The following is a 115,343-nucleotide window of genomic DNA, read 5'->3' on the forward strand; positions in this document are numbered from 1 at the left end:
TCGAAGAACCTGGTTGATCGGCTGGAACCGATGCCTTCAGTTCTTGGCGACAGCTTGTTGTCGGCTGACAAAATCGGCAGATCAGTACGTAGAATCAACCGACTAGGGGGAACTTATGTCCGACGCTGTCGCTTGCGGTGGTCCCGGCGGGGAGCAACTAAAGTGATTCTAGTCGGTACGAATAGGGACTTCACAGTGCATGCAGGGTCTTTCGCCAGCAACGTGGAGGACACCAATACAGGGACAAGGCCGACCCAGTCCGCCGCTCCCTCAGCATTGTGCTCCAGAGGTTGGCGGAGACACTCGAGCATCGGGCCAGAGACGGTTTTCGCGGGAACTGGCTTGACCATAGAGGTGCTGTGATAATTCTTTTACTAGTCTGAGGCGCCGGGACGATGCTGTGAAAGGCCAAATGCTCCACTAGATTCTGGCTTTTTGATCGGTTGCGAAGTATGGGGAAGACGTATTGCGTCCTCAAAACAGACTGCAAAAAGTTGTCACCTGACAAAAACGGAAATTTCCCCAACCGAATCAAAGCGTTAGTTTCAAATTGTCTCCGTTTGCTGTTGAAGGAAGGGTTTCGGTCGTTTTTTCGAGGCGTTGATCGCCTATTTGTCGGACGCGGGGCATAAAGTCGTTGGTAATTCGCTTTGGAGCCAGTCAGACGATTGCGGTTCAGAGCTGGCGACGTGGGTGGCCTAGACGAGCCAAGGGGCGCGTTTCGTCGTTTTGCCAGAATGACTGTCGAACACTTCCAATAGAGCATTAGTGATCGGTTGGCCCAGCGTATTTCCTGCGGCGGCGACCGCAGCGCCGTCCATCTTCGAGACCGACCTGCTTGACACGGCTTTTGAGAATCCGGTTAACCGACTGCGGCGGTAGTCGCTCGCAGGTCGAGTTGCCCATTGGTCGATGAGCCGGAACTCCGGTCCGCTGTTGATCCCGGCCATCCATAAGCCACCGTTTCAATGCTGGTCACCGGTCGGCAGATCAAGAGCACATGTTCGTCATCATCGCTCGTCATCGTCTTGGTGCGGCCGAGGCGGATTGAAACCCATGGCAGGGCAGGGGGGCTTCCTCGGCCGGGTTGGTACGGACCGGTTCCTCGCCGGTGATATCCTCCACGTGTGACGCTCTATTTGACCTGGCCCCGATCTGGTCCCTGGGACCTTCATTCGCCATTTGATCTTGCTACCGTATGTTCGTGCCCCATTGATGTTCAAAGGCCCGAATGGGTCCTGAGTTCGATTGACGCAGCGCGCCTTCTGCTACGGCCGCCGCGTAAGATGCAGCGCGCTTACACTTCACCAATTTGGTACAGTCCGTCCGGATGACGAGGGCCCGTAACGAAGTTCGGGGGCCGCGGTGGCAACGGTATTGTCGCGTTTCGATGAAGGCGTCACGGCGGCGGAGACCGGGATGAGTAAGGAGGAAAATCTCTACCAGCCCGGCCCCCCCCCCCAAACACAGCGACTGGAATGCAGGCTACGACGCTGCCACGGAGGCAGACGACGCGACTAAACTCGGCGAAGAATAGGGTCGTGCCCCGAGCCACTGTGCCCCGAGGCAGACTCGGCGACGGCTTTCCCGTGCGTTCCCGCGCTCATACGATCACGAGAGCGCTATGCCTCGGACTTCGACATTCTCGTCCTTGTCAGCGACCGCAAGCTCGCGGAGCCGCATTACTGGGACAGGGCCACCGACCGGTTGAGGTGGGACAAGGCCATAGCGACGCCGGTCGGGCTGATCGCGCACGGTGCGAGAGAGGTCAACAACTACCTCGCCGAGGGACAGTTCTTCTTCGCCGATATCCTGCGCGAGGGGATTGTGCTCTACGAACTCGACGAGCGGCCGCTCGCGCAACCGAAGGCGCTTGGTCCGGGCGATGCTCTCAAGGCGGCAAGGGAGCATTTCGACAGGCAACACAGCAGCGCCCAACGGTTCCTTGAGCTTAGCCGTATGGCAATCTCCCGCAACTGGGACAATCACGCGGCGTTCCTGCTCCACCAAGCCGTTGAGGCCGCTTATCCCGCCCTGCTACTGACCCTGACGAACCACAGCCCTCCCTCGCATAACCTGACGTTCCTGCGCGGTCTGGCCGAAGACCGGGACCGGCGGCTCGTGGAGGCCTGGCCGCGCGAACAGCACCGCCACACCGTCTGGTTCAAAGTTCTCAACAAGGCTTATGTAAAGGCTCGCTATTCCCGCCATTTTGAGGTCTCGAAGGAAGCGCTGTACTGGCTGATGGAGCGCGCCAACGTGCTGCTTCGGCTTGTCGAATGCATTTGCCGCGAGCATCTAGCGATACTCGAAGGGGAAGCGGTGAAACAAAGAGGCAAAAAGTAGCGTCTATCGCGACGAAGGTCGCTTGCTTGGGCTGCGCAGTTGCGTCACGGTTCGGGCGGAATTTGCTGCTTTGTCCGGAGCGCAGAAGCGTCTATCTGTGCTCGCGTACAAACAAGCCTTGTTCGCCCTGTGGCGGCACGGCAAATGATGAAGGAAGGCAAGATGGCGACCGGTACGGTAAAATGGTTCAACGCGACGAAGGGCTTTGGTTTCATTCAGCCGGACGACGGCAGCGCCGATTTCTTTGTCCACATTTCCGCGGTGGAGCGGGCTGGCCTGCGGGAGCTGAAGGATGGCCAGAAGATCAGCTACGAGCTGGTAAAGGATCGTAAGTCCGGCAAGATGTCGGCGGACAATTTGCAGGCCTAGGCCGCTTCCTCACACGCGAGCTTTGCAATAGCCGGGGTTGCTCCGCCTTTTCCATTTCGAAGCATGCGGCGACCGGAAACAGTGCTGCACCTGGCTCGGACGCGGCTTGAACGCTCTTTAATTCATGAATCAGGCTGTCAGGAGCGAACCAGCCCGAAGCGGCGCGCCTCCTCCAGTAGTGCCTGGACCGAAGACGGTTGCCATTTGCGGCCGCCACGTGGCGGTCGTTCATGCATCTGGTCCAATTGGGCGGCAATGTCGCGCAGCGACAGATCGGGATCGGCAATGGCGATGCCGGCAACCAGACGCATCAGGTGATCCTCGGGCGGTCGGCGCGGCGATCGGGCAAGCAGCTCCGGTTCCGCGAGCTTTTCGCGCACCAGCCGGTGGACCGCCCGGCGCAACCGTTCGACGGTCCAGTCGTGCCCCCTGCGATTGAGGATGCGCACGACATTGTCCCAACTGTGTTGCGGGCGCAGTCGCCGTACAGTCGGCAGCCATGTCTGCGCCGACGAAATCAGCTCATCGAGGTAGGCGCGCTCGCGCGCCACTGAGACCGCACGGATTGCCTCCGGCCGGCGCTCTCGCAGCCCGGGGTTGCCGGCAAGCCGGCCGCGCGCCTTGGCAGCCTTCATCCCGGACTTCGTCCGTTCGGCGATCAGCGCGCGCTCGAGCTGGGCGACAGCGCCGAGCACCTGCAGGGAAAACATGCCTTGCGGCGTTGAGGTATCGATCGGATCGCGCAGCGAGCGGAAATGCACGCCGCGCTTCTCGAGGTCTTCGATGACGTCCAGCAAGTGGCTGACCGAGCGGGCCAGGCGGTCGAGCCGGACGACGACGAGGACGTCGCCCGCGGTGAGATCCTTCAGCAGCTTCGCAAGCACCGGCCTTGCGCGTGATGCGCCGGATCCGTGCTCCTGGTGGATGCGGTGGCAGCCGGCCGCCCGCAATTCGTCGACCTGCGCGTCGTTGAGCTGATCGTCGGTGGAAACGCGGGCGTAGCCGATCAGCCTCTGCGGCAGGGGAGGGGGACTGAGGTTTGCAGCTCTCGTCATTGGATTTTTCCAGCCGTCTCGGGGGCGGGTTGTACAAACAAGAAATGTATCAGAAAAGGTTCCTTTGCAAGCGTGTTTTATGCTCCGAATGGAAGCCCGCCAGAATCGAAATGACGGTGCGGATGAGCCACGGACCGCAAGCGGTCGCAAAACCGCGCCAGCGGGCTTCTGTGGGCGAAATGGCGCAAAATCAGCTGTTTCGAATGGGTCGGCTTCCCGGCCTGCCGTTTTGGATGGCCCAGGAGAGGGGAGAACCGTCTGGCGGCAGCTCGGCAGCCAGCCGCTGGCCCGAGGCTCCTCCACGCGATCGGGCCAAAGGGTCGGCTCAAAAGCCTGGATTTCCGGGGAATCCACCGTCCCGGCTGGCCGAGATAGCCGCGTCTGAGCCTCCATATCCATCCCTATCGATACTTGGGCCCTATCGATAGCGAGTACCCAACAACAAGCCATACCCGGTGAGGAACTATAACTTTGATATAGAGTTCTCTTCACAAATCATTTACCATGATTTCAATGGTTTACGATCTCGCGAAACTGCCCATCCAGACCCTGCTGCGGCCGCTCTCCGACGCCGGCATCGCGCTCGCCCGTCTCGACGAACGCATTGCCCGTTCGGCGGTCGGCGAAGGCTTTCTCGAACGCATGCATTTCGCCGATGCCTGCGCCTCTCTGTGGATCGACGGCGAGCTCGTACACCTTGAAGACCTGGTGCTGCACGACGCCGGCCATGACATCCGCACGCCGACGCACGAACTGACGATCGCCCGCGACGTGCTGCGCTCCCGCCGGCGCATCGCATCCCAGCCGCCGGGCTGGGCGCTGAGCCCCGACGGTCTGCGCACCCTCCGGCAGGCGGGACCGGCTGTATCGCTTCGTGGCGACAGTCCAGTGGGTGTCGGAGCGACGGCGGACGCTGCTGCCGTCGAAGCAGGGGAGGGGGAGGACGCATCCGAGCAGGATTCCAGTCCGTTCGACGCCGAGCTGGCCGCGATCGATGCGCTGCTCGCCCGATCGGACGCGGCGATCGAAGCGGCGAAAGCGCCTGGCCGTGTCAGCAGGCGGGAAAAGGATCCGCTGGTCTACGATCTCGATTGGGACGAGGACGCGCGTCTCGAGGAATGGCGCGGCGTGCTCCAAAAAGTCGGCGATCTGCCGCCGGTGCTACAGGCGATCGTCGCCTTGGATGCCTGGAACGAGCTCGCGGTGTTGCAGCACGCGCCCTGGCTCGGCCGACTGCTGGCGGCGTCGTTGCTGCGCCAGGCCGGTGTCTCCACGGCGGCCCATCTCGCCGCCTTCAATCTTGGTCTGAAATCGATCCCCGTCGATCGGCGCCGACATCGCGATCGCGAGATCCGGCTGCTGGCGATCGCTCACGGCGTGACCGTGGTCGCCGAGATCGGACTGAAGGAACATGACCGGCTGGCGCTGGCGAGACAGATGATGGAGCGAAAACTCAACGGCCGGCGCACGTCATCGAAACTACCGGAGCTGATCGAGCTCGTTATGACAAAGCCGCTCGTCTCGGCCGGCATGGTCGTGAAGACCCTTGAGGTCACGCCGCAGGCGGCGCGGCGGATTGTCGGCGAACTCGGCCTTCGCGAGATGACGGGGAGGGGGAGGTTTCGGGCGTGGGGCGTGATCTAGTTGATTGAGAGAGGGCAGCGCCGCGCAGGCATTGGCTGTGACTTCAGCTTTGCCGATGGCTGCGGGGTTGATAGCCCTTTGCCAGCTTTCGCCGGGTGAGAATGAGAAAAAGATCGACTGCCTCCTCTTCTCGTTCAAAATGGTGGTTTATGCTTTGACCACGTTTTCCGATGCGTCCCCAAGAGCGGTTGAGGCAGGCTTCTCCAAACAATGTAGTCGTGACTTCCATGGCACAGAATCGTGCCATGTTCTTCGAGCTACCCAAGCGTTCGGCATAGAGATGGTAGTGTTGCGCGATCATGATGCCGACCTCTTTTTGAAGCTCTTGTTGAAGGGAAGCGGGCGCCGCGCCTACAGCGCACCGTTGGAGGCGCAGGCGACAGAGGACCTCAGTCTCGTTTGACACCCATCGGACGCCCATCCTTGCACCAATCGATACAACCCTGCTTGACCCAGAAATGGCACCCGCAGGCGTTCAACTGATGGACAGATGGTTGCACGGTTGGCCGCCGCCAGAAGTCAGTAACAACCCCCCATCTCGGGCGCCGTGCGGGGTTGAGCGAAAGATTGATGATTTTGCCACAACCGCCGGGGCAGGTGAAACATGCCCATTTCTCGATATCGCCGTCGCGGACGACGAACATTTTTCCATCTGGCAGAATTGCGTCGCCCGGGAGGGTCGAAGTGGACTCTACCAATAAATCAAATTTCAACAGGCCAAAGAACCTGAGGGCACGCGAGAGCAACGACCTCATAATTAGCTCACCATATCAAGGAAGGGCACGACGTCGCCGGCACCACGAGACCAGTCGGAGTTGCAAACGGGACAACCATCGCGTTTTCTATGCGCCAAGAAGCGGTCGTCTCGGCTGTGCCACCGGCGCACGCGATTGGAGATCATCCCCTCGCTCCCGTGAAAGCCGGTGATGGCCGCGATCATCTCATTCACTGCCACGGTCGCCATTTCGGTTGTGAATGTGACCACCGCCGGTGCGGGATCGCCACCGCCGATGACATAGGCTTCCTCCTTGCGCTTCTGGAATTCCTCCGGACGGGTGCGCTCAAGATCTTCCTCATGAGCCCGCGCGGCGTTGACGACACCGGAGCAGATCAAGCATGGACGGCCGGGCAATGCGGTTGTGACGCGCCCATTCAGATCATTAATTTGCCTCTCGTTGGCGGCAACCATACGGAGACCCACATCGATCAGTGGGATACCGTAGAAGTAGGCCAGGCGGTTGATAAAGGTGCGACCCGAATTATCGTCCGTGCACCCGAAGATGAAATCCGCCGACTTCAAGCCATCGCGAACTTCGGTCGACTTGACCCAAGCCTTGCTTGTGATCACATGGCAGCCGACGCCCATGGTTTCGATCTCGCGCTTGAGGATTTCGACCTTCGCCATGCCCACATCAGGCCGATGCGATCCATGCACGCGATTGAGATTGGTTTCGGCGAGCGTGTCGTTGTCGATCAGATAGATGTAGCCTACCCCAAGCCTAGCGAGCAGCAGGGCGACAGGGCTACCGGTGCCACCGCAGCCCACCACGCAAACGCGAAGCGAGCGGAGGGTCTTATTGAAGCCAGCACCGAAGAGCCGACGCTGGCGATCAAGGTGTTCCGCTTCGGCGCTTTCCGTTGCTTCAGCAGCATGCCGGATGAAGCGTCCACCGACGATCTGAACCGTATCTGCGACTATATAGGTGTTTGCAGCGGTCCAGATTCGGGCACTGACAGACCCATCGCCACCAAGAACGATGCTGACCAAGCCACGAACGCCCTTCAAATGTGCCGTGCGGGCTAGTTCCTGTTCGTTCCGATCATCCTGATCCGAGAAAAAGGCGTAGCTTCCAGGGTGCGTATGAACAATCGCCGGCACTTTTCCAGCGATCATCGCGTCGCCAAGAAGACGCATGAAGCCAACGGTGCTCCAGGTCACGTGCACCGGCGAAGCGCTTATGTGGTCGGCAGCGGGAATATCGATAACCCGATGGCTGACCAGACGAAGCCGCGGCTGCCTGGACCAGAGGTCGGCGCCGATATCAGAGGCACCAAGCAGCATATAGGCAGCCGCTTCCGGGGCGTCGCGCGCGGGAAACGGAGGACGGAGCAGTTCCATGTGCTGCTCCAGAATTGTGATGTCGAGCGCCGTCATCTTAGGCAGCCTTTGCAAATGCGAGTTCGGCACGGGCGACCATGGTGCGGATGCCGTCGATACCCGCGCGCCAATCGGCATGGCGTGACCAACGCTGCCAGTTCTGGCCGGCAAACTGATGCGATACATCGGCGCAATTGGCGTAGCGCCCCGACGCCTTCAGCTTAATCCAAGGCATAGTGTAGAACATGTCGACACTGGCATCCGGATAGCCACAAGGGAGCTGAATCATGATGTCGACGGTGTCGTGATCGAACTTGCCGGGAGGGAGCGGGAAGTTCTTGATCACAACCCCGCTCGCCTCTCCGTCGCCAACGATCTCATAGGCCAAACCATTGTTCTCGAGAAACTGGCGATCGGTTGACGGAAGGGCGGCCAGCCCCTCCGTCGTTTCGCAGATGACGGTAATGAAGCGCTCAATACCCTTGCCGGACAGATCGACAAGATCCGTGTCGGCGATAGGACGGTCATGGCCGCCACGAACCTCAAGATAGATCGTGTAGCGCTCGTCGATGCCCGCAAGAGTGCGGAGCGCCTTGCCGCTGATCAGGTTCTTGCCCCAGGACATCTGGCGCTGCTCAATGGTAAAGTTGAAGGAGCGATCCGTCTCGAAGTAGGCGAATGCCTCTGTGCCCTTGCCGCGCAAGTCGAAGGTTTCGTCGAGGCGCACGTCCTCGAATTCGCCATTCAGCAAGATCGCGAAAAGGGAATAGTTCTCCACGTCGCGGATGCCTGCTGCGGCCAGGATCTGGCGCCCGACGGGGATCGGGTCTGCGACGGACGAGTTGTTGAAGTTCACGCCATCCGTGGTGAAGCGGACGCGGTATGCAGTGTTGGCGGTATCGGCCGCACGGTTCTCGATTGTCATAACTCTATTTCTCCATGGGCTTCTGCGGAACTGCATGCCCTACGAAGAGACAATCGGAGCGACCGGAGCGAACCGGTAAGGGGTCCTCAAATTTTTTTTACGAGTGTGCCTGGTGGCAACGGACCGCAGATGAAAAAGGCTGGGCATCGGGGGCAAGTGCGGCTACTGCGATCTGGCGGAAGGTCGCCAGTCATGATCGCCGAGATGACATCGTCAACGGCTACCCGCCGCGCATTGAACTTCTTTGCATCGATCTCGATTGGTGTCGGTTCTTCTTCCGCGAGGTGCACGATCTGGACGAGCGCACCAGGGAACGAATTGCGTGCCCCGAAGAACATCGAGGTTGAAGCTGCGTCCGTAAGGGACGATTTGGTTGCGTGGCCCGTCCGTATGCGCCGAACCAGTTTTCGGCCAGAAGCATCTACAAGTATATCGTCCACGCGAATCTGAACCCTGGCCGCGCCCGAAGCAAGGCTTAGGTCGGGATGCGTGAGCTTTGTCATACCGGCGCGACTGTCGAGGAGTTTCTTGATGAGGGACCGAGCAATCGCTCGATATTCATCTGCGTATCCATTCTCACTGACGGCGGTTTCCTCAAGTGCTGACACAAGACGGCGATCGACCTCTGCCGCGTCGACAAGCTCAGGCGATCTTAAAACCACCCAGTCCACAACCATCTGGACGGCGTCATGCATCTTCATGAAGGTCGTTTCCACCCTCGTCCCGCCTACCCCAAGCAGGTGCGAATAGTAGAAGCGCCGGGGACAGCTGTCATGGGTTCCGAGCCGGGTGTCCTCGATGGTAACCGGACCCTCGAATACAACTTCCACGTGACTCTCATCCTCAGCCACCAATTCCAACGCCGGATCCACGCGACATTGAACCAAGGGTGGGACAATCCTGTCGATGTACTCGGAGTGGCCCCATTTCCGACCACCCTTCTGCATGGTGGGCGTGTAGATCGTCAGGCAGTCTCGTGCTCGCGACATCGCCACATAAAATAAGCATTCCTGCTCATCGAGATGCGCCTGTGTTCGGACTTCCCTGCCAGTTCCGACAAGACCTCGCACCAAGCCGTCGGGCGTTTCGATACCTTGGAACAGATTGGGCGAGCGTGGCAGGCTTCCCGTGTTCACCCCTGGGAAGTGTATTGCCCGGAACTCTAGTCCCTTGGAGCCGTGGATAGTCATCAAACGGACGGCGTTGAGACCCTGAGCTGAGGAAGGGAGTTGTCTTAGGTCACGCTCATCGGCAAGGCGGACCAATCGGCGGATACGGTCGAGCAACCGCCCGATCGGCGATCCTTGGCCCGGAGCTGGGTTTCGAACGAAGTTCATCAGCTGCCATATCGCGATGCCTTTGGCGCGCGCTGAGATGGCGGAGTTCGACGCCAGATCTGCAGCAATTCTAGTGCGGTCGAGTAGCAAGGTAGCCAGCACGTCCCACGGATACGAGTCCGCGCTAAACCCCTCCATCGCGCGGCTCAAGGCGTTGAGCGCGGATCGACCCGCAAGCGTGAGTTCTGGGAATCGGTCAGGGTTTCCCATCCACGCAGGAGCAGGTCGAGTGTCGGCTGCGAGCCGCTGTACGATGTGTGCGGCATCCCCGATGCTCATTTGGAACTGTGGCATCGCCGCGGACCTCACGATGCCCATCGCGCGTCCATCCACCAGTATAGATAGGAGTGATAGCAGGTCCTTGATCTCAGGACGTTCAAAGATGCTGCCCAGATGTAGAACCGGAATGCCCAGGCTTTCGAGCGCGGCGCCGAACTTGGCCAATTTGTCGTTCCCGGTGCAAAGGATTGCTTGGTCCCGATACTCAATGCCTTCCGCTCGGAAAGCCTCGATGGCCTCCGCGACCGCCTCAATCTCGTCCGCTGCAAAATCGACTTGTCGGTGTTCGGGCTTGCGGCCACACGCGCCCCGATAGGCTTCTAGTCCGGAGTCCTTACCTTTGGCGACATTCATCGTCTCAGCGAACCTCGAGAACGTTTTCACGATCTCGTCGGTCGAACGGTAATTGATTGAAAGCCGGCCGTCTTTGGTCCCAGGGAAATCGCTGGCGAAATTGGTCAGGTTGACGGATGAAGCGCCCCTGAAACGGTAGATGGACTGTTTCGCATCGCCGACAGCCCAAAGATGCTGCCCTGACGGCCGAAGCTTCTTGAGCAAGGTGACGCTGCTGCGATTGACGTCTTGGTACTCGTCGACCAAAACGTGAGCATAGCGTTCCGATAGCTCGTTTCGAACATCTTCGTGCTCGGTCAAGAGCTTGACCGGCAATGTGACGAGGTCGCCGAAATCGAGGCGCTGCAGCGCGCCTTTGATTTCCTCATACCGTCGATACACCCGCGCTACTTCGATCTGCTTCTCCGCCGCGATTTTTGCATCATTATCACCTGTTCTTTCCGCGGCTTCGGCCATCGCGATCGCCAGACCTTCGAATTCCGTTGGCGAGGCTAACTCGTCCTTCGCCCGAGATATGGCTGATAAAATCCTGTCGAGATTTTCGGTGGGGTCCCAGAGGTTTTTGTAGTGCTGAAGGCCGAGCTTAGGGGCCTCAACCTCGAGCAGGCCAATAGCATCGGCGCGGTCGATCATTTTTGGATCGTCGGGGATTCCAAGACGGTCGTGAAACCGTCGAACCAAGTCCAGACCGAAAGAATGGAACGTCCCGATCCACATTGCCGCCGCGGCCTCGGCATCGACAGCGGCGATCCGATCGAACAATTCGCCTGCGGCTTTATTAGAGAACGTGAGGACAAGAATGCTGCGTGGATCAACGCTCTTGGACAGTAGCCACTTGATGCGGCCAACCAAGGTCTGGGTCTTGCCCGTACCCGGGCCTGCTTCGAGCAAGTAGGGTTCGCCCCAATGTTCCGCGGCGGACCTCTGCTTCTCGTTCAGGGCGCGCTCTTCAGTCGGCTTGCGCTCTTCCGCCACGACGGTGGGCAGGAGAAGCGCGTCGAGCAACTGCTGGATTATCGAAGATCGAGGAGCGCCAATCCTTTCGGCGATCTGGGCGGACGTCATTGAGCCGTCGACATGCAGTGACTTGGCCGTAGCGCGGGGCAGAAGAAGTTCGCGCGCGAATAGGTCCATTTGAACCTCGCGGCGTTGCCGACGGCTATAATCTTCCACCCGCTCGGCCCCAACCGGCGGCATTTCGGATGGCCGAGCAGTATCGATCTCGCCCGCTTCATAGCGCCGGGTCCTGTCGCCCAGCTCCACATGTCCCACTTCATGGGCCACGAGGAAGGCATCCTCGAAATCCGATCCGGTCGCCTCGTGCATGATCATGGGCAGGTCTGGATCGAAGATGGCCCTTGCGCCGTTGAGCATCGGGCTGCCCTTCTCGACCCGCTGAACTTCTACGCCGGCCCTTTCGGCAGCCGTGACAGCCAGTTGATAGGGTTTCGAGACATCGGCGCCTCTGGCGATCAGCTCTGCGTTGATTTCTGCAGCACGTTGGCGGCCGATCTCGATCGCGTCCATGTCACGCCTCGTCAACCAGCTCGGCGATTTCTTCCGGCGTGTGGCCGCATTGCGCCAAAACCGATGCCAGTTCCATTTGAGAGGTTACGTTCGGTTTTGTGTCGGCCTTATAGCTTGCGCCGGCTGCAAGAACGCGCGGAGCGTTGAGGTAGGAAGTCAGCTCTTCGATGCCGGTGCCCAATGCTTGGGCCAAGCGAGCGAGGAATCGCTTGGGAATGGACGCGAAAATCACCGCTCGATCGCGTAGTTGCATGATGACGGCCGTCTTCACACCTATCGTAGTCGCCACGTCCTTGGTGAAGCGCTTGGCGGACAGCGGTTCACCCGTAATCTGCGAAAATCTCGACCACGATGCCGCGACGACAGGGGAGTCGAGGTCAAGCGGTATCTCGCTCGCGTCGTCGAAGTCGAGCTCCAGCAATAAGTTCAAGAGATCTGACCGAAGGTCTGGATAGGTAGTTAGATATCGATCCAGGGTCTCTTTGTCGTGGTTCGGCTCGACCGCGAATGCGGCGAGAATGTTTTCAATGTCATTTGGATGCCGGTTCATTCTAAATCCTCCATAGCCTTCCGGAGCTTGCCAATAGCTCTCTTCCTGCGGTTGCGGACCGTTTGGTCGTTGCATCCGAGGAGGCCGGATATCGTGATGACTTCGGGGTCGCTCGAGGCATCGTTGTAGCCCTTGAGGGAGAGCAGAATAACTTCACGTTCTTCTGCGGGTAGCTTGTTGATCGCAACACCGAGCGCGGACCGGTAAGCCGGATCGTCAATTTTTTCGGACTTAAATGGATCGTATGATCCGGCAGCCTTCTCGACTTCGGGCGAAATCGTTTCGTCGTCGTCGTAGGACAATGGCTGATTTCGTTTTTCTTCCAGATCGGCCTTTGCGCGCGCTGTCAGACGCAACGCCTTTATGGCCGCTGCAAAATTCACCTCAAAATAATCCAGCGCAGCTAGATAGCCGTTACGGTCCTCGATCAATTTGACCTCGAAAGCAAAGACTACCGCTTCGATAATCTTTTCAGCGCGGGAGCTGACGGCCTGCTTTTCACCTACATAGTGATACGCCCCCGGCGTCGCAGCGGCCCGCTCGATCCTGGCAATCAATGCCTTGTACATAAGTTCGAACGGGACACTAGAATTGTCCCGCTTCGATTTACGGACGAAGTGCAGGAGGCATTCCGAAGGCAGGAAGTCAGGATGCCCCGGGGATGAGATTCGCATACGTTCGATCAAGTCGTCTCGAGGTATCCTCTCGAGGTATTCGATCAACGACTCGATTTCTGGCCTGCGACGATACGGCTTGCCATCAGGATAAGTCTGTCTTAGCGGCTCGACCAATAATCCCCCTCAGCTACTTGTAGGTTGTACATATTTGACGTCGCGGGTCGTTCCGCAAGGCGTTGTCCCACCTAAATTGTTGAATAAGTAAGGGACTTCGCCTTCATTCGAGGCTATTTCTACTCCGATTCCTACACTCACCTATCTCTCGAGATTGCTAATTCCGCTCAGGTTGCAGTTGCTCGTTTACCAGATGACACTGGTCGCGTCCGCTCTTTGCGGGCTTCCGAGCTATTGAGACTGAAGCGTTCTAAAGTACCGGCGAACCGCTGCAGACAAGCTCACGACCTAGCGATGTCGGCTCCGCTCATCCGACAAACAAGAATGCATTGCCGGTACCTCAGACAGTCGCCGCTGTCGTCAGACGACATATTTGGACCCCGGCCCCAATGCGTTGCTAACCCTCCAAAGCGTTCGACGAAGTCCGTTCGCGCCTGCCTTCGATTGGTGCCAAATGTCAAGGCCTCAGAGCCCAGGCCACAGTCGGCGTAGGCACGCGATCTAGCACGGCGTCATATACGCGGTCACTTACACGATATGCCTTCCGAACGGCGCCTTCCAAGGCGCTTTCAACTTCCACAATTCGGTGCCATCGTGTGTCGACTGCACTTTTGGCCTTGCGATAGGCAGATCGAACGAAAGCGATCTGGGTGGGGGTAAGAGGACCGAAGAGTTCAGTTGCCTTGCGGCTGAACTCCGTCTCCGAAATCGCCCAAAATTTCTCGACTCTCGTCAGCTTCGCCTCGGGTGTTGCTGCCGCAAAATCGGCGTTAGCTTCTCTCAGTGCCTGCCGCAGAGCCTCCCACTCACCTTGAAGTGCGACAGCGGCGTCGCCGATGGCAGCTGACGAAGCTCTGCTCATCCGCGGCACGGGAATACTAGCCAGATCCAGTTTGCTGACCTTCGGGAATTTGTCTCCAAACAAACGGTTCGTGAAACGCTCGTAGGTGGCTGAAACGAAGCGACTATTGAGTAGTCCCAGCAGCGTTCGGAGCGGGACGCCCCGTGCGTTGTAGATTGCGAAGAGGGTGTTTAGATACAGAACTGGATCTGTCGGCGTCTGAAGGCACGCTGACATTCCCTGCCAGAATATCTGCTGAACGAGGATGCGCGGTCGAGCATAGTGATCCAGTTCGCGCTTATCTCGAAGCAGATCAGAGTACTGCAGCCACTGGGTCGTGCTTGGCTCAATGAAATATCTCTGAACGTCGTTGGCGTCGACATAGGGATACCAGTCACTGCCCTCACGCGTAGGACTGTGGAAACCGCGATTCTGGATGAACTCCCTCGGCACCTTCGTGTGGTGATAGACCTGAATGCCAACGGTCACGTCAGCGACCGCGTCAAGTCGCATGCAACGGCCCGCAATTTGGTCCAATTCGTCCGCAATGCGTGATGGATAGATTACTTCGAAGCGATGGTTGGGCTGTTTTGCCTGAAAGCCTTGCGTTGTATCATGCGCTATAAACCAGTCGCGCTCCGCAAGCTGCTTGAGCTTTGCAGTCTCGGAACGGCCGCGCGAAAGGGCAGCTATCTGCATTGTGCTCAATCCCACAGCATCCACGCTGGCGAGCGGCTCGCGGCGCTTCTTAGCAACGAGCAGCATGGCATCGTGATTTACGTCCCTGAAGATCTTCCACGTATTGGTGATCTCCAGCAACTCGAAGTGCCGCAGGAGCCAAGCCCGAAACGAGCCATAGCCATCTACAGTTAGCCAGGAGTTTGGGAGTACGAAGGCCAACATTCCCTCCGGCCGGAGCATTTCCCAGGTCCTGATGACGAATAGAGCATAGGAATCCCGCTCTTCTCCGCTGAAAGGAAAACGCTCATCTATTTCACGTGCTGACCACCCATCGAGTTCAGCTCCCCATGGTGGATTCCCGATCACAACGTCGTAGGCTTCGTCATCGCCGCTGCGAAGCGAGTCACCGACAGTGATAGAGCTGTCAAGTGTCTCTAGCTTTTCGCCCCGGCGTGCAGTCCGCAGCCAAATGCTTAGCCGGGAAATCTCCACCGACTCAGGCAGCAGATCCCGGCCATACAGGTTCTGGCGGAGGATCAGTCTATCCAAATCAAGCAACGATCTCTGCCGTCGCGACCCTTGCAATTCTGCCAGTGCACGGTTTGTCTTTTCGTGCTCATCATGCAACTGGGCCAAAGCCTCCACCAGGAAAGCCCCAGACCCACAAGCCGGGTCCATCACTTTCAACGAGCCGAGCCGATCGGCATAGTTGGTAAGGAGCACCATCTGCCGGCGACGAGCCGCACCGCGCCCTGCGCCAATTTTCGGATGGCCCGTGGCGGCAGTCTCGGCTTCCTCAAGCAAACGCTCAAATACTCGCCGCAGAGCGCGTTCAACCAAGTACGAGGTGACCTCCTGGGGCGTATAATAGACTCCGCCGACCTGCTGACTGGTGACCTCGATCTCGCCGATTCCGCGAACGCGCGCCGGCCCGTTGCTTATGTCTTTCAGGCTCTGTTCGAATATGGCTCCTAGGGCTTGTTCATCCAGGTCTTCTGCGAAATCGTAAACGTCGAATCCGAATACCCCCACGATCTCCAAGCTCTGCCGTCGTCCGCGCCCTACTCGGAATCTCTTCTCAAACAGGGCGTTTGGAATTTGGACCGCATCGAAATAGGCGTCGTGCGCAAACAGACCGCCATTGAAAGCATTGAGCGCCACACCATCTACACCCCCGCCGATGTTCAATGCGGAGAACAGATCGCGGTACTCGCGCCAGTAGGCACCCTCCCGGCCATCAGCGCGAGCTCTTTGCACTACCTGGCGTAGTGTATTTCTCGGTACTAGCTCCGCGGGATGATCCTCGCAAAATGCGACAAAGAGGACTCGGTTCAAGAGCTTGTGAGTCTTCCCGTACAGCTGACTAGAGGTCATTCCCGCCGATGCCGGCTGCGCACTTAGGCATGCTATCAGTTCATTTTGGACGGCCTTGTAGAGACCGTAGAATCCTTCTGTAAGTTCCCGACCTGCCGAGATTGATTCTCGAAACGCGCGGCTGGCCACGGGTTCGCGGCCACGACCAAGCAGCCCCTCGGGCCTAAGCAACACGTAAAACTCAAAGAGGCGCTCTCGGTCGCGAAGGTCGTTCAAAGCCCAAGAGTGATAAGCTCCGGTGTAGCCATTCTTATAGAGGCGCACTTCACGCAGATTGGTAACGAGAACCCATTCTATGCCGGGTTTCTGCGTCGCGTAACGAAACCCCTGCTCAACCGGGGTTTCTCGATTGGCTCTTCCCACCTGCGGCTGATCCAGATCGGTCTTGGCGTCTTTAATCTCTCCGACTGCGCCCCACTCCTCCACCCCCGCGGTAAGGTCAAATCGACCGAGGACGAAATCAGGGGTATGTCGGCCGCTCGAACGCTTCGGCATGAGCGAAGCTTCAACCGTTCGGCCGATCTGCTCGTAACCTAAGACTGTACCAAGGATCTCGCTGTTGAAGGTCTGCTCGGCGGAACTCTCCGTTAGCTTATTGAGAACGCCCCTTTCAAGCTGGCCAATCCAGTGATTCACCGCGGTGATGGCAGCGGCTGGCAGCGAAAGACCACGCTCGCTTTCGCCGCGCAAAACGTTACGAAGCACCCTCGAATTGAACAGTGACTGGACCTTGGACATTGGACCCCTGACGCATGAATCTGATTCGTGAATCGGTGCATTCAGACACGATTCGCGTCAACCTTTTCTAAGCAATGCTGCTTTCTGGGCGGGCGATGTAGTGCACGCACGGCCCGGCTATTGCCGATAGAGTTGAGTTCCATAGGTAAGGGTTTCGACGTCCGTATCGGACTAGGGTTGATTGGAACAGAGAAGAAGGTCCAACGGCATCTTGGGACGACATCACGAAGTCCCGAGAACGTCCGACCGGCCGAAAAGATGGTGCATTGCGGCACGCCGATACTCGGTAGAAAGGTCAATCTATTGTCCATCTAGCGAGTTGTCTTCTCGTGCGTTTCGCACGAGCTCCTTTGTCCGCTCCTTAGCCTCTTGGAGCTGCTCCATTACTGTTTCGGAATTCTCAAGCTCGAGCTGCAACCGCCCGGGCGAAAGCTCTTTCGACGCCGAAAGGTCCAGGTTCATGCGGCGAATAAAGTAGAACGCAAGAGAGGCTCTCATTTCGAGATCGAGGTGACCGTCGACCATTCCGTAGTCAAGTTGTATCGTCTTGCTCTGCTGCGGCGAGAGGCCGCGGTGCGGCCTAAGTCGAAGCATAATTTTTGTAGCCCACTCGATGTCGTGATCGGGATCGAATTGTACCGGCTTTGTGTCTCCGATCTCGTCGATGCGTGAGAGCACGAAATCGCGGAAGTCCTCCTTATCGCAGCACCAGGCACGAACGTGCCACCGATGACCGTCAAACGCGAGAGCATGAGGCGCGATCGCACGCCGACGCGCGCCTGTAAGCGCATGATAGCGGATATCGAGCGCCACGCGTTCCCGCATTGCCATCAGCAGTTTCCGCAAGCACTCAGTTGAGACGCTTCGGGCGATGTCCGGCGCGACCTCAACCGGGGGCACCTCCCTGAACCACAGGTCGGATTTCGGGATGACACCCGAGAGCGCTGCCCGCAATTGCAGGAGCAGCCGGTCGGCAGAGGGAATCAGGAAGCGCGGCTTGAACACTGCCGACGGCTTGTAGCCTCTCGCGGTTGGTTTCAGATTCCCGGGAGCGATCTCCCTATAATTCCTAAGATCAACCGAGGCTTGCGGCGTGGAAATGCCGAATGTCGATTCCAGGTCGCTTCTGATCACCCGGTTCTCCCAGAACATCTTCCATTCGACGAGCTCAAAGCGTCGTTGCTGGGTCCAGGTGCGTCGATCATCGGTTTCGGACATGAGAACCTCTATCCAGACTTGACATGTATATAAACTATAGCCCTATAGTAACGATGCGGGTTGAAGTGGCACAATCCGCTTTCCAGACGAAAGAGGCAAGCCGGAAATAAGGGAACCCACAAGGCTGGAAGCTGCCGCGCTCGAGAGCCGCGCGAAACGGATGTCCAAAGTAGGGATTTGATGATGGCCAAGAATACTGGAGATGGGTACCGACGCGGCGCCGTAACCGGCAGAACTCAGTTCGAGCGCTCGGATGGAATGTACCAGAAACGCGATGAGCGCACGGGACAATTCATGGAGGTGAAGCAGACGCCGGGCAAGTTCAAAGGGGTGGCCAAGGAGCCCGACGGCCGCGACACAGAGAACTCGTGAGGATAGTTCGGATTTGGCGCGGCAAGGCGTTTGGTGCCAGCGCCGCGCCAGGTTCGTCGCTCACTCTCCAACATGATTGATCCTCCGCGGTCGACGAATTGTTTGTTTACGGCTTGAGTGGGGGTGGCGCTATTCAAGCGCAAGCAGGGGCTAAAAACATGCATTTGGTATTCGGATTGTCTGCAGACGGACGCGTGTATCCCGAGGCAACCGGGGCGGCGGGCGCCATCGACGCGGCCGTGGTGGGCCCCGCCGGTCTTGTCAGCGCAATTGAGGTGCAGCTCGGACTGCTCGGCCCGAGCGCTTCCCGTGCCGTACGGATCGCGAGCTACCTCTCCAAGCTCCAGTCTGCGGGCGTTGGCCGCTTCTGGAATGGGTCTTTCGGGAAGGATCCCTGGTCCACTGCGGCGACCCTATTGGAATGGCGCGACAACCTCATCGCGGCAGGATGGCAGGGCAAACCCGTCGGGGCGGGCCGGATCGACGACCTGGCCGCGGCGGAGCTTGCCGGCACGATGTTGCCCCTTGGTCTGACCGATCGCGCAGTTCGCTTGCTCACGGCGTTGCCAAGCCGTCCCGGCCTTCGGATCAAACAGCTGACACTGACGGAGCCGCGGAAATTACTGCCCTCGCTGTGGCGGCGGCTGATAGAGGCGCTACAGCTTGCCGGTGTCTCGGTCGATCAGCACGACGGTTGTGCAGCCGCCGCAGAAGCCTCCGACCTTCGAAAGGTACAGAGCGCGCTCGCCGGCGAAAGACGAGAGCCGCTCGAAGGAGACGGCACGTTCGTTGTAGTCGAGGCCGATACGGAACTCATGGCCGCGGAAGCTGTTGCCGATTGGCTGGCTGCCAGTCCGCCTGAGGAACGCGCGGGAACCGTTGTTCTGGCCCCGAGCGGAGACACGGCACTACTCGATCATGCATTGCGGACACGCGGCCTTCCTGCCCTTGGACTTTCAGTTTCATCGGCCTGGCGTGGTGCGCTCCAGGTGTTGCCGCTCGCATACGCCGCTGCTTGGCAACCATTTGATCCGCGAGTCCTTCTCAATCTACTCATGCTTCCTCGTCCGCCGATCTCACGTTGGGCGGCAAGGCGACTTGCCCGCGCCTTGAGCTCGGAGCCAGGTATCGGTGGTGCCGCCTGGCTCAATGCTTGGGGCGAGATCGATGCGCGGCTCTTGGAGATGCACGTCGAGCTTGAGCCGAAGGACGCGAGGAAGAAGGTTGATGCTGTGATTGCCGAATGGCGCACGTGGACTGATGTCGGTCGCTTCGACAAGATCGCAGGAATTCCGCTTATTGAGGCGCAGGCGATTGCGGGCCGAGTGGCCGCATGGGCGTTGCGCGCTGATGCGGGGCGCAACGACGGGCTCTTGTTAGCAGTCGCCGGTGCGGCGGGTGCCGTCGTGGACGCGCTCAACCGGTTGGAGCTGGAGGTCATTCCGGCATTGCTCCTTGAGCGAATCGTCGGTCAGGTGCTGTCAGAAGGCGTAGCCAATCCAGCGCATGTTCCGGAGGCAGGAGATGTGCGCGCTGTTCGTTTCCCCGGAGCAATTTGGTCTGCGGCGCCTCGGATAATTTGGTGGGGGTTCGTTGGCCCAGGCGAACGCGTCTTCCGCTGCCCTTGGGACCGAGCTGAGGTCAAGGCTCTCGAGGCAGCGGGCGTTACCCTCGAGCCTTCCGCCGAGGCAGCGCGTAGGATTGGAGCCGGCTACACTCAGGTCCTGCAGCGCTCGTCAGAGCGGGTGCTTTTTGTGCGGCCGGCGCTTTCACGAGATGACCACACCACGTTGCACCCTCTGGCTCACCAGTTGAAGCCCATCCTTGAAGGCGCTGCCGACGGGGTGGCGTTCAAAGCGGAGCGTGCCCTGCGCGAACCCGCTGCAATACTCTCAGGACGGGTTCTCGCCCGTCAGACCGCCGAGGTCACGCAACCGCCCGTCGGGGCTGCTAGGTGGGCCTTGCCTTCGAGCGCGGCCGCCTTGATGGAGGGACGGCGAGAGAGCGCGACGTCGCTTCGCCGGCTCCTGAACTGCCAGTTTGGTTGGTTCGCTCAGGATGTGCTGGGCGTGCGGCCCGGCCGCTTCGCCGAGATTCCAGGGCCGGACCAGCTCTTCGGAAACCTGGCACATGAGATTGCGAGACAGTTACTACCCGCCGGGCCGCCGCCGCCGCTCGAGGGTGTTCGCGCCACCGCCAGGGATCTGTTTGAAGTCCTGCTGCCGCAGATTGCCGCTCCGCTGTTGCAGCCCGAACTTGCTGGCGAGCTCTCCGCCGCCCGCGACCTTGTGCCAGCTGCGTTGGTGTCGCTCGTGCGTTTGCTGCATGAGCGCAAACTGGAAGTCGTTGGCTCGGAACTGGAACGCGAAGGTTCTCACCAAAATCTCGCCCTTCAGGGCAGGTTGGACCTGCTCGTCCGCCGCGGGTCGCGGGTTGCTGTCCTTGACCTGAAATGGACCCGCTCCGAGCGGCGCTATCGGGAGGAAATCGCCGAAGGGAGCGCCGTTCAGTTGGCCGTATATCGTGCGATTGCGAATGACGCCGGCGCCCAGGGTTCAGGAGGCTACTTCCTGCTGCGCCAGCGCAGCATCCTGGCCGGTGAGGGGTCGATCCTCACCGACCAACCGATCGAATCCGAACGCTCTGACAGCGAAACGCTGGACATGGTTGCGGGTGATTGGAAGCACTGGCGTGATCTCGCCTCATCGGGCGTTTTGGTGGCGGCCGGTTTCGAGGACGCCTCCGAGCACCGGCCCGAGGGTCTTGCGTTCGAGGCGCCGAAGGAACCTTGCCGCTTCTGCGATTTAACGAGTCTGTGCCGTGTCCAAGTGGAGGCCATCTGATGCGTCGACTTAACACCATCACGGCAGCCGCTGGTGCCGGCAAAACCACGCGTATCGTCGCCGACATTGCGCGAGAGGTCACCATCCGTTCGCCAGAAGAAATCTTAGCTACCACCTTTACGATCAAAGCCGCTGACGAACTTGTCGAGCGCGCCCGGGCGAAGCTCTTCGACGGGGGGAACACTGATGCCGCCGTGCGTCTTCTTGGGGCAAGTTTTGGCACCGTGAACGCTGTGTGCGGCCAGATCGTCAGCGACTTTGCGATGGATCTGGGGCGCTCGCCGTCAACGAGTGTTATCGGCGAAGGCAACGAGGCTCTGGTCTTCAGTGTAGCCGCGGATGCCGCCATTGCGGCAAGAGCCAGCGTGCTGAACCCTCTGGCCGAACGCTTCGGCTACAATGACCCGAGGCGTCCGGATAGCGGTGAGCCACCGGACTGGCGGCGCACGGTCCGAGCCATCGTCAATCTGGCACGAGCCAACGGTCTCGATGCCACAGGCCTACTAGCGTCGGCAGAGCTCTCGGTCGAAACCTACCGAGCGCTCCAGCCGCCGCCAGCTGTGGACGGTGCAGCGCTGGATACAGCAATCGCCGCGGCGCTCGCGGCCGTCATGGCCGCCCGTCCGGCAAAGTTAAGCAAGACTGCGGAAGGGCATCTGCCAACCATTCGTGCTGCGCATGAGCGCGCGTTGCGAGGGGAAACGCTCAACTGGCCGATATGGGCAAAACTGACGAAGGTCGCCTGCGCCCGGACCAAGGATGGACCGGCCTACGCAGAAGCCTTGGACGATCTGATCGCTGCTGCCGGGCGTCATGTGGATCACCCCCGGCTGCGGGCCGAGACCGAGCAGTTCGCTCGTGAGACGTTCAGTTGTGCAGCGGAGGCCCTGACCTCCTATCAACACTGGAAGGCCGAGCGTGGTCTTCTCGATTTCACGGATCAGGAGGCACTCGCCCTCGAGGTGTTGAAGGATCCTATTCGCGTTGGGCGGCTGCGCGAACGTGTTGGCCGGGTGTTCGTGGATGAGTTTCAGGATTCCAGCCCGCTGCAGCTGGCGGTGTTCTCGGCTTTGGCGGAAGTCGCTGAGGAAAGCACCTGGGTCGGCGACCCGAAACAGGCAATATATGGCTTCCGCGGAGCCGATACGGAACTCACCCAAGCCGCTTTTACTGGCGCCGGCGTCACCGCGGAACCGCAAGACGTCCTCGCCAAATCCTGGCGGAGTCGTCCCGGGGTGATCGAGCTGTCGAACGCTTTGTTTACCCCAGCTTTCGAGCGGATGGGCTTGCCGGCGGCTCAGCATGCATTTTCCGGAGCCGAGCGCTCGGACCTCGGGTTCGATCAGCCGCCAATCGCCTGGTGGCCGCTCCTTGGCAAAGTCGAGGAACAAGCGCAAGCGCTGGCGGAGGGAATCCGTGACTGCCTGGCGGATGCCTCGCAGTGGATGGTCGAAGGCCTGCGACGCGAGCACCGACCACTCAGATCGGGCGATGTTGCCGTCCTTTGCCGTACGAATATCGATGTTGCCCGTTTTGCACGGGCACTCAGCCGAGCTGGTTTGCCGGTCGCGGTGGAGCGCTCTGGTCTGGCACGTACCCCGCACGTCGAGCTGGTTCTGGCGGCCTGCCGTTGGCTGGCCGACGCGACCGACCGGTTGGCGCTCGCTGAACTGGCCCGGTTCTTCGGCGACGATGCGGTGTCAAACGACTGGCTGATTGCAGCGGCCGCTGAGGACTCCGTCGCTGCGCTGCGCGCAAGAGTTCCTGTCGCAGATGAGCTTGAGCGGCTTCGCGAACGGGTACTGAACCTGACGCCCGCCGAACTCGTGGATTCGGTGCTCGCCTTGCCGGCAATGATGGCGCAAATTGAGCAGTGGGGTGACCCTGCTATTCGTTTCGACGATCTTGAAGCGCTTCGGGGCTTCGCCACCGCCTATGAAAACGAATGCGCCTCCTCCGGGGCACCGGCGACGCTGCACGGCCTGCTCCTCAGCCTCGAGGGTGCCGATCCAAAGCGACCACCGAGTCTCGCCAAGGACGCAATTCAGGTGATGACCTATCATGGTGCGAAGGGTCTGGAGTGGCCTATGACCGTCTTGACGGGGCTTGCATGGGAGCCGAGGGCGCGGGTGTTCGAGCCGGTCGCGGAGGTAAATGGCGAGCTCGACTGGCGCGCGCCCCTCGAGAGGCGGTGGATCCGATTCTGGCCGTGGCCTTATGGCCAGTCTGGTAAAGACAGCGCGCTGGAAGTTGCGGCGTTCGCTTCCGAGCATGGTCAGGGCGCCTGGCGCCGCGCCGTGCAGGAAGACATCCGACTCCTCTATGTCGGGGTGACGCGTGCTCGTGATTACCTCGTGTTCGCGCCGCCAGCCAAAGGGGCATTGAATTGGCTGAGATTGCTGGATGACCCTGATGGTGCTCCACACGTTGTCCCACCGCCGGCGGACGACAATCTATTGACGGTCGGCGGCCGAACATTTGTTGCGCATGTCCGGCCGCTTGCAGCGGATGAAGCCCCGGAGGAGCGTTACGCGCAACCATCTTTCGTCCGGCCGCGAAGCGCTCCTGCTGAACGGCCACCGCTATACCTGCGACCCAGCGACGCCGAAGGAGGCGATTGGAGGGTTGTGGAACGAGTGAACCTCGGTGGGCGCTTGCCGATCGATGGGGTCGCAGACATGGCTGCGCTCGGGGAAGCCTTGCATGCCATCATTGCCTACGATGATGGCAGCCGGGAGACAGCGCAACGGCTTGCAGACGCCGACGCGATGCTCACCAGTTGGGGGGTGAAAGGGTTCGCCGCGGTCGATGCGCTGACCGCGTGCGACAGACTTTCTGTTTGGCTCAGAAACCGCTGGCCAAACGGAAGTATGCTTCCTGAGGCGCCGATGACCGCGCGCTTTGGCGACCAGCTCGTTCAAGGCAGGATCGATCTGCTCGTGAACCTGGAAGATAGCTCTGCAATTATAGATCATAAGAGCTTCCCTGGACGGATGGAGCAGTGGGAGGGGCTCGCTCTCCACCACGCTCCTCAGCTTGGGCTTTATGGCGAAGCCGTCGCTATGGTGTCGGGGCGATCGTGCGAGGAGCTTTGGATTCACATGCCTGTCGTCGGTGCTCTGCTGCGGGTGGCGCGCGTGACGGAATGATGGTCCCCTGTAACGACGAGGCCGTGCAGTCGTCCGGCGACGCATTACCATTGCCTCCATACAAATTTTCTGCGATCGCAAGGATTGTTTTGTGGGGGCAACAACATATTAAAGTTGAACGAGGGGATTAAGTGAGGGAAGAAGAATTTAAAGCTTGGCTTGAGGCCGGGGGCGCGAGAGCTGAGACTGCACGGAAAACGCGCGCTTATGCAGTCAGAACAATAGAAAGCAATTTAGCAGCGCTTGAATCTCCCCATGCGGATCTCGACAGCGCATGGAGGGAGGATCGCTTTCAACAGCTCCGCCATAAGTTGAAGGAGCTGCGAGAAGATTTCCGAAAAGGCGGCATCGACTATCAAATTCTGATGCCTAAATCAGACAACCCCGATAATCGACTGTCGAGTTGGGGATCGTGGCTCGGGCAGTATGGGCAGTTTCTGAGTGGTGAGCCCCGCGGCCAACGCGATGCCGATCGCATCCGACAGTACGTCCTTGAGAGCTACATTGAGCCTGGGCGCGAGCGCGATGCCCCAACCGTCGATGTGTTGGTCCGTGAGATCAACGATGCGCTCGGCCTTAATCAAGCATGGCCCAATATCTGCCAAGCTATCACAAACTCCATCTTTCTTGACATGGCCGAAGTCGAAGCTCCCGAACGGATCGGAGCCCCCCAAAGTTCGGCGACAGTCTTCCGGTATCGGTTGAACGAAGCGGCTCAATTGGAAATCGATGCAGCTAAAACAACTCCCTTCGTCCTCTTCGATGCAGCTGGGGCGGCCTTTAAACCGGTCGTCAATCAGAACCGCCAAACTGGGCAATCAGCCTACCGAATCAAGCCAGCGGGCGCCAGCAATAGGGCAGACGAGGCGGTTGAGGTGGAAACAATCGCGGAGGTAGCGCGCGCATTGTTAATCGATGGTCGGCCCGCGAGGATGCAATCCGTTAACGGTGGGAGTGTGAACTATCTCAGCTACGGTAAACAGAAACTCGTGCGCTATGAGCTTGACCCGGCGATCGCAAAACAAATTGGAGTTCCGGCTACAGGTGAGCTTGGCCAATCCGCGAGCGAGGGTCGGGGGATGATGCACAATAAAGTGGAGCTGCAGGTGGCCAAACCAACGAATCTCATTCTTTATGGGCCGCCCGGTACGGGAAAGACCTACGCGACGGCAACAGAAGCCATCCGATTGTGCGGGGAGCCCGTGCCCCAAGATCGGGACGAGCTCATGGCCGCCTATCGTCGCCTGTTGGATGCCGGTCGCATCGAGTTTGTCACGTTTCACCAATCCACTTCGTACGAGGATTTTGTTGAGGCGCTGCGGCCTACGCAACTAGGCGATGATGGATCCGCTGGTTTCGAGCTTAGACCTGAGCAAGGAGTTTTTCGTAGAATCGCGCGGCGCGCGGAGACAAGCACCGGACCGGGTGAAACGAGCTTCTCAATTGCAGATCGCCAGGTTTTCAAAATGTCGATCGGTGAGGCTGCCAACCCTGAGGACGCCCATCTATTCGAGGAGGCTATTGCCGGCGGCTACACGCTGCTCGGGTTCGAGGAAATCGATTGGAGCGACCAACGTTTCGCCAACCGTGAAGCGATCATCGAAACTGTTCGCGTTCAAGGAGTCTTAGAAAAAAACGAACCCAACGCGATGAGTGGGCGGGTCCAAATGCCCTTCATCTTCCGCAATTGGGTTAAGACAGGCGATATCGTGATCGTGTCGAAGGGCAATAGCCTGTTCCGCGCGATCGGCGAGGTTACAGGCGATTATCAGTTCTTGCCGCGCGAGGGCGGGACCTATGGACACCGTCGTGCAGTTCGGTGGTTGTGGGTTGACCGTGCAGGCGTGCGTGTAAGCGAGATCTATGCGCGTAACTTCACAATGAAGTCGATTTATCAGTTGACCGATTCAGATTTGAACGTGCCGGCGCTCGAACGCTATATCGCCAGCCAGCAAGACACGGGGACCGGCGCCCCCGAATCCTTTGTGCTGATTATTGATGAGATCAATCGTGCCAACATTTCGAAGGTATTCGGCGAGCTAATCACCTTACTCGAGCCGGACAAACGCATTGGTCAGACGAATGCACTAAAGGTTCGGCTGCCTTACTCGGGGGACATGTTTGGTGTGCCTTCAAATCTCCACATCATCGGCACGATGAATACGGCAGATCGTTCGATCGCACTGCTCGACACCGCGCTTCGACGTCGCTTTGAGTTCCGCGAGTTGATGCCCCGCGCCTCCTTGCTCCAGCCGGTTAATGGCATTAGCCTTGCCAAAATGCTCGCCACCATAAATGAGCGCATCGAGTACCTGTTTGATCGCGAGCATCAGATCGGCCATGCGTATTTCATAAATTGTAAGTCCCTTGCAGATGTAAACGAGGTGATGCAGCACAAGGTCATCCCCTTGCTTGCCGAGTACTTCTATGAGGATTGGGCGAAAGTCGCGGCGGTCCTCGGCGATGGTCACGACAGCGAGGGCGACCGCGAGGGTAACTTCATTGATCGACGTCGGTTAAAACCGCCCAAGGGCATGATGAACGATGACGATGCCACGCCCCGCTATCGTTGGAGCGTTCGGGAAAAGTTCTCATATGACGACTTCTTAGCCGAATGATCCGTCGTACAATTCTCGAATGGGAAACAATCAAATACGGCACGGCCTCGGATGAAATTCCGGCCCATGCTGCCGACCGCATTGCTGCGGTGGCGACAGTATCGCCGCTAGGTGGCCGGGGTGGGGGCGGCGTCTTGGAACACGGACGTAGTCGCCTTCGAGCGAAAGGGGTTGTCGGCGTCATTGCCGCTGAAGGCTGTGCGTTGGAAATACTGCCCAAGATTGACTTCCCAGGCGAGGATGGCGCCGAGTTGACCGGCCGTATTCGACGTCGTCTCGTCCACATGCTCGCCGTCGCGCTGGATCTGAAGATCGATGCGGGACAGATCACCGCGTTGGATTGGCAACGTGAGACCCTGCTCGAGATCCTTATTAGATTGTTCTCCGAGAAGCTCGTCGATGCCGTCCGTCAGGGTATGCCGCGCCGTTATGTCGAGCATACTGACGACCTGCCCGTGTTGCGCGGAAGGCTTGACGTAATGCGGCAGTTCACGGCACTCGCCGCCGAACCATCCCGCCTTGCCTGCCGATACGATGCGCTAACGGCCGACGTCGCCCTCAATCGGATCATGAAGGCAGCTGTCGCGCGACTTGCGCGGATTGCACGCAACACTGACAATCAACGGCGGTTGCACGAGTTGGCATTCGCATATGCCGACATTGCGGCTGTGCCAGTTGCGGCTCTGCGCTGGGATGAAGTCGTGCTTGATCGCACAAACAACCGCTGGCGTGAGTTGATCAATCTCGCCCGCCTTTTGCTCGGTGAGCGGTTTCAGACGACCTCCGCAGGCGGTAGCAGCGGGTTTTCTCTGCTGTTCGAAATGCACACGTTGTTTGAGGAATACGTCGCCCGGATGTTGAAGCGCGCGCTGGCCGACACAAATCTTCGCGTTGTCAGCCAGGGAGGGCGGCTTTATTGCCTCGAAACAGATGATCGACGCGGTCTGTTCCAGACCCGTCCCGATATCTTAGTGAAGTGTGGCGAAGAGATCGTGCAGATCATCGATACGAAGTGGAAGCGGATCTCGCCTCGCGTGGATGATCCGAAGCAGGGTGTGGCGCAGGGTGACGTCTATCAGATGATGGCTTATGGGCAACTTTACCAATGTGACCGACTGACATTGCTCTACCCACATCACTCGGCGATTACACGAACCGATGGCATCCAAGCAGCGCATAAAGTCAACGGTATGGATCGTTGGTTGAAAATGGCTACAGTTGACGTTAGCCGAAGCGACATGCTCTGCGAGCGTTTGCGGACTCTCGCGTGCTCCGATTCCGCCATGGTTGACTAATGATGCGCAGTGCATTGCCCCGGGTTGAAAAGCATTCAAAGCAAATTTCTAGGTACTCCAGTGGGGGCAAAGCGGATGTCACGGCACTTCGCAAACGAGGCTGATTTTCATCAGCGCATAATCGACAATCCAGACGCTTTTCCTGACATATTTCGCGGAACTCCCGCTGCAAAAACGCTATTCTGGGCCCATGAGCTCACTTTGCACGACGCCGGTCGCCGGGGCGGAAACGGAAGTGCAGACCTGCTGACAGTAGATTGCACCGGAATGGTTTGGCTTATCGAGGTGAAGTTCAACTTCTCTCGAGAATCCGGCGCGCGGATCTGGCGTGACCAACTCACCCGGTATCGCAAAGCTCTCATGACGATGTCGTGGCAGGAGATCGTTCGTTATACTCATCGCTTTCTGACTGGTTTTGAGAAGACGAAGCCTCAGATTTCTTTCCGCACGGATGCGCGCAGCTTGGAAGAATGCATTGTCGACTGGCTGGCCGCCAGCAACGGCGATGCGGTTCCTAGCGCTTCGATTGTGTCGATGATGGCGGAGCGATTACGGACGGGCAATTTTGGGATAATGCTCGTGTCGGATTACTTTGACGCATCCAACTTGGTCGAAGCGCAGTCTTTTGCGGGCACGGAACATATCGGTCCGGTAGCGTATGCTGTCATTGATCCGGATGCGACCGGATTCAACTGGAATGTAAAGTATTTCCGTCCGGTCATCGATCAATCCTCAGCGGCGGAAACTTTTGCGACGAGCAACTTTGTGACGAGAACAATGCCGCTTGTCACACCGTCTCGGCTGCGATCGCTGGTTTCCCCAGCCTGTTGCGATCTACTCGATACCGTCGTTTATCCGCGACTTCGGGCGCTCGGATGGAATGAACAGCACCAGCCAAAAGCCAGCGCGTTTGATGCTTTTATCCCGGCTGGTCAACATTCCTTGCCATTGCTTGTTGTGGGGACATCCGAACGTGATGCCAGAGCATTAGAGCGCCATACCAAGATCGAAGGCGGCCAAACATTAAAAATCAACCCGAGGTTCAAAGCAGTCCTCAATCAGACGGGAAATCTGACCTTTGTAAACGCCTATATGAAACGCTTCTATGGACTGGGCTGGCGTGGCCGGCGGCGCCAGAACAAGCATTTGCGCTGGGGGGTTGAGGACATCTCGGCCGACGAAATCAGAGCTTCGGAAGCTGCAATGATCTACTATCCTAGTGAGGAGCGACGGGACCACGACGGCAGGGAAGGTGACGTCGAAAGCCTATCGCAGTTTTTCACCGTTTTTGAGGAAATGATTGCCTTGATGCCCGAGGCTAGCGCGAAGGCCGCCGGAGAGATCTAGGCGCGACCAGAGATTGGCTCGTCGTTTCACAAGGGAGGCCCGCGTTCACGGATTCTCATTGCGATGGAGAGAAAGGACAAGGGCAGTTCTTCCGAGCCCAGCGCACAGCGTGTTGCCAGGATGTTCACGGTTCGGGCCAAAAAGATCGCATAATGTATCGTCGGGAACTGCGCTGGTCGACGCGTCGAATGCGAGGTCGGTTCGGACCAGACTTCGGAGTGGCTCTGGAATTTGTCATGCGGGTGCATTACACTGACTATGAGTGAAGGGAGACTGGCAAATGGTTTCAAATGCACTGGTCCAGACTCGGATAGATGCTGACGTCAAAGAGCGCGCCACGGCGGTCCTAGAAAACATGGGCTTGACGGTCTCGGATGCCGTTCGAATCCTATTAACCCGGACGGCGAATGAAGGCGCCCTGCCGCTGGAACTTGTCAGCCATAGCGAGGCCTATGATGCCTGGTTCCGCGCCAAGGTATTGCAGGCGCTCGAGGACACCCGATCCGACGTCGATGATGCCGATGCCGATGCGCACTTTCGCGCGCGCCGGGCGGCGGCCTTGCGCAAGGCCGTGGTGGGTGACCGATGAGGCTTGTCTGGGCACGGTACGCCCTTGACGATCGGGACACCATCTTCAGTCGCATTGAAAGCGAGAACCCGAAGGCGGCAATTCATGTCGACGAGGAGATCGTCCGCGCAGCACGTCGCCTTCTCGACTTTCCCGAAAGTGGTCGGCCTGGCCGGATTGCCGGAACGCGCGAGCTTGTCATCCCGCGCACGCCTTACATTGCTGCCTATGTGGTGATGGCGGATAGGGTTCGTATTCTGCGTGTGTTGCATGGCGCTCAGATGTGGCCCGACGAGCTTGATGACAAGTAGACGCGGCCGCTGCCTCACCGGGAGAACTGCTCTGATGGTAACTGACGCTGAGGATGATGGCACACGCGACGACGATCTCGCCTGGCGATGGCACGACAATCTCATCTACGGGATACGGTTCGATATTGGCGATCCGGAAAGGCAAGATTGGCGCAGCGACCTGGTACTCGACATCGACTTCATCGTCGAGTGGCTTTGTGAGGGTTCCGGGGAGGCTCGCTTCCGCGTGGCGCCAGCCACGCTGATGTTCCACGACGTCGCTGATCTGCAGCTGTCCATAGATCACGGCGACAGCGAGGGGCGGACCGCCTTGAGCGAACCATCCATCGACCGGGTCACTCGGGAGCGCTTGGTGCGACCGTTCGAGTTTTGGCGTTGGACGATCAGCTTGAACTCGCCTCCGGGCGGCAAGATCGCGTTCTGTGCCAGCGGGTACTCCCAAATGCTCCGGGCCGATCCCCGGTTAGTAAGCGAGCAACATCTGCCGCGTGACGAGCGCCCTTGAGGCCATTAACTGCGATCAAGTCCTCGCGACGAGACTTCGGCGATCTTTTGCTCGACCCATGCGGACAGTTCGGCCCAAAGCTGCTGATCCAGCCCAACGTGGCGCGCAATGTCGATGATCCGTTGATAGGAGATTGGCGTGACAGCGGCTTTGCCGCTGCTATGCCTCGGATTGATCAGTCCCAGCTTAGCCTTCCGTGCTGTCGGAAAATTTGGGTGGTCGGCAAATGCGGCGACGGCGGCGGTCTGAAGCTTACGGTGCTCGCCTATGGCCGCCGCGAGCACCGCATTCCGCATCCATTGATACGCGTCGCTCGCGAAGGGGCAGGGCGCATAGTCTCCCGCGGGGTCCAATGCGAAGACCTTGGGAATGTAATCCCAATAGCGAATCCCTTTGCCTGCGAGGCTACATCGGGAACGCACACCGCTAAGTGGATTGACCTGCTCGGCATAGCTCCCAGTGCACTGGGGCTTTCTGGTGCGTGACCCGGCGGTTTGGCTGCATTTCCCACCCGGCTCGGTAAACTTGCATTCGATCACGAGCGCAGCGTTCGAGCCGACTGCAAGGGCATCGACCTGCGTGGGCCGGGATTCGCGCAAGAGCCGATCCTTATCCGTCCATTCGAGCGTTATCGACCAGGGACCGCCGGGTGCCACGCCCACATGCTGAGCAATAGCATCGAGGACGCGATCGCGATCGATGCTCATCTTGAGTGTGCCGAATACATCAATCGCGATCGCTTGCGATGAATGAGGCTTGTGCGCCTGAATTCTGTTGGCGCGGTCACGATGCCAGGGAAATGTGACCCAATCGCCGATGGCGCCGTGACTGGCTGGAAACAGGTTCTCTCGAACCGTCGTGAAATCAGATGCCATGGGCGACCAGCCATTCAGATGCGGTCAGGCTATCCGTGGGTGTCAGCCCCATGAAGGTGAGCCGACGTGTAGTGGCGCTTGGGAGCACGTCAGCGGAGAAGCAGGGGGAGCGGAATCCCATCGTCAGCGCGAACCGCATTTCGGGAGTTCCGGCTTGTCCACCAACTTTTCGACCAATCGCTTTAGGTCTGACGGAGTGGTCTGCCCGGCCACGACCTCGTAATAGCCGATTCCCGCCCGCCGCAGCGCCTCTTTCTTGACGGCATCGCGCGCGGCCGCGGCGCCCTGATGATGCGCTCCGCCCTGGTACTCGATGGCGTGCCGAGGCTGGCAGTTACCATCCACCAGCAGGAGGTCGACTCGCTTCGCGTTGACGCAACTGAACGCGTTCGCGTCTTTACTGCGGAGGATTTCTCCCAACGAGACTTGTGCCATCACCTGCCAAGTCGGATTGCAGCCGATCACCAGGCGATCGAGCTCCTTGAAGACGCGCGCCTCGCTCTTGTTGAGCAGCGGCTGAATCGTGAAGCTCGAGCCCATGACAATCCGCAGCTGTTCGGCGGCGTCGGGCCGTTTCGGTGAGTCCGGAATACTCGTGGGAACCCATGGCCCTGAAGCGATGTTCGTCCCAGGACCTCCCTGCCAGCGTGAGCGGTTTCTTGCCCGCCATGCCTGCCTTCGTATCCGGCTCAATGCCTGCTCAACCGTAATGCCAGCAAAGGCGCCGACGACCAGAACGGCGACGAGGAGGTGAGGCTTTTCGATGAGCGCTAGGATCTCAGCCGGGCTTACGCTGATGCCGCCCGCAGCACCGACCGCGAGCGCGCCGATGACAAGTCCAGGTGCCGTGAACAGCACCGGCCTCCTTTGCGGGCGATAGTACATGCCCCTCTCCGCCATTTCGCGCGTAGATGGTAACCGCGCGAGCCTGGCGAGGAAAAGCTACACAAAAGAGTTAGTACGGCGGCTTCAGCGCCGCATCACCTCGGCCAGCCGGGCAGAGGAATGGACAACACACCGCGGCACGGCTTCTCACGCCCGTTTGGACGTTCGTGGACTATGCCGCCTCCCACACCTGGTTTAGGATCTTGGCTGCAAGCGCGGCCTTGTCCTGGGGCAAGAAGCGGCCATAGTGACTGGCGACCATTTCGGCGGTGTCCTGGATGGCATAGCTCGCCTGCTCGTAGGAGCCCGTCTGCTTGAGAATATGGGTGGCGAGCACGTCACGGACATTATGCGGCCCATGCGGCAGCAGGCCCTTGATCGCGCCGCGACCGGTATAGGGATTGTAGATGCCATAGCGTTGGATCGTCAGGCGCCAGGCTTCATAGAAGGTCGTCTGGTTGTACGCCGCGTCCCGGCTGTTGGCCTTCACCGTCTTCACGAACAGAGTGCCGGAATCGTCGGCGCCAGCGAGGAGCACGCCGCGATGCCGCTCGATGTAGGCGTTGAGGTATTTGTAGAGGTCGAGAAGGTCCGGCAGGATCAGGCGGAAGGGTTTCGAGCCGAAGAAGGAGGAGTTGGCATTCTTGAAAGCGTTCGCCGGGACGAGCACCTCCCAGCCGCAGTCGCGATCGCTCCAGCGGATTTCGCCACGCTTCATATCCTCAAGCCGGCGCTCCGATGTCGGGAAATGCCCGCGCGGGCAGACAAGCAATTGCCGCAGGTTCTTCTGGCGAAGGCCGAGGTGCAGGCCGAGCCGCAACATCAGGAACGACCTGACAGCCTCGGCGGCGGCCCGCGGATAGCGATCCTCGTCCGGCATGCGCTTGAGAATCTCGTCTGTGATCTTGCGATACTCGGCGAGCGGGCTGTCCGCCTCGAGCACGCACATGATCGGTTCGAACGGATCTCGATGAACCCGCATCACCCGCTGGATCTCCTTCGAACGATGCGACGCGTGTTTGAAGCACGTGTTGCAGGCCGCATGCCAATCCCGTTTGGCCGCCGCGATTTCCGCCGCGGAGATCAGTCCGGGGATCGGCTTCACTTGTTGGATGAGTTCCGGATGTTGCCAAAGCCAACCCGTTTCGGCGCGCAGCAGATTCAGAAGAACGCTCAGCATGTCCTCTTCCCAGGTGGTGTAGAAGCCTCGTCGGCGCTCACGCCACTGCAGATACCAGTCCCAGACTCCGGGGAAAACCAGGATGCCGAAGGTCAGCTGGCTCAGCGGAACGCCATAGCCTTTGACCGGGCCCTTCGGAGATGCCGCCAGGGCACCGAACATCAGGCCGAGATGTTCGATCTTCTGCGCAGCCGTTTCCTCTCCCCAGACGCCGTTTCGCTGGAACCCGAGTGCCGTCAGCGTCGCCGTCTTGAAACGGATGAGATTGGCCATTTCGATGGCCAGTCGGGGAGGGGCGTCGACCACACCGGAGAGAAGATCGGGATCCTCGATCGCCGTGTCGTCCTCCCGCCAATCCGGGCCCTCGGCTGGCGCTCGCGGTGAAGGAGACCCGCCGTAGGAAATCGCCGGGAAGCGGATGGCGTAACGCTGCCTCGTCGCCATAGCCTGGAAACGACGGTAGTCGGTGGAACCGGAAATGATCACCCGGCGAACCCATTCCAGGATTTCCTCGCGCTTGGCAAAGGACAGGCTGTTGAAGTTGTCCGGCAGATGCCAGGCGAGCCGGCGCCGCTCCGCGGCACCGATATCGCTTCCAACCTCGTGGCCCGACGCCGATCGCGCCTGGTGCGGCAGCTTGGCTTTGAAGTAGCCGTCGGGAAGCCGGTACCGTCGTTCGATGCGAGAGAGGATATCGAAGCTCGCGAGAGACCGCGGCACCTTGGTGGCCGCCGTCCAGCTCAGGAGCGTTTTGTGATCGAAGGTATCTTCTTCGCGGACAACGGCGCGATGCAGATGCCAATAGCTGTCGCCGTGCCGGCGCATGTGATAAATCAACGCCTGTTGAAACCCTTCGGGCTCCTCGGTCCAGTCGAACAGCGGCGTCGGAAATTCCTCGATCGGCTTTGGCTGAACGCCCGGTTTCGCTCTGGTCTGCTCTCGTTCAACGCTACCCATCGCCGCCGAGGAGCGCCTCCGAGTCATCACTATTTTAGCCGAACCGGCTGCAGCCTTTGCTTTTCTCTTGGGCCGCTCGACTACGGGGCGGTCATCCTCTGCCGGTCGTTCCTTGCCCAACCACCGGATGATGGCTTCAAGGCCAGAACGAACGGTCTTCTTCAGCTCCGCCGTCATCTCATCTTCGATGCCGCAGGCCTCCGTGACCGCCTGCCAATCGATCCGCCCGTTCCGCAGGGGCGGCGTCTTTCGGTAGATGACCAGACTAATGAGATAAGGCCTGATGTTCTCAAGCGCCCGCTTCGAGGCGAACGGAGCGATACGGACGTCGCAGAATTCAGAGATCTTGCGCTGGAAGTGAAGGGATGAAGTAGACTGGTTTCTCATGGCGATAAGCAGTTCACGTGATCCTTGGCTGATTTGGTGCCGGGCGGGCCTGCTAAGCCGATATGGTTAACGAAAACTGAATCTCTTCAGGATGGACGTGCGAGCGCCGTGAAAGTCTTGATTTCAACTCTGTCGAGCAGGCCCGAGAATCTGCTATAGCCGCAATATGGGATTCGGGGTTTTCATTCATCGCTCAGATTCGATCTACGACGACAGTCCGGCGGAACGATATCAGTTTCCGAGACAATATTTGGGACGTGTCCAGGCGTGCATCGGAGATTGGATCATTTACTACGAGCCGAGGAAGGTTGCTGGGACGCGCGGGTACTTTGCCATCGCCAAAGTCGGTCAGGTTATTCCAGACCCCAAAGCGCCCGGCATGTACGTCGCGCTGATGGAGCCGGGGACCTATCTCGATTTCATCAACCCGGTTCCCTTTAGCAATGCCGAAGGGGTGATCGAACGCGGCGTGCTGAATGACGACGGCCGCATCTCCGGACGGGCGCAATCCGCCGTAAGGCCGATCTCTCCGGGTGATTTCAATCGCATTCTGTTACTAGGTTTCGATGAACACGAGCCGGAGTTGCCACGGGTCGGCGAGCCAGAGATAGTCAATCCGGCGCCGGGACTGGGCGAGCAACCGCAGGGTCCCTTCGTTTTTGAACAGGAACGTGATCGCGTCGCTCAGCTTACGTCTCGAATCGTTCGCAATCGTTTTTTCCGCCGCCTTGTCCTCAAAGCCTACGACAAACGATGCGCGATCACCGGGCTGAAGCTGATTAACGGCGGCGGTCGTGCCGAAGTCGACGCCGCGCATATTCGCCCGGTGGAAGCCAAAGGCCCCGATATTCTGAGCAATGGCATTGCCCTTTCCGGAACAGCGCACTGGATGTTCGACCGGGGCCTAATCAGCCTTTCCGACGATTTGGACATCCTTGTTTCACGGCAGGTGAACGACCCGGAGAGCATCCGGTTGCTCATCAACAGAACGGGGCGAGCGATCGTGCCGCATCGGGCTTTCGAAAGGCCGCATCCGCACTTCCTCCGATGGCACCGCGAAAACTGCTTCAAACATTAAGGCTGCAGGGATTTCACAGCGAGCATCATGGGGTCCGCGGTTCGATTCTCCTCAAGGCGAGGCATGCGCAGTCGACGGTTAGATGGGCGATAGATCGACCGCCTCCGCGGCTTCCCCTACAAGGTTCTCCAAGCCGAAACACAGCCGGTGGCAACCGTCATCTCTCGGCGCGCATCCAAAAAACGTTCAGGCAGGCAGTCGCTCACTGCGGTCAACGTCGGCCGAGGTGCGCCAAAAGCGGTCGTCTCGAACATGGTTGGCGGTGACCAAAATGGGGCCGATGAACGAACCCGCTGCGCGGGAGTGCGCCCGCGTTTGAGGTAGAGGGCACAGGCCGGTCGTCGCGTGTGCATTGAGCGTGGTTTGGCTGAGGCAGAGCATGGCGGGCTTCTTCAACAAGGAGCCTGACCATGACCCATCCCGTTCTCGATGCACCGATCAGCCCGCTACGCCAACGGCTAATCGATGACATGAACATGCGGCGTTTCTCGCGGGAAACGCAGCGCAACTATCTCCGTGACATCGGACGCTTGGCGACATTCCTCGGGCGTTCACCAGACACGGCGACCGCCGACGACCTGCGGCGGTTCCAGATCGAGCAGCAGGAGGATGGCGTTCCCGTGCCGACCATGAACAGCATCGTGTCGGCGCTGCGCTTCTTCTTTACCCATACGGTCGACCGGCCGGACCTGGCCCGCAAGCTGGTTCGTCTGGCGCATCCGCGCAAGCTGCCCGTGGTGCTCAGTCGCGACGAGGTCGCGCGCCTCCTCAACGCCACCACCTGCCTCAAACACCAAGTCGCGCTCTCGGTCGCCTACGGCGCAGGCCTGCGGGTCGCCGAGGTGTCGATGCTGAAGGTCGCCGACGTCGACAGTGAGCGCATGCTGTTGCGTGTCGAGCGCGGCAAGGGCGGGCGCTATCGCAATGCCATGCTGTCGCCGGACCTGCTCACGCTTCTGCGTGAGTGGTGGAAGGTCGGACGTCAGCAAGGCGTGATGCACCGCGACGGCTGGCTGTTCCCAGGGCAGCACGCGATGAAGCCGATTAGCACGCGGCAGCTCTATCGTATCGTCGTCGAGGCGGCGCAGGCCGCCGACATCGCCAAGCGGGTCGGGCCGCACACGCTGCGTCACAGCTTCGCGACACACCTGTTGGAGGACGGCACCGATATCCGGATCATCCAGGTCCTGCTCGGGCACGCCAAGCTGAACAGCACCGCCTTCTACACCAAGGTCGCGACCCGGACAGTGCGCACGGTCACGAGCCCGTTCGACAAGCTCGGGCTGTTCAAGCCGGGAGAGAACTCGCCCGACGGCTGAGCCGTGCGCGTCTCGATCGAGGTCGCCGACATCTTCCGTGCCGCAGGACCCGCCTATCGGGCCGCCCATGCCGGCCAACTGAGCCTCGCCCAGCTCAAGGTGATGTCGGCTATCGAGAACTGCCGCACTGCTGCCCTTGGCGGTCATGTCGAAGCCTGCGAGGACTGCGGCCACTGGCGCGTCGCCTACAACTCCTGCCGTAACCGCCACTGTCCCAAGTGCCAGGGCGCGGCAGCGCGGACATGGTTCGCCAAGCGTGAGGCCGACCTCTTGCCGGTCGGATATTTCCACGTTGTATTTACGTTGCCCACCGAGGTTGCCGACATTGCCTTCCAGAACAAGGCGCTCGTCTACGACCTGCTGTTTAAGCCAGCGTCGGAGACGATGCTGACGATCGCGGCTGATCCCAGGCACCTCGGAGCCAGGATTGGTATCACCGCCGTGCTTCACACCTGGGGCTCGGCGATGACCCACCATCCCCACGTGCACATGATCGTGCCGGGCGGCGGTATTGCACTCAACGCAAGCCACTGGATATCGTCGCGGCCGGCATTCCTGCTTCCGGTGCGTGTGCTCGGCAAGCTGTTCCGTCGATTGTTCCTCACCCGGCTGCTCGCGCTGTACGAGGTGGACCGGCTTACCTTCTTCGGATCGTTGGCGCACCTCGCCGAGCGACGCGCCTTCCTGCGTCACTTGGCGCCGGTCCGGAAGAAGCACTGGGTGGTCTACGCGAAGGCGCCCTTCGCCGGACCGGAAGCAGTGCTCGCTTACCTGTCGCGATACACCCACCGGGTCGCGATCTCGAACAGCCGCCTGATCGCCTTCGACGCGAGCGGCATCACCTTCCGCTACAAGGATTATCGCCGCGCCGGCGCCGACCGGCAGCAGGTCATGACGCTCGGCGCTGACGAGTTCATCCGCCGCTTCCTGCTCCATGTCCTGCCGCGAGGCTTCCACCGCATCCGGCACTACGGATTGCTCGCCGGCTCCGCCCGCAAGGCCAGCCTCCTGCTTGCGCGCGAACTGCTAAACATCGCCGCGCCGCCCGATGACGGCACCCCGAAAAAGCCGGAGGACTTCAGCCCGATATGCCCCTGCTGCGGCGGACGCATAGTCGTCATCGAGGTGTTCGAACGGTGGAGGCAGCCTCGTGGACCCCCGGACACTTCGAAAGCGAACCGGGAGACCGTCCCATGACCCGGCATGACATGCTTCAACCCCAAGCCGCAGGCGCTCAAACTCCGGCAACGGATCCACGCGTGCCCATGGCGATCATCGACGCCGACAGAGCCACAACCAGCCGTGTGCCGGGTCGACAACACCGCGCTGAGGCGCAACGAAGCGGCCCGTCCGCATCCAACCTGTTACCTCCCGGCGACGCGCCAGCCATCGCCGACATCTGCCGAAATCCGAAATCTCCATAACCTTCGCCCTGTGGCCCGCGGGTTCCTTCCTCGGGGACTTTCGTACGCCCGCCGGCGCCCGAAACTCTTCACGAGAGCGGCCGAACCGCTTTCGGTTTGCGGCGAGCGATAGCGGACGTTCAGCATGCAAGGCGCAGTGTCTTGGCTGACCCGAAGCGGACCTCGCCCCCTTAGGATGCTAAGCTTCGCCTTGGGTGAAAGGCGTCCCTTCGCCTTGCTCAACTGAACGAGCAAGTTGCGCCAAATGCGGAACTTGCCGGACGGCGCTGCAAAGGCGCAAAACGCTCCCCTCGCAGACATAGCTCCATTGAAGGCCTGCAACTCTGAGAGGTCAGGAACATGGTGGTGTCTTAGGTCGCAGGGGGATTTTCGCGACCGATGTGCATGCCGCTATCCTGCTGCATGTATCCTTCAATCGTAATCGATTGAAGGATAAAAACATGCAGAAATTCAAATGGCTACAGCGACCCTTGCGCGTCCAATAAGACGCGCGGCGCTGTAGCGTAGCTTTTCAGCACAAAGGAGCTTCCCCATCATGTCGGAAAAATCTGAGAAGGGCCTCGATCGCCGCGACTTTGTGATTGCATCAATCGCCACCGTGGGCGCGTCCGCTGTCCTCGCCCGCAACGCTGGCCCTGCGCAAGCCCAGGACACGTCTGCATCCTCCGGCAATACGGCATCGGTGGCACCACTGGGGACGACTTATACGGGCGATGTGATCGACGGGAAGAAAGTCGTCAGCATGCTCGACGTGAACGACCTGGAGCCTGGAAGGAAGCACCTTCTGTATTTCCAGGGCGTGCAGATGCCCAGCGGACAGCACTGGTATGTCTCCGTGACGGTCGCCAAGGGGGCGAAGCCGGGCAAGCGTGGCGTTCTTACCAGCGGTGTACACGGCGACGAGATTAGCAGCATACATACGGTCCAGACCGTGATGAACCAGCTCGACCCCGCTGAGATGTCGGGCACGGTGACGGCGGTCACGGACGTGTCCCCTCCAGCCCTGCAAAGCATGCAGCGCAGATGGCCCAACCAGGGCAGAGGCATCGACCTGATCGATTTGAACCGGGTGTGGCCCGGGAACGAGAACGACGTCACTGCACCCGGCCGACACGCCTGGCTCCTGTTCAACAGGCTGCTGCGGCCGAACGCCGACTTCGCGCTCGACTTCCACACCGGCACAACCGGATTCGAAGTCACCGACTTCAATGTCGGCGGCATGGACGTACCCGAGGTCAAGGCGATGGTGGAGCTCTATCCGATCAGCCAGATCTACGACAACCATATCTATCCGGGCGTCCTGCAGAACGCGTTCATGGACGTGGGCATCCCGGCCTTTACGCCGGAGGTCGGCGCCGCGCGCGTGCTGGACCTCGAAATGATCCCACTGTTCGTGGAAGGGACGATGAACGTCCTCAAACATCATGGGATCGTTGCCGGGCCGATGGGCCGTACAGCCAAGGACGTGACTGTCTTTATCGGCGACAGTTCCTTCCCGATCCTGGCCACGGAGGGAGGGATCGTCGAGCATCTGGTCAAGCTGAACGACAAGGTCGAGCCCGGACAGAAGATAGCCGTCCAGCGCAACAGCTTCGGCGAAGTGGTTGCAGAATATACGAGCGGGGTGTCCGGAGAGCTAATCGGCCAGCGAAGCGATGCAATGGCGGAACCCGGCAACCCCTTGGTATTCATCCTTTTCCACAAGGCGACCCCGGAGGGCGTTGAGACCTATCCCGAGTAGTCCACCCGCCCGCAAGCAAACCTTCACATTTGCGAACGGCGTTGCGCGGGCTGTATTTGCCGTGGCTGCTCAATGGCGGTTTGGAAACCCATTCGAGACGTTTGCGCACATTTCCCGGAATGACCGAAAATGCCGTCGCGACGTTGACCACGAATGACCGCAACGGCTCGAGAGCGGAGACTGGCGCTTCCAGGATAACTTCCGCTCCTGGCGCAACCTCGACCTATAGCGTCGTCGTCGGCGAGTCTGCTTTCAGGAAGTGGCAAACCTGATCTCTACGGCCGACATGAGGCGCAAGACAGTCGCCGAGCTTACTTGCGGCGAAGGTCTGCTGGCGAGCCCCATCCGGTCCTTCCAGGTGTCGCCGTCAGCGGCACAGGTGGGTGGAATCCAGCAATTCGCTGGCAGAGTATCGAATGGCAGCATTGCCTGCACTGCGGGCGTTCATCGCCCTCGAGTGAACTTTACCCAAAACGGAAGCCCATCTGATCCAGTCGAACTCTCACTCATGGCCGGACGCGCTCGTTCGGGCAAGCGAGTGCCACGGTACTTTGACCATCGAATGGTCTACCGTTCCTCCGGCGGCTTGAGTTGCCGGAACTGCAGCAACAATAGAAGGTCGTAGGTGATCTTCAGCGCGGCACAGATGACGAGCGGCAAAGACCGATAGGAGGCGGCAAAGAGAGCACCCGCAAGGGCAGGGCTCGCCGCTGCGGCCAGACTGCGCGGCACGGATGTGAAGCTCGCGGCGGCGGCCCGCTCCGCCTCCGTCACAACGGCCATCACATAGGACGAACGCGTCGGCACGTCCATCTGCGACAGCGCCGCTCGGACCAGCAGCAGGGCAAGCGCCAGAGGCAAGGTGGGCGCGAACGCAGCCAGCAGAAGTGCGATGCTCGACGGAATGTGGGTGAACACCATGGTGTTGATGAGACCGATACGCCGCGATAGCCATGCGGCGACAGGAAACGAGAACGCCGACAGCACGCCTGCCCAGAAGAAGAACACCCCGGCTTGCGCGAGCGACAGATCGAAACGTTCGAACAGCCACAGCGCCAGCAGCGACTGGACGACGAAGCCGCCGGCGAAGGCGTCGAGGCTGAACAGGGCTGCGAGCTTCAGAACGACGGGGCGCGAAGGACCGAGCGCAGCGGTTTTGGCAGTTTCGTGGCTGGCGATGCGCTTCGGTATGCGGGCATACAGAAGGCCGCCGGCAATGCCCAGGAGCGCGTAGAGCACGAACATCAGCTTGATTGCCGTCAATCGTCCCAGCCCCGTGACAATTGTGAAATCCGGCAGGGCGGACGCGAGCGCGCCGGCGGCACTGGCGAGCGCTCCGACGAGGCTGTAGCGGGCAAACATCCTCGTCCGCTCCGCATCGGTCACTTCGCGTGTGAGCGCCGCGTGCTCCAGCGGCACGAAGACACTCACGCTGCCTGCCGACGGATTGATTGTGCCGGCAAATGCGACCACCAGCAGCAGCAGATAATCGTGCACCAGGGACATGGCGACGCCCGTGGCGGTCATCAGGCTCGCGGCGGCGAGCAGCAACCAGCGAAGATCGTGGCGCGCGCCGAGGAACCCGACGGCAATCGTCAAGAGCGCAGAGCCAAAGAGCGATGCCGTCGCAATGAGGCCGACCTGCAGCGGCGCGAATCCGAGGGCGAGCAGATAGACCGGCAAGAGGATAGCCACGAACCCGTCGCCGAAGTCGCGTAAAGTGCGCGCTCCGAAAAGATATGTTGCCGGATGGGTGCTTTGCACGGATCTCACGGCATCTATCGCCCAGCGGCCTCCTGCGCTCAGCTTTAGCGTTTACGACATCATCAGCGTCCACGTCATACCGGCGACGGCACAGGCCAGCAGCGTCGCAATCACTGATACACGGAACCGGAAGATTGCAATCCCTGCTGCCACGGTCAGCACGAGCGACGGCAGAACGAGCGAGCTCAGCACCGGCACGTCGAGCGAGAACCGGCCGAGGTTCCGGGTGACGACCTCGGAAAACAGCGTGTGCAGGCCGAACCAGACAGCCAGATTGAGGATCACCCCGACGACGGCGGCGGTGATCGCCGACATCGCGCCGGTGAGCGCCACGTTGTTGCGCAGCCGTTCGATGAACGGCGCTCCGAGGAAGATCCAGAGGAAGCAGGGGACGAAGGTCACCCAGGTCGTCAGGATCGCCGCAAGCGTCGCCGCCGTCATCGGGTTCAGCGATCCAGGATCGCGGTAGGCTCCCATGAAGCCGACGAACTGAACCACCATGATCAGCGGGCCAGGCGTCGTCTCGGCCATTCCGAGACCGTCGAGCATCTCACCGGGTTTCAGCCAGCCGTAATGCTGAACCGCCTCCTGGGCGACATAGGCAAGGACCGCGTAGGCTCCGCCGAAGGTAACGACCGCCATCTTGCTGAAGAACACGCCGATCTGGGTGAAGACGTTGTCGACGCCGAGGAAGGCTGTCAGCAGCGCCAACGGCACGAACCAGAGCGCAAAGAACACAGCCGACACCCGCAGCGACCAGGCGAGGTTCGGGCGAGCATGAATCGGCGTTTCTTCGCCAAGAACCGAGTCCTCGTCCTTGAGGATGGGTCCCGTGCCCGCCTTGTGACCGCCGCCGATCTGGAAGAGCGGTGAACCGGACCGGCCGCCGACATAGCCAATGATGCCGGCGGCCAGGATGATCAGCGGAAACGGCACGCGGAAGAAAAAGATGGCGACGAAGGCGGCCGCGGCGATGCCGATCATCAGTCGGTTTTTGAGCGCCCTGCTGCCAATCCGAAAGACGGCATGGACGACGACCGCAAGCACCGCTGCCTTGAGGCCGAAGAACAAGCCCTCGACAACGGTAACGTTGCCGAAGGCGGCATAGATGTAGCTCAGACCCAGAATGGCGAGGAAACCGGGCAGCACGAAGAGCGTACCGGCAACGAGGCCGCCGGCAGTGCGGTGCAAGAGCCAGCCGATATAGACGGCGAGCTGCTGCGCTTCGGGTCCGGGCAGCAGCATGCAGTAGTTCAACGCGTGCAGGAAGCGATGCTCTCCGATCCAGCGCTTCTCGTCGACGAGGATGCGGTGCATCACCGCGATCTGCCCGGCAGGGCCGCCGAAGCTCAACGCCGCCACTCTCAGCCAGACCCAGACGCCTTCGCTGAACGGGATGCCGTGGCTGTACGGCTGCCGCGCCGCATCGGGCGCGGCCTTGTCGGCAAGCTCGGTCATCTCAGGCATCCTTTTTCGGCGACGGCCAGTTATGCGTTTCGTCGGTCGCATCACGGCACCAACGGTAGAAGGCGTCATAGAGCAGCATCCCCGCCTCGAGCTGCTCGAGATCATCGGCGTACATGCGCGACAGGCCGAGCGATGCCGCGAGCAGGCCCGGCGCCTCCGGAGCGAGGTCGAGGCGGGCAGTGTCCGCGCCGCGCACGATGGTCGCGAGCCGCAGCATCGGTTCCGTCGCAAGGCCGAATTCCTCGACCATGACATCGAAGGTGCAAAGCTCGCCCCTATGGCTCCAGCGAACGGGAGAGTCGATGTCGAAGGGGGTTGCAGCAAAACGTTCGCCGACCATTTCGACCTCGGGCGGCGACACGTACAGGAAGACCGCCCGCGGATCGACAAAACGGCGGATCAGCCAAGGGCAGGCGATGCGGTCGATCTTCGGCCGCGCCCGCGTTACCCAGACAGTGCGTCCGCTGGCATCCCGCTCCGGCATCGCGGATATAGGCACGGCCGGATGGCCGCCCTCTGCCCAGGCTTCGAAACCGCCCTCGAGCACCTCGGCGGCAATGCCATAGTTCCGGAGCCAGGCGGCGACACCGGCGCTGAGTTTCTTGCCGCGATGGCAGACGACGACGGCGGAGTCGCTATCGATCTCCGCAGCCCAGTCCTGCACGTTGCGATAATCGCGCCGTACCGATCCCGGTACCAGGCGCGGGTCGACCTCGAAGTCCTCGTCGATGCGGACGTCGATCAGCGCAGGGCACTTCGGGGTGCCGATCAAGCGGGCGAGTTTGTCAGGTGAAATTTCAAGAAGTGACGACATGGCGCGTCCTCCGGGTGAGCGGTTGAATGGACGCGATACTTCGGCTGTCGCCTCGTGGGGTGATCGCAACCCCATGCGCGATTTTTTGCTCGCTTTGACCGGAGCTGTCAAGGCGGATCGATCGCTCGGTCAGCGCATGAATGGACAAAGAGGACAGAGGGTAGTTTGGCCGCTATTACGCCTTCAGGGGTCCTGCGGACTGCGCAATCAGGTATCGGAGCCCCTTGGCTCCGACGTCACCTTGCTCGACAATCCTGAAGCCGTTTTGGCTGAGATCGGTCGCGACCTTACCCAGATCGACGTGGCCGTGCCGGTGGAAACGGAAAATGTGGTTCTGCCTCGCTGACTTTGCAAAGTCGACGATCAGCACGCGCCCGCCCGGCTTCAAAACCCGCAAAGCTTCTCTGCCGAATTCCGCGCGGCCCGTCTTCGGCAGGTGATGCAACATAAGGGTGCTGAGGACGACGTCGAATTCCCCGTTCTGGTACGGCAGTTGCTGGGCGGTGGCGGTTGTGAAACTGATCCGGAGCCCCGCTCGATGGGCTTTTGCCGTCGCGCGTGCGACCATCTCGGCTGATGCATCGACCCCGTCTACACGTCCCGCCGGTCCGACCTGCTGCTTGGCGAGCAACGCCACGGTGCCGGTGCCGCAGCCGATATCGAGGACCGCTTCTCCCGGCTTCAGCCTCGCGAAACTCAGCATCTTCTCGCGGAAAGCGCGCTCGCGGCCGTAGGTCAGAAACCAGGCCAGAATGTCGTAGAGGGCGGCGGAGTGCAGCAGGATGCCGATATGCGGCGTCTTCGCCGCTCCGGGGACCGATTTTTCGGTGGTGGCGGTCAGTGAACGGTGAGCGCGGGGCCAGATAACCAAGACGGCAATGATCGCGAGTGCGCCGACATGAAGGAGGAGAACAGGAATTCCCAGGGAGAAGATCGCATTTGCCTGCCCTAGCAGGGCAAGCGCCGCGACCACCAGGACGAGTTTGATAACGACTGCCGCCCGCAGCGGAAGCCTTCCGTGAATTTTCTCAAAAAAGCTGGGGTGCATGGCGTCTCTCCTGTCGGCCTGGTTCGCTTCGAACCGTCTGCAGGAGCATAAGATACTGGACGGCGTGTCCAGTATCCGTTTTACTGGGCGCGGCGCGCCATAACGCCCAATATTGGACAGGTTGGTGGCTTGTGACCGAAAAGGGACAGCATCAGTGACCGCCGGATCGATCGATCGCCGTGTCGCCCGAACCCGGAGCCGCCTGCAACAGGCGCTGCTCAAGCTGACTGCCGAAAAAGAATATGGAGCGGTCACCGTCGAGGACATCTGCAGGGAAGCCGATGTCGGACGCTCGACCTTCTACACGCATTATCCCGATAAGGAGTGCCTGAGAAAGGCAACGATCGACGAGCATATGAAGAGCCTGCAGGCGCGCGGTGCCGAGCGTCATTCGATGCGAGACTTCGAGAGCTTCTCCTTCAGCGGGCCGGCATTTGCGCATGCTTATGCAACGCGGGAGATGCATCGGGGGCTGATGGGCGGGACAAAGCGCGAAATACCGAAAGAGATCCGCGACTGGATCAGCGGGCAAATACGCCGCGAACTGGCTGGCATCGCAGATGGTGGCAAGGATCGGGTGAGGCTTGAGATCGCCACGCGCTTCGTTACCGGCGCGTTCTTCGAGGTCATGCACTGGTGGCTTGACGGAGATGGAAGACTGCCTCCGCAAGAGGTCGACCGGATGTTCCAGAAATTGGCCTTCGACGGGGTAGGCACGGCTCTCGCCGCGCACGACGATGGCGGCGGCTAAACCGCTATGCTCGCAAGCGACCATTGAAGTGAGCGGAAAGGCATGGGGGAGTCGGGAAAAGTGGCCGATAAGGGAGTTGCCCTAAGGATCGGCGAGGCCATGGAGGGCAGGTTTTCCACCGATGGCGCTTTGACATTATTAAGTCGCATATTCGGAATTCGGTTCATCCGATGTTCCAAGTCATACAGCAGCAGGGCGGCGACATGAATTTCATCAGGATCGTGGCAGTGTTTGCCATCTCAACGCCCGCTATCCCAGCTTTGGCGGATCCCTATCAGGAGGCCGTGGACGGGCTGATGCGAGCGTCTTTCCGGCATATGGAGCAGACCTACATCTGCCGCGGCCTGACCGGTCTTTCGCGGTACCAGGACGCACTCGTTGCGGCTGAAAATGCCGTCCGTTTAACCGGGGTGCCCACCGACTTGGCAATGTCGACTGTGGCGAAAATGGCTTCCAATATTGAGACAGCACCTCAGCGAGTGCGTCAGCCCAGTCTCAGCGATTGCGCGGTCGGCGTCACCCGTACGAAGCAGGAGCTTCTGGGCTGGGGGGCGAAGTTTCGTCGCGCACAAGAGTGACTTCCCCAGGGCCGCCATTTTGGCTTCGTTGGCATCACGTCAGCCAAGGGCGCGACCACCGACATCACCGCATGAAGATCTCGTGAATCGCGACCGCGACGAGGATCACGCCGGCGGCCGCCTCGAGCGTCTTCGCTGCCGTGACCAGCAGCTCACGCCGGGTGGCGAGCAACCTCTCGATCCGCGTCCGGAAGAACACCGTGGCCAGCGCGACGCTTGAGAGCGTCAGTGTCACCCCGGTCATCATCACGATCGCGAACATGATACCGGCCTCAGGTACACCGCGCGACATGGCGAAGGTCATGACAAATAAGGTCAGAGGACAGGGGATGAGGCCGGCCATGAAGCCGACGGCGACGCTCTCGCCTTCGCCATGGTGATGCGGGGGGCGGAACAGGGCGCTCCAAAGCATCCAGACGCCGATCGCGCCGAGCAGGCCGCGGCTGACGTCCTCCAGCAGCGGGGCCGAACCGGCGCTGCCGAGCATGACCGAGACCAGCGGTAGCGAGAACAGCGCGATCAGCACTGCCATGGTCACGTGCGTCACCGACAGCGCGATCGACACCGTGAGACCGCGGGTCATCCCTGCCGACGATCCCGTCAGGTAGGTGGCGAGCACGGCCTTGCTGTGGCCAGGCGTCAGCGCATGCACCGCGCCGAAGACGATGCCCATGGGGAGAAAGGCGAGGAAGGCCGTCCAGCCGCCGCCATTCGCGAAGGTTTTGATGTGTTCGGCGAAGGCGAGATAGATGTCCCGCTGAATGTCTATTATCGTTTGCAGCAAAGCCCTTATGCCCAGTTGAGTGCGATGCCCGCGACGGTCAGGTAGCGTGTTATCTTGGAGATCGCCACCAGCACCACAAAATGCGTTAGTGGCTCTTTCATGACCCCTGCGGCCACGGTGATCGGGTCGCCGACGATCGGCATCCAGCTCAAGAGCAGCGACCACTTGCCGTAACGGTGATACCAGCGTTGAGCCCGTTCAAGCCCGGCGTCGCTTGCCGGGAACCAGTGCCTGCTCCGGAAACGCTCGATGCCGCGGCCGATCAGCCAGTTCACGACTGAGCCGAGCACATTGCCGAGGCTCGCTATGGCAATGAGCAGCCATGGCGAGTAGCCGGCGACCAGCAACCCTGCCAACGCAGCCTCCGACTGCATCGGTAGGATCGTGGCGGCAGCGAGCGCCACCGCAAACAGCCCCGCGTATGCGGTGAGGTCGCTCATCGTTCCGCAGGCCAGTCGGGATGGTGGCTGTCGATCACGAAGACATGGGTATGCTTGTGTGCGTTACCGACTGGCGTCGCTCCGGCGAGGTGGGGATGGTCCTCGGCAAGCTCTTCGTGGACGTGCTCGATCTCGTCGGGATCATGCGCGGGCCAGAGCCGCGTCGCAGCGACGATCGCGGTTGTGGCGATCACGCCGAGTGTGCCGAACGTCGCCGGCAGACCGACCGTCGCGCCAAGCCATCCGGCGAGCGGATAGGTGATCAGCCAGCAGGCATGCGACAGCGCGAACTGTGCCGCAAAAAGCGCCGGCCGGTCCTCCGGATGCGATGACCGGCGCAGCAGCCGGCCGGATGGCGTCTGCGTCAGCGAATAGCCGAGGCCGATGGCGACCCACAGCGGCAGCAGCAGTGCAAAGCTCTGGACGAACACGCCGATGAACAGACCGGCGGCGAGTACCGCGGCACCCGCCAGCATGGCAGCCCGGTCCGGCCTTTTGTCGAGAAGTCGTGGCAGCAGCAGCGCGGCGATCATCGAGCCACCGCCGAAAGCCGCTAGAGCGATAGCCGTCGCACGCTGCGTGAGCCCGAATTCCGCCTGGACCAGCACCACGGTGTTGACGATGACCATCGATCCGGCCGCCGCCACCGCGAGGTTGAGCGCGAGCAGGCCGCGCAGCCGCGGCGTGGCAAGATAGATGCGCAGACCCCGTGTCGTCCGGTCATAGATGCCGCGCCGCTCCGCCGCCTTCGGGCTCGGCAGCACGACCGAGATGACCAGGGCCGCCGAAGCGAGGAAGCCGATCACGGTGCCCGCGAACAGACTATGGAAGCTGACAACGGTCAGCAGAGCGGCTGCGAGCATCGGACTTGCGACGCTCTCGAGATCATAGGCAAGACGCGACAGCGAAAGCGCCCGCGTATACTCCTTCTCGTCTGGCAGGACGTCGGGAATGGTCGCCTGGAAGGTCGGCGTGAAGGCGGCCGACGCCGATTGCAGCACGAAGATCAGGACATAGACCTGCCAGACCTCGCTGACGAACGGCAGCAACAGCGCTACCGCGCCACGGACGAGATCGAGGCAGACGAGCATCGCGCGGCGCGGAAGCCGCTCGGCGAAGGCGGCGGCGACGGGCGCGACGCCGACATAGGCGATCATCTTGATGGCGAGCGCCGTGCCGAGCACCGCCCCCGCCTCGGCCCCCGCCAGATCATAGGCGAGAAGGCCGAGTGCGACGGTGGCGAGGCCGGTTCCGACAAGCGCGATCACCTGGGCGAGGAAGAGGTGGCGGTAAGTGCGGTTGGCGAGGACTTTCAGCATGACTTAGATCTGAGCCCACTCATCGACAGCGGATGTTGCCACGGCTACCGCCGGCTGCGCCGAAAGGAAGTGATCGGGCTCCAGCCCATGCAGCGCGCCGAGCAGGATGGCGCTTGGAACGAACAGCCAGGCATGGGCGGACCCCTGCGCAATCAGATCGGCGAAAGCGGGCATTGGCAGACCTCAGAGATATTTCGTGATCGACTTGAACTCGTCGATTGACTGGCGCTGGTCGCGAGGAAGTGCGCCGACCGTCTCCTCGAGACAATGGTCCAGGTGGTCCTGGATTAGCGTCCGCTTCGCCTGCGTGATCGCCTTCTCCACCGCGTGGAGTTGCTGGGCGATGTCGAGGCAGTGCCTGCCGCCCTCGATCATGGCGATGACGCTTTTCAGATGTCCTTCGGCTCGTTTCAGCCGCTTGACGATTTCCGGATGGGTTTCGTGCCTGTTCTCTGTCATGGCTCCGTCCTATCCCCCTGGAGGGGATATTGCAACCATGCAGCCTTACTCGAATGCGCGAACACCAGTATCAGTGCGGCCATGTTGCTTCGTCCGGGCCTGCGACTGCAGACAATTCTCGCCGCCTTCGCGGCCGTCATTGCCATGCTGATGTACGCGTTGTCAGCGCCGAGCTCCCATTCACCGCGCCTGCATTCCGCCAGCGTGAAGGTAATGGATGCTGGCAGGCATTACGATCATGGCGACCACTCCCATGACGACTTCGAGCTTGCCGATGCGGCGGGAGACGTCACATACCACCACCATGCCGACCATACGCATGAGAAGGCCGAACTTGCGTTCGATGGCAATCACGGGTGGTTCTGGCGTAACCGCACGAGCGAGCCGGCGACCGTCACCTTGAAGACGAGGGTGCATAGTCGGACATCAAGCGCATGATGTAATTCGAGGGGGGCATGTCGCCGGCGGCACACGCCGGCGACAGCTCGCCACCGGCCAACAGGCGAGCATTGTCAGGGCCTGATTTGAACGAGGTCCGGCACACGATGTGTCCTAGCCGGAACCAAGCATGGAATGCAGGCGTTAAACTTCATTGCGCAACTGACAAAGAATCATGAGTTCTTCCGTGCCCTGTCGAACCGCAATGGTCGCCGCCGTTCTCGTCGCTCTGGCACCGTTGTCAGCCCATTCCGCCAGCAACACTGTCCGGGCTGTGGAAGAATTCCACCACATTTGTCTGGCCGAGGGGCCGGATTTCCTGCGGATGAGCCAGGATGCGTATGGTCGCGATTGGGAATTGCTGGCCGAAGTCGCTTTTGATGACCTGGCACCGATCGCCAATCCGGACATGGTCCGGGTCTGGCTGACGACCAAACCCGATGGTGGTCTGCCGGCGGGGACCATCATCGCCTTCACCGAAGCATCGCTCGACGGCAAGCCCGTACATACATGCACATTGGCGCTACCCCACATCGATCCGGGAGAGTTTCAGAAGGCTTTCTTCACCCGGACAGATGCCGAAAAAATCTCTGAAGAGCGCAGCTCAGCGGAGGTAAACCGGCTCTACATCCTCATGGTTTCTGGGCGGCAGCAATTCGTCCGAATGGTGCTTCCAACTTCAAGCACCTCTGGAAAGCCGCTCATTGTCGCGAGCTCGATTATGAGACGAGACATCGTCGAGAAGAACGGTACGAACGAATAAGCAACAGCCCGGATAGAGGCGGCCGTTTTAAGTTCGCCCTGCTCAGCGCAACCGGAGAATGTCGGCCAGCCGATCCTGCTTTCTCTCCGTTGGGCCGAGGTCCATCCCCGACAAGACATCCTCCAGATGCCTCTTCATCAGGTCGGCTGCCCGCGACCCGTCGCCGTTTGCTATCGCTTCGACCAAGGTTTCGTGAGCATGGCTCTCGCAGGTCGTCTCGCGCCTTTTCCAGTAAAGCGCCACCACCAGCGACGAGTTGGAAACCAGCTCGCGGACGAAATCCGTCAGGACCGTATGGTTGGCGATCTCGGCAATTTCTATGTGAAATTGTGCAGATGCGGCGATCGCCTGGCTCGCGTCGCCTGAGCTGACCGCCTCGTGTTCGACGTGCATGTGCTTGCGCAGCTTGGCGATGTCTGACTTCTTCGCGGTCTCGGCTGCAATTGCTGCAACTTTCGGTTCGATCAGTATGCGCGCCTCAAAGACTTCGCGCGCTTCTGCCTTGCTGGGACTGGAAATGAATGTGCCGCGATTTGGCTGCAGACGCGCTAGCCGGTCATGGGTCAGCGCTTGAAGCGCTGATCGTACCACGGTTCGGCTAACGGCGTAGATCGACGCGAGCTCGTCCTCCGGAAGCTTGGTGCCCGGTGTCAGCCTGTGACTGACGATCGCATCGCGCAGGGCGATGTAGATCGGCCACCAACTGGTCTGTTTCTCCGCTGATCTGTCCTCGTTGAACATTGAGTTGCTTCCATAGCGTCCGTAACCTGGGATTTATTATCAAATTCTCATTGCGTCTACTGGTGTACCTCACTCCCGGCGAAGTTGGCCGGGCATTCGGAGCGAAGGGGACCGAAGTTGGCTGCGAAGCTAGAGCAACTAGAAACCAGTGCGCCTTCGAGCAGCAATTCCTTGGCAAAATTCCCCGCTTCACTCATTCGACTGTAATCAATGCCTGCCCGTCGCGTGCGATTGGCTGACCCCGCTTGAGCACAAGCTTGCGCTTGGGACGGGCCGCGACTGCTTCCGGGATCGTCTCGGCATCGATCAGCACCAGATCCGCATGGGCGCCCTCGTGGAGTCCGTAGCTTTCGAGTTTCAGCACGTCGGCGCCCCCCTGTGTGCAGACGTGCAAGGCGTATTCGACGTCGCTATCATTGCGGAAATTGTTGCGCAGGCCGATGAACAACGCGCGCTCGAGCATGTCGAGATTCCCGTAGGGACCCCAGGTATCGCGAATCCCGTCAGAGCCGGCGCACAGGCGGACGCCGGCTCGGCGCAGTTCGTCCGCGGCTGGAGCGGGCCAACCAGCCGGCGCCGTCGTAGCGATCGCGATGTCTTCGCGGGCCAACTGCTCCACCAAGGCATTGACGCGCAAACGATCGGTCATGCCAAGGCAAAAGGCGTGGCTGACTGTCACCTTGCCCCGCATGCCGAGCGCGCGCGTGCGCTCGATGATCAGCTCCAACGAAAACGCGCCGAGGGCATCGGGCTCATGCAGGTGAATGTCGATCGGTTTGCCGTGCTTCTCTGCAAGACCGAAGACCGCATCGAGCTGCCCCTTCGGATCCCGGTCGATGCCGCAGGGGTCGAGGCCGCCGACGACGTCGGCGCCGGCGGCAAGCGCTGCGTCCATGAGTTCCAAGGTGCCCGGACGGATCATCATGCCGGACTGCGGAAAGGCGACGATTTCCATGTCGACGACATCGCGAAAATGCTGTCGCGTCTCTGCCACGCCCTCGAAACACCAGAGCTTCTGGTCGGTGTCCACGTCCACATGACTGCGGATGGCAGTGGTGCCATGCGACGCGGCAAGGGCTACCTGCCGGGCCGATTGGCGGCGAGGATCGATGTCGAGTTCGCGGCGCAGCCGGCGCTCGGTCGATATTTTGTCCTCGAGAGTAGGCCCGGCCTGGTGGGCGTGCCATCCCATGCCCCACAGGGATTTGTCGAGATGCGCATGCGCCTCGACAAACCCTGGAATAGCGATCGCGCCGTTCCCGTCTTCCACTTTGACGTTCTCGGGTTCGCCGCTCCCAATCGAGGCAATTCGTCCGTCGCGAATCAGGATGTTCGTAGCTGCGCCGCCAAAGGGTCGAATATTTTTGAGTAGGAGTCCTGACATCTGAGCGCCGCCTAGCGTTCGAGTTTCTGAAGGGAGTGGTTTCCATCCTGGTCCGACGGGGTGCCGATCTCGGTAGCGCGGCTCTTGACAGGCGTCGGCTCGCCATAACCCGCAGCGATGTCGTGGTGAGCAAGTTCGGCGGGCTTCTTCAGCACAAACTGGCTGTCGGCAACGATGTAGTTGTCAGCATGCAGGCGCGCGATTGGCTGGTAGACCTCAGGAAGCACATAGCGACCACGTTCGTCTAGGCACTCGTCGCGCACATACATCTGCACGACTTCGCCGATGACGATCGTGCGGCGGCCGTAGTCGAGAATTTGCGAGACGCGGCATTCCATGGCGCAGGGCGATTCCTTGATGCGGGACGCCGCCACCTTGAGCGATGGCACGCTCGTCAGCCCTGAAACTGCGATCTCATCGACATCGCTGGGGAAATTGATGCCGGTGACAATCATCTCCTTGGCGATCGCCATGTCGACCATGTGGACGACGAATTCACCCGAGCGGCGGATATTGGCCACCGTGTCCTTCGAACTGCCGTCCGGCCGGGTTTGCATGCCGAGGATCAGCAGCGGCGGATCGTGGGAGAATACGTTGAAGAAGCTCATTGGAGCGGCGTTGTTGCGGCCGTGCTCGTCAACGGTGGTGACGAGCGCGATCGGCCGCGGCCCAACGAAGCTGCACAAGAGGCGGTAGCGGTCCTTTTCCGGGAGTTCGGCAAAATCGAAATCCATGGCTAGCTCCGTTCGGCTGCAGTGCGGCCGGCAAGTTGATGATCGATGCCCCGGACCAGGGCGGCTGGAGCATACTCGGCAAGCTTTCCGGCGTAGGATTTTGGCAGCGGAAACGCCAGATCTCCGATCTTCGAGGTGCGCAGTCCCATCCCCACAATGGCCTCGGCGAACTTTACTGCGGCGGCCACACCATCGACGACGGGAAGGCCGAGCCTTTCCTGCAGGTGCTTCGCCAGATTCGACATGCCGGCGCACCCGAGAACGATGGCTTCCGCCTGGTCATCGCGAACGGCCTTCTCGCACTCGGCAAATATGACGGCGCGCGCGCTTGAATCGGGGTTTTCGAGTTCGAGCACGGGTACGTCGGTGGCGCGCACCCGGCGGCAATGGTTCTGCATGCCGTAGCTGCGAACCAGGTGCTCCGACATGATCCGTGTACGCTCAAGCGTGGTCACGATGGAAAAGCTGGTCGCCAAAAAAGTTGCCGCGTGCATTGCGGCCTCGGCGACCCCCAAGACAGGCGACGCAGTAATTTCACGCGCAGCGAGGAGTCCCGGATCGCCAAAGCAGGCTATGACATAGGCGTCGGCCGGCACTCCTCCCCGTATCTCGTCGATCACCCCCATCACGCTGAGGGCCTCGTCGTAGTGCCCTTCGATCGATGCTGCGCCTGAGCGAGACGTCGCAAGGACAATCTCGCTATCAGCCGCTGCGACCTTACGAGCGGTATGCCCCATGAGCTCCGTCATGGCCGCAGTCGTGTTTGGATTTATCAGTTTGATGAGCATTTGGACCTCGTTGTATACAATTAGTAACACAATTAAATGCGATGTCTACAAAGCAATCTCATAGTCTCGTGCAGCATGAACATGCTGCTGGGCGCCTTTCCTCGCTTTTGTGGCGCAAAACGACCGCTGCGCTCGATGTCATCCTTCATACTCCGCCACTCCTCACGCGGCTTCGAGGGTTTCGTCAAACAAAAATAAAATACAATCTTGACCATGGATTGTATACATGAGACAGTGGACTTGTCTATACAAGAACGGCGCTAAAAAAGCCGAGGTGATCGACGCGCCGGGGAGCATTAAAAGAGGAGGAGCATCGCATGTCAGTGAACAGACGTACCTTCCTGCAGGGAGCAGGCGGCGCCGTGGCGTTGGCCTTGGCGCAGGGCGCATTGTCGAAGATTGCCTACGCACAGGGTGCGTCGGGCACTTTGCGGGTCGCCATCGCAAAACCAGCCGGCAACCTCGACCCGCAGAGCCACTACGCGATTTGGGCCATCCAGGACCTCATGTTCGAGCCGCTTGTGAAGTACGGCAAGGGCGGCCAGATCGAGCCGTGCCTGGCAACCGATTGGAAGATAGAGGACGGCGGCAAGACGCTGCATCTGACGCTGCGCCAGGGCGTCATGTTCCAGGACGGCACCAAGTTCGATGCCGCCGCGTGCAAATGGAACCTCGAACGCTGGATGGGGCTCGACCAGTTCAGTTGGATGAACTGCTCGAAGCACTTCCAGTCACTGGACGTCGTCGACGACTACCATATCACCCTGCATTTCAAGGACCCGGTCCTCGCGCTCATGCAGGAGCTCTCCTACACCCGGCCGACGCGCTTCCTTTCGCCCAAATCAGTTGGTGCCGACGGTAAGTTCAAGGAGCCGGTGGGCACCGGGCCTTGGGTTCAGGTCAGTGCGGACGACAGCCAGAGCGTCTTCGAGCACTTTGATGGCTATTGGGGCGACAAACCGACCTATGAGCGCCTCGAGGCCAAGGTCATCCCCGATGCACGGTCGCGAGTTGCGGCATTGCGCTCCGGCGAAATCGACCTGATCGGTGGATTCTGGATTGCGCCCTTGACCCCGGAAGAGGGCAAGCAGCTCGAGGCGGCCGGCGTCAACGTCGTCGTCGATCCGGGCAACGTCACGCTGGTGATGGCGTTCAATCCCGACCGCGCCGAGGCGCTCAAGGATCCGCAGGTGCGCAAGGCGGTCAGCATCGGCATCGATCGCGCGGCTATCTCCAAGGTGCTCTACCATGGCTACGCGAAGCCCGCCGGCAACATGTTCTCGGGCGCCTTGCCCTATGCCGGAACGCAATATGACCCGCCCGTGCGCGATGCTGCGGCCGCATCGGCGCTGCTCGAAAAGGCCGGTTGGACGGGAAGCCCCATCCGATCCAAGAACGGCAAGCCGTTGACGCTCGAACTGGTCGTCAGCCCGGACGCTGTGCCGGGGTCGCGTGTGATCGCCGAAGTCATCCAGTCCGAAATGAAGGAGATTGGCATCGATCTCGTGATCCGCTCGGTCGACCATGCCTCCAAGCACACCGACATGCTGGAGCAGAAGTACGATCTCGGCTTCTTCCTGACCTATGGTGCTCCCTACGATCCGTTCGGCTCCATCGTGGGCCTGTGCCTGTCGACCTTCCACAACGATGTCGAGGGCAAGCTGGTCACCGATCCAGTCAATCTCGATCCGTTGATCAATGCGGCGACGGCCGCGACCGGAGATCAGATCCAGCCGACGATTCAGAAGGTCTACGACTGGCTGCGCGACAACGACGCGATCGCGCCACTGGTCTACGTGCCGAGCATCTGGGCGCACTCCAAGCGGATCCAGGGCTTCACTAGTCCAGTGACCGAATACGACATGCCGTACGAAAACATCGTCTTGGCCGAATAACAGGAGGGTGCCTTGATCCACTTCATCAGCAAGCGGCTGAAGCATTCCCTGGTCCTTTTGTTCCTGGCGTCCGTGGTCTGCTTCACACTCGTGGTGTCGGCACCCGGCAATGTTGCCGTCCTGATCGCCGAGCTTCGGGGGGCCGTCGCCACACCCGGTTATGTCGAACAGGTTGCCGAAGAGATTGGACTGAACAAGCCACTGCTGATGCGCTACGTGGATTGGCTTGGTGACGCTGTTCGCGGGGACTTCGGCATCTCCTATAGAACCGGACAGGACGTCAGCGCGGACCTCGCGAACCGGATGTTCGTGACGGGAATCTTGATTGCGGGCTCGGCTGCGATCGCCACTCTGATCAGCCTGGCTTTGGGGTTCCTTGGTGCCTTCTGGCCCTACAAACTGCCGGACCGCGTTTCGCGCGGTCTGGCGCTCCTTGGCGCATCGACACCGACTTTCTTCGTCGGCGCGCTGATGATCTACGCCTTCTCCGTCACCTTCCAACTCCTGCCGTCGTTCGGTTTCGCCGGCCCGAAAAGCTGGATTCTGCCATGGCTCACCGTCGCCGTTCTGCCGGCCGCCGTCCTCAGTCGCGTCGTGCGGGTTGGGTTGGAGGAGGCTATGGCCAGCCCCTTTGTTTTGACCGCCAAAAGCAAGGGTCTCGGTCGCACCGCTATATTGTTTCGCGAGGCGCTACCCAACATCACGCCCCTCTTCATCAATGCGCTCGGCACCCAAGTCGGCTTGATGACTGCGACCGCCATCATCGTCGAGCCGCTGTTCGCCTGGCAGGGCCTGGGAGACTATTTCCTGGCCGGCGTGCGTTTCCGCGATTTCATGGTGGTGCAGGCGTGCCTGCTCATCTTTCTCACCTTCTTCATCGTGGTGAATCTGATCGTCGATCTGGCGGTTCTGCTGACCGATCCACGCATCCGCCGCCAATGGAGCTGATCATGAACATGCTCAAAGTTATTCTGGCCCGATTGAACAAGATGCCGCGCGCGGCGCTGATCACCATCGGCCTATTCGTTGCCCTTGGCACCTTCGCGCCCTGGCTGGCCCCGCAGGATCCGAGTGCTCAAAACCTTCTGGACGCGGGCATGGGGCCAAGTGCCGCGCATTGGCTGGGAACCGACAACCTCGGCCGCGACACTTTCAGCCGACTGATCATTGCCGCGAACACATCGCTGATCAGTGTTGGCTCGGTGCTCATCATTGCGATGACGATCGGCATCGCAATGGGAACGATCGCCGGCTACCACCGCGGCTGGGTGGACGATCTCTTGATGCGCATCGTCGACGTCGGCCTCTCCATCCCGAGCCTGATCATCGCGCTTGCGGTGATCGGCATCGTTGGTCCGGGCTACTGGACTATGGTGCTCGCACTGGCGCTCGCCTGGTGGCCCATGAGCGGTCGCATAAGCCGTGCGGTTGCCGTCAGCATCATGAGCAAGCCGCATATCGAGGCGTTGCGTGTGCTGGGTGCCAGCCCCTGGCGCATCTATTTCGGCCATCTTCTCCCCGGCACGATCGGTTCGGTGATGGTCTATGCGACGGCAGACGCCGGCACGGCCGCCCTGGCGGTCGCGACGCTGAGCTTCCTTGGACTCGGCATTCAGCCGCCGACGCCAGAGTGGGGCCAGATGCTTGTGGACGCATTGCCCTATCTCGAATCTGATCCGCGCCAGGTTCTCCTGCCTGGGCTTGCGCTCACGGCAGCCGTCATCGGCTTCAACACTCTCGGCGAATCCATCGCGCTCAACCGCATACCGAAACCCCTCACGAGGCGCATGCTTACAGCGCGTCGGCTTGAGGTCGTAAGCTGGAGCAAGGAGAATCCCGATGCGTGACGAACCGCTCCTGAACGTTAGCAATCTGACCGTTAGTTTGTTGACTGCGAAATCGGCGGTCCGCCCCGTCGACGGTGTCAGCTACTCGGTCCGGCAGGGCGAATGTCTCGCCATCGTCGGCGAAAGCGGCAGCGGCAAGACGGTGATGAACTTCGCGCCGCTCGGCTTGATGCCGACCGGTGTGACGACAATGCTGTCTGGCTCCGTCAAGCTCGAGGGGCGCGAATTGATCGGCTTGCCCGAGGCCGAAATCCAGAAGCTCCGCGGCAAGTCGGTCGGCTTCATCTTCCAGGATCCGATGAGCGCCCTCAACCCGGTACGCCGGATCGGGCGTCAGATTGCCGAAATGGCCGAGCTGCATCTCAACATGACGCCCAAGGCGGCCGAGGCTCGCGCCCTTGAGCTCGTAAAGCTCGTTGGCATTTCCGACCCTATGGCACGGCTCCGGCAATATCCGCACGAGCTTTCCGGCGGACTGCGACAGCGCATCGTCATCGCCATTGCGCTTGCGGGCGAGCCGAAGCTCTTGATCGCCGACGAGCCGACGACCGCGCTCGATGTGACGGTTCAGGCGCAGATCTTGCGGCTGCTGAAGGACGTACAGAGTCGTCTCAACATGGGGATGGTGCTGATCACCCACGACATGGGCGTGGTCGCGGGAGCGGCGGACAATATCGTCGTCATGTATGCTGCCCGCCCCGCCGAATGCGGCCCCGTCGACAAGGTCCTGGTGAACCCCCGTCATCCGTACACCAAGGGCCTGATCAACGCGATACCGAGGCGGGAAGACCCGATCGGTTCCGAATTCCGTGGGCTTCCGGGCGTGCCGCCGACGCTCGGCGCCCCGATCAAGGGCTGTGCCTTCGCACCGCGCTGCGAACTCGCCGTGGCCGCGTGCTCGCATAACCGACCGGCAATGGTGCCGACTGGTGACGGCAATGTTTCTGTGGCCTGCTCGGTCGTCAATCAAGGAAAGGCTGCGGCATGACGAACTCACCTGTACTCAAGGTCGAAAACCTTCAGACCCGCTTCAAAAGCGTACAGCGGGGTAAATTCATCCATGCAGTCGACGACGTTTCGATCGAGCTTTATCCGGGAGAGATTGTCGGCCTTGTTGGCGAATCCGGTTGCGGAAAGTCGACGCTCGGCCGAACTATCGTAGGACTCGAGAAGGCAAGCGCCGGGCGCGTTTTGCTCGACGGAGTTGACCTCAGCACTCTCTCAGGCGCAGCACTACGCAAAAGCCGCCGGGCACTGCAATATGTGTTCCAGGATCCCTATTCGTGTCTGAACGATCGCCAGACGGTCGGTGAAGCCATCGATGAAGCCCTGCTCATCGACGGACTCAGCTCGCACGCTGAGCGTGATCGCCGTACCAAGGAGCTGCTGGATCAGGTCGGCCTTGCAACCTCCGTCAAGGACCGGCACACACGCGAGCTCTCGGGCGGCCAGCGTCAGCGCGTTGCGATTGCCCGGTCGCTTGCTGTCAATCCAAGAGTGCTGATCTGCGACGAGCCGGTGAGCGCCCTGGATCTCTCCATTCGGGCGCAGGTGATGAACCTGTTCCTGCGGCTGCAGAAGGACCTGGGGGTGGCGTGCCTGTTCATCGCCCACGATCTTGCCCTGGTGCGACAGGCGGCCTCACGGGTCTATGTGATGTATCTCGGCAAGATCGTGGAGCAGGGACCCTCCCAGGAGCTTTACGACCATCCGAGCCATCCTTACTCGCAGATGCTGCTGGCGTCGGTTCCAGAGGTGGATCCGCGCGTCGAGAAGCTCCGCAATGGGCCGCTGCTGGTGGGGGAGGTGCCGAGTCCGACGAATCCGCCCTCCGGCTGCAGGTTCAGGACCCGCTGCCCTCTTGCCGTCGAGAACTGCTCTCAGAAGATGCCGGCGGTGCACGGCCTCTCATCCGGCCACAGTGCCGCTTGCCTATTCGCCTCCGAGCTTCACGAAGGTCGGCGTTCTGCACTTCACTGAAGAAGCGGGTCGCCGTGATTTTTGGGGAGTGCCCGCGAACGGCGCTCAGGAAACTCGCGGGAGGGTCAGCAGGGCCGAGTTCGATGCGCTCCTGGGCGGATCCATGGCCGAACGCTTGCGGAAAATCCGGAGAGGTTGGGAAGTGCCTCGGTGGCAATTTTCGACGCGAATCCCGGAGAAGTTCCCCTGCGGGAAGTCGCGCCGCTTCCCGCTAATTCGCCCGGTGCCAAGGCACCGGGCGTTTTCTCACATGCGCCCCGTGGCGATCTGCCCCGCGAGGCGAACCGTCGGCAAATCACGTTACAGCCTGCTCAGGCGGTCCCATGTGCTTAAAGCAGCTACAAGCACCTCCGATGCCTCACTCGATGATGCCGGGTGACCCTAGCTGACCATCGACCACTGGTATGCACGCCCGTCCTCGACCTGGAGAAGACTGCGCCGGGGCTGATGAGCTCGTCCTGATCAGGAACAGCACGACCCTCGTCAGCCTCTTCTTGGATCTTGGTGAAGCCGGTGACATCGCGTCCTGAACAAACGGAGTGTCGTACGGAAGAGACCAGAGATGGTTTCTTGCATCCGTGTTGATGTCCGCAACGGGGACAAACCGTGCCATTCGTCGTGTCCCAAGCTATGACCGCATAGGGTCGATCTTGGCGGTTCAGACCGTGTCGCAGTAGCGACCTATTCCCCCGTGTGGTCAGGTTCGACAACCTGCGACGATCGTTAACGGGTTGCCGAGCCGGACTTAAGACCCCACGCCATATGACGCGGCCAGACCTCCCTTGCGCTGCCATTTGATGTTCTCTTTCTGTATGTGCTCATAACTTTTGCATATGAACTCTCCCTCATTTCATATTGGAACGCGTCTAAACGCGCTGGCATGTTTCCTGCGTCGAGAGTTTCGCGGTCGATGGGGGCGGCCCTTCGAGGCCTCTCCACGCTAGACAAGTAAAAAGAGGGTGAACATGGAAACTACACGAAGAAATCTGCTGGTCGGCAGTGCCACGCTCGGCGTCCTGGCATCGCTTGCCTCTCCATTTGGTATCCAAGCATTCGCCGCAGACGGCGATACGTTGCGGATCGCGCTTAACAAGCCTGCAGGCAACCTTGACCTCAATAAGTACATCGCGGTCTGGGCCGTCCAAGCGATGATCTTCGAGCCGCTTGTCCGCTACGGGGAAGGCGGTCACATCGAACCCGCGCTCGCAGAGAGCTGGACTGTCTCCGAAGACGGAAAGCTTCTGACCTTCAAGCTGCGCCAAGATATCAAGTTCAGCGACGGCACCCCGTTCGATGCTGACGCTGCGAAGTGGAATTTCGACCGCTGGATCGGCAAGGAGGACAGCAGTTGGCTTCTGATTTCGGCAGCGCATGAGAAAACAGAAGTCGTCGATCAGTATACCATTTCGCTTCATCTCAAGCAGGCCGTTCCGTCGGCGCTGCCGGAGCTGACAACGATCCGTCCGGTGCGTTTCCAAAGCCCCAACGCCACGAATCCCGATGGAAGCATGAAGGATCCGGTTGGTACCGGTCCATGGGCTGTCACCAAGAACGATGCTACTGGGACCGAGTTGGTTCGCAATGATCTGTATTGGGGCCAAAAGCCGAGTTTCGACAAGGTAAGCCTCGTTGTGATGCCGAACGCCCGGAGCCGTCTTGAAGCGCTCCGGGCTGGGCTGGTCGACATCATCGGCGGCGCATTTGTCGCGGCCATCTCGCCGCAGGAGGCTTCCACCCTCGAAAGTTCAGGAACCGCTGTCATCAAGGAACTTGGAACTGACACGATGGTCCTCGGTTTCAATCCGGACCGGGTGATCATCCAGGATCCGTTGGTGCGGCAGGCGATCGGTCTTTGTCTGGACAAGACTGCTATATGCACCAAGTTGTTGCGCGGCTTCGCTACGCCGACTTCTAATCTCTTTCCGGAAGTGATCCCCAATTCAGGCAAGCGCGTCCCAGTCTCGGGGCGCGACGTAGCCAAGGCGAAGGAGCTTCTCGATCAGGCCGGATGGAAAGGAGAGGGCGTTCGCCAGAAGGACGGAAGGCCGCTTTCTCTGGAATTGGTCATCTCCGAAGATGCAGTCGCGGGATCCAGGGCGCTCGGTGAGGTCATCCAGAACCAGGTCAAGGAAGCCGGGATCGATATTCAGCTCAAGCTCGTCGATCATGTCAGCCGTCATGATGACATTCCGCAGTTGAAGTATGACATGGCCCTCTTCATCTCGGCGGGTGCGCCCTACGATCCGCATTCATCCCTGACGACGTATTTCCTGAGCACCTACCGCACCGGAACTGACGGCAAGATGTTCATGGATGCTAAGAATCTCGATCCGCTCGTACTCGCTGCGCTCTCTGCAAGTGCCGCAGATGCGCCAGCCGCCTACCAGGCATTCTATGACTGGCTGGAAGATCACCATGCGATTGTGCCGATCTATCACGCATCGCGGATCTGGGCACATGGCGAACGAGTCAAGAACTTCCACATTCCGCCAACCGAGTACGAGATGCCCCACGAAGGCATCAGCTTGAGCTGATCGGTCAATCTCCCACGGAGGAAACAATCATGGGACGTCTCGTGCTCCGGCGGATGCTGGGTGCAGTCACGTTGATTGCTATCGCTTCGATCTTCTGCTTCATGCTCATCGCAACGTTCCCGGGGAACGTTGCGCTGGTCATCGCTGAGCAGAGATCGGCTACTGTCTCGACCGCGGTGGTTGAGCAGATCGAAAAAGAATATGGACTCCGCGACCCTCTCCTGGTGCGGTATGGCCGTTGGCTTGGTGAAACGGCAAGTGGCAATCTTGGACGGTCGCTTCGCACAAACGAGGACGTGGCCAGCACGCTGATGCAGCGCGCTGTGCCAACGGCGACCCTGATCATGTGCGGCGGCGTGTTTGCTCTGTTCTTCGGGCTGACACTCAGCTTCCTCGGCGCATTGTTCCCGAGAACGATCATCGACCGAGGGACCCGCGCAATAGCGCTGGTGGGAGCTTCCATGCCGAAGTTCTTCGTCGCAGCGCTGCTTGTCTATGCGTTCGGCGTGTTGTTGCGTGCCCTGCCTACCTTCGGGTTCGACGGCCCTGCATCCTGGATCCTTCCTGCCGTATCCATCGGCATCGTGCCCGGCGCCTTGATCAGCCGCGTAACGCGCGTTGCATTGGAGGAAGCGATGGCGCGTCCATATGTGACAACCGCCATCAGCAAGGGGCTAAGCCGCACGAGGATACTCATCGTCGATGCTCTTCCCAATGTGTTGCCCGTGGCAGTCAACGCCTTCGGCATCCACTTTGCCTACATGGTACAGGCAGCGATCGTCATCGAGCCGATCTTCGCCTGGCCGGGTGTCGCATCATACTTCGTCGATGCAGCCCGCTTCCGGGACTACGTCGTGCTCCAGTCGAGCCTTCTGATGTTCTCGATCTTTTTCATCCTGGTGAACCTTGTCGTCGATCTGGTCGTGCTGACCATCGATCCCAAGCAGCGCCGACCACGGAGGGCGTGATGTTGCCAATCGCTCAAGCTTTCAAACGGATCATTCGCGTCGGCTGGCCAGCACTTGCCCTTGTCGGGATCTTCCTCCTCGCGGGCATCTTCGCTCCTGTTATCGCACCTTACGACCCCTCTGCCCAAGATCTCATGATGAGCAACGAAGGCATGTCGTGGGCCCATCTCCTCGGCACCGACAACCTCGGCCGGGACACCGCAAGCCGCCTGCTGATGGGCGCGCAGACGACATTGTTCGCTGTGACGACCGTCGTCATCCTCGCATTAATGATAGGGGTGACGATCGGATCGATCGCAGGCTTTGTGGGCGGAATCGTCGATGAGGTTATCATGCGCTTCGTCGACTTCGGTCTGAGCATCCCAAGCAATATCGTGGCACTGTCGGTTATCGGCGTCTTCGGGCCATCCTACGGCAACATGATCATCGCGCTGACGATCGCATGGGTTCCGAGCTATGCGCGACTGAGCCGTGCGACCGTCGCTGCCACTGTCCACCAACCTCATATCGAGAGCCTGTGGGTGCTTGGGGCAAGCAACACGCGGATCCTCTGTCGGCACCTGATCCCGACCGCAGTTGCAGCAGTGCTCGTCTATGCAAGCGCGGACGCCGGAATCCTGGCGCTGACAATCGCAACCTTGTCCTTCCTCGGACTCGGCGTGCAGCCCCCGATGGCGGAATGGGGACAGATGCTGGTTGATGCGCTTCCCTACATCGAGGAAAGTCCGAGACAGGTTATCCTGCCGGGTATCGCACTCACGATCATGGTCACTGGATTCAACTTGCTCGGTGAGGGGCTGGCTCTCGCCAAGGCTCCCAGGCGCTTGAGCTGGAAGCTCCTGCGCCTGCGCCGTGAAGTTGTTGCCAAGGAGGTCAACGCATGATGACCAACATCAACCCAAAGCCCTTGCTTCGAGTCGAGAACCTCTCGGTTACCCTGCATACCGAATCCATGTCCATCCGGCCTGTCCGCAACGTCAGCTATGACGTGCATGCCGGAAGGACTGTCGCCATCGTCGGCGAAAGCGGTAGCGGCAAGACCGTAATGAATATGGCGCCACTCGGCCTGTTGCCTGCGGGTGTCACCTCCGATCTCGACGGAAACGTAGAGTTCGCCGGACAGAACCTCCTCAGTCTTCGTGAAAGTGAGATGAGGAGTGTTCGCGGCGGGAAGATCGGCGTTGTCTTTCAGGATCCACTTAGCGCGCTTAATCCAGCGCGGAAAATCGGCTATCAGATTACTGAAGTCATTGAACATCACAAAGGTCTGACTGCCAAGTCCGCTGAGAAGCTGGCGATTGATCTGCTTGGCCTTGTCGGGATCCCTGATCCTGCGTCCAAGTTCTACCAGTATCCTCATGAGCTGTCGGGTGGCATGCGCCAGCGTGTCGTGATCGCCAGCGGCATCTCGGCTGAACCGTCTCTTCTGGTTGCCGATGAACCGACGACAGCGCTCGATGTGACGGTTCAGGCTCAGATCGTTTGTCTTCTTCAGGATCTCCAAAAGAGACTCGGCATGGCTATCGTCCTGGTGACGCATGATATCGGCGTCGTTTCAGGAATGGCTGACGATCTGGTCGTCATGTATGCAGGTTCCGTCGTGGAAAAGGGGCCTGCGTTCGACATCCTGACGGCTCCCAAGCATCCCTACACGAAGGCGCTGCTCGCATCCGTTCCGCGCTTGAACGCGGCTGTCGGATCACCCTTCCGCGGTCTAGCGGGCCTGCCGCCGGATCTTTCCAAAAAGCTGAACGGATGTGCCTTTTACGAACGATGCGAGTTCGCGATGCCGTCGTGCGCATACAAGCGACCGTTGCTGCAGCAGGTTGGGCCGACACGTTATGCGGCGTGCCCGCTCGCCGAATCTGCAGTCCTAGAGGTCGCGGAGTAAAACTATGCTGACAATCAATAACCTGACAACGACTTTCCAAGACCGAGCAACCGGTCAATATGTCAATGCCTGTGACGACGTCTCGCTGACCATAGGAGAGGCGGAGATTGTGGGTCTCGTCGGTGAATCCGGATGCGGGAAATCAACGCTCGGCCGCACCATTGTAGGGCTTGAGCGCGCGAATGGTGGCAGGATCGATTTCAACGGAACGAACTTACTTTCTGTCTCCATGATGAAGCGCCGGAGACTTGGTCGAGGAATCCAATACGTTTTCCAGGATCCGTATTCCGCACTCAATCCGCGGCAGACGATAGGGCAACTGCTCGATGAAGCGCTTATCATTAGCGGCGAGAGCAACTCGGCTGGACGGGTGGCGAGAGCGAAAGAGCTGCTTTCGGATGTTGGTCTGCCGCACAATGTGATCGAGCGCTATGCGCGTGAACTGTCCGGCGGTCAGCGCCAGCGTGTCTGTATCGCGCGATCGCTCGTCGTCAATCCCAAGGTGCTGATCTGCGACGAGCCTGTAAGCTCGCTGGACGTATCGATCCGCGCCCAAGTCATGAACCTGTTTCTGCGGCTGCGGGACGAAAAGGGCGTGTCACTGCTCTTCATCGCGCATGATCTTGCGATCGTTCGACAGGCGGCTTCGAGGATCTACGTGATGTATCTCGGGAAGATCGTAGAGGAGGGGCCGAGCGAGCAGCTCTATGCCACGCCTCTCCACCCCTACACACAGTCGCTGCTGGGTGCCGTCCCTGACCCTGACCCGCGGATCGAGCGTCATCGGGGGCGCATCATCCTGGAGGGCGATGTGCCAAGTCCGGCAAATCCACCGAGCGGCTGCCGGTTCCGCACAAGGTGCCCGGCACGGCAAGCGATATGTGCCACGACACCCCAAAACGTCTCGGTCAGGGGCGCGCAAACCGCCGCTTGCCACTTCGCCGGACAAATCCAACTCAAACCAGCATTGGTCGCCTGAGGAACAAACATGAATACCCGTTACATTGAGCCGACTGCGAACTTCCATCGCGCAGTCGTGAAGGATAGCCTTGCCTTCATTTCCGGGCTCGTCGCTGACGACGGCAATGCATCCGTGGAAATCCAGACCGATCAGGTCCTGAGCAAATTAGAGCGGCAACTACAGGTGATCGGATCTGGCTTGGACGATGTGCTGTCCGCGACGATCTTCTTGACCGACATGTCGAAGAAGCCTGCGATGAACGAAGTCTGGAGAAAAAGATTCACGCCAGACCGGCTTCCGGCCCGCGCCACGATTGGTGTGAGCGATCTCGACGGTCCGTACCTGATTGAAGTGACCGCGATCGCGGTTTGCAAAGGAGGCTGATCGTGTTCTCTCGTTCAATGGCTTTCGACGATCGCAGAAGGCTCACTCTGACCATCGATGACCAGCAGGTAGAGTGCTTCGAGGGCGATACGGTTGCGGGCGTCGTCATGCTCGCGAACACGACACCGTACCGACGCAGTTCGGTAACGGGCGAGGCGAGGGCGCCTCTGTGCATGATGGGCATCTGCTTTGAATGCCTTGTCGAAATCGATGGGGTTCCCAACCAGCAAGGCTGCCTCAGGCCTGTGGAGGCAGGGATGGTGGTTCGTCGCCAGCTTTCTATCCATAACCCTGCGCGGGAGAACGTCGCATGACGATAAGCGATCTTTGCGTGATCGGCGGTGGCCCAGCGGGGATGGTGGCAGCCACGCTGGCGGCGAACAGCGGTCTGGACGTCACTCTCCTGGACGAGCGACCGACCGCAGGTGGTCAGATCTACCGCGGATTGGTCGGTGGACCATTCCAGAATAGTCGAATTCTCGGGGCCGACTATTCGCGGGGCACGGCGATCATCGAGGCGTTCGCCAATGCCAGGCTCGATCGGCGGTTCGAAACGTCGGTCTGGAGAATCGACGCCGAGGATGATGCGTTCGCGGTGAACTTTTCCAGCAAGGGAAAGTCATGGCGAAAGAAATTCAAGAAGCTGATCCTCGCGACGGGTGCAATGGAGCGCTCTGTACCCTTCGAAGGCTGGACACTCCCTGGCGTCATGAACATAGGAGCAGCACAGCTACTCCTCAAAACGTCAGGCATTGTGCCCAAGGGAAGGTTGATATTGGCCGGAAACGGCCCTCTCTTGCTACTCTTCGCAGCTCAACTTTCGAAACTGGATGTGAAGCCGGCGGCCATCCTTGATACAGCTCCGGAGGTTTCGATCTTGCAGGCCGCCGTCAGGAACTGCGGCGGATTGTTCGCGAATTTCGATAAGGTTGCTAAAGGCCTTGCGCTCATCCGCAGCCTCAAGCGATCGGGTGTCCCAGTCATACGTCGGGTAACCGATCTCAAAGCCAAAGGAGATGGAAGAGTTCAATCCCTGGAATTCGTTGCCGAGGCCGGAGCTCGGGTAATGAACGTCGATCATCTCCTGGTGCACGAAGGGGTTATCCCAAACACCCAGATAACTCGTGCCTTGAAATGCCGTCATGAATGGGATCCTGTTCAACGATGCCTCCGGCCGGTGCTTGATGAACACGGCGAGACGTCACTTGGCGGCGCCTTCGTTATCGGTGATGCAATGGCAATCAATGGCGCTACCGCTGCACCAGCCAGCGCTGAGATCGCGGTCGCGCGCGTGATGGAGCAATTGGGCCGGAAAACCGACAACGGAAAGCGAATTGCCCGAACCCGTCAGAAGCTTCGCAAGGAACAGGCCTTCCGACCGTTTCTTGATGCAATCTACCAGCCTGGGCTCGCGGCGGCATCGGTAAGCGACGATACCATTGTATGTCGCTGCGAGAGCGTCAGCGGCGCCGATCTCAGGCAAGCTATCAGTGACGGCGCTGTTGGCCCATCACAGGCGAAGGCGTTCACCCGGTGCGGAATGGGCGCGTGCCAGGGTAGAGTGTGCGGATCAGTGGTCTCGCAGGTCATCGCTGAAGCGATCAATCGACCCGTCGGCGACATAGATGCATACAGCGTCAGATTCCCACTCAAACCCGTTCCGGTGCGCGAGATCGCGGCCTGCAAAGATCTCGATACTCAGGAGGACCACCATCATGTTGCATGAAACCGACGTCGCCGTCATCGGTGGCGGTCTTGTTGGGATCGCGATTGCGTATGGGCTGGCGAACCAGAAGGTCTCGTCGATAGTGCTGGATGAGGGCGACGGCGCCATTCGGGCGAGTCGTGGGAACTTCGGATTGGTATGGGTTCAGGGCAAGGGTCTTCTGCTGAAGGAATATACACCTTGGGCGATGAAGGCCGCCGAGTACTGGCCCGAGTTGGCAGAGAGGCTGATGTCGGAAACATCGATCGACGTCGGTCTTATGCAGACTGGCGGGTTGTTTTTCTGCAAAACGCCAGAAGCATTGGCGCAGCGTGTCGCCGATATGGCTCAGGTTAAGGCGCAGTTCGGAGGTGAGTACAACTACGACATTCTCGACAATGCGGGCGTCCGGAAGATGGTCCCCGAAATCGGGCACACTATCGCAGGAGCAAGTTACTCCGACTACGACGGTCAAGCCAATCCAATCCGACTCCTGAGAGCATTTCACAGGGCATACGGCGCCCTCGGGGGAACGTACCTTGCGAACAATGGCGTGCTGGGAATCCGCCATGTCGAAGGTAAGTTCGAGGTCCGGACCACGGACGGCATCGTGAGAGCGCAGCGCATCGTGTTGTCCGCGGGCTTGGGCAACGTCAAGCTTGGCGACATGCTGGGCGTCGAAATACCGATACGTCCCATGCGAGGGCAGATCATGGTCACGGAACGTCTGCCTCAGATGTTCGGTCTCGCGATGGAGCAGGTCCGGCAGACCGACGATGGCACGCTCCTTATTGGAACCAGTTGGGAGGATGTCGGCTTTGACCTCAGCACCACGGACGAGACCAGTCGCCGGATCGCGAATGATGCCATCGACTTCTTCCCGTTTCTGGCTGATGTGAAGATCATCAGGACATGGGCGGCACTGCGAATCCTTTCGCCGGATGCTTCACCCATTTACGACGAGTTGGTCCCCGGCGCCTTCCTCGTGACCTGCCATAGCGGAGTGTCGCTCGCCGCGATCCACGCCTTTGAGAGCGCGAAATGGATCGTTGAAGGCGCCGTTCCACAATCGATGGAAGCGTTTGGATTGAAGCGTTTTGCCAAGACAAAGCGGCCCCAACTCGTCGCCTAGGGCAAACAAACAGCTTTTGTTTTATCATCGCAGTTCGTAAGTTGACCGGACGCTATGCTATGTGAGGTCAGATGCGAAAGGATTTTTCGCTCCGCGAGGTCGAAGCTTTTGCCGCCGTAATGCGGCACGGCACGGTCACTAAGGCGGCTGATTTCCTTGACATCGCCCAGCCGGGGGTGAGCAAGCTTTTGGCACAGTTCGAGTCAAAAGCTGGCTTCACGGTTTTCGTCCGACAGAAGCAGCGTCTGATCCCCACGCCTGAAGCGCTCACCCTCTATGCCGAAGTCGAGCGGTCGCTCGTCTCGGTCCGCGAGATTTCCCGTGTGGCTCGCGATATTGGTGATCTGCGGACGGGACGATTGAAGATCGGTGTCTTGCCTGCCTTGGGAAGCGGCCTTGTGCCAAAGATCGTTCACGACTTCCTGTCTCAGCATCCGACTGTATCCGCTACCTTGAACATTCGGTCGACTCAGACACTGATTGAGTGGGCCGGCCGCAATCAAATTGACCTCGCAATTGGCGTAACTTCGCAGATCGAGAATCCTGCCATTGTCAGACGTCAGCTTCCCCCAGTCCCGATCGTCTGCGTCATGCCAAAGGACCATATTCTAGCGATAGCAGAAGTCGTGCGCCTAAAGGATTTAGAAGCCACCCCTTTTGTGTCGCTCTTGCCTTCCGATCCTCTCTCGATCCAGCTCGAGCAACATGCAGCGATGGAAGGAGTTCGACTTTCAGCGAGGATAGAAACAAATCTTGCCAGCGCGGCCATTGCATTCGCTTCTCTCGGATCGGGGGTCACAGTAATCGACTTTCTCTCGACCCAGGCAACCCACCTTGCAGGTATGGTTGTCAAGCCCTTCGAACCCAATCTTTCCATCAGCTACAGCATCTATCGTCAGCGAGGCGAAAAACTCTCGGCGATCGCAAGCGCGTTTATCGAGCATGCCATTGCCGAATTGAGTCGAACGATTGCGGAGACCGCAACACTGCGAAGACCTTGTAATACTCCGTAAGGTCTTTTTGCCGAAAGCTGATGGAGACCATATCGCCAAGGCCTCAGTGGGCTGTATGTCTTCTGATGAACTGCACCGCAGCCCTCTCGAGGGGCGCGATGAACCGCCTGCCATTCTTGAATCCACTGCTATCCTCACAGAACGAGAATTTGACCCTCTCCCGCGCTCTCGAAAGGGCCACAAGAAACACGTTGGCATCGTCCGTAGTATTCCAGAAGACATCGTCATTGAGTTCCACAAAGAACACGGTGTGATACTCGAGACCCTTGGACTTATGAATTGTCATCAAGCGGACAACTCCGCGCCCCTCGCCCCTCGATGGCATCGATGCACTGCTCCCACGATTCATCCTGACGTGCACGAGTGTCGTAGAAATCGCCTGTCGCTTGGCACTTAAACGGGGTCTTCCTCAATTTGTGTGGTGATGATTATTGATGAGCGGTAGCATGCGTGCTCTGAGGAGCTCCGTGCCTGCTTTGCCATACATCGCACGTTTGATCGTCTTCAGGCGGTTGATCTGGCCTTCCGTCTGGCCGTTGCTCCAGGGCAATTCGATGGCGTTGCGAACGGCGTCGATGTCACGGTGCAAAACCCGGGCGAACCGCACCATCGGGGAAAGCCCGGAGCTGACGGCGTCGTCGATCCAAATGTCGAGTTTGCTCGATTCACCGCTCCGGAGAATGCCGCGAAATCGCATGGCAAGGCTGCGCATTAGGGCAAACGCATGTGATCCCTGCTTCAGGACGTCTACCTTGCTAGCCTGATTGATCGTCAGCATGCCCCGTGGTTTGATGCAAAGGGCAGCCGCGACCACCGGCGAGATCACATGGCCAGTCTCCGGATCGCTTATCGGGATGACAGCATCGCGGTTCGGGTGATGCGGATTGATAGGAGCCGGCGACGCACTGTCCTTGACCGACCTTTCGGCGCGGCGCCAGCTTGCGAGAAGCCGCTCGAGATTCGAGAAACTGCCCGTGTAGCCGCGCTGTTTGATATCGTGGAACAGATGCCGTCCGCAGCGATTGCCATCTTTCCAGCACTCGGCGAGGAACGCCTCGAAGTATAGTGGGGATGTCGGCTTCAACGCCGACCTTCGCCGGTCGGGTGGCGTCTCGAAAGTCAGCCATTTCGCGATGCTGCGTCGGCCGTAGCCGGTGCGACGTGCGATCTCCGAACAGGACAGACCTTCGTTGCGCAAGGCGTGCACCGTATCGAACACCACCTGCCGTGATTGTCGATGAGCGTGACGCACCCGGAGCCGATGCGTTGCGTCAACGTGCGGATCATCCTGAATCAGATCGACTTGCGCGCTCCCGATGATTTTGTCCGGCAGCAATGCTCGTCCCGTGGCGCGGCCGGAAAGGCTCATCTGCTCCTCGATTGCGACCCGCAGATTCTGCATGAGATGGAACCGATCAGCCACCTGACGTGCTTGCGGCGCACCCTCGCGAGCAGCTTGCGCATACAGCCCGCATCGGTCTCGGCTCACGATCTCGACAGAAGGGTGCCGCTTCAGCCATCGCGCGGCACTCGCCACGCTCCGGTCGTCAAGGATGTCCACAACCGAACGGCGCTCCAGGTCGACGATCACCGTGCCGTAGCGCCAGGATCGCCGCCAGCTCCAGTCATCTATCCCAACAACCCGGATCGTGGCGTCGCAATCAGCGAGCGCGACATCCCGTTTCAGCTGACGCAGGATCGTGTCGTCGCTGACAGGCATGCCGAGCCGTCGCATCAAGCGCTCGCCGGGTCGGCCGCCTGCACTATGACCGAGCAGACCGACAATCTCCGCGACCCGCCTTGTCCGGCGCGCATAAGGGGAAGCAATCGTTGGCAATCGGTCGGAAAACGTTTGTCGTTCACAGTTCTGATGTGCGCACCGCCAGCGGCTCAACCGAAGCTTCACCGTGACGGCCTTGCCCTGGACCGGCAGATCTTGAAGGCTTCGGTTGGACCAACCGTGCCGATTTCGGGTCCGCCGTCCACAATCAGGGCAAATGCCGAAAGCCGGTCCGGCAGCGGAAACAACCCAACTATCATCATCCGTGAGCGCGACACCCAGAACTTTTGCCCCTGGGCCGGGCGACCATTTTGATTTGGTTTGCATGCCCGCCCATAGCGGCATCATGTCTAACGCTGAGTGAACCACACAAATTGAGGAAGACCCAATTAAGTGGCAATTCTCAATTTATGTGCGTGACTAACTATTTGAAATTATTGCAACCAGAGTCTGGCCATTAAATGGAAAGCGACATCAGCTCAAGGCAGCCTTGGCGCGCAGTGATATGAACGACGGCAACAGGTCGAGTGCGGACATGGACAGACCCCTTGCAGCGCCGGCCATCGGCGCCCATTGCAGAAATCGCTACGCCAAGCGCCTCTCAAAGGTCAGCGTCCGGCGCAATGACTTTCCCGGAAGCTATCAGCTCCGTGCTGCCGAGCGTCCAGAATATGTCTCTGAACCAAAACGAAATACTCTAGGCGGGCGCCTTTTCCTTCCTTTGTGTGCCCGCCCTGCGGGTGGCGGAGCGACGAACAATCCTCATGCGCGCCGCTTTCACAGGTCGCGCTTCTCCTTCGGAAAGGCCTTCGCGCGCCGCATCGACGATCGAAAAGGCCACGAAATCCGCCTGCAACTCTTCGATGAGCTGCTCCTTTGCGCGGGACGCTCCTTCTCGGTTTTCCCGCCAGAATACGATGCCGATGCGCACCGTCGGCGTCAAACGCTTCAGCCTGCGCACGATGAATTTGGCATGCCTCCCGGAATCCCGGTTGAGAAAGCCGATGATGACCGCGGTACGGCCCTCCAGCGCCAGAGCCCTGATGTTGCCGAGTTTCAGGTCCCGGTAGCTTGCCGATGTAGCCTCGGCACCCTGGATCGCGACGACCTGCGACAACATCGAGGCAGCCACGTCGTCCAGATCGCCCCTTCCCCCGATGCAAAGAACGGACTTCCCGTCCCCGTCCGGCAAAACATAGTCGTCGGCCTCATCGTCTTCATCTGAAACGTCGGCGTTATCGTCCTCCTCTTCCTCCTCTTCTTCGCTCGCGATTTCTTGAAGATTGGCGACGAGCACGTGCCCGCTCTCGGCAACCTGCTCCAGTTGCGCGTCCGTCATCGCCTTTCGCGCGCGATCCCGTTCTGCGAGCAGCAGCGCCGGAATGGCGACGGTGTCGTAGAATTCGATGAGATACTTCTCCTCGAGCATCTCCTCGGCATTGTCGGTCGCCTCGTCGGGATCGCCCGCGAGCAGGCGCTGATATAGGCGTTCCTTGGGATCGAGCACCGGCTCATTGCCAAAAAGGATTTCGAAGAACTCGAACTGGGGAACATGGCGGCCGAGAACAACGAGGCAAACCGTCAGCGGCGTAGACAGCACCAGCCCGACGGGTCCCCAGAGCCAGGCCCAGAAGATCGCCGCCACGATGATTGCAAGCGGGGACAGGCCGGTGCGCGAGCCGTAAAGCCAGGGCTCCACGACATTGTTGCTGAGAACTTCGAGGAGAACGAACAGAGCTGCGGTCCAGAGCAGCACGCTCCAGCCCGGCGCCACCGAAAAAGCCAGGAACAAGGGAACGAGCGCGGCGATGATGGGGCCGATATAGGGCACGAATCTGAGGACGATTGCCAGCATGCCCCAGAGGACCGCATTGGGTATGCCCAGCACCCAGAGACCGGCGGCCAGCGGTATGCCATAGGTGATGTTGACCACGAGCTGCATGAGCAGGTATCGGCCGACCCGAGAGCCGGCATCCTGGAGGGCTTGCGTTGTGCGGTGGAGGTCTCCGTAGCCCACGAGGCGGATGAAACGGTCCCTGAGGTCCTCCCGCTCCAGAAGCATGAAGATGACGACGATGATGATGAGACCGGTCGTGGCCAAAGGACCAACGAGAGGATTGACAATGCTCCTCAGCATTTCGATCGGGCGCTGAGGCGAGAAGATCTCTACCAGAAGCGGCTTGGGCGACTGCGCCTCGGAAGAAGGTTGGCCTTGAGGTTCCGACCGGTTGAGTTCGGTCCCGATCCTTTCCACGAGACGGCCAAGCCGCTCGATCACGCTGTTTTCCGACTCCGCCTCTTTCAGGGCCCTGATCTTGTCGACGATGTTGGACTGGTACGTGGGGAGGTTCCGCGCAACCTCGCTGACCTGCATCGCCACGACGGCGCTGAAGATCGAGAGCGAGAGAAAGGCCGCGGCCACGCTGACGATGACGGCGGGCATGCGCGGCAAACCGACTTTCCTGAGGTTCGCGACGACGGGTGCCAGCGCGAACGTAAGCAGGATGGCAACGGCCAAAGGCAGGAATACGGCTCGGGCGAAATAGAGGACAGCCACCGCGGCAGCCATCGCAGCGAGTGTTGGAAGCTTGGACGGCTGTGCCGGAGCTATCGATCCCGAGCCGTAGTCCCTGTTGCTTTCCTCGCTCATGTCCTTCCGCTGACTCCCGTGCAAGTGGATGAAATGGCGTCCCCTTGTTTCATTAAGCAGGTAGAGCGATTTGTGGATAAGCCCAGGGGAAAGCGGAGCGGGTCGCGCAACCCGCATGAGCGGCTGGTTCACGCGTCTCGAACCGGGTTCGAGGCGGAGGCTGAGTGGCGCTTGTCAGGGGCTGGCGGACCGCCTTCCGCCGCGGTCTGGCGGTCCGCATGCGTCCACGGATTAGCACCTAGTTTAAGTTGATGCCTGAGCTCGTCTAGAGAATCTGATGCGGATAAGGTGTAATAGCAGGGCCATCGGTTCCAATCCGTTCAAGGCGAGGGACGCGTCCGGACTGGGCCATATGTTGCCGGTTCCGGCCGTCTCGGTCGATGGAGTTCGAGTTAACACCCTTTGCTCTGAACACCCAGGGAGCGTCCGGAGCGTATACTTGGCATGACCCTGCGACTCAATTGGGGCCGGGGGTGGACCGGCGGCAGTTGGGCGAAATAGAAGCTATTCAGCAAATAACCCACTTCGGGTGACCGCGATTAAGCCGCAAATCCCCGAGAGCCCGCTCCGGCAGTTTGCGTCACAAGTTCTTCTGTCGCGGCTATCTCTCGCGCGATTTCGTGTCGCCCGACTATAGACTCGATAATAACTGGTGTACGAGACAAGATGGGTGCAAAAGGCTCGTATGCTCGCCTTGCAGCGAAAGACATCGCGAAATGCGTGCCCTTGCTATTTATTTCACTGATATGAAACTGAGCCAGCCGACTGCCGAAGCGCCGTAAGATGCGCACCGCTTGGTTCATCGAAGAGTCTATCTGGCGGGCATGAGCAAGGTCGAGACACAGCTTAGCTTCCGGCAGCCTCTCAAAGAACGGCTCCAGTTCTTCCGCAGTTCTGCCGATTGGCTTTCGAGAATCCATGTTTTCCAGGCAAAGCTGCGATCCAAGACTACGCCAATGGTCAAAGTCGCCGATGGTATCGGGGTGAACGACAATATTTAGGCCAAGATCCGCAATGACCATAAGCTCTCGAACCAAGGACTGCTCATCATCGAAATTGGTCGGCGCGTGAAAACTAATATAGCGGTATCGTTGGTTCAGACGAGGCAAAAGGCCTGGCAATGCCGCCAGCAGAGGAGGTAACTCAGCGGCGCGTAATGCAGACAGCTCCACTGCTGATGTGTGTGTTGGCTCAAGCAAATCCAACGCCGTAGCAAAATCGTCTCTGGCTATCGCGCCTGTTGAAAAACCAATCGTCGTCATCAGAATACTCCGTATTTCTTTACCAACTTGGCCAATGTTGGATTTGTCTCGAACAACAACTCGGTCAACGCAGTGTCAAACCGGGTTGCTATTTCCCTAGCCCCCAAAAATACCCCGTCTTCATACGCTGCTTGCGGAGACAACTCTTCAAGACTATTACGGCTGGACTCATCATCAAGAATAGCGAGAAACGCATCATAATTACCAAAAACATCGGAGGCCAATGAGGGCGCATAGCGCTCCACAATTTCAGCTAAAGATTGAAGCGGTGGACGCTTCGTCCAGGCAAGCAGATGGTCAACGAGATCCTGTGCCTCATAGTCATTATCCTGCTGGGAGCGGTCCTCAAGCGCCCAGGAAAGACACATGAGAAAGCCGGAAACGAATAACAACTTCCTCGACATCCGAAGCTTTATGTTTCGTAGGGCCCACTTTTGACCGGCCCTTGCCCGGTACTTGTTGGCGTAGTCAACCGCCATGGTTCGCCAAAAGCGAACGACATCATTTAGGAGAAAGCGGGGAATCCGGTCAGGCCGTTTATTACTCCCGATGAAGCTCGCATCTTCCTGGACATAGCGGTTCAGAATTGCCTGCACAATGCGGGCGTGCGTATCTACGCTCCCAGCTACATTTATGGGCGTAGACTCCAACAATAGTAATAGGCGACGAGTCATATTTTTGTTGGAATCCTCATCGCCGCCGACGGCATGTACCAAATCATGGCTGAAGATCAGGCCCCCAAAAACTTCTGTCGGACCCGGTTTTCCAAACCCTGCTTTTTCAAGCTCGGACGTGAGTTTGTGCGCTATCTGAAGGTGTAATGAATCCGCGCGTCCATCGATGAGCACTGTCCAGTCGAGGTCACTTCCAGTCGTGTATTCGCCCCGCGCGAGCGAACCGAACACGACAAAACTCCCTTCGTCCGTGGGCAGCAAACCGTCCGCAAGTTTGGCAAGAACCTTCAAACGCTCTGCGCTGCTGACCTCGGCTTCGGTAATGTGGCTCCATCGGGAGGCGTCGCCCCCCCCTAAGTCTGTCTAGTGCGGTTTCGGTCATCTAAAGAATGCTCGCCTTGAATCAGTCTTCTAGCTTTTAAACCTTTCGTGTGACTTTGTCTCTCTCGTGTTGACGAAGCCCTTGACCCCTCAAGAGAAACGGGTCGCGGCTTATCGAGAACAAGGGCCTGACTTGAACGGCCGATATGGGTGCGGATCAAATCTCTGTATGCTCCGCCAGATCCAGCGCATCCTCGATTTCCACGCCCAGGTGCCTAACCATGTTCTCGATCTTGGTATGTCCAAGCAGGATTTGGATTACACGAAGATTGCCTGTCGCTTGTAGATCATAACGGCGTTGGTTCGTCTGAGTGCGTGCCATATCGCGGTCAACCACTCATCGACCACTCTGGCTTATTGGCGAGTGCTGAGATGATCGGCATGATCGACCCGACTAGGAAACGCGTAGTCATCAACCGCCGAAATCGGCCTGCGGGTTCCGCTTTTGTCAAAAGCAGTCTCAGTCGGGGCTAAGCTCTGTTGCATTCAATGAATACAACCCACCCACACAGTCGATAGCCGCTTCTCAACCGCCGCTTTTACAGCATCTGAGCAAGCATCCGACACGACCAGGCCAAAAGGATTCATCGTCGGGTCTGGTAGGCCGCACTCGTCACTTTCTCCGACCGATTTCCTACCTGAGAGTGCGTAACGTACGGTCGCCCAGAGGGTCCAGGCCAGTGCGATCTCGCCCTCCTGCTCCTCGTAAACACTGCTTGCCGGAACGGTCTTCGACATAAGACCTAATTCTTCAAGAAGCATCGTGGAAATCAAATGCGCGGCGCAGTCCGCTAGCTGGATGCCTGTCACCAACCTTGAATCGCAGCCGAGTTTTACCGTCGCGTCGGCTGGCATTTTTGCGTTGGCAGGCCTCATGCCCTCATCGAGATGGACCGCTGCAATGTGCGTTCTCGGCGGGATATCGAGTTTTGAGAGAAGCGCGGCGACATGGGTCACGATTTTGGCACGCTCGGAGGTTGGGCAAATGGCCACCCCGATCTTACAGTCGTTCAAAATGATCTGGAGACGTTGGCGCAATTCCTGTCCCGCAGGGTTCCCATGCATCCTCATGCTGCTCTTAAACTCGTCGCGGGCGGGATCGAAACCGCAATCGTGTAAGGCCTGAACAACCTCCTGCTGAACGTCAGCATGGGCACACACTGCCGCCACGACGATGAAGTCACCGCGAACGTGAATGCTCTCGTCTACGAAGACATTCAAGAAGGTATCCATGGTGGTGTCGGCGCTCAAAATACCCTATAGCCCGCGCGACCACCGCAACGGTAGCCGTCCGGCGACTTGTGTTCATTCAGCGTGAGAGACTGGGTTTTTCTCGTGAAAATTTTTTGACAGTACGGACATTGCACCTTGTGGGTTTGTTCAAAGCCACCGAAACCGCTAGATGCATTGGTTCGCCGGGTCCGAACCCGGGTCGAGCTTCCCTCCCGACGAGTTCCTTCGCTGAAGGGTTTACCGAAGTAGGCTTTGCGGGCTTCTTCTCCTGCCTTCGACAGCTCGATTTCGAACTGGGGCTCGAAGGTTTCATCGAGGATGGCAAGCGATTCAACGTCAGTATTGAAAAAGGTCTTTATGCTGGGACCGCGCGTCCGGTCCCAAGCATAGAAGTACTCACGCGCAGGTTTGCCTTGCGCCTTTTTGTACGACAGGGAATACGGCTCGATCACCCGCTCAACGCCATGATAGCCGAGCTTCATAAGTTTCCTTGACGCCCCGGCCTCCATGATGAGGTTACGGTGTTCGGGGCCGTAATAGAGCTGCTCTCCCCAGGCTCCGCCGCCAACCCCACCGAACAACTGCTCGATAGTGTCCTTAAATCCCTCAGTCGCGCATTCGAAGCTGAAGCGCGTCGCTTTCGGACATTTTATGTACCTTTCCCAAACACCGCGGAAAAAGCTCATGGGAATGCCTAGCAGTATGGTTTTTGCTGCCGCTGGACTGCCGCTGAAAATTGTCTTGCCCAGGAACGTGCGAAGAACCAACGCACGGTCCAGTTCGATCGAGCGGTCAATGAACGTGGCGTAGACCAGATCAAAGAGATCGTGGGAATGGCGACGTTGAATAAGGCATTTCAATTTGCTAGCAACCACCTCCTCCAGAGCCATGCAAGTTATGTCGGCAGTACAAGCTCCTGCATCGGAGTACGGATGAATGAGCTTGCGTGTGGTGGCGGGCAAATAAAGTCGGTCTAAGTCTGTCATATCGACTTTGACACTGATGGTCAGATCGTCTTGCTTGCCGAAGAAGTCGGTGAAATACACGCGCCCCTTGTAGGAACGTCGTGTCTTGTCCACCATCGGTCCAGGCTCAAATGTATTCCGGTTTATCAGAAACTCTACGCCACATGCCGCCTGTGCTTCGCGGCAAGCATTATTAATCTCTTTAGCAGTCCGCTCGAGGTCGACGGCATCACTGACGGAAAAATCCAAATCGGCAGAGAACCGCGTGTCGGGATAATACGCCTTGCGTAGGCAGTTGCCGCCTTTGAACACGACGCGCGTTCGAAGAAATTCATTCTCGTATATCGACTTCAGCAGCCAACCGAAGACGTAATCCCGCTCGACATTCGGATGATGAATGTCGAATTCCAATGCTTTGGCTTTTATTTCATCCTGGTCGATCATTGCGCCAACATACTTATTTTCGCGCAACTATGTCGAGGATGATCATCAGTAATCCACCAGCAATGTGCGGCTTTGAAGTTGTACTCTTGAGACTGCTATAAGATGGTCAAGGCTCCCCGGTTGAACACGATTTGAGAGACATCACCGATGACCGTTTCTGAGAGGCGGCTTGGCTAAGCTCATGACCGATGTGGAGCGCAATGCCGCCGTTCACCGACTTAAGCGTGGACGTCAACTTAGGCGCGGACAGAATCGTGCTTCCATGAGCGCTGCACGGCTTGTTGCTGTGATGTTCACCATTTGGGCCAAGAAGATCGCATAATGTATCGAATGGAACCGATCATGCGAGCCCGTGGCTTGCATGAACCCAGCTGCCATGGCCAACCCTGACTGCTTTTATTTTCTGGGCTTGGGCTTCTGGGAAGTCGGTGTTTCCCGTTACCTGATCCCGAAGGCTGTGGGTGAGCCAGTCATGCCGATTTCGGCTCAGCCGTCCGCTATCGGGACAGGCGCTATAGTCTGGTGCTGCAGCACCACACGAAGTGAGGGAGATCTAACCAAATGCGAAGCGACATGAAATTCTGGGAAATCATTGACGCGGGCTTCAATTTACCCGCCGGTAAGCCAGAACGAGCAATAGATCGGACAACTGCAGGGGGTCGCTCGATGTCGCCGCGACCCTGATGCGCCATCGTACAGGCGGGGCACTCGGGTCCAGTTCGGTTTGGGCGCCGCCAAGCTCCGCTTCCCCGACCAGCAGTTCGCCATAGCTCTCCCGGCCGGCCAGCAGGAGTGGGGCTGGGGCCGCAGAACCTGCGCCAATCGATGCCTCGAGTTCATCAGCATCGTCAGCGGGTCGGGCGAACAATGCGGCTCTGACGACCGCTAGCCTCTGGCCCGCATCGCGCGACGGGAAGAAATCAGGCGACAGATCCAGTTCAAGGATGTTGCCGGCCTGCGGATCCGTCGGGTGGAGGAATCGAGACCAGTGGGACGCAAATTGTCGGCGAAGGTCGAGCGCGATGAAGCTGTTGGGAGGCTCCGCGCCAAGATGCTCGCGCAGATTGGAAATAGCGGCCGCCTTCAAAGCGCCTGCATCCTCGCGGGCGGTGTATTTAAGGTGAAGGATGACGTCGCTGATGGTGTCGTAATCGAACTGGCGCAACGAACGCCCCAAGTCCTCGCTGTTGGTGGCGACGTCGTGAAACAATTCGATCGACCATCTGCTGATCGCTCCGGCGCCCTCGAACGGCAAATAGCGTTCATCGCGGAAGCTGAACTCGAACATACCGCTGTCGTTCTGGCCGCTGCTGACCGCAATGGATTTCACGGGGATGTTATTCTCGACGAAGCGTGGATCGTCTGCCGGAATCCCGTCCCCGTCCGTCGCGCGAGCATAGCCGCCGGCTACATCCGACGTGATCCGGATCTCGTTGCGCAGCAGGCGAAGCGTGCAGCCAATCGTCGTGTAGGGGCCTGCCACCGCAGGCAAAGTGAGGCTCACCGAAGCGATCGTCCGGAAATAATGTCCCGGATAATCAAGGTCGAATATGGTTTCAGGCAGCGAGAGCTGGCAGCGGCCGGTCTCGCGAAGCTCGATCAAAGACAGCGGGTCGAGCTGCGCCACCGAGACATGCTTGGTGAGTTCAAACTCGCGCCGGTTCTGTTCAAGGTAAGCGGCCTCAAGCCGCCGCAAGTCAACCTGCAGTTTCTCGCCGGCAAGCAGGCCCTTCTTCAAGCTGTCCCAATAGCCGTAGGAGATGAAATCGCTCTCCATGAGGCCAAGCTCGAACCGGAAGCAGCGTTCGGCGCGTTTTGCGAGGTCGTGGGCAAGCCGGTAGCTTTCGAAATACGTGTTGGCGATCTGGCCAACCTGCCACTGATAGAGCTCTTCGCTCGTAAATTTGCTGCGCATGAACTCATCGATCGCCTGAGCGTCCTCGATTTGCTCAAGCAAATTCTCCTGCTCCCTTGTTGCTATCGCCAGGCGAAGCTCAGCGGCGACGATTTGCCTGTCGAGCTGCTCCAATTCCTTCTCCGCCAGGCTCTCCTGCAGTTTCCACTCCTCCCATCGCCGCTCGTAGCCCGCTTGCGTGCCCGCAAGATTGGCGAATGAGTGGGAAATACCAGCTAGACCGCTCAGCGCGGCCGCCCAATTGGTGCCAGCTTCGGCGATCTTGTTGCCGCCGTAATGCGTAAGGGCGACGGGCGATCCACCGATGCCCGCGCTACCGATCGAGACTTGCGGCATGAGGTGGGCGGCGCCGGCCGATTTATTCAGCAGTGTCGCCGCGATCTCGGATGCTATAGCGGCGGAGTGCGAAATGCGCGACGCTTCCTCCCAGTCGTTGATCTTCTCGACATCGCGGTAGAAGTCGCGGCGTCGCTCCGTCAATTCCTTGGCATGATGCAGGCCCTGTAGTGATTGACCCGCCTCGTCGACCTGCCGGCGCCTGACGGCTTTCAGCGCGTTCAGCGCGCGCAGCTCGTGCCCTTGGCGCAGCAGCGCCAGAGCCTCGCCGTCCTTCTTTTCGAGCGCGGTGAGCAGTGCGGCTCCGAGCGCCTTGACGTCGTTGCAGACCTCGTTCGCCTTCTGAACCGTCACGGCGAACCGGTAGAGGGGGAGTGGAGCGTTAAGATCCGAGAACGCAGCGCCGATGTCGAGCCCCGCCGCGCGCGCTTTCACCAGCAGCGCCGGGTCTATCGGCGGTTCGAAGAGCGCGAGCTGCCGGGCCACGCCGTCGATATTGAGGCAGTTGCGAATCTTGTAGAGCCGGTCGGAGACACGGTCCCAGTAAGCGAGCAGTTTCTCGTTATGGGGGATGCAGAAATAGAGGCTCGGAAGCGGCGGGCCGGCCTGACCGGTGTTGCCGCCACCATTCGGCGGCGGGACAAGATTTTCGACTTCGACCAGCGCGTTCGCCATGGCATCGAGCTGGTGCTCCAGCTCGTTGAAGCTTTGGTCGGCCGGCTTCGTCTGAGCCGGAATCGTCTTCGGCCGTGGCCCGAGGAGTTCGGCCGCCAATATATAGAGCTGGGTCGCCTCATTGATGCTTTCCATACTGTCCTGCCGGAACAAATGGTCTCCCCAGGAAAGCAGATTATCCAGATATTTCATCACCACCGTCTTCTGATAAGCGACGGTGCGATAGGCGGCGATCCGGTGCGGCTCGTAGGGATGCGCGCGCCAGTCCAGCACTTGCGCGAGCAATTTGTCCCGCGCCTGCACGGAGAAACCGGGGACACTGGGATCTCCGGCCAGCATGTGCAGCAGCGCCTCGATGCGCTGCTGCACATATGTCGGATCGGTGGTCTCGAAAAACGGCTTGGTGATCCAGTAGCGGGCCACCGGCGAGCCGCCATTGCTGGGACCCTCCGGGCCGATTGGATTGAAGATAAAATGGTACCAGTCGCGCGCTTCCGCGAAGCGCTGGTTTCGACTGAGCGCGTTGGCGATCAGCAGCGGGGCATGGAAGAACAGTTCCCAATTATAGGATGAATAAGCGCCAGAGGGAGCAAAATCGACGATTTCCTTCGGGTATCCGGGCGTGACCTCCCATGGCGGCAATGCCGGATCCTCGATGGAGGGATCGATGACCGCGCCACTTGGCCAGTAAACGTGCCGGAAGCTGAAGCCGCTGTTTTTGAACTGTGTCTCCCTGCTCATCAGCGCCTGCACGCCCCGGCGAGGGTCGCGGAGCATCCTGGCGAAGTCGCAGGCGAAGGGATGATAGAAATTGAGGAAGTGGAACCGGAGCGACTGGAGGAGCTGCAGCGAGGCGCTGCCGATCTGTAGATGGGCAAAGCGCATCAGTGCACGAGTGAGGCGATTGCGAAATTCCTCATCGGTGAAGGGAGGCGCCGTATCGCCAGGAGATCGTGAATGCAGCGCGGTTTCGAGCACGCTGCGCTGTGCCGGCGACAGCGTGGCGAGATCGAAAGCGTCAACCCAGCTTCTGATCTGGGTTTCGAACGAGGCTTCCCAGTTTCGCAGTCCGCGCTTGAGATCGGGGTAGTAAAGCAGGCCAGCACTGCTTCCCGGCTCGCGATCAATGGGCGTCCGCCTCAGCGCCGGGAGCACCAGGAAGGTACGGCCTTTGTCGGCATAGAAAAAAGGCAGCCAGGCGCCCACTCCCAGCGGGAATGGCTCGTTCGTCCGTCCGATCGTTTCGGCCAACGCCAACATTCCGCTTTGCAGTAGCCGATCCATGTAAGACAGGTGCCACGCAGAGGTCACTCGGAAGAAAGCCGGTGTCTCCCTCAGCAGCTCGGTGTATTTGGCGCTACCGGACGTCCATCCGTTCTCAAGAGTAAGATCGTTTTGCGGCCAGTCGATGCGCGCCAGCAGGTTGACGAAGCTCGCCGCTTCGCCGAGCTCGTGCCAGCGCCCATATTGAGGCGGATAACCTACCGAATAAACCTCGGGGCGCACCATGGGGAAGAATTGGCCGGTAATTGAGGCGGGTTCAGGCGCGCCGGTGCATCCGGCGATGTCGAAGGCGCCGCTAAGCTCGGCCGCGGGAAAACCTTCGCGGGTGACGCTCTCGCCGTCGACCCGTATATAGAACCGTCCATCTATTCCGCTGCGATCTAGGGCGAAGAAGCGGTAGTACTTGTACGCAATATCCTGCTGGTGGGTATGCTGGGACTCGAGTTCGCGCTTTGAAAGGCGTGGCGGCGACCATCGATCGCGCCGATAATCGCTGACCGCCAAGCGCATCTTCAAACGCTTTGATGATTTCGGCACCGATGCGCTGGTCGCCCCTGATGTCGGCAGGGGGGCATTGCTGTTGCCGGTTTCGTCATTGGATTCGCTGAACAGAGGCCAGAAAAGGAACGGTCTGCCATTTATGACCAATGGCGTCAGGTAATCGCCCTGGATGTCGAGGTCGACCTTCGACCACGGGCTCCACCGGCGATAATCGAAGGTTCGATAATAGATCTCGTGGGGTTCGGCGCCAGGCGTTCTGCCAAATACATGGACGATCGCCTCGTCGCCGTCATCCTCTTGATGGAGGGCGGCGACCTCGAGTTGTGAGACCTTGTCGAGCTTCTCCAGGTAATTGGCAAAGGCGGTTTCAACGGTCAGGTCGTTGATCTCGCCTTGGAGCAGTTCATCCTCCAGTTCCCTGAAGAAAGGCGACCGGTCCCGCTTCAGCTCTGGTTCGATCCAGTTTTCGGGCCAGAGGAAGACCTTCATATTGGCTTCCCATAGGCGATACTTGCGCATCCATTGCCACCAGCGCCAGGCGCTGTCGCCGTCCGCTCCCTCGGCCACCACGAGCACGTCCGCCTCGAGGCCCATGAAACAGCGCTGCACGAAGAGCTGCACCGAGTTGGTTGCCTGAACGAGGCGGCTCGTCAAAAGGCACGCGCCCATCTCCACGTCGAGCAGGAAATAGGCATAAAGATCATTCTTGCCCTGCCATTTGCCGCCGGGCGCGTCCGGCGGCGCGGGGCGGGTCAGAAGATACGCCGAGAGCGCATCGCGCTTCGCCTCGCGCACCGCATCCTGAATTTCCACGCTCAACACCGACCAGGCGGCTTCGCCGAACTTGCCGCGCAACAGGTTCCTGGCCGTCTGGACGTGTGCCGGGCCCAGGGCGGGCGAGGCGAGCGCCGACACATGCACCGGCTCAGCATTGAGCCTTCCCGCCAGAGCGAAGGCGCGCGCCAGGTGCTCCCAGGTCACCGCACTGAGGTAGTCGTCCTGGAGCAGCGGATCGACCGCTTCCAACATTGCTTCGACTTGGGCCTGGGACCAATCGGGGTTTGCGGCGGCTATCGCCGCAGCCAGGTCCGGCAGTGTGGCCAGGGCTCCGTCTCGACGATTGATCAGAATTTCAAGAAAGGAGCGCTCACCGGCCATATGCCGCATCTGGAACCGGAGCAGCCGGTCGAGACGGACGATGTCCGCAATATCGAGCGCAGCATCGCTCTCGCGAAGCGGCAGCGCAGCGAAGTCGGGGAGTCTCGCGTCGGCCCTCAGATCGTTTGTTCTGTCGATGTCGGCGAGGCTAAGCTTCCATTTCCCCCAAAGCCTTGCGACGCGCTGCGCCCAATGAAGTGCTTCGAAGGTCGCCGGACGGGCGGCCGGGGTCATCGCCGCAACCGCCTCGGCGAACGCGCCCGTAAAATGTGCAAGAAGAGTTTCGGGAAGGATGGCGTAATCGGTGAGCAGCCGTCGGGTCAGAGCCTCGTTGAGGCCGAGTAAGGTGCCGGTTCGCTGCAAAACAAGCTGCTCGGACGATATCTTCGAGAGATAGGCAAGACCGCGCCGTGCTGCTTCAGCCAGATTTCGGCCGAGATTGTCGGCCGCAGGATCGCCGGCACTGCGCAACGGCAGCGCAAGATCCACATCGCTTCGAAGCCAGATATTCTCCGCGGCGATGCCGGGGCCGCGCGGCTGGTCGAAGAGCGCGGCGATCGCCGTGTGAAAGGCAGGATCGGACGAAAGTGATTCCAGGGCGGCGCGTTCCGCGTGCGACATGATCCCATTGAAGGATAGCATTGCCGCCTCGGCATCATAGGTGATCTTCTCACGAAGCTCCCGGTCGGGGAGGTTCTTGAAGAGCACTCCTGCCGGAAGGCTCGCGAGCGGCGCCGAGAAGAACGGTTCGAAGAAGCGCAACGCCAGCTGCGGCCCGCGGTGAAATTCCTCGATCGCTTGCTGATATATGGCGTTGCCGGCCGCCTGCGGAATGGTCAGGAGCTGCGCTTTCTGAGCGTCGTCGATGAGGCCCGTCAGATGCAGCTGCTGCGCTTGCGCGTCATAGCGGATCCGGATGTCGTCGGTGGTCTGGGCCGGGAAGGCGAAGCCGGCGGGAAGCCCGCTGACGGGCTGAGTTTGCCGGACTTCGTCCCGTAGCACGTCGACGAAGAAACGGGCCTCCGTCTCACTGCGCCGCAATTTCTGGAGCTGAGAGATGAGGAAGGTCTCGAGCTTGGCGGGTTCGTTGGGTGGATCGAGGAGTTCATGGCGCTGCGGGCTATGCTCTGCTCGCACGGCTGCGAGTTCGTTCCACAGGGTTTGAAGGAATCGGGCCGCCTGGGGTTGTGGCATGGCGGCAGGCGACGCCGCGTCGGCCAGAAGCAGCCATGTTAGTTCTTCGGGCCTGAGGCCAGTCGCGAGAAGCTCATCGACGCGCTCGGCATAATCGAATGCGGACTTGGCATCGACAAAGGAAGTGACGTCCTGCTGCAGTAGCCTTAACACGGACTGCCATGCTCCCTGACTTAATTTCATGCGCTTTGCGAGGAATGCATGGCGCCAGAGGAAGGACAGATTGGCGAGCGTCAGCTTGCCGTCCGTCAACGGATCACCGGTCGTTCCGGCAAGCTCGAGCAAGGCGTTGAGGTCCGCCGCCTTGATGCCGAGCGCGGCAAGCACGCTATCGGCATGGGCCTTGATTCCCTCATTCGTTGCCGAGGTGACTTCGGCAAGCGTGAAGGCCGGGTCGAGGGGCTGCATCTTGCCCGGATTGAGGAACACCTGCTGGTAGAGTCCCTCGGCCCTTTTCTGGTGCGGGCCGGCGAAGCGCTGGGAGGTGTTGAGATCGCTAAAGAGCGCACACAATTCCTCGATCGTCGGTTCGCCCAGGCGCGTCTTCAGGCGCATCAGGTAGAAGAGGTTGATCAGGCTGGGCTCATCGAGTGTGTTGTTCCCGATGCCGGGATTGCGCAGCGCAAGATCCAGCTCCCACATCGCCCAGTCGCGTTTGCGCCAGAGTCGCAGGAAGCGCAGGATGCGGTCGAGCTTGCCTGCGTCGAGCCCCTCGATCCGCATCTTTGTCGTGTCGCAAGAACCATCCTCTTGAACGACCGCGATATCGCCCGCCGGATCGATGAACGGCAGGTCGAAAAGCTGCAGCATCTGCTCGTATTCAAGGCCGGACTTGGCAAGGAACGTATCCACGATCGCGATGCGGGCCTTCCAGTCGGCTGCATTTGCCTCGCCCCACGCCTCTTGCTGACTGGCATCGGTCGGCTCGGCCAATGTTATCAGGCTCTCTTCATTGGGAATGGTACTGCTGCAGCTGATCCGGAAATAAGCGGCGGCAATATCGCCCTCGGAAGCGCCGGCTCCCCGCGCAAAGACGCTCATCAGCTCCCAGCGGTCGACCTTCGCCCTGGACAGGGCAGCGTCGACCTCCTGCGCATCGAGGTCGAATGGCAGGTGGAGGGGGAAGCGGGCCTCCTTCAACTTGAGATAGGCTTTGTGGTTGACGAAGGCGGGATAGGCGCGAAGCGCCGCGCTAGAAGATTTGGTATTTGGCAATATCTGAGCAAAGAAATTGACCGAGGACGTCTTTCTCTTGAGCAGGTAGGTGGCGTCCTCGCCGTGCACGACCCAGCGATCCGCATCGGCAGGATCAACTTGCGAGAGCGAGAAGTCGCCACCAACGCCGATCGATGCAACCATCAGGGCCTGTGTCGTTGCGGCCTTCGCCGCCGCGGGATCGGCCGGCATGGCGACCAGGCCCGCGAGCTCCACGTCATTCTCGTCGCCAGCGATCGCCGCCTCGAGCACCTCGCAGACGATGTCGACATAGGGCAGCGGAGTAAGAGCGTTCGCGCAATTGAGTTCGATATAACCCAGATCGGGTCGGCGGCCGAAAAGGACGCTGCTGACACTTGCGTTCGGATCGGCGCCCGCCCGCGTGCGCCGTGCACGAAGGAACATCAGCAGATCCGCAAGATAGGCCCCGGGGCTCAGCGTCGAGCGGCAATGCTCGCAATGGCAAAGGTCGCCTGACTGGAACAGATTTTTCCAATTGGGGAAGCGAGCGAGCGCGTCGCCGCTGTTAGGCAGCGCTGCCGGCAGGCCTTCCGGATCCAACGCTTTGAGATCGCTGACGATTGTTAGCGTTGCTGCCACCGCGTCGGCGGCGCGCGCCCAGGCTGTGCGGGCATCGGAGGACGACATGCCGGCCGTTGTGGAATAGCGGCGGATGAACTCGCTCTCGCCAAGACGGTATGCCCCTTGCGCCGAACGAATGCCGTCGCCCAGCAGCGCCTGCGTGGTTTCGAACCGCGGCGCAAACTTGAACAGCCGCTGTACGGCCTTGAGCTCGGCGCGCAGGTCGGGGTCGTGCGCGGCGTCGCCGAGACCGCTGCCGCCACGGCCATCGAGGAAGGAGTCGATCGGCGTGCGATGAAGGTCGAATTCCGGGTGGCGATCGATGATGTGCGAGACCGTGCGGGCATGACGAAGGGCTTTGGCTTCACCGTTCTTAAGCGCCTTCGCCAGGGCGCCCCCGAAGGCCGCTGTCGGAAAGGCTTCCCTGAATTGCCGCTCGAGGGTCTTTGCATACAGAGCCTCCGGCGGCGGCCCCGGCTGCTCGCTGCTACCGATCGGGAGCTTTATGTCATTGGGGTGGCGCGCCAGAAGCCTTGTCCATTCGGCCTCGTCGAGGCGAGCGAGCCGGGGGATTTGCTCGGGCCGCTTGAGCTCGAAGCCTTGCTTGAGTATCCGCACCACCGAAAAATCGCCCTGGGTGAGCTCGGCGAGGCGGAAGGAGGTGCGAAGGTCATCGATTTCGGATTTCTTGAATGATTTTCCTAGCGCCTTCAGCATTGTCGGGTTGAGCGTGCCATGCTCGATGAGCAACTGCGCGAACCGGCGCTGTTTTTCGGGTGCCTTGATGCCTGCGTGCTCAAGGGCAGCTTTTGTAAAGCTTGGGCTCTTGTCGGAGCCAAGCGAAACACGCGCCGTCAGGTCGAGAAAGGCCGAGACCGAGCGATCGCTTTGCTCCCCCAGCCGGGCCGGGATCTCGTCGAGTCTGAAGGCACGCATCAAAGCCTTGCGGACGGCCGGAGCATCGAGCGTTGGCAGAACGTGACGGAAGGCTTGTTCATTCTGCGTGAGGCTCTGGCCTTCGTCATAGTTGAAGGCAGAGCCGCCCAGAAGCGCAAACCAGAACTCTTTTTCAAGGGCCTTTTTGCTTCGTGCGGGCAATGGGCGCGAGCCCGCGGGAGGGCGCTCCTCGCTAGTCGCGATCGCGGCCCATCGCGCAAGGCGATGCGCGAGCCCGTAACGCGCGAGGTCGGCCATGGCGAAACCGGTTTCGCCGGCAAGAAATTCCAAATCCTGATGGTCTGCATCCTGCTCGAGCGCCTCAGGGGCCAATCGGCCGAGCAACGGCGTAACCGCTGTTTCGATGCGCTCGATGAGGCTGCTCGGCGGGCGCGGGACCACCACGTCTATCACCGAGGCCCGGCCGGCGTTGAACACAGTTTGTGATGCAGACAGGATCGCCCCGTTGACGGACACCTTCACGAACAAATTCGGTCCGGCCCACTCGCGCTTGTTGGAGCTTCTCCTGGTGAATTCGATCCGATAGGCGCCCTCGCGGTCGGTGTAGGCCTCGCCGACCTTTTGCGCGCGGCGCATGTCACGATCGAAGGCTGTTACGGTGACACCTGGCGCCGGAGCCTGGTTGGCGAAGCGAACGGTTCCTGAAATGGAGAAACTCGGCGGGGAGTCCGACCCGCTTCCACTCACGGCTGCGCACATACCGGCTCTCCCACCGTCTATGATTGCGTTCCAATTACTTAACCGATGTGCCGCATTGCGTCCATTCAACTTCTCGGTTCAGGAGCGGCTCCTGCAAAAGACCAAGGAGCGGCTTTCCGTAACTATTGCCCGCCGTCTTACGATCGTCAGTAAGGGGAAGGCTGGTTGAACGGAACCGATTTGCCTCCGGGCGCGACCGAGCCCCATTGATGCATCCTGTCCATTGCGTTGTTCATCTCCTCGATGCCGGTGGCGCGGTTGACCATGATCCCGATCTCCCTCATCGGCAGGTTCTCCTCCAAATATTGCGCTGCCACGGGCGCCAGAGTGTCAACCGCATCGCCGGCGGTTATGACGAAGACCGCCACTTCGACCGCATCTCCGACCACCGGGATAAGTCCGACCGCGTCGACGGCGGCCTCGAAATAGCGGCCTTCCCTGAGATTGTCGCCGCACGAAGCGAGCCCAACCGCAATGCCGGCGAACGGTATCATCTTTCCGCCGGTTTCGAGCCCCTCTATCGCTAGGGATTTCGCGGTCCTGGCGATAGCTTGCTTGCGTTGCTGCCACAACCGGCGGCTGGTTTCCGCGTGGGCCTCCATCAGGCTCTTCTTGGTGCTCGTCACCACGGTCACTCGCTCGCGCATGGCTCGCTCGGTCGGGTCGGTGGCTTCCTTCACCCACTCTGCTCGCACGGAAGCAGCTTCGGCCTTCCACGTCGCCAGTGCCTTGACGGACGATGCGCCCTTGTCGCTGTCATAGGCCACGCGCCACAGCTTTCCAGGCGTCGTCTTGTCGATTTTTCCCGCTTTTTCCAGCTCCAGAAGCTGATTCTTGGTCTGCTCGAGGCCGGCCTTTATGTCTGCGCGTCTGTCGGCAAGATTTAAGTTGGATTCGGATTTCACGTGGCGTGCCTTGAGCTCGACGACACTCTGCGAAGGTTTGTGCCCGGCGCGTTTCCTCTTGTCGGAGATCGGCTGCTCCCTGACTTCGTCGGGAATGACCGCCGAACTCGATTTTTTGTTCTTTATCTTCTTTTGCCGGGTCACCTTGACCGGCTCGCTTCTGCTGCCGCCGATGTCGACCTGCGCACGTCGATTGTTCACTGTATTCTGGTGCTTCTCGACCGCCTTTTCATGCTTTTTTCCGAGGGTTTCCGGTTCAGGACCATGGCCCGAGGGATCGATCGACCCAATCGGCGAGGCCAGCACATACGCATAAAGATTGGGGCCATCGTCGAGCGGTTCGGGATCGCAACTCACCCAGCGGCCGAGCCATGGCGCATAGTAGCGCGCGCCGTGGTGGCTGAGACCGCTCTCCTCGTCCCGCTCCATCCCGGTGTAGCGATAGCGCTTTGGCGTTTGAGTTGCGTGCGACTGAAACGAGGTGGCCCCGTAGGGGTAATATTCCTCATAGGAGAGAACCCTCCCCGCCGGGTCGAGCTCAAGACTGGCGGAGCCGAGATGATTTGAGAATTGGTAGCGGACGAGCTGCCTCGGCGCAGCGTCTTGCCCCACCGTGCGCGTCTCAACCAGTGCGAGGCGCTGGGTACCGTCCATGACGTGCAGTGTCTCGCGTTCCAGCACCACATCGCCGGCAGGGTTGCGTTTGCGGTGTATTTCGAATCCGCCGAGATAAGTTCGCTCCTCGATGAGGCTGCCGCCATTCTTTTCGACGACCTTGCGCACCCGCCCGCCGCCGGCGTCATAGACATAGTGAACCGTCCCGCCGCCCTTAAGGTCGGCTTTCCTGAAGCGGTCGCCGAAGTCCCATTCCATTCCCGGCAGTTGGGTCATTCGACGCGTGTTCCCGTGCGCGTCATAGCTGTAGGATTCGGCGGGATCTGTGCCGACGCGGGTGCTGCTTAGACGGTTGTTGAACTTGAGCGGCTCGAGGGGGCTCGCCTCCTCATAGGCGTAACGGCGGGTCCAACTACCGTTGCCACCTGTCGCGTGGACGAATTCCAGGAAGTTCCCGGCCGCGTCATATTCATATCTTTCGACGTAACGGCGCATCGCCTGGCCGTCGTGTGGATGGGCGAGGCCAACACGCCCGCTGTCCTTCCAGTCGGTTGCGCGCGAACCGCCGGCGCCGACATGCTCGCGGCCCGCAGCCGTGATCAGGCGGTATAGGGAATCGTAGGTATAATCGGCGTCGGGCGTGGCGACCTGGTTATGGAAGTAGACGTCCTGCTGGGCGTTGTCGCGCACGTGAGTGATATTTCCGACCGGATCGTAGGAATAGAATACGTCTTGAAGGTGGACACCGCCCCGCGTCGTAACAACGCGAGAGAGGCGTGAGGTGAGGCGATCGAACTCCGATCGCGTGCTGGCGCCATTCGCATAGTCGATCCGGAGACGCCGGCGCTTCGCATCATATTCCATCGCGGCCACAAAAGGCGTGACGGAAGCGGCGCCATTGAGCCGCACTTCGACCGTTTCGAGCAGGCCGGCGTGATTGAAGGAATAACGGGAAATGCTGCCGTCAGGTGCGGTGGAAGCGACCACTCGGTTGAGCGCGTCATAGGCCGTCGCGACCGGAAATGCCTTGGCATCGATCAGTGGATTGGTTGTCCAGTCGAGCAGGGACGAATGATCCCGCGCCAACTGCCTTTCGCCTGCGACCAGATTTCCCTTGTAATCGTAGACCCTGGTGGTCGCGACGCCAGCTTGGTCGAATGCCTTGAATGGCTTGCCGCGCAGATTGGACGCTTCCGGATCGACCTGTGTCTCGCCATACAGGGTGCGCCCGATCGTCTTCTCGGCGGGATCGCTGCCCTCCAGCAGGCGCGTTTCCAGCGATCGCCCCAATTCGTCATAGACCGCACGAAAGCGATGGCCGCGGCTGTCCCAAGCAAAGAGGGGTCGCCCGCCGGCATCGCCGAGCATCCAGCGCTCGCCCCCTTCCATGCTGGCCTGATGTATGCGTTGGCCCACCATGTCGTAATCATAGTGCATCACCAAGCGGTCGAGCGCGTCAACCACGTCTATCTGATTGCCTTCGATGTCGACGAATATCCGAGTCGCATGCTTCTCTTCGATGAGACTGCCCGCGCGCTCGAACCGGTTGTGCGCAATAGTGAGGAACGGCCGGCCCAGGGCATCTGCATGCGTTTGGGCCGGGGTATCGGCGTGAAGCTCACTCTTGCGAGCGGCGTCAGCCTCGGCCGCCCTCGCGGCGGTGTCGGGATAAAGTTCCGCAAGAGCCGCGGCATGGCCGGGCTGCGTCCGCAAATCATGCCAGCTCGGCAGGAAGGCGGTTTCGGGAATGCGACGGAAATAGGCGCCGACATCCTCATCGGCCCCAGGATCGGCGATGAGAACGGTGTCATTTGCGTCCCAGCTGTCCTGGCGCCAGCCGCTGAAGACCACTTTCTCCCAACCATGGTTGGGGTGAAGCGTCGCGACGTTGCGTCCGGCCGGATCGTAGAAGGCGATCGGGCTGACGCCAGCCCGCACATCGAACTCAAACTCATGAAGGTCGGAAAAGAAAGGCTCGTATTGGCGGACCGGATCACCCTTGTTGTTGAACACGGTCCAGCCCGAGCCGATCCATCGCGGAGAAATAGCGGCCACCGACATCTGCGGCAGCCCGTCTGGACCGAGAATGATTGCTCCGTCGGAACCGCGAAGCGGAATCGGCCCCGGTTCCGCCTGAACTTTCTTCTGGATTTCCTGGCCGAAGCCGTCGGAATAGGTAAGGCTGACCTGTAGCCTCGACGGGTCCCCGGCGGTCTCATCGCTAAGATGCGTTTCCCTGACGATCGTGGCAGCGAAGGGCGGGCGCTTTCGGGCCGCGTCGGGATCTCGGGCAAAGGTACCCAGGTCATAGACTATGCGCGAACTGGCCATGTTAAGCAGTTCCGCCGCCATTGGCCCGCGCGGGGCGGCGGCGAAGTCGTCGATCTCGCGTTGTGTCAGGTCCGCGCGAAAGTCGGGGGTGATGAGATCGCCGAGTGCCTCTGCATCCTCCGGCTTTCCCATGACCGCAGTGCCGGCAATCATGCCGAGTGCGTCGAAAACGACCGCCGCCCGGTTCCGATTGGGGTCCATGACCAGGGCGGGCTGAAGCGCCCGATAATCATGGCCGGCTTTGGCGGGCAGGGCGTCACCATTGGGTAGGATCAGCGAGCGTTCCCCCACTGTCGTGCAGTTGCCCAGCGCGTCGCGCGTCTCTTTCAAGAGTAGCGTGTGCGCGTCATAGGCGGCGAAGCCGTCGATGCCGAAAGCATCGCGGAAACGATGGGGCAGGAAGAAATGGTCATGGGCGAACTGAAGCTCGTCGGCGGGCGCATGAGCGGGGTCGGGTGAATAGAACACGCGCCCCGCAGGCATCCACCATCCCGGCTCGCCTTCGAGCTGGATGTAATGGGCGCCATCGCGAAGCATGTCGTCGTCGACCCGGCTGCCGAAGCGCCCGGCGACCAGGCCGGGGGTCAAAGCGAGCGCATAGCTTTCGAATGGGAGGCCGCGTGATTCCTGCTTGCCGAGCGGGAGGCGCACCGAAAGATTGTCACTCCGAAAATAGCTGCAGGTGCGTTCTATCAACCTTTTCGACGCCGATCCGGGAGGCGGCCCCTCCTCATAGTCGAGCTTCGTCGCCGCCATCGCTGCGCTCGCGAGCGCCTCGAGTGAGAAAGGCGATGCTTGGGGCAGGGCAAGGCCCGCCAGCTCGTAGAGCCGCTCCTCGCAGACCTGCGGTATGCGGTAGGAATCCTCCTCGTCGATGGGGTTGGTCACATCGCTTTCGGAATAGGTGACGTGTACCTCCCCTTGACGTTCCCGATCGGGAATCGGAAGGGTCGGGTCGGGTTGGCGCCGGCCATAATCGACGGCAGCTGACTTCAAGACGTTGCCGAAGGTATCCACTTCGAGTGTCAGGGCGTGCGAGACACGCGGGTCGGACGGCTCGCGCTCATAGTTGAAAGTCAGGGTCTCGCGCGGGTGAACGAAGAATATGGCATGGCGGTTCGACTCCCGCCTCTGCACAGCGCGGACACTGAAATTCTGCTCGATAACCGCATAAGGATGCGGCTCTTTGGGCGAGCCGTCGAGCGCATAGGTCTCCTGGCGCAGCATCGAACCTTTCAGCGCACGGCAAGCCTCGCGCTCCTCCTCGACTGTGAGGCCGGCCGGCAGCAAAGTGTCGTCGAGGAGCAAGGCGCGGGCCCCGTTATCGTCAAGGCCCGGCTCACGATAATATTCTCCCTTGTTGGAGGGGTCGAGCAGGCTCCCGAAGATATCAGAGACGTGCGCACCGCCGAGATAAACGCCGGTGTGGAACCAGGTCTTGGTGTAGACAGGCGGGACGTGGGAGGTGGCCTCGACATTCGCCGCGTCGGGAGCGTGTCCCGACAATGCGGCGAATTCTTCCGTGTCCCATTGTTCGACCGTCCCGAATCCGCGAAACTCGCGTTCGCTGCCGTCGAAATAACCATGATGATAGGCGTAGCGGGAAACGAACAGGTTGCCACTGATCCTGTCGCTCGTCTCGACCTTCTCCACCACATGCACCGGGAAGGGGAGGCGCATCAGCCACGGCGTTCCGCGTGCCCGATCCTCCAGATAGAACCGGGTGGAGGGCGCGTAGTGGATGCGCATCTCGACGCCGAGATTGTTTGCGACCTTGATCAGCAGGTGCGGCTTCGCGCCTCCCATCAGGTCCACGTAACGCAACGGGCGCCCTTGGTCCTTTGGCAGCGGCGATGAGTGTACCAGGCAGGCGGTGCCGTTGCCGAATAAGTCGACCGTCATCACAGAAGCAGTGGGATCGGAGCCGGGGAAGGAAGCGAGAAGCCGCCCGGCGCTCAGGCGATTACCTGACTGGTTGAAATAGATGCGCGCACCGTCCGCGGCCAGATAAATGATGTCGGTCGTGCCCGATCCGTCGATATCGGCCAGCCGAAGCCGGCGATGGTCGAAGCGATCTGGACGATCAAAGAAGGGCGCGTTGTCCAGCGAAACCTTGGCGCCGAAGCGGCCATGCCCGAGATTGGGCCAATAGCAGACCTCGCCGTTGCGGATGCGGACGAGGTCGGTCAGCCCGTCGCCGCACATGTCGGCGAGGTGGAAGGAGTCTGTGCCATCGGACAAATGGAGGCGAGGGCCCTCCTCCTCATCCTGTGGCTGATGAAGCCGGCGGGCGGGACCGAAGCCGGCTTCGGCGAGAGAGGGATACCAGCTAAGCGTCTGCTCTTCAGCGACAAGGACGTCGACGTGTCCGTCCCCGTTGAGATCGACAAAGCGTACGTTCGAGCCTTGCCAGTCGAGCTCCGGAAGTTGGCGAAACGAGCGGAAAGCGCTCCAGTCATTCTCTCCGGATCGTTCGTAGAAGCCCGCTGCCGTTTCAGAAAAGTCCGTCAGGTCGAGCTGCCCGTCGCCGGCAAGATCGACGAACTGCTGGCCGCTCTCGGCGAGCGCAGCTAGCGATGGCTTGGGCCGGACCGGCATGGAGGGGCCAAAAAGCCCGCCTCCGAGATTGCTCTTGTGAAACCAGCCGCCGCCTTGCTCGGAAAGAATGCCCGACAGACCCTCGCCGTCGAGGTCGATCCATTGATAGGTGCTGCCGTCGAGGCCCTCTGGCAGATTGGCGAGATCCTCCCTGTTCAGGGACAGGAGCTCGTCATTGATCGCGGCCTTGCTGTACTCGAACACCAGCGGGGGAAGCGATTTCCTGAGGTAGGTGCCAAAGACAGCGCCGTTCGGTGCAGTGAATTCGGGTTGGCTCTGGCGAACATAGCCCGACTGCGTCACCGATTGCAGGAAGCTCGCAAAGCGCGTGCTGCCCTGATGGGCTAGCTCATCTCCCGGCGCCTCGAGCTGCTGGAGATCGAGATCCGCATAGTCGAAGTCGATCGATCGGACGAGACCCTCATAGCCTTTGTCGTGTGGACTGGTGTCGGCAATGTCGTGGAACATGAGGATGCGCCGGCACCGCCTGTAGGAGCGTAGCTCGAAACCGGAGCGGTACGAGGAGAACGGATCCGGGCGGCTGGCCCAGGATGCTCCCGGGCTCGGCGAGGCGCGCACGAGCCTGTGCTGATCATCCTCGGTCAAGGAGGGATCAAGCGGCAAAACGTCCAAGTGGGCTTCGTCATAATCGAGGACCGTCTCGAACAACCATTCTGCCTGGCTGAGGTCAGGCTGAGCGAACCTCGAGAGGCGATTGCCGTATCGTACCCGCTTCAGATAGCGATTGGCGGTTCGCGCTCGGTTACGCTCGTTCGCCTGCAAAAGGTCAACATTGTCGCTGTTTTCCGCCGCATAGTCGTAGATGATGGCATTGCCTTGATCGTCAAAACTCTCGCAGATTAGCCAACTGAAAATACGCGTGGCATCGGCCGGGTCATGGATCCGCGACCGCTCGTCTTTTCCGTAAAGAGTGGTAATGTTGTTGGGTGTGACCGACCGCCAATGGCAGGTGCCGCTAGTCATGTCGGTCCAGCGTTCGATGCGCGCGAACAGACCCTCGATACGCGGCCGGTAGCGGTGGATGAGGACGCCACCGCGTTCCTCCTCAAAACGGCTCCCGCTCGGGTTGAGCAGAGGCACCAGATCTTCGGCGCCTGAAAGGATGAAGACGTCGGATTCCTCGATGTCGTGATATTCGGGTAAGCCCTTGTCGGTCTTGCGGCTGATCGAAGGAAGCGAGAGCGTCCAGCCAAGCCCGAAGGGACCGTTTCCTGTCCCCGAATCATAGGAAAGCGATAAATGCGGAGCGAAGCCTGATCGCGACGGGCTTGTCGCGATCGGCACGGACAGCGTGCCGGTTCCCGTAACCAGATTGGCGGTGAATTTCTCCCCGATCCCGCGCAAGGCCCCACCGCCCTTGGGAAGCGTGATCGCAGGAGGGGCCGGACCCCGGCCAGAGCGGTCGCGAGCACTGGGAGATGTCGCCGGTGCCATCCCTAGCCTCCCTCAAGACGCTATTTCTTATCTCATATTTGTCGACATACCGCCACGGGAAAGCTGGTGACGCGCATAGGACGGTCACTCGTAGAACGCGTCCCGGACAAACTCCGGATAGGGCGGCCCGGCCGTGTGGTGATTCAGAGGGGCCAGCCCGAAAGCCTCTTTGCCGAAGGAACGGGCAAGGTGTCGCTTGGCAGATAAACGGGTTCTTCCTTCTGTGGTTAACAGAGTGTTAGCGCCGCGAATGCGGGGATGCGAACGCGATTGAAATGGTCACCCGGCCCAGGGTCAAAGTTCTGGGTATCACCCTTCGCGATGAAGAAAACTGGGTTGTTTCTGCCGCTGCAAAACCTGTCGGTATCTGCCCGGATTGCGGAACGCGAAAGACCACATGGGCGATCAAAGACGGCGGGAAGCGGTGGCGCTTGTAACTGACCGTGGGCTGGATCATGACCGCCGGCTAGCAGCCAACAGCTTCATAGCAAGTTAACCTGACATCACCGATCGCTTGCATTAGACTGTGGTCGGGCGCCCTGCGGCTTCAGGTTAGTGAGATCGGACGATCTCGTCGGGCAAGTAGGAAAGGCACCACATTCTGGAAGTCTGATTTCGAATTGGAGACTGGCGAACTTGAAATAGCCGCCCATCGCGGGCTTTCGACGTGAGGCGAATATGTTTGTGGAAGGGTCAGCGGCCGGATTACGGGCGGATGAGTTTGTGCTCTCGAACCTTTCGCCCAGTGTCGCTCAAAGGCGGTTCGCGCTTGGCGTTGTGTTAGTGCTGCTCGTTGTCTTTGTCATCGTGGCAGGCCCGCTCTCTGGCCTGCCACTGAGGCGGGTTGACGCCTTTATACCCGCCTACGGCACTGCGATTTTCGTCATCGACTCTATCACCGCAGCCCTGCTCTTCGCGCAGTTTTCCGTCCTACGCTCGCATGCGCTCCTCGCACTAGCGAATGGCTATTTCCTGACGGCGCTCATCGCGATTCCTTGGACGCTCACATTTCCAGGCGTATTGGCGCCGGAGGGTGGCCTTGGCGGCGGCCTCCAGAGTACGGTTTGGCTCTATGTCCTGTCCCACGCGGGCTTCGCCCTGTTCGCGATCGTCTATACACTGTTGAAGGATGCCGATCCGATGGAGGCGCTGTCGCCACGCTCCATTCGTGCGAGGGTCCTTACGACTGTCGGATCAGTTACTGCGCTCGTCTGTTGCGCAACAGTTTTCGTTACAGCAGGCCATGCGTTCCTCCCGCGCCTCATGCTCGACGCGGCGGTGGTTTCCTATCTCTGGTACTACGTGGTCGGACCGATGGCGGGATTATTCGTCGTCGCGCTTGTCTTGCTATGGCTGCGGCACCGCTCGGTTCTCGATCTCTGGCTGATGTTGGTTTTGTTCGCATACATCATCGAGATCGCCCTCACCGCCTTTCCTATCCCGTACCGCTTTAGTGTCGGCTGGTATGCCGGGCGAGTTTACGGCGTGTTTTCCGGCAGCCTTGTGCTGCTCATCCTGATGAAAGAAGTGACGATGCTATACGGTGAGCTGCTGCGCGCAGTCGTTGGCCAACGCCGCGAGCGCGAGGTGCGTCTGCTGACGGGGGACGCGGTCGCAGCCACGGTGGCGCACGAGATCAAGCAGCCATTGTCGGCGATGACTATGGACGCCAGTGCGAGCCTGCGCTGGCTTGATTGCGCGACGCCCAACATCGATGAGGCCAAAGCCGCATTACAGCAAATCGTGAACAACGGGCACCGTATGGGCGCGGTGATCGATAATATTCGGACGGTCTTCAAGACCGAAGCACGAATCCGGACTTCGCTCGACGTCAACAATCTGATCCGCGAAGCTCTGGCGCTCGTGCGCTACGATCTGCAGACGCATCGGGTAGCGGTTCAAACCGACTACAACCAATCGCTCCCACCGATAGAGGGCAACGAGGTTCAGCTGCAGCAGGTGCTCGTGAATTTGATCACGAACGCGATCGATTCAATGGCCACTGAAGATGGGGACCGGGTACTTTCCTTAAGGTCTAAAGTCTACGACGCCAGCTGTCTGATGGTGTCGGTGGAAGACGTGGGGAAGGGCGTCGAGCCGAGCGCTATCGATCTGATATTCAAACCGCAGTTTACGACCAAGGTGAACGGGATGGGGATGGGGTTGTCGATTTGCCGGTCGATCATCGAGGCCCATGGTGGGCAGTTGTGGGTGACCGCCAATCTGCCCCGAGGTGCCATTTTTCACTTCACGTTGCCCGCCCACCGGCAGCACTAGCGCCCGCAACAACGCACGGGCGGCCCGGAATTTTCTGGAGATACAGCGGCCGGACCCAGGCGAGGTCAGGGAAGCGCTCTCCTGTGTCGCTAGCGACGCCGATCGAGCCGAGAAATCATCGATCGCATCCGAGAGCAAATCAAGAAGGCGCCACTCCGAAAAGAGCGTTTCGATCTTAATGCGGCAATCAATGAAGTGGTGATATTGGTGCGAAGCGTGACCAACCGGAATGGTGTTTCGGTCCAGACCCGGCTATCGGCAGAATTGGTTCCGGTTCTGGGAGATCACGTTCAGCTACAACAAGCTTTGCTGAACCTGATTCTGAATGCGGCTGAGGCAATGGGCTTGGTTGAGGAGGGACCAAGAGAGCTGTTGATCAGCACCGAACAAAACCTGGCAGGCGTCCTCGTGGCGGTGCGCGATTCCGGTCCCGGTATTGATTCGGTGCGTCTCGATCGAGTCTTCGACGCTTTCTACACCACGAAGTCCAGTGGAACAGGCATGGGGCTGTCGATATGCGGCTCAATCATCCATGCTCATGGGGGCAAGCTGTGGGCGGAAGCGAATGAGCCTCGTGACGCTGTATTTCAGTTCACCTTGTCCGGCGCCGACGGCGAACTCACGAGTCCGCTTCAGGTGGGTCACCGGACCTCAGAGCTTCGCAAACGCATTGGGTGAGACGCTCTTCGTCAACTGGCTTGCCCAGGTAGCATACGACCCCGTCGGTCAAGCTGCGAGCCCGGTCAACATCATTGGGGAAAGCGGTCACGAGAATTGTCGGTATCGCGCGGTCCGTGTCGATGAGGCGTCGATGGAGCTCGAGCCCCGTCATGGCAGGCATGTGGATGTCGGCGATCAGACAGGCTGTTTCGGCGAGGCGCGGGGACGCGAGAAATTCGGTTGCAGACGAAAAAATCTCGACAGTATAGCCCAGCGATCTCATGAGCCTACCCATGGACTCACGAACGGACCGGTCATCTTCAACAACCGACACCAGTACCTTGTTCATCATGCACCTATAGCCATTCGCAGGACCCGTCGTGCGGGCAGCCAGTTATGCAACTACAGTGTTGCTCCGCATCGAGTTGTCTGAGAGAATGGCATCCGTGTGCCGCCCGTGTCCCGTAAACTTTAGCTTATGTTGACGATGATTGCGAAGCCAATTCGGCATGGCTTGTGATCGACGCTTCCGCCGGGCCAAAGCAGTCGCTGGATCGCAGCGGGGGAACTCTAGGACCAGTCCCAGCGCCGTAAGCCTTCGTATCCTCGTCCCGCCCCTTTGGACGCCCGAACTCAACCATGCTGCATCGCCTTCCGTTTCAGCTGTCCTGCCGAAAGTGCCGCCAACAGCCTCGTCAATGCCCGCATGAACAAGAAGCGTCAGATGCGCTGGTCTCCCGTGGGTGCTCATCGTGTCCTTCAATTCCGTGCCGCCGTGGCCGACGGCCGGCTCAAACAAGCTAGGCTTGGTCTTGCCGCTTGACCCCCGTCTTTTTCCCGCTCCCCTGGGTGACGTTGCGGGAGATGGCGGATCTCGAAAAATTTCCTGCCTCCGCCAAGACGAGGAAATCCTCAAGCCATTTCATTTCCATTGGGCCGGAACCGGTAAAAAAGGAAGATCGAACGGGCCTGAACGGCTTGCCCTAGGCTTCGCACCGGGCCGGTGCGCCATCGTATGGCGTCGTCTCATCAGTTCCCTGGGGAAAGATGCCCACGCCGATACTCGCAGGGTGTCATCCCGATGATCTCGCGAAATGCATTCCCAAAAGAGCTTTGTCCCGCATAACCGACATCCTGTGCAATGCTGGTCAACGAGGCCTGCGTCGTCGACAGAAGTCGGCATGCCACTTCCATACGCTTGGACAGCTGCCATTGGACGGGAGGTTTGCCGGTGGCGCGATGGAAGCCGCGACAGAGATGCTCCTTGCTGACACCGAGAAGATCGGCGAGCTCTTCGAGCCGAACGACGCGATCGAAATTTTCTTCGAGATAGGTGCAGACGCGACGCACCTGCCAGGCAGCAAGTTCTCCCTTGGCTGAGGCGGAGTCGTCATGCCGTAACCCAAGGCTATGCTGGAGAAGGCGTAATGCAATGAGGTTTGCCCGGCTTTCCATCTCAAATTTCGTTGGTCGGTCGGCGGCTTCGAAAGCGCGGCGGACATAGGATTCGAGATTGAACATCATCTCGGAATCCTCGTACATCACGCGATCGCTTTCCCCGAGATCGCCTTCATCAAGCGTCGGATAGGCGGCCAGCCCCGCAACGTCCCTAAGAAAGGTATCGCTGACATAGATATGGGCGAACCGAATAGCGGAGGGGGCAACAAATCGGAGGTCACGACGAGCTGGATGCACCGAGAACCCGCGAGGACGCAAACGCTCGCGCTTTTCGCTGCCCGAGCCCACTCTATGGACGAGCGAGCCCGATAGTCGAAGTGCAATGACGCAACATGGTTGGTGGTCCGGGCGGGCACTGGTGTCAAACCCATGCGGCGCGTTCCAGATCGCTACGGGCATTGGCCACGAGGCGTTGATACCGGCCATGTCGACAAGATCTACGCCTTCTCTTTTTGAAAGTTCATCCAACGAGACCATGCCATCCTCCCGACTTATGCTCTCCTCCAATGTTTTCTATCGGTTACATTAACATGTCATAATTCTGCAGCAATCCCTCGGGCCGTGCCATCCTCCGTGCCGCCGTTAAGCGAGCACGGAAGCCGTCGGTTCATTGGGTAACGAGCGGACAAGTGCTTTCGGCAAGGGGGCGAACCGCCTGCTCAGCAGGAATGGTCCTGATGATATTGTAGTAATCCCAGGGATAGCGCACTTCGTTCGGCTTCTTGACCTGAGCCAGGTACATGTCATGGACCAGACGCCCATCCGCCCGGATATAACCGTCATCTGCGAAAATATCGTGCACCCGCGTTTCGCGCATTTTTTGGGCGACCTTTTCAGGATTATCATCCTTCAGGGCCTCGACTGCGTGAAGATAGTGTGTGACGGCAGAGTAGACGCCGGCCTGTGCCATCGATGGCATTGCGCCGTGCATTTCAAAGAAGCGTTTCGACCATTCCCGCGTTTTATCGCTTCGATCCCAATAAAATCCGGTCGTCAGCACCAGGCCCTGGGCGCTTTCAAGGCCTATGCCATGAACATCGGTGATGAACACCGCGAGCCCGGCAAGCTTGGTCCCGTTTGCCCCGGCGCCGAATTCCGCGAATTGCTTGACGGCGTTGACCGTATCAGAGCCACCGTTGGCAAGGGCAACGACGTCTGGATTAGAGCCCTGCGCCTGCAGGATGAAGGACGAGAGGTCCGCCGTGTTGATGGGATGCTTGGTGATCCCGAGTACGGTTCCGCCGCCGGCCTTAACGACCTTACTAATGTCGGCCGCCATCGTCTGTCCGAAGGCATAATCGGCGGCGATGATGAACCACTTCTTTGCACCTTCGTCGAGCATCGCGCGTCCGGTTGAAGCAGCGACCGAATAGGTATCCCATACCCACTGGAAACTGGTGGGCATGCAGTTCTTACCTGTGAGCTCGGCCGTCCCGGCACCAGCGTAGATAACCAGTTTGCGGCGTTCCTTTGCGATGGCCTGGACGGCGAGCGCAACCGAAGAGTTTGGAACATCGAGGACGAGATCGACACCGTCTTCGTCATACCACTTTCGCACGATGGTCGATCCAAGGTCCGGCTTATTCTGATGGTCCGCTGTGATGACTTCGATCGGTACGCCGGCGACCTTTCCGCCGAAATCCTCGGCGGCCATGCGGGCGGCGACCGCGCCGCCTGGCCCCGCAAGCGCGGAGAACATGCCGGAAGAGTCTGTCATGACGCCGATCCGTACGACACCATCGGTGATTTGCGCATTGGCGCTGGTGGCGCCGAGAAGGCCGCATACCAGCAATGTCAGCGTGAGTTTTCTCATGTCCGTTTCCCCAACTGAATGTGTTGACGCCATTATGAAGGCAGCAGCGGACGTGTTGCGCAACAGGCAGCGAGGAAGTTTGCGCATACCCCATTCATTTAGTGTCAATCGCGCGAAAAACGCATCAATCCGGCGCAAACGGCCTTTCCGGGTTATCAATAGCATTGACGGTCATCGAACGATCCGCACGAAAGGGAAGAGAGATGATCAACGACGATGGCCTTCCAACCGGCGCACATAAGCCGGCGCTCTTGAACCATCTGGAGCGGCTTGTCGCCTTTATCGGCGACAGTCCTCTGAACCTTGAACTCGAGAAGCGACTGAACCGAGATTATGGCCCGGAAACCGCGAGTTTCCAGGAAATGAAGCAACTGCTGCGCAGCGGTATCGAGGAGAATTGGGCTTGCTACCAGGTTATCGACGGAGCCGACTACCGGCGTGGGCGCCTCGGTGTCACGGTCGATGGCGTCCACGATTTCGTGATCGAAAGCGCCAGGCTTAAGGACGTCAAGGGCAAGTACCACAAGCATCCTCGCGGCGAGATCAATATGATCCAGCAGGTCGATCCGCAAAGTCGTTTCTGCGACACGGGCGAGGGGTGGAAGGTCTTCGCGCCGGGAACGAGCCACTATCCGACTGTCACGGGTGGCGCCTGCACGTTCATCTTTCTGCTCCCAAAGGGCGAGATCGAATATCATGAAGAATGAGATGTTGGAGCAACGGTCCGATCGACCATTGGCCGGAAATGTGCTGGCGATTTGCGGAAGCGTCCGGCGTGGTTCATGGAATGCGCTGCTGCTGCGCATCATGTCGGACCTCTTGCGCATTCAGGGCGTCGCCGTTCAGACGATCTCGCTTCGCGACTACGCCTTGCCGTTTTACGACGGTGACCTCGAGGCCGAGGAGGGCGTGCCTGGCGCGGCGATCGAACTCCGTCAGTTGATCGACCAACATGACGGTCTTTTGATTGCCTGCCCGGAATATAACGGATCGGTCACCCCAATCCTGAAGAATATGATCGATTGGTGCTCGCGTCCAACCGAGGGTCTCGGCGGACTGGCACCATTCCAGCTTAAGCCGGTTCTAATCGTCGGCACTTCGATAGGACCGTTCGGCGCTCTGCGGGCGATCGGTCATCTGAGAGCTATTCTTAGCAAAATGGGCGCCATGGTGATCCCGGAGGATCTGGCGGTGCCCAATGCACCATCAGCCTTGTCCGAAGAGGGCTTTTCCGATCAGAATTTGTCGATTGCCGCAACGCGGTCGTCGGCCATGATGGTGACCCAGTTGGGACGGATCAGAGAGGCAAGAGCATGACCGATTTCGCAATGGCTGGTTTGAGCTTACGCGAACGCTATTGGCTTATCACCGGGAGCGTGGGGCCTCGTCCGATCGCGCTTGTCACGAGCCTTGGGTCGGATGGCAAATGCAATGCGGCGCCTTTCAGCGCCTTCAATTATATGTGCGAGGAGCCGCCGCTTTTTGCGATCGGCATCGACCTATATGGCGACGAGAGCCATCGCTGCGGCGAGCGTAAAGACACCCTCAACAATATCGAGGCGGGCGGTGAGTTCGTCGTCAATATGGTCGACGAGGCTATTCTTGGTCCCGCCGTCCGCTGCGGGACGGATCATCCGGCCGATGTATCCGAAGTCGAGGCAGTCGGGCTGACGCTCGTGCCATCCCTGACGGTCGCCGTACCACGAATAAAGGAAGCCCCGATTGCCTGGGAATGCAAGCTCTTCAAAGTACTGGACGTCAGTCGCTTCAGAAGCATCGTGCTTGGCGAGATAGTCAGCATGCATTTCCGCGACGACCTCGTCGATGAACAGAAGGTCCGCGTCCGCGTTGATCGGTTTCACCCGATCGGGCGCCTCGGCGGTCCGACCTATTGCCGAACGGAGGACCGCATCATCGTGCCGGTTCCGCCCTTCAATCAGGAAGGCAAGCCGCGCGTCTGAGATCCGCTTCCCAAGATCGATTTGGGATTGGCGGGCTTATTATGGATCGGCGCCCGAGGGCATGCCCAGCTTGAGCGATTCGTCGCCTACTCCCGACGGAGTAGGCGCCAGCCGCTTGGCGCAGCGCCTCACCACGGTTTCGAAGGCCGACAGGGCAGGTGACTTCGATCTGTCGCTCGGACGGATCATGATGATATCGCGGACAATCGGCGGATGAAGCAACGGCTTTGCAAGCACCGTGTCCATCTCGACGGCACGCGCGTAGGTGGGAAGAACGGCGATCCCGAGGCCGGCGCGTACCAGCGCAAGCGCGGTGGTAATCTGTGTGACTTCATAAGTGGGCTCCAATGCCACTCGGGCATGTTCGAAGCCGACCTCGACTAGCAGCCGAATGCCGCTATCGCGCGTGAGCGTTATCAAGGGTTGACCGGCGAGCTCCTCCCAGTCGACGCTTTGGCGGTCTACAAAGCCGCTGGTGTGGTTGCAAAACAGCATAAGCTGGTCATGCGTCAGGGTCGATCGTTCGATGTTTCGTTCGAGAGCGGAGAAGGTTCCGATGCCGCAGTCAACCTGACCGTTGCGAACGGCTTCGACGATAATGTCGCTGCGGGCATCCATGATGCCGATCTTCAGGCCCGGATAGTCGCGGTGGAGCTCGGCGATCGCCTGCGGCAACATCACCGCAGCCAGCAAAGGTGGCGCTGCAACCAGAAGACGCCCGCGCTTACGTTGGGCGATCTCGCCGGCATTGGCAATCGCCGTCTGCAGATCCTCGATGATCTTCGCGCTCGCGCCCTGGAATTCGCGGCCTGCTTCAGTCAGCTCAACTCGCCGGGTGGTTCTGTCCAGCAGCCGCAATCCGAGCTCGGCTTCAAGGTCTCGCACAAGGGCGGACAGTGCGGGCTGCGCGACGCGCAGCGCCTCGGCTGCCTTGGTGAAATTGCCCCATTCAACGACTGCCAGGAATGCCTCGATCTGACGGAGGGAAACGGCCATGTCTGCTCCAATTAATAAGAAAATCCTCTTAATTAATATCAATACATCGCATTGTTGTATAGCTGCAAGAGTGAGAACATCATCTTGTTCGCAAGCGGTGAGGAGTTACGCGCGATGAACGAAACTGTTGCCGACGCGGCTCTCGAAGCCCAATCGCAATCTCTCGAAGGTCATTGCCCGGCTCCGACAATAGCAAGCGAGTGTCGCCGATGCCGCCGGCCATGCCTCCAGTTCATGCCCGGCGGCGGCGACGCGGCCACTCCAGTGGTCCCGACAAGAAACGAAGGTAGGTTCAATGAAATACGCCAAGAAGGATGCCAAGGCTTATGCTCGCCAAAACATGCGAGGGATCTGGGCTGCCGCGTTGATGCCGTTCACGTCGACGCTGTCGATCGATGAAGACGGGTTCCGCGACAATATCCGCCACTGGACCAAAGACCTGAAAATCGACGGCCTGTTCATTGCCGGCAAGCAAGGCGAATTTTTCTCGATGTCCCTCGACGAACGTAAGCGGGCGTTTAAGCTTGCTGTCGACGCGGTCGGACCCAATGCCTCGACGATCATGTCATGCTCCGATCAGAACATGGATGTGGTCATCGACCTTGCCCGCCACGCTCAGGAGGTTGGAGCCGACTATATCGTCGTCCATGCGCCGATGCTGCACTTCTTCAAGGCCCAGGACGAGACCGTCTATAATTACTACCGGACGATCGCAGACAGCGTCGATATCGGTATCGCGCTCTGGAGCCATCCAGACAGCGGCTATCTCATGTCTCCGCAACTATGCAATCGCCTTGCCGATATCGAGAACGTCGTTGCGATCAAGTACAGCGTGGCGCGCCCGATGTATGCGGAGCTCACCCGGCTTGCTGGCGACCGCATCCTTGTCAGCACCGCTTCGGAGGAGGAGTGGCTCGACAATATCTTGGAGCTCGGCTGGCAGCTCTATCTCTGCTCGTCGCCGCCCTATCTGCTGCAAACCGCAAACGATCTGCGGATGCGCGAATACACCGATCTCGCCCTTGCCGGCGAAGCGGATAAGGCGCGCGCCGTAAGGGACAGCCTGAAGCCCGTGCGCGACGCGTTGCGCAATACCCGGCCTCCGGAAAAGCCGCATGCGCACCAGAAATACTGGCAGGAGCTGCTCGGCCAGGTCGGCGGCCGGGTCAGGCAGCCACTCCTCGAGCTGACCGATCAGGAAAAGGCCATCACAAGTGCGGCGTTCGAAGCATGCGGACTGAAACTGTAAGCGCTCAGGCGCCTGGAACCAAGGGAGGTTGAACAATGTCTACTACAGGTCGACTCAAGGCATTCAATTTCGCGAAGTGGATCGAGGAACATCGGCATCTGCTGAAGCCGCCGGTCGGCAACCAGCAGATCTGGACCGATGCCGATCTGATGGTGACGGTGGTCGGCGGCCCGAACAAGCGAACCGACTTCCATGACGATCCCGTCGAGGAGTTTTTCTACCAGTTGAAAGGCGATATGGTTCTCAAGGTGGTGGACGACGGCAATCATTACGACGTGCCGATCCGCGAAGGAGAGATATTTCTGCTTCCCGCGCATGTGCGTCACTCGCCCCAGCGGCCTCAGGAGGGCTCGATCGGACTGGTGGTCGAACCAAAGCGCCCGGAAGGCTGGCTCGATGCATTCGAGTGGTATTGCTTCGAATGCTCCAACCTCGTCCACCGGGTCGAACTCGATCTCGTGAGCATCGTCGACGATCTGCCACCGCTTTACAGGGAATTCTACGGCAACGAGCAGGCGCGCACTTGCAAGCATTGCGGCACGCTCCATCCCGGCAAGGAACCGCCCGCCGGCTGGGTTTGCCTATGAGGACGGCCGGCCTGTAGGCCGGCTCTCCAATCACAATTTAGACATCACCGCATCATCTGCGGGACGAACTCATACGGGGTAGATCCAATGAGAGCGCTTAGTCGCGTCCGAACGCCGCTTCGCCTATGTCTTGTAGGCTGGGGCGCCATCAATCGCCGTGTGGCGGAACTTCTGAAAGAACGGCATGGCGATGATGTGGTCTTCGCCGCAGTCGCACTCGCAGACATTGCAGATGCCATTGGGGTACCGGATAACGTACCCGTTATCACCGATCCGTCGGTTCTTTGGGAACTCGAGCTGGACCTCGTCGTGGAAGCCGCAGGTCGCGGCGCCGTAGCGCAATGGGGCGAGCACGCCTTGCGCCACGCCGGCGGGCTCGTGGTCGCCTCCGCGAGCGCATTTTGTGACGATGATCTGTTCGAGCGCCTGCAAAGAGCGGCGCGAGAATATGGAAGCCAACTGATCGTACCTCCGGGTGCACTTGCCGGCATCGACGCCATTGCCGCCGCAGCCGCCCTACCGCTTGAAGCGGTGACGCATCGGATCATCAAGCCGCCGCGGGCTTGGGCAGGTACCGCCGCAGAACAGATCCTTACACTCGACGCTGTCGTTAGCCCGACGACGTTCTTTTCAGGAAGTGCACGTGAGGCAGCGTCCCGCTTTCCGCAAAACGCTAACGTCTCGGCGGTCGCGGCACTATCGGGCATTGGGCTTGATCGCACAGAGGTCGAGCTCGTCGCCGATCCGAGTGCGGAAACGAATCGCCATGAACTGGCGGTCAATGGCGAGTTCGGTCGCTTGAACATTGTCATCGAGAACCGCCCTCTCGTCTCAAATCCGAAGTCGTCGGAAATGGCCGCCTTGTCGCTGGTCCGTCTGATCGAGAACAGGTTCGTTCCCCTCGTCAGATGAATGTCCTCATCGTCTCGCGCCTCCCGCAAAGACCCGAGACCATCTTTAAAGCCACTGTCCGCCGTCATTCCCGTGGACGCTTGCGGATTTGACAATAATCAGGAGCGGTTTATGACCAGCCAATCTTATCCCGATCTTAAACTTTACATCGATGGCACCTGGCGCAAGACCAGGAGCGACCTGCCGGTCATCAACCCTGCTGATGAATCAATCCTCGGTGCGCTCCCGAGGGCCGAAACATCAGATCTGGACGACGCGCTCCAGGCGGCCCGGCAAGGCTTCCGGATCTGGAGCAAAACCGCGCCAAGACGGCGTGCCGAAGTGTTGCTTAAGGCTGCAGCATTGATGCGCGAGCGCGTCGAAGAGATCGCCACTGCAATCACGCTTGAGCAGGGAAAACCCCTGACAGAATCGCGCCTCGAAGTCATCAGGGGCTGCGAATTCTTCGAATGGGACGCGGGCGAGGCGCAGCGCACCTATGGCCGTGTGATTCCAAGCGGACCGGGCATTACCTACATCGTCCACCATCAGCCGATCGGCATGGTTGCCGCCTTCTCACCGTGGAATTTCCCGATGAGCCAGCCATCCAGGAAAATTGCCGGAGCATTGGCGGCGGGGTGTTCCATCATCATCAAGGCAGCCGAAGAGACACCGGCAGGAGCGCTTCATATCGCAAAGGCGCTGCATGATGCCGGCCTGCCGCGCGGCGTGTTCAATCTCGTCTTTGGCGTACCGGCAGAACTATCGAACTATCTTATTCCACAGGAACAGACCCGCCTGATTGCCTTTACCGGGTCGACCGCTGTTGGCAAGCATTTGACCGAAATCGCGGCTCGTAACATGAAGCCGGTGTTGATGGAACTGGGCGGACACGCTCCGGTCATCGTCTGCGACGATGTCGATCCGGTTGCCGCCGCCCATATTTCAGTTACTCGCAAAGCCAGAAATTGCGGACAGGTTTGCACGTCGCCGACGCGCTTTTTCGTGCATCAGTCGCTCTATGATCGGTTCACGGAGGCTTTTGCAGAACGGGCGCGCTCTTTCGCCATCGGCAATGGTCTTGATCCATCCGTGCAGATGGGCCCGCTCGCCAACAGCCGCAGGATCGACGCCATGCGAGCTCTGGTCGAGGACGCGACCGCCAAGGGGGCGCGACTGCTGGCCGGCGGAGAGACACTCGGTCGCCGTGGTTACTTTTTCCCGGTCACGGTCCTTGCCGATCTGCCTTCGGATGCCCGGGTGATGCGCGAAGAACCATTCGGTCCGCTCGCGGTGATCAACCCGGTCGCGTCTCTTGATGAGGCGATCGAAAAGGCAAACAGCTTGCCCTTCGGGCTCGCGGCCTATGGCTTCACCCACTCGGCCGAAAATGTCGACCGGCTCTCGCGCGAGATCGACGCCGGAAACGTGTCGATCAACACGCTCGAGGCCTCCGTCGCCGAGACGCCCTTTGGTGGCGTCAAGGATAGCGGCTACGGCCGCGAGGGCGGAGCGGAGGGGCTGTCGCACTACACCCAAATCAAGACGGTGTCGCACCGCATCGCACTGTCCTGAGGCAGCGTATCCTCGGGAGCCGCAGTCATAAGGGAATGAGCCCACGCCCCGTTTCCGTTTCGATGGAGTCGATCCCATGAGTGACATTATTTTATCCACCTCTGGCCTGACGAAGCAGTTTGGCGGGTTTACCGCCGTCAATGACGTCGATCTTCAGGTCAAGCGAGGTTCGATCCACGCGCTGATCGGACCGAACGGGGCCGGTAAGACGACCTGCTTCAATCTCCTGACGAAATTTTTCGCCCCGAGTCGCGGCAAGATTTTCTACAATGGTCGCGATGTTACAGGGCGCAGGCCTGCCGAGGTCGCTCGTCTCGGCCTCGTACGCTCGTTTCAGATCTCGGCGGTTTTTCCCAAGCTAACAGCTCGAAACAATATCCGGATCGCGCTACAGCGTAAGCGCGGCAATTCATTCGATTTCTGGCGGTCGGAGCGGGTTCTCGATGCGCTCGACGAAGAGGCGATGCGTCTCATTCAAGCCGTCGGTTTGACCGGCTACTCCGAGGTCCCGGCCGGCGAACTTTCCTATGGGCGAAAGCGGGCGCTCGAAATCGCAACAACGCTTGCCCTCGATCCAGAGCTGCTGTTGCTCGACGAGCCGATGGCGGGACTCGGACAGGAAGATATCCATCGGATCGAAGCCCTGATTCGGACGGTCTCGGCTGAGCGCACGATCCTGATGGTCGAGCACAATCTTTCGGTGGTCGCCAATCTTTCCGACAGGATTACGGTTCTCGCGAGAGGGCAGGTGCTCGCAGAGGGAGATTACACGTCAGTCTCCAGGGATCCCCGCGTGATCGAGGCCTATATCGGATCGGGAGACCATCATGTCCATTGAAACTGCAGATCTTATCAAAAACCCCGCGTCCGTGGCTCCTCTACTGAAGGTCGACAATCTTCACGGCTGGTATGGCGAAAGCCATGTATTACACGGCATGACCTTTGAGGTGGCCCCGGGTGAAGTGATCACGCTTCTTGGCCGAAACGGCGCCGGAAAAAGCACGACATTGAAGGCCATCATGGGCATCCTTGCCCGGCGTCGCGGCTCGATCCTCTTCGACGGTCAGGAGACGGCGAAGATGTCGTCGTGCTCGATCGGCCGGCTTGGCATCGGCTATGTCCCGGAAGACCGAGGCATTTTTGCCTCGCTGTCGGTTAAGGAAAATCTCCTCTTGCCGCCTGTTGTGCGGGCGGGCGGCATGAGCCTCGAGCACATCTATAAGCTATTCCCCAATCTTCTGGAACGGATCGGAAGTCAGGGGAAAAAGCTTTCCGGTGGCGAGCAGCAGATGCTCGCAATCGGCCGCGTTCTTCGCACCGGCGCCCGCCTCTTGCTTCTCGATGAGCCGACAGAAGGACTTGCACCGGTCATCATCGATCAGATCGGCGCAATCATCGCCCGCCTCAAACAGGACGGATTCACAATCGTCCTCGTCGAACAGAATTTCCGTTTCGCGGCCAGCCTTGCCGACCGGCACTACGTCGTCGAACAGGGTCGTGTCATCGACATGATCGATGCCGATGCGGTCGCGGCAAACAGCGACAAACTTCACGCCTATTTGGGAGTATAGGCCATGCTGGATTTCCTCGGTGTTCCAACCCAGGTGTTACTCGGACAGGTTCTCCTTGGTCTGATCAACGGAGCATTCTACGCGACCCTCAGCCTCGGACTCGCAATTATCTTCGGGCTGCTCAACATCATCAATTTTGCCCATGGTGCGCTTTACATGATGGGCGCCTTCGTCGCATGGATCGGCCTCAACTATCTCGGGATAAACTACTGGTGCGCGCTCGTGCTCGCGCCCATCTTGGTCGGCGCGATCGGCATCCTCGTCCAGCGTACATTAATTGCCCGCATTGCTCATCTCGATCATCTCTACGGCTTGCTCCTGACCTTCGGCGTCGCACTGATCGTGCAGGGCATATTTCGGAACGGCTTCGGATCAACCGGCCTGCCCTACCAGATCCCCGATGCTCTGCAAGGCGCAAGGAACCTCGGTTTTATGATCCTACCGATCTATCGAGGCTGGGTGATCTGCGCATCCTTTGTCATCTGTCTTGCGACCTGGTTCCTCATCGAGAAGACCAAACTCGGCGCCTATTTGCGCGCGGCGACGGAAGATCCCGTGCTGACGCAGGCTTTTGGCATCAACGTGCCGCTCCTCGTGACCCTGACTTACGGTTTCGGCGTGGCGCTCGCCGCCTTCGCGGGCGTGCTCGCCGCTCCGATCTACTCCGTGGACGCAAATATGGGTGGCGATCTGATCATCGTCGTCTTTGCCGTAGTGGTCATTGGCGGCATGGGATCGATCATGGGTTCGATCGTGACCGGCTTCGGCTTGGGTGTCGTCGAGGGCCTCACCAAAGTGTTTTATCCCGAAGCGTCATCAACTGTGATTTTCGCAATCATGGTGCTCGTACTCCTCATCAAACCGGCCGGTCTGTTCGGACGGATCGCCTAAGCCGCTGCCATGTTCGAAAGGGAGGACTCGGCAATGACCACC

At 59.8% G+C, this 115,343-nt stretch carries 85 protein-coding genes and 4 pseudogenes (1 of these 89 running past the window's edge); 49 read left to right on the plus strand and 40 right to left on the minus strand.

Annotated features, from left to right (window positions below):
* Positions 1-1,623: 1,623 nt before the first annotated feature.
* Together FKV68_RS20195 and FKV68_RS20200 are read left to right on the plus strand one after the other, a co-directional pair.
* Positions 1,624-2,346 (plus strand): annotated as a pseudogene (locus FKV68_RS20195) (HEPN domain-containing protein); the annotation flags it as partial.
* A gap of 162 nt (positions 2,347-2,508) precedes the next feature.
* Positions 2,509-2,715, plus strand: a complete 207-nt coding sequence (locus FKV68_RS20200) for a cold-shock protein (protein WP_180941771.1) — start codon at positions 2,509-2,511, stop codon at positions 2,713-2,715.
* Positions 2,716-2,852: 137 nt separating this feature from the next.
* Here the strand turns inward: FKV68_RS20200 and FKV68_RS20205 are convergent, their stop codons facing one another.
* Entirely contained in the window at positions 2,853-3,770 is a 918-nt protein-coding gene (locus FKV68_RS20205; RefSeq protein ID WP_180941772.1) for a recombinase family protein, read from the minus strand.
* Positions 3,771-4,274: 504 nt separating this feature from the next.
* Between FKV68_RS20205 and FKV68_RS20210 the strand changes: the two genes are divergently transcribed.
* Positions 4,275-5,414, plus strand: a complete 1,140-nt coding sequence (locus tag FKV68_RS20210; protein ID WP_180941773.1) for an RHE_PE00001 family protein — start codon at positions 4,275-4,277, stop codon at positions 5,412-5,414.
* A gap of 43 nt (positions 5,415-5,457) precedes the next feature.
* Here FKV68_RS20210 and FKV68_RS20215 read toward each other — a convergent pair whose 3' ends face one another.
* The 9 genes from FKV68_RS20215 to FKV68_RS20250 all read right to left on the minus strand — a co-directional run bounded on the left by FKV68_RS20215 (position 5,458) and on the right by FKV68_RS20250 (position 18,127).
* Positions 5,458-5,835: a WGR domain-containing protein gene (locus FKV68_RS20215; RefSeq protein WP_427915994.1), complete on the minus strand. Its 378-nt coding sequence runs from the start codon at positions 5,833-5,835 to the stop codon at positions 5,458-5,460.
* Positions 5,804-6,169, minus strand: coding sequence for a ubiquitination-like system serine protease family protein (locus tag FKV68_RS33160; RefSeq protein ID WP_345799326.1), 366 nt, complete (start codon positions 6,167-6,169; stop codon positions 5,804-5,806). Before FKV68_RS33160 ends, FKV68_RS20215 begins: the two co-directional genes overlap by 32 nt.
* A 2-nt stretch (positions 6,170-6,171) precedes the next feature.
* Positions 6,172-7,569, minus strand: a complete 1,398-nt coding sequence (locus FKV68_RS20220) for a ThiF family adenylyltransferase (RefSeq protein WP_180941775.1) — start codon at positions 7,567-7,569, stop codon at positions 6,172-6,174.
* Between the two features lies 1 nt (position 7,570).
* Positions 7,571-8,437 carry a multiubiquitin domain-containing protein gene (locus tag FKV68_RS20225; RefSeq protein WP_180941776.1) on the minus strand — a complete coding sequence of 289 codons (867 nt, stop codon included), beginning with the start codon at positions 8,435-8,437 and terminating at the stop codon, positions 7,571-7,573.
* Positions 8,438-8,523: 86 nt separating this feature from the next.
* The gene (locus tag FKV68_RS20230; RefSeq protein ID WP_180941777.1) at positions 8,524-11,934 is read right to left on the minus strand and encodes a UvrD-helicase domain-containing protein; all 3,411 of its coding nucleotides are present in this window, start codon (positions 11,932-11,934) and stop codon (positions 8,524-8,526) included.
* A 1-nt stretch (position 11,935) separates the two neighbouring features.
* A complete protein-coding gene (locus FKV68_RS20235; RefSeq protein ID WP_180941778.1) occupies positions 11,936-12,484 on the minus strand; it encodes a hypothetical protein in 549 nt (182 codons plus the stop codon).
* Complete coding sequence (locus FKV68_RS20240; RefSeq protein ID WP_180941779.1) at positions 12,481-13,170, minus strand: RNA polymerase sigma factor; 690 nt, start codon at positions 13,168-13,170, stop codon at positions 12,481-12,483. Before FKV68_RS20240 ends, FKV68_RS20235 begins: the two co-directional genes overlap by 4 nt.
* Positions 13,171-13,732: 562 nt before the next feature.
* Entirely contained in the window at positions 13,733-16,909 is a 3,177-nt protein-coding gene (locus FKV68_RS20245) for an N-6 DNA methylase family protein (protein ID WP_180941780.1), read from the minus strand.
* A 300-nt stretch (positions 16,910-17,209) separates the two neighbouring features.
* Positions 17,210-18,127 carry a helix-turn-helix transcriptional regulator gene (locus tag FKV68_RS20250; RefSeq protein ID WP_209647337.1) on the minus strand — a complete coding sequence of 306 codons (918 nt, stop codon included), beginning with the start codon at positions 18,125-18,127 and terminating at the stop codon, positions 17,210-17,212.
* A gap of 183 nt (positions 18,128-18,310) precedes the next feature.
* On the opposite strand from FKV68_RS20250, the gene FKV68_RS20255 reads away from it, so the two are divergent.
* From FKV68_RS20255 to FKV68_RS20295, 9 genes are all read left to right on the plus strand, one after another.
* Positions 18,311-18,499 carry a hypothetical protein gene (locus FKV68_RS20255; RefSeq protein WP_180941781.1) on the plus strand — a complete coding sequence of 63 codons (189 nt, stop codon included), beginning with the start codon at positions 18,311-18,313 and terminating at the stop codon, positions 18,497-18,499.
* 158 nt (positions 18,500-18,657) lie between these two features.
* Positions 18,658-21,342, plus strand: a complete 2,685-nt coding sequence (locus FKV68_RS20260; RefSeq protein WP_180941782.1) for a PD-(D/E)XK nuclease family protein — start codon at positions 18,658-18,660, stop codon at positions 21,340-21,342.
* Complete coding sequence (locus tag FKV68_RS20265; RefSeq protein WP_180941783.1) at positions 21,342-24,491, plus strand: UvrD-helicase domain-containing protein; 3,150 nt, start codon at positions 21,342-21,344, stop codon at positions 24,489-24,491. Before FKV68_RS20260 ends, FKV68_RS20265 begins: the two co-directional genes overlap by 1 nt.
* A 131-nt stretch (positions 24,492-24,622) precedes the next feature.
* Complete coding sequence (locus tag FKV68_RS20270; protein ID WP_246452655.1) at positions 24,623-27,109, plus strand: AAA family ATPase; 2,487 nt, start codon at positions 24,623-24,625, stop codon at positions 27,107-27,109.
* Positions 27,106-28,404: an McrC family protein gene (locus tag FKV68_RS20275; protein ID WP_180941784.1), complete on the plus strand. Its 1,299-nt coding sequence runs from the start codon at positions 27,106-27,108 to the stop codon at positions 28,402-28,404. The genes FKV68_RS20270 and FKV68_RS20275 overlap by 4 nt, the downstream gene beginning before the upstream one ends.
* A gap of 75 nt (positions 28,405-28,479) precedes the next feature.
* Complete coding sequence (locus FKV68_RS20280; RefSeq protein WP_180941785.1) at positions 28,480-29,751, plus strand: hypothetical protein; 1,272 nt, start codon at positions 28,480-28,482, stop codon at positions 29,749-29,751.
* Positions 29,752-30,031: 280 nt separating this feature from the next.
* Entirely contained in the window at positions 30,032-30,340 is a 309-nt protein-coding gene (locus tag FKV68_RS20285) for a type II toxin-antitoxin system RelB/DinJ family antitoxin (RefSeq protein ID WP_180941786.1), read from the plus strand.
* On the plus strand, positions 30,337-30,630 hold the full coding sequence (locus FKV68_RS20290) for a type II toxin-antitoxin system RelE/ParE family toxin (RefSeq protein ID WP_180941787.1): 294 nt from the start codon (positions 30,337-30,339) through the stop codon (positions 30,628-30,630). Before FKV68_RS20285 ends, FKV68_RS20290 begins: the two co-directional genes overlap by 4 nt.
* A gap of 34 nt (positions 30,631-30,664) precedes the next feature.
* A complete protein-coding gene (locus FKV68_RS20295) occupies positions 30,665-31,135 on the plus strand; it encodes a hypothetical protein (RefSeq protein WP_180941788.1) in 471 nt (156 codons plus the stop codon).
* A gap of 5 nt (positions 31,136-31,140) precedes the next feature.
* Here the strand turns inward: FKV68_RS20295 and FKV68_RS20300 are convergent, their stop codons facing one another.
* The 3 genes from FKV68_RS20300 to FKV68_RS20310 form a co-directional block, all read right to left on the minus strand.
* Positions 31,141-32,010 (minus strand): PGN_0703 family putative restriction endonuclease, encoded by an 870-nt coding sequence (locus FKV68_RS20300; RefSeq protein WP_180941789.1) that lies wholly within the window; start codon positions 32,008-32,010, stop codon positions 31,141-31,143.
* Between the two features lie 123 nt (positions 32,011-32,133).
* Positions 32,134-32,895: a DUF2726 domain-containing protein gene (locus FKV68_RS20305; RefSeq protein WP_180941790.1), complete on the minus strand. Its 762-nt coding sequence runs from the start codon at positions 32,893-32,895 to the stop codon at positions 32,134-32,136.
* 172 nt (positions 32,896-33,067) lie between these two features.
* Complete coding sequence (locus tag FKV68_RS20310) at positions 33,068-35,419, minus strand: hypothetical protein (protein ID WP_180941791.1); 2,352 nt, start codon at positions 35,417-35,419, stop codon at positions 33,068-33,070.
* Positions 35,420-35,585: 166 nt separating this feature from the next.
* On the opposite strand from FKV68_RS20310, the gene FKV68_RS20315 reads away from it, so the two are divergent.
* From FKV68_RS20315 to FKV68_RS20330, 4 genes are all read left to right on the plus strand, one after another.
* Entirely contained in the window at positions 35,586-36,497 is a 912-nt protein-coding gene (locus FKV68_RS20315) for an HNH endonuclease (RefSeq protein ID WP_180941792.1), read from the plus strand.
* A 410-nt stretch (positions 36,498-36,907) separates the two neighbouring features.
* Positions 36,908-37,816 (plus strand): tyrosine-type recombinase/integrase, encoded by a 909-nt coding sequence (locus FKV68_RS20320; RefSeq protein WP_180941793.1) that lies wholly within the window; start codon positions 36,908-36,910, stop codon positions 37,814-37,816.
* Positions 37,817-37,819: 3 nt separating this feature from the next.
* Positions 37,820-39,013, plus strand: coding sequence for an IS91 family transposase (locus FKV68_RS20325; RefSeq protein ID WP_180941794.1), 1,194 nt, complete (start codon positions 37,820-37,822; stop codon positions 39,011-39,013).
* Between the two features lie 762 nt (positions 39,014-39,775).
* Positions 39,776-40,981 (plus strand): succinylglutamate desuccinylase/aspartoacylase family protein, encoded by a 1,206-nt coding sequence (locus FKV68_RS20330; protein WP_180941795.1) that lies wholly within the window; start codon positions 39,776-39,778, stop codon positions 40,979-40,981.
* A gap of 567 nt (positions 40,982-41,548) precedes the next feature.
* On the opposite strand, the gene FKV68_RS20335 is transcribed toward FKV68_RS20330, so the two are convergent.
* From FKV68_RS20335 to FKV68_RS20350, 4 genes are all read right to left on the minus strand, one after another.
* The gene (locus FKV68_RS20335; protein WP_180941796.1) at positions 41,549-42,754 is read right to left on the minus strand and encodes an MFS transporter; all 1,206 of its coding nucleotides are present in this window, start codon (positions 42,752-42,754) and stop codon (positions 41,549-41,551) included.
* 42 nt (positions 42,755-42,796) lie between these two features.
* A complete protein-coding gene (chrA, locus tag FKV68_RS20340) occupies positions 42,797-44,212 on the minus strand; it encodes a chromate efflux transporter (protein WP_180941797.1) in 1,416 nt (471 codons plus the stop codon).
* The gene (locus tag FKV68_RS20345; RefSeq protein ID WP_180941798.1) at positions 44,205-45,026 is read right to left on the minus strand and encodes a chromate resistance protein ChrB domain-containing protein; all 822 of its coding nucleotides are present in this window, start codon (positions 45,024-45,026) and stop codon (positions 44,205-44,207) included. The genes chrA and FKV68_RS20345 overlap by 8 nt, the downstream gene beginning before the upstream one ends.
* Before the next feature lie 175 nt (positions 45,027-45,201).
* Positions 45,202-46,074, minus strand: coding sequence for a class I SAM-dependent methyltransferase (locus FKV68_RS20350; protein ID WP_180941799.1), 873 nt, complete (start codon positions 46,072-46,074; stop codon positions 45,202-45,204).
* A 154-nt stretch (positions 46,075-46,228) separates the two neighbouring features.
* On the opposite strand from FKV68_RS20350, the gene FKV68_RS20355 reads away from it, so the two are divergent.
* Both FKV68_RS20355 and FKV68_RS20360 read left to right on the plus strand, forming a co-directional pair.
* Positions 46,229-46,825, plus strand: a complete 597-nt coding sequence (locus tag FKV68_RS20355) for a TetR/AcrR family transcriptional regulator (protein ID WP_209647335.1) — start codon at positions 46,229-46,231, stop codon at positions 46,823-46,825.
* A gap of 170 nt (positions 46,826-46,995) precedes the next feature.
* The gene (locus tag FKV68_RS20360) at positions 46,996-47,403 is read left to right on the plus strand and encodes a hypothetical protein (protein ID WP_180941800.1); all 408 of its coding nucleotides are present in this window, start codon (positions 46,996-46,998) and stop codon (positions 47,401-47,403) included.
* A 64-nt stretch (positions 47,404-47,467) separates the two neighbouring features.
* Here FKV68_RS20360 and FKV68_RS20365 read toward each other — a convergent pair whose 3' ends face one another.
* The 5 genes and pseudogenes from FKV68_RS20365 to FKV68_RS20385 form a co-directional block, all read right to left on the minus strand.
* Positions 47,468-48,187, minus strand: a complete 720-nt coding sequence (locus FKV68_RS20365) for a nickel/cobalt transporter (protein WP_180941801.1) — start codon at positions 48,185-48,187, stop codon at positions 47,468-47,470.
* A 5-nt stretch (positions 48,188-48,192) separates the two neighbouring features.
* A complete protein-coding gene (locus tag FKV68_RS20370; RefSeq protein ID WP_180941802.1) occupies positions 48,193-48,627 on the minus strand; it encodes a YqaA family protein in 435 nt (144 codons plus the stop codon).
* Positions 48,624-49,946 (minus strand): MFS transporter, encoded by a 1,323-nt coding sequence (locus FKV68_RS20375; RefSeq protein ID WP_180941803.1) that lies wholly within the window; start codon positions 49,944-49,946, stop codon positions 48,624-48,626. The genes FKV68_RS20370 and FKV68_RS20375 overlap by 4 nt, the downstream gene beginning before the upstream one ends.
* Before the next feature lie 36 nt (positions 49,947-49,982).
* Positions 49,983-50,120 (minus strand): annotated as a pseudogene (locus FKV68_RS20380) (nickel/cobalt efflux protein RcnA); the annotation flags it as partial.
* A gap of 9 nt (positions 50,121-50,129) precedes the next feature.
* Positions 50,130-50,405 carry a metal-sensing transcriptional repressor gene (locus tag FKV68_RS20385; RefSeq protein WP_180941806.1) on the minus strand — a complete coding sequence of 92 codons (276 nt, stop codon included), beginning with the start codon at positions 50,403-50,405 and terminating at the stop codon, positions 50,130-50,132.
* An 81-nt stretch (positions 50,406-50,486) separates the two neighbouring features.
* Here FKV68_RS20385 and FKV68_RS33165 point away from each other — a divergent pair, with 81 nt between their 5' ends.
* Positions 50,487-50,843, plus strand: coding sequence for a hypothetical protein (locus FKV68_RS33165; RefSeq protein ID WP_245181773.1), 357 nt, complete (start codon positions 50,487-50,489; stop codon positions 50,841-50,843).
* 205 nt (positions 50,844-51,048) lie between these two features.
* The gene (locus FKV68_RS20395) at positions 51,049-51,606 is read left to right on the plus strand and encodes a hypothetical protein (protein ID WP_180941807.1); all 558 of its coding nucleotides are present in this window, start codon (positions 51,049-51,051) and stop codon (positions 51,604-51,606) included.
* Positions 51,607-51,648: 42 nt separating this feature from the next.
* Here the strand turns inward: FKV68_RS20395 and FKV68_RS20400 are convergent, their stop codons facing one another.
* From FKV68_RS20400 to FKV68_RS20415, 4 genes are all read right to left on the minus strand, one after another.
* Entirely contained in the window at positions 51,649-52,347 is a 699-nt protein-coding gene (locus FKV68_RS20400) for a GntR family transcriptional regulator (protein WP_180941808.1), read from the minus strand.
* A 193-nt stretch (positions 52,348-52,540) separates the two neighbouring features.
* Entirely contained in the window at positions 52,541-53,731 is a 1,191-nt protein-coding gene (locus FKV68_RS20405) for an amidohydrolase family protein (protein WP_180941809.1), read from the minus strand.
* An 11-nt stretch (positions 53,732-53,742) separates the two neighbouring features.
* Positions 53,743-54,465, minus strand: a complete 723-nt coding sequence (locus FKV68_RS20410) for a flavin reductase family protein (protein WP_180941810.1) — start codon at positions 54,463-54,465, stop codon at positions 53,743-53,745.
* A 2-nt stretch (positions 54,466-54,467) separates the two neighbouring features.
* Positions 54,468-55,253, minus strand: a complete 786-nt coding sequence (locus FKV68_RS20415; protein ID WP_180941811.1) for an aspartate/glutamate racemase family protein — start codon at positions 55,251-55,253, stop codon at positions 54,468-54,470.
* Positions 55,254-55,570: 317 nt separating this feature from the next.
* Here FKV68_RS20415 and FKV68_RS20420 point away from each other — a divergent pair, with 317 nt between their 5' ends.
* The 15 genes from FKV68_RS20420 (at position 55,571) to FKV68_RS20490 (ending at position 71,563) form a co-directional block, all read left to right on the plus strand.
* The gene (locus FKV68_RS20420; RefSeq protein WP_180941812.1) at positions 55,571-57,148 is read left to right on the plus strand and encodes a nickel ABC transporter substrate-binding protein; all 1,578 of its coding nucleotides are present in this window, start codon (positions 55,571-55,573) and stop codon (positions 57,146-57,148) included.
* A 12-nt stretch (positions 57,149-57,160) separates the two neighbouring features.
* Positions 57,161-58,096: an ABC transporter permease gene (locus FKV68_RS20425; RefSeq protein ID WP_180941813.1), complete on the plus strand. Its 936-nt coding sequence runs from the start codon at positions 57,161-57,163 to the stop codon at positions 58,094-58,096.
* Complete coding sequence (locus FKV68_RS20430) at positions 58,087-58,995, plus strand: ABC transporter permease (RefSeq protein ID WP_180941814.1); 909 nt, start codon at positions 58,087-58,089, stop codon at positions 58,993-58,995. The genes FKV68_RS20425 and FKV68_RS20430 overlap by 10 nt, the downstream gene beginning before the upstream one ends.
* The gene (locus tag FKV68_RS20435) at positions 58,988-59,983 is read left to right on the plus strand and encodes an ABC transporter ATP-binding protein (RefSeq protein WP_180941815.1); all 996 of its coding nucleotides are present in this window, start codon (positions 58,988-58,990) and stop codon (positions 59,981-59,983) included. Before FKV68_RS20430 ends, FKV68_RS20435 begins: the two co-directional genes overlap by 8 nt.
* Positions 59,980-60,975: an ABC transporter ATP-binding protein gene (locus tag FKV68_RS20440; protein WP_180941816.1), complete on the plus strand. Its 996-nt coding sequence runs from the start codon at positions 59,980-59,982 to the stop codon at positions 60,973-60,975. The genes FKV68_RS20435 and FKV68_RS20440 overlap by 4 nt, the downstream gene beginning before the upstream one ends.
* A gap of 965 nt (positions 60,976-61,940) precedes the next feature.
* A complete protein-coding gene (locus FKV68_RS20445) occupies positions 61,941-63,509 on the plus strand; it encodes an ABC transporter substrate-binding protein (RefSeq protein ID WP_180941817.1) in 1,569 nt (522 codons plus the stop codon).
* Between the two features lie 29 nt (positions 63,510-63,538).
* The gene (locus FKV68_RS20450) at positions 63,539-64,477 is read left to right on the plus strand and encodes an ABC transporter permease (RefSeq protein WP_180941818.1); all 939 of its coding nucleotides are present in this window, start codon (positions 63,539-63,541) and stop codon (positions 64,475-64,477) included.
* Positions 64,477-65,361, plus strand: coding sequence for an ABC transporter permease (locus tag FKV68_RS20455; RefSeq protein ID WP_180941819.1), 885 nt, complete (start codon positions 64,477-64,479; stop codon positions 65,359-65,361). The genes FKV68_RS20450 and FKV68_RS20455 overlap by 1 nt, the downstream gene beginning before the upstream one ends.
* Positions 65,358-66,368 carry an ABC transporter ATP-binding protein gene (locus FKV68_RS20460; protein ID WP_245181771.1) on the plus strand — a complete coding sequence of 337 codons (1,011 nt, stop codon included), beginning with the start codon at positions 65,358-65,360 and terminating at the stop codon, positions 66,366-66,368. Before FKV68_RS20455 ends, FKV68_RS20460 begins: the two co-directional genes overlap by 4 nt.
* Positions 66,369-66,372: 4 nt before the next feature.
* Entirely contained in the window at positions 66,373-67,347 is a 975-nt protein-coding gene (locus tag FKV68_RS20465) for an ABC transporter ATP-binding protein (protein ID WP_180941820.1), read from the plus strand.
* 9 nt (positions 67,348-67,356) lie between these two features.
* Positions 67,357-67,713 (plus strand): RidA family protein, encoded by a 357-nt coding sequence (locus tag FKV68_RS20470; protein ID WP_180941821.1) that lies wholly within the window; start codon positions 67,357-67,359, stop codon positions 67,711-67,713.
* A gap of 2 nt (positions 67,714-67,715) precedes the next feature.
* Positions 67,716-68,027: a (2Fe-2S)-binding protein gene (locus tag FKV68_RS20475; protein ID WP_246452657.1), complete on the plus strand. Its 312-nt coding sequence runs from the start codon at positions 67,716-67,718 to the stop codon at positions 68,025-68,027.
* Positions 68,024-69,439 carry an NAD(P)/FAD-dependent oxidoreductase gene (locus tag FKV68_RS33550; protein ID WP_180941822.1) on the plus strand — a complete coding sequence of 472 codons (1,416 nt, stop codon included), beginning with the start codon at positions 68,024-68,026 and terminating at the stop codon, positions 69,437-69,439. The genes FKV68_RS20475 and FKV68_RS33550 overlap by 4 nt, the downstream gene beginning before the upstream one ends.
* Positions 69,429-70,550, plus strand: coding sequence for an NAD(P)/FAD-dependent oxidoreductase (locus tag FKV68_RS20485; protein WP_180941823.1), 1,122 nt, complete (start codon positions 69,429-69,431; stop codon positions 70,548-70,550). Before FKV68_RS33550 ends, FKV68_RS20485 begins: the two co-directional genes overlap by 11 nt.
* A gap of 71 nt (positions 70,551-70,621) precedes the next feature.
* Positions 70,622-71,563, plus strand: coding sequence for a LysR substrate-binding domain-containing protein (locus FKV68_RS20490; protein WP_180941824.1), 942 nt, complete (start codon positions 70,622-70,624; stop codon positions 71,561-71,563).
* A gap of 43 nt (positions 71,564-71,606) precedes the next feature.
* On the opposite strand, the gene FKV68_RS20495 is transcribed toward FKV68_RS20490, so the two are convergent.
* The 10 genes and pseudogenes from FKV68_RS20495 to FKV68_RS20535 form a co-directional block, all read right to left on the minus strand.
* Positions 71,607-71,912: a 3'-5' exonuclease gene (locus FKV68_RS20495; RefSeq protein WP_180941932.1), complete on the minus strand. Its 306-nt coding sequence runs from the start codon at positions 71,910-71,912 to the stop codon at positions 71,607-71,609.
* A 60-nt stretch (positions 71,913-71,972) separates the two neighbouring features.
* Positions 71,973-73,670 (minus strand): ISL3 family transposase, encoded by a 1,698-nt coding sequence (locus FKV68_RS20500; protein ID WP_245181791.1) that lies wholly within the window; start codon positions 73,668-73,670, stop codon positions 71,973-71,975.
* A gap of 370 nt (positions 73,671-74,040) precedes the next feature.
* A complete protein-coding gene (locus FKV68_RS20505) occupies positions 74,041-75,993 on the minus strand; it encodes an AI-2E family transporter (RefSeq protein ID WP_180941825.1) in 1,953 nt (650 codons plus the stop codon).
* 539 nt (positions 75,994-76,532) lie between these two features.
* Entirely contained in the window at positions 76,533-77,255 is a 723-nt protein-coding gene (locus tag FKV68_RS20510) for a hypothetical protein (protein WP_180941826.1), read from the minus strand.
* Positions 77,255-78,220, minus strand: a complete 966-nt coding sequence (locus tag FKV68_RS20515) for a nucleotidyltransferase domain-containing protein (RefSeq protein WP_180941827.1) — start codon at positions 78,218-78,220, stop codon at positions 77,255-77,257. The genes FKV68_RS20510 and FKV68_RS20515 overlap by 1 nt, the downstream gene beginning before the upstream one ends.
* Positions 78,221-78,467: 247 nt before the next feature.
* Positions 78,468-78,727 (minus strand): annotated as a pseudogene (locus FKV68_RS33180) (site-specific integrase); the annotation flags it as partial.
* Positions 78,728-78,796: 69 nt separating this feature from the next.
* Entirely contained in the window at positions 78,797-79,543 is a 747-nt protein-coding gene (locus FKV68_RS20520; RefSeq protein WP_180941828.1) for a hypothetical protein, read from the minus strand.
* A gap of 14 nt (positions 79,544-79,557) precedes the next feature.
* Positions 79,558-80,952, minus strand: a complete 1,395-nt coding sequence (locus FKV68_RS20525; RefSeq protein WP_180941829.1) for a nucleotidyl transferase AbiEii/AbiGii toxin family protein — start codon at positions 80,950-80,952, stop codon at positions 79,558-79,560.
* Between the two features lie 604 nt (positions 80,953-81,556).
* The gene (locus FKV68_RS20530; RefSeq protein WP_180941830.1) at positions 81,557-91,468 is read right to left on the minus strand and encodes a Tc toxin subunit A-related protein; all 9,912 of its coding nucleotides are present in this window, start codon (positions 91,466-91,468) and stop codon (positions 81,557-81,559) included.
* A gap of 146 nt (positions 91,469-91,614) precedes the next feature.
* On the minus strand, positions 91,615-99,372 hold the full coding sequence (locus FKV68_RS20535; RefSeq protein WP_180941831.1) for a SpvB/TcaC N-terminal domain-containing protein: 7,758 nt from the start codon (positions 99,370-99,372) through the stop codon (positions 91,615-91,617).
* 678 nt (positions 99,373-100,050) lie between these two features.
* Between FKV68_RS20535 and FKV68_RS20540 the strand changes: the two genes are divergently transcribed.
* Both FKV68_RS20540 and FKV68_RS20545 read left to right on the plus strand, forming a co-directional pair.
* Positions 100,051-101,649, plus strand: coding sequence for an MASE4 domain-containing protein (locus FKV68_RS20540; protein WP_180941832.1), 1,599 nt, complete (start codon positions 100,051-100,053; stop codon positions 101,647-101,649).
* Between the two features lie 216 nt (positions 101,650-101,865).
* Positions 101,866-102,327, plus strand: coding sequence for a sensor histidine kinase (locus tag FKV68_RS20545; protein WP_246452659.1), 462 nt, complete (start codon positions 101,866-101,868; stop codon positions 102,325-102,327).
* Here the strand turns inward: FKV68_RS20545 and FKV68_RS20550 are convergent.
* Positions 102,269-102,661, minus strand: coding sequence for a response regulator transcription factor (locus tag FKV68_RS20550; protein ID WP_180941833.1), 393 nt, complete (start codon positions 102,659-102,661; stop codon positions 102,269-102,271). The genes FKV68_RS20545 and FKV68_RS20550 overlap by 59 nt on opposite strands.
* A gap of 309 nt (positions 102,662-102,970) precedes the next feature.
* Here FKV68_RS20550 and FKV68_RS33775 point away from each other — a divergent pair.
* Positions 102,971-103,132: pseudogene (locus tag FKV68_RS33775) on the plus strand (ISKra4 family transposase); the annotation flags it as partial.
* Between the two features lie 206 nt (positions 103,133-103,338).
* On the opposite strand, the gene FKV68_RS20560 reads toward FKV68_RS33775, so the two are convergent.
* Together FKV68_RS20560 and FKV68_RS20565 are read right to left on the minus strand one after the other, a co-directional pair.
* Positions 103,339-104,244 (minus strand): helix-turn-helix domain-containing protein, encoded by a 906-nt coding sequence (locus FKV68_RS20560; RefSeq protein ID WP_180941834.1) that lies wholly within the window; start codon positions 104,242-104,244, stop codon positions 103,339-103,341.
* Between the two features lie 130 nt (positions 104,245-104,374).
* Positions 104,375-105,580, minus strand: a complete 1,206-nt coding sequence (locus tag FKV68_RS20565) for an ABC transporter substrate-binding protein (RefSeq protein ID WP_180941835.1) — start codon at positions 105,578-105,580, stop codon at positions 104,375-104,377.
* Positions 105,581-105,783: 203 nt separating this feature from the next.
* On the opposite strand from FKV68_RS20565, the gene FKV68_RS20570 reads away from it, so the two are divergent.
* From FKV68_RS20570 to FKV68_RS20580, 3 genes are read left to right on the plus strand one after another with little or no spacing between them, the layout of a single operon-like run.
* On the plus strand, positions 105,784-106,287 hold the full coding sequence (locus FKV68_RS20570) for a 4-hydroxylaminobenzoate lyase (RefSeq protein ID WP_180941836.1): 504 nt from the start codon (positions 105,784-105,786) through the stop codon (positions 106,285-106,287).
* Entirely contained in the window at positions 106,277-106,897 is a 621-nt protein-coding gene (locus FKV68_RS20575; protein WP_180941837.1) for an NADPH-dependent FMN reductase, read from the plus strand. Before FKV68_RS20570 ends, FKV68_RS20575 begins: the two co-directional genes overlap by 11 nt.
* A complete protein-coding gene (locus FKV68_RS20580) occupies positions 106,894-107,541 on the plus strand; it encodes a flavin reductase family protein (RefSeq protein ID WP_180941838.1) in 648 nt (215 codons plus the stop codon). Before FKV68_RS20575 ends, FKV68_RS20580 begins: the two co-directional genes overlap by 4 nt.
* 39 nt (positions 107,542-107,580) lie before the next feature.
* Here FKV68_RS20580 and FKV68_RS20585 read toward each other — a convergent pair whose 3' ends face one another.
* Positions 107,581-108,537, minus strand: coding sequence for a LysR family transcriptional regulator (locus FKV68_RS20585; RefSeq protein WP_180941839.1), 957 nt, complete (start codon positions 108,535-108,537; stop codon positions 107,581-107,583).
* 295 nt (positions 108,538-108,832) lie between these two features.
* Here FKV68_RS20585 and FKV68_RS20590 point away from each other — a divergent pair, with 295 nt between their 5' ends.
* The 8 genes from FKV68_RS20590 to FKV68_RS20625 all read left to right on the plus strand — a co-directional run.
* On the plus strand, positions 108,833-109,786 hold the full coding sequence (locus FKV68_RS20590; RefSeq protein ID WP_180941840.1) for a dihydrodipicolinate synthase family protein: 954 nt from the start codon (positions 108,833-108,835) through the stop codon (positions 109,784-109,786).
* Positions 109,787-109,821: 35 nt separating this feature from the next.
* A complete protein-coding gene (locus FKV68_RS20595) occupies positions 109,822-110,373 on the plus strand; it encodes a 3-hydroxyanthranilate 3,4-dioxygenase (RefSeq protein ID WP_180941841.1) in 552 nt (183 codons plus the stop codon).
* An 87-nt stretch (positions 110,374-110,460) separates the two neighbouring features.
* The gene (locus FKV68_RS20600) at positions 110,461-111,285 is read left to right on the plus strand and encodes an aspartate dehydrogenase (RefSeq protein WP_180941842.1); all 825 of its coding nucleotides are present in this window, start codon (positions 110,461-110,463) and stop codon (positions 111,283-111,285) included.
* A gap of 111 nt (positions 111,286-111,396) precedes the next feature.
* Positions 111,397-112,839, plus strand: a complete 1,443-nt coding sequence (locus tag FKV68_RS20605; RefSeq protein ID WP_180941843.1) for an NAD-dependent succinate-semialdehyde dehydrogenase — start codon at positions 111,397-111,399, stop codon at positions 112,837-112,839.
* Between the two features lie 76 nt (positions 112,840-112,915).
* Positions 112,916-113,677: an ABC transporter ATP-binding protein gene (locus FKV68_RS20610; RefSeq protein WP_180941844.1), complete on the plus strand. Its 762-nt coding sequence runs from the start codon at positions 112,916-112,918 to the stop codon at positions 113,675-113,677.
* Positions 113,667-114,410 (plus strand): ABC transporter ATP-binding protein, encoded by a 744-nt coding sequence (locus FKV68_RS20615; RefSeq protein ID WP_180941845.1) that lies wholly within the window; start codon positions 113,667-113,669, stop codon positions 114,408-114,410. Before FKV68_RS20610 ends, FKV68_RS20615 begins: the two co-directional genes overlap by 11 nt.
* A 3-nt stretch (positions 114,411-114,413) precedes the next feature.
* Positions 114,414-115,301, plus strand: a complete 888-nt coding sequence (locus FKV68_RS20620; protein WP_180941846.1) for a branched-chain amino acid ABC transporter permease — start codon at positions 114,414-114,416, stop codon at positions 115,299-115,301.
* A gap of 33 nt (positions 115,302-115,334) precedes the next feature.
* A protein-coding gene (locus FKV68_RS20625) for a branched-chain amino acid ABC transporter permease (RefSeq protein WP_209647329.1) crosses the window boundary here: on the plus strand, positions 115,335-115,343 show its beginning. 984 nt of this gene lie beyond the right edge of the window; 9 of the gene's 993 nt are visible here — the first part of the coding sequence; its start codon is at positions 115,335-115,337; its stop codon lies beyond the right edge, outside the window.

Origin of the sequence: Sinorhizobium mexicanum (genome assembly GCF_013488225.1) — a bacterium.
In the GTDB taxonomy this organism is placed as follows: domain Bacteria; phylum Pseudomonadota; class Alphaproteobacteria; order Rhizobiales; family Rhizobiaceae; genus Sinorhizobium; species Sinorhizobium mexicanum.

Excerpts from the sequence above, each read along its gene's own strand:
- FKV68_RS20200 (WP_180941771.1), top strand. The coding sequence starts at position 2,509 with ATGGCGACCGGTACGGTAAAATGGTTCAACGCGACGAAGGGCTTTGGT.
- FKV68_RS20205 (WP_180941772.1), bottom strand. The coding sequence starts at position 3,770 with ATGACGAGAGCTGCAAACCTCAGTCCCCCTCCCCTGCCGCAGAGGCTG.
- FKV68_RS20210 (WP_180941773.1), top strand. The coding sequence starts at position 4,275 with ATGATTTCAATGGTTTACGATCTCGCGAAACTGCCCATCCAGACCCTG.
- FKV68_RS20215 (WP_427915994.1), bottom strand. The coding sequence starts at position 5,835 with ATGGGCGTCCGATGGGTGTCAAACGAGACTGAGGTCCTCTGTCGCCTG.
- FKV68_RS33160 (WP_345799326.1), bottom strand. The coding sequence starts at position 6,169 with ATGAGGTCGTTGCTCTCGCGTGCCCTCAGGTTCTTTGGCCTGTTGAAA.
- FKV68_RS20220 (WP_180941775.1), bottom strand. The coding sequence starts at position 7,569 with ATGACGGCGCTCGACATCACAATTCTGGAGCAGCACATGGAACTGCTC.
- FKV68_RS20225 (WP_180941776.1), bottom strand. The coding sequence starts at position 8,437 with ATGACAATCGAGAACCGTGCGGCCGATACCGCCAACACTGCATACCGC.
- FKV68_RS20230 (WP_180941777.1), bottom strand. The coding sequence starts at position 11,934 with ATGGACGCGATCGAGATCGGCCGCCAACGTGCTGCAGAAATCAACGCA.
- FKV68_RS20235 (WP_180941778.1), bottom strand. The coding sequence starts at position 12,484 with ATGAACCGGCATCCAAATGACATTGAAAACATTCTCGCCGCATTCGCG.
- FKV68_RS20245 (WP_180941780.1), bottom strand. The coding sequence starts at position 16,909 with ATGTCCAAGGTCCAGTCACTGTTCAATTCGAGGGTGCTTCGTAACGTT.
- FKV68_RS20250 (WP_209647337.1), bottom strand. The coding sequence starts at position 18,127 with ATGTCCGAAACCGATGATCGACGCACCTGGACCCAGCAACGACGCTTT.
- FKV68_RS20255 (WP_180941781.1), top strand. The coding sequence starts at position 18,311 with ATGGCCAAGAATACTGGAGATGGGTACCGACGCGGCGCCGTAACCGGC.
- FKV68_RS20260 (WP_180941782.1), top strand. The coding sequence starts at position 18,658 with ATGCATTTGGTATTCGGATTGTCTGCAGACGGACGCGTGTATCCCGAG.
- FKV68_RS20265 (WP_180941783.1), top strand. The coding sequence starts at position 21,342 with ATGCGTCGACTTAACACCATCACGGCAGCCGCTGGTGCCGGCAAAACC.
- FKV68_RS20275 (WP_180941784.1), top strand. The coding sequence starts at position 27,106 with ATGATCCGTCGTACAATTCTCGAATGGGAAACAATCAAATACGGCACG.
- FKV68_RS20280 (WP_180941785.1), top strand. The coding sequence starts at position 28,480 with ATGTCACGGCACTTCGCAAACGAGGCTGATTTTCATCAGCGCATAATC.
- FKV68_RS20285 (WP_180941786.1), top strand. The coding sequence starts at position 30,032 with ATGGTTTCAAATGCACTGGTCCAGACTCGGATAGATGCTGACGTCAAA.
- FKV68_RS20290 (WP_180941787.1), top strand. The coding sequence starts at position 30,337 with ATGAGGCTTGTCTGGGCACGGTACGCCCTTGACGATCGGGACACCATC.
- FKV68_RS20295 (WP_180941788.1), top strand. The coding sequence starts at position 30,665 with ATGGTAACTGACGCTGAGGATGATGGCACACGCGACGACGATCTCGCC.
- FKV68_RS20300 (WP_180941789.1), bottom strand. The coding sequence starts at position 32,010 with ATGGCATCTGATTTCACGACGGTTCGAGAGAACCTGTTTCCAGCCAGT.
- FKV68_RS20305 (WP_180941790.1), bottom strand. The coding sequence starts at position 32,895 with ATGTACTATCGCCCGCAAAGGAGGCCGGTGCTGTTCACGGCACCTGGA.
- FKV68_RS20310 (WP_180941791.1), bottom strand. The coding sequence starts at position 35,419 with ATGAGAAACCAGTCTACTTCATCCCTTCACTTCCAGCGCAAGATCTCT.
- FKV68_RS20315 (WP_180941792.1), top strand. The coding sequence starts at position 35,586 with ATGGGATTCGGGGTTTTCATTCATCGCTCAGATTCGATCTACGACGAC.
- FKV68_RS20320 (WP_180941793.1), top strand. The coding sequence starts at position 36,908 with ATGACCCATCCCGTTCTCGATGCACCGATCAGCCCGCTACGCCAACGG.
- FKV68_RS20330 (WP_180941795.1), top strand. The coding sequence starts at position 39,776 with ATGTCGGAAAAATCTGAGAAGGGCCTCGATCGCCGCGACTTTGTGATT.
- chrA (WP_180941797.1), bottom strand. The coding sequence starts at position 44,212 with ATGCCTGAGATGACCGAGCTTGCCGACAAGGCCGCGCCCGATGCGGCG.
- FKV68_RS20345 (WP_180941798.1), bottom strand. The coding sequence starts at position 45,026 with ATGTCGTCACTTCTTGAAATTTCACCTGACAAACTCGCCCGCTTGATC.
- FKV68_RS20350 (WP_180941799.1), bottom strand. The coding sequence starts at position 46,074 with ATGCACCCCAGCTTTTTTGAGAAAATTCACGGAAGGCTTCCGCTGCGG.
- FKV68_RS20360 (WP_180941800.1), top strand. The coding sequence starts at position 46,996 with ATGTTCCAAGTCATACAGCAGCAGGGCGGCGACATGAATTTCATCAGG.
- FKV68_RS20370 (WP_180941802.1), bottom strand. The coding sequence starts at position 48,627 with ATGAGCGACCTCACCGCATACGCGGGGCTGTTTGCGGTGGCGCTCGCT.
- FKV68_RS20375 (WP_180941803.1), bottom strand. The coding sequence starts at position 49,946 with ATGCTGAAAGTCCTCGCCAACCGCACTTACCGCCACCTCTTCCTCGCC.
- FKV68_RS20385 (WP_180941806.1), bottom strand. The coding sequence starts at position 50,405 with ATGACAGAGAACAGGCACGAAACCCATCCGGAAATCGTCAAGCGGCTG.
- FKV68_RS33165 (WP_245181773.1), top strand. The coding sequence starts at position 50,487 with ATGTTGCTTCGTCCGGGCCTGCGACTGCAGACAATTCTCGCCGCCTTC.
- FKV68_RS20395 (WP_180941807.1), top strand. The coding sequence starts at position 51,049 with ATGGTCGCCGCCGTTCTCGTCGCTCTGGCACCGTTGTCAGCCCATTCC.
- FKV68_RS20400 (WP_180941808.1), bottom strand. The coding sequence starts at position 52,347 with ATGTTCAACGAGGACAGATCAGCGGAGAAACAGACCAGTTGGTGGCCG.
- FKV68_RS20405 (WP_180941809.1), bottom strand. The coding sequence starts at position 53,731 with ATGTCAGGACTCCTACTCAAAAATATTCGACCCTTTGGCGGCGCAGCT.
- FKV68_RS20410 (WP_180941810.1), bottom strand. The coding sequence starts at position 54,465 with ATGGATTTCGATTTTGCCGAACTCCCGGAAAAGGACCGCTACCGCCTC.
- FKV68_RS20415 (WP_180941811.1), bottom strand. The coding sequence starts at position 55,253 with ATGCTCATCAAACTGATAAATCCAAACACGACTGCGGCCATGACGGAG.
- FKV68_RS20420 (WP_180941812.1), top strand. The coding sequence starts at position 55,571 with ATGTCAGTGAACAGACGTACCTTCCTGCAGGGAGCAGGCGGCGCCGTG.
- FKV68_RS20430 (WP_180941814.1), top strand. The coding sequence starts at position 58,087 with ATGGAGCTGATCATGAACATGCTCAAAGTTATTCTGGCCCGATTGAAC.
- FKV68_RS20435 (WP_180941815.1), top strand. The coding sequence starts at position 58,988 with ATGCGTGACGAACCGCTCCTGAACGTTAGCAATCTGACCGTTAGTTTG.
- FKV68_RS20440 (WP_180941816.1), top strand. The coding sequence starts at position 59,980 with ATGACGAACTCACCTGTACTCAAGGTCGAAAACCTTCAGACCCGCTTC.
- FKV68_RS20445 (WP_180941817.1), top strand. The coding sequence starts at position 61,941 with ATGGAAACTACACGAAGAAATCTGCTGGTCGGCAGTGCCACGCTCGGC.
- FKV68_RS20450 (WP_180941818.1), top strand. The coding sequence starts at position 63,539 with ATGGGACGTCTCGTGCTCCGGCGGATGCTGGGTGCAGTCACGTTGATT.
- FKV68_RS20455 (WP_180941819.1), top strand. The coding sequence starts at position 64,477 with ATGTTGCCAATCGCTCAAGCTTTCAAACGGATCATTCGCGTCGGCTGG.
- FKV68_RS20460 (WP_245181771.1), top strand. The coding sequence starts at position 65,358 with ATGATGACCAACATCAACCCAAAGCCCTTGCTTCGAGTCGAGAACCTC.
- FKV68_RS20465 (WP_180941820.1), top strand. The coding sequence starts at position 66,373 with ATGCTGACAATCAATAACCTGACAACGACTTTCCAAGACCGAGCAACC.
- FKV68_RS20470 (WP_180941821.1), top strand. The coding sequence starts at position 67,357 with ATGAATACCCGTTACATTGAGCCGACTGCGAACTTCCATCGCGCAGTC.
- FKV68_RS33550 (WP_180941822.1), top strand. The coding sequence starts at position 68,024 with ATGACGATAAGCGATCTTTGCGTGATCGGCGGTGGCCCAGCGGGGATG.
- FKV68_RS20485 (WP_180941823.1), top strand. The coding sequence starts at position 69,429 with ATGTTGCATGAAACCGACGTCGCCGTCATCGGTGGCGGTCTTGTTGGG.
- FKV68_RS20490 (WP_180941824.1), top strand. The coding sequence starts at position 70,622 with ATGCGAAAGGATTTTTCGCTCCGCGAGGTCGAAGCTTTTGCCGCCGTA.
- FKV68_RS20495 (WP_180941932.1), bottom strand. The coding sequence starts at position 71,912 with ATGAATCGTGGGAGCAGTGCATCGATGCCATCGAGGGGCGAGGGGCGC.
- FKV68_RS20500 (WP_245181791.1), bottom strand. The coding sequence starts at position 73,670 with ATGCAAACCAAATCAAAATGGTCGCCCGGCCCAGGGGCAAAAGTTCTG.
- FKV68_RS20505 (WP_180941825.1), bottom strand. The coding sequence starts at position 75,993 with ATGAGCGAGGAAAGCAACAGGGACTACGGCTCGGGATCGATAGCTCCG.
- FKV68_RS20510 (WP_180941826.1), bottom strand. The coding sequence starts at position 77,255 with ATGACGACGATTGGTTTTTCAACAGGCGCGATAGCCAGAGACGATTTT.
- FKV68_RS20520 (WP_180941828.1), bottom strand. The coding sequence starts at position 79,543 with ATGGATACCTTCTTGAATGTCTTCGTAGACGAGAGCATTCACGTTCGC.
- FKV68_RS20525 (WP_180941829.1), bottom strand. The coding sequence starts at position 80,952 with ATGATCGACCAGGATGAAATAAAAGCCAAAGCATTGGAATTCGACATT.
- FKV68_RS20530 (WP_180941830.1), bottom strand. The coding sequence starts at position 91,468 with ATGTGCGCAGCCGTGAGTGGAAGCGGGTCGGACTCCCCGCCGAGTTTC.
- FKV68_RS20535 (WP_180941831.1), bottom strand. The coding sequence starts at position 99,372 with ATGGCACCGGCGACATCTCCCAGTGCTCGCGACCGCTCTGGCCGGGGT.
- FKV68_RS20540 (WP_180941832.1), top strand. The coding sequence starts at position 100,051 with ATGTTTGTGGAAGGGTCAGCGGCCGGATTACGGGCGGATGAGTTTGTG.
- FKV68_RS20550 (WP_180941833.1), bottom strand. The coding sequence starts at position 102,661 with ATGATGAACAAGGTACTGGTGTCGGTTGTTGAAGATGACCGGTCCGTT.
- FKV68_RS20560 (WP_180941834.1), bottom strand. The coding sequence starts at position 104,244 with ATGGTCTCGTTGGATGAACTTTCAAAAAGAGAAGGCGTAGATCTTGTC.
- FKV68_RS20565 (WP_180941835.1), bottom strand. The coding sequence starts at position 105,580 with ATGAGAAAACTCACGCTGACATTGCTGGTATGCGGCCTTCTCGGCGCC.
- FKV68_RS20570 (WP_180941836.1), top strand. The coding sequence starts at position 105,784 with ATGATCAACGACGATGGCCTTCCAACCGGCGCACATAAGCCGGCGCTC.
- FKV68_RS20575 (WP_180941837.1), top strand. The coding sequence starts at position 106,277 with ATGAAGAATGAGATGTTGGAGCAACGGTCCGATCGACCATTGGCCGGA.
- FKV68_RS20580 (WP_180941838.1), top strand. The coding sequence starts at position 106,894 with ATGACCGATTTCGCAATGGCTGGTTTGAGCTTACGCGAACGCTATTGG.
- FKV68_RS20585 (WP_180941839.1), bottom strand. The coding sequence starts at position 108,537 with ATGGCCGTTTCCCTCCGTCAGATCGAGGCATTCCTGGCAGTCGTTGAA.
- FKV68_RS20590 (WP_180941840.1), top strand. The coding sequence starts at position 108,833 with ATGAAATACGCCAAGAAGGATGCCAAGGCTTATGCTCGCCAAAACATG.
- FKV68_RS20595 (WP_180941841.1), top strand. The coding sequence starts at position 109,822 with ATGTCTACTACAGGTCGACTCAAGGCATTCAATTTCGCGAAGTGGATC.
- FKV68_RS20600 (WP_180941842.1), top strand. The coding sequence starts at position 110,461 with ATGAGAGCGCTTAGTCGCGTCCGAACGCCGCTTCGCCTATGTCTTGTA.
- FKV68_RS20605 (WP_180941843.1), top strand. The coding sequence starts at position 111,397 with ATGACCAGCCAATCTTATCCCGATCTTAAACTTTACATCGATGGCACC.
- FKV68_RS20610 (WP_180941844.1), top strand. The coding sequence starts at position 112,916 with ATGAGTGACATTATTTTATCCACCTCTGGCCTGACGAAGCAGTTTGGC.
- FKV68_RS20615 (WP_180941845.1), top strand. The coding sequence starts at position 113,667 with ATGTCCATTGAAACTGCAGATCTTATCAAAAACCCCGCGTCCGTGGCT.
- FKV68_RS20620 (WP_180941846.1), top strand. The coding sequence starts at position 114,414 with ATGCTGGATTTCCTCGGTGTTCCAACCCAGGTGTTACTCGGACAGGTT.